The organism is Ruegeria sp. BG3, from assembly GCF_056538485.1.
Genome location: NZ_JBQFTE010000001.1, coordinates 395,328 through 508,143, shown reverse-complemented (window position 1 = coordinate 508,143; position 112,816 = coordinate 395,328). Strand labels below are relative to the sequence as shown.

General features: G+C 58.8%; 110 protein-coding genes, 5 tRNA genes, 1 other RNA gene and 1 pseudogene (2 of these 117 only partly in view). 51 read left to right on the top strand and 66 right to left on the bottom strand.

All coding sequences use genetic code 11. From position 1 onward, the window contains the following. The 8 genes from proB to ACR0AI_RS02530 form a co-directional block, all read right to left on the bottom strand. Nucleotides 1-631: the 5' portion of a glutamate 5-kinase gene (gene proB / locus ACR0AI_RS02565; RefSeq protein WP_170466919.1), read on the bottom strand. The gene continues 476 nt to the left of window position 1, outside the view; only the first 631 of its 1,107 coding nucleotides appear in the window; the start codon lies at nucleotides 629-631; its stop codon lies off the left edge, out of view. Further along, entirely contained in the window at nucleotides 619-1,653 is a 1,035-nt protein-coding gene (gene obgE / locus ACR0AI_RS02560; RefSeq protein WP_480670915.1) for a GTPase ObgE, read from the bottom strand. Before obgE ends, proB begins: the two co-directional genes overlap by 13 nt. A 38-nt stretch (nucleotides 1,654-1,691) precedes the next feature. Further along, on the bottom strand, nucleotides 1,692-2,228 hold the full coding sequence (locus tag ACR0AI_RS02555; RefSeq protein WP_170458229.1) for a GNAT family N-acetyltransferase: 537 nt from the start codon (nucleotides 2,226-2,228) through the stop codon (nucleotides 1,692-1,694). Next, nucleotides 2,225-2,833 (bottom strand): LysE family translocator, encoded by a 609-nt coding sequence (locus ACR0AI_RS02550; protein WP_170665115.1) that lies wholly within the window; start codon nucleotides 2,831-2,833, stop codon nucleotides 2,225-2,227. The genes ACR0AI_RS02555 and ACR0AI_RS02550 overlap by 4 nt, the downstream gene beginning before the upstream one ends. A 96-nt stretch (nucleotides 2,834-2,929) precedes the next feature. After that, the gene (gene rpmA, locus ACR0AI_RS02545) at nucleotides 2,930-3,199 is read right to left on the bottom strand and encodes a 50S ribosomal protein L27 (RefSeq protein WP_039535512.1); all 270 of its coding nucleotides are present in this window, start codon (nucleotides 3,197-3,199) and stop codon (nucleotides 2,930-2,932) included. An 11-nt stretch (nucleotides 3,200-3,210) separates the two neighbouring features. Then, entirely contained in the window at nucleotides 3,211-3,822 is a 612-nt protein-coding gene (locus tag ACR0AI_RS02540) for a 50S ribosomal protein L21 (RefSeq protein ID WP_170373741.1), read from the bottom strand. A gap of 209 nt (nucleotides 3,823-4,031) precedes the next feature. Continuing rightward, complete coding sequence (locus ACR0AI_RS02535; RefSeq protein ID WP_170676064.1) at nucleotides 4,032-4,832, bottom strand: DUF2059 domain-containing protein; 801 nt, start codon at nucleotides 4,830-4,832, stop codon at nucleotides 4,032-4,034. Further along, a complete protein-coding gene (locus ACR0AI_RS02530) occupies nucleotides 4,832-5,674 on the bottom strand; it encodes a DUF2059 domain-containing protein (protein ID WP_170676065.1) in 843 nt (280 codons plus the stop codon). The genes ACR0AI_RS02535 and ACR0AI_RS02530 overlap by 1 nt, the downstream gene beginning before the upstream one ends. A gap of 123 nt (nucleotides 5,675-5,797) precedes the next feature. On the opposite strand from ACR0AI_RS02530, the gene ACR0AI_RS02525 reads away from it, so the two are divergent. The 3 genes from ACR0AI_RS02525 (at nucleotide 5,798) to ACR0AI_RS02515 (ending at nucleotide 8,216) form a co-directional block, all read left to right on the top strand. After that, nucleotides 5,798-5,887 (top strand) — tRNA-Ser (locus tag ACR0AI_RS02525). Between the two features lie 570 nt (nucleotides 5,888-6,457). After that, on the top strand, nucleotides 6,458-7,012 hold the full coding sequence (locus ACR0AI_RS02520) for a hypothetical protein (RefSeq protein WP_480670918.1): 555 nt from the start codon (nucleotides 6,458-6,460) through the stop codon (nucleotides 7,010-7,012). A gap of 175 nt (nucleotides 7,013-7,187) precedes the next feature. Beyond that, nucleotides 7,188-8,216, top strand: coding sequence for an alcohol dehydrogenase catalytic domain-containing protein (locus ACR0AI_RS02515; RefSeq protein ID WP_480670920.1), 1,029 nt, complete (start codon nucleotides 7,188-7,190; stop codon nucleotides 8,214-8,216). A gap of 59 nt (nucleotides 8,217-8,275) precedes the next feature. Here the strand turns inward: ACR0AI_RS02515 and rpsI are convergent, their stop codons facing one another. From rpsI to ACR0AI_RS02500, 3 genes are all read right to left on the bottom strand, one after another. Further along, nucleotides 8,276-8,761, bottom strand: coding sequence for a 30S ribosomal protein S9 (gene rpsI / locus ACR0AI_RS02510; protein WP_039535473.1), 486 nt, complete (start codon nucleotides 8,759-8,761; stop codon nucleotides 8,276-8,278). A 6-nt stretch (nucleotides 8,762-8,767) separates the two neighbouring features. Then, a complete protein-coding gene (gene rplM / locus ACR0AI_RS02505) occupies nucleotides 8,768-9,226 on the bottom strand; it encodes a 50S ribosomal protein L13 (protein ID WP_170373746.1) in 459 nt (152 codons plus the stop codon). A gap of 161 nt (nucleotides 9,227-9,387) precedes the next feature. Further along, entirely contained in the window at nucleotides 9,388-10,791 is a 1,404-nt protein-coding gene (locus ACR0AI_RS02500; protein ID WP_480670922.1) for an aminotransferase-like domain-containing protein, read from the bottom strand. Nucleotides 10,792-10,890: 99 nt separating this feature from the next. Here ACR0AI_RS02500 and ACR0AI_RS02495 point away from each other — a divergent pair, with 99 nt between their 5' ends. Continuing rightward, the gene (locus ACR0AI_RS02495; RefSeq protein ID WP_480670924.1) at nucleotides 10,891-11,118 is read left to right on the top strand and encodes a DUF1127 domain-containing protein; all 228 of its coding nucleotides are present in this window, start codon (nucleotides 10,891-10,893) and stop codon (nucleotides 11,116-11,118) included. A gap of 63 nt (nucleotides 11,119-11,181) precedes the next feature. On the opposite strand, the gene ACR0AI_RS02490 is transcribed toward ACR0AI_RS02495, so the two are convergent. Beyond that, nucleotides 11,182-11,625, bottom strand: coding sequence for a PaaI family thioesterase (locus ACR0AI_RS02490; RefSeq protein ID WP_475215944.1), 444 nt, complete (start codon nucleotides 11,623-11,625; stop codon nucleotides 11,182-11,184). Between the two features lie 49 nt (nucleotides 11,626-11,674). Here ACR0AI_RS02490 and ACR0AI_RS02485 point away from each other — a divergent pair. From ACR0AI_RS02485 to gluQRS, 4 genes and pseudogenes are all read left to right on the top strand, one after another. Next, nucleotides 11,675-12,469 (top strand): annotated as a pseudogene (locus ACR0AI_RS02485) (enoyl-CoA hydratase); the annotation flags it as partial. Nucleotides 12,470-12,726: 257 nt separating this feature from the next. Then, entirely contained in the window at nucleotides 12,727-14,067 is a 1,341-nt protein-coding gene (gene trmFO, locus ACR0AI_RS02480; protein ID WP_480670926.1) for a methylenetetrahydrofolate--tRNA-(uracil(54)-C(5))-methyltransferase (FADH(2)-oxidizing) TrmFO, read from the top strand. A gap of 37 nt (nucleotides 14,068-14,104) precedes the next feature. Further along, complete coding sequence (locus ACR0AI_RS02475) at nucleotides 14,105-14,719, top strand: class I SAM-dependent DNA methyltransferase (RefSeq protein WP_480670928.1); 615 nt, start codon at nucleotides 14,105-14,107, stop codon at nucleotides 14,717-14,719. After that, the gene (gene gluQRS / locus ACR0AI_RS02470; RefSeq protein WP_480670930.1) at nucleotides 14,716-15,588 is read left to right on the top strand and encodes a tRNA glutamyl-Q(34) synthetase GluQRS; all 873 of its coding nucleotides are present in this window, start codon (nucleotides 14,716-14,718) and stop codon (nucleotides 15,586-15,588) included. The genes ACR0AI_RS02475 and gluQRS overlap by 4 nt, the downstream gene beginning before the upstream one ends. Before the next feature lie 55 nt (nucleotides 15,589-15,643). Here gluQRS and hisI read toward each other — a convergent pair whose 3' ends face one another. Continuing rightward, complete coding sequence (hisI, locus tag ACR0AI_RS02465; protein WP_480670932.1) at nucleotides 15,644-16,033, bottom strand: phosphoribosyl-AMP cyclohydrolase; 390 nt, start codon at nucleotides 16,031-16,033, stop codon at nucleotides 15,644-15,646. 48 nt (nucleotides 16,034-16,081) lie between these two features. Here hisI and ACR0AI_RS02460 point away from each other — a divergent pair, with 48 nt between their 5' ends. Beyond that, nucleotides 16,082-16,534, top strand: a complete 453-nt coding sequence (locus ACR0AI_RS02460) for an iron-sulfur cluster assembly scaffold protein (RefSeq protein WP_480670934.1) — start codon at nucleotides 16,082-16,084, stop codon at nucleotides 16,532-16,534. 59 nt (nucleotides 16,535-16,593) lie between these two features. After that, nucleotides 16,594-17,232: a MarC family protein gene (locus ACR0AI_RS02455; RefSeq protein ID WP_480670936.1), complete on the top strand. Its 639-nt coding sequence runs from the start codon at nucleotides 16,594-16,596 to the stop codon at nucleotides 17,230-17,232. 186 nt (nucleotides 17,233-17,418) lie between these two features. Here the strand turns inward: ACR0AI_RS02455 and ACR0AI_RS02450 are convergent, their stop codons facing one another. From ACR0AI_RS02450 to sciP, 5 genes are all read right to left on the bottom strand, one after another. After that, on the bottom strand, nucleotides 17,419-17,541 hold the full coding sequence (locus tag ACR0AI_RS02450) for a hypothetical protein (protein WP_419737977.1): 123 nt from the start codon (nucleotides 17,539-17,541) through the stop codon (nucleotides 17,419-17,421). A gap of 113 nt (nucleotides 17,542-17,654) precedes the next feature. Then, nucleotides 17,655-19,745, bottom strand: a complete 2,091-nt coding sequence (recG, locus tag ACR0AI_RS02445) for an ATP-dependent DNA helicase RecG (protein WP_480670939.1) — start codon at nucleotides 19,743-19,745, stop codon at nucleotides 17,655-17,657. Further along, a complete protein-coding gene (gene ligA, locus ACR0AI_RS02440; RefSeq protein ID WP_480670941.1) occupies nucleotides 19,742-21,994 on the bottom strand; it encodes an NAD-dependent DNA ligase LigA in 2,253 nt (750 codons plus the stop codon). Before ligA ends, recG begins: the two co-directional genes overlap by 4 nt. A 125-nt stretch (nucleotides 21,995-22,119) precedes the next feature. Then, nucleotides 22,120-22,836: a response regulator transcription factor CtrA gene (ctrA, locus tag ACR0AI_RS02435; RefSeq protein WP_170466869.1), complete on the bottom strand. Its 717-nt coding sequence runs from the start codon at nucleotides 22,834-22,836 to the stop codon at nucleotides 22,120-22,122. 84 nt (nucleotides 22,837-22,920) lie between these two features. Next, nucleotides 22,921-23,214, bottom strand: a complete 294-nt coding sequence (gene sciP / locus ACR0AI_RS02430; protein WP_480670943.1) for a CtrA inhibitor SciP — start codon at nucleotides 23,212-23,214, stop codon at nucleotides 22,921-22,923. A gap of 128 nt (nucleotides 23,215-23,342) precedes the next feature. On the opposite strand from sciP, the gene mnmA reads away from it, so the two are divergent. Next, nucleotides 23,343-24,488 (top strand): tRNA 2-thiouridine(34) synthase MnmA, encoded by a 1,146-nt coding sequence (gene mnmA / locus ACR0AI_RS02425; RefSeq protein ID WP_480670945.1) that lies wholly within the window; start codon nucleotides 23,343-23,345, stop codon nucleotides 24,486-24,488. Here mnmA and ACR0AI_RS02420 read toward each other — a convergent pair. The 19 genes from ACR0AI_RS02420 to ACR0AI_RS02330 form a co-directional block, all read right to left on the bottom strand. Beyond that, nucleotides 24,485-25,030, bottom strand: coding sequence for a carboxymuconolactone decarboxylase family protein (locus ACR0AI_RS02420; RefSeq protein WP_170688689.1), 546 nt, complete (start codon nucleotides 25,028-25,030; stop codon nucleotides 24,485-24,487). The genes mnmA and ACR0AI_RS02420 overlap by 4 nt on opposite strands. 80 nt (nucleotides 25,031-25,110) lie before the next feature. Further along, on the bottom strand, nucleotides 25,111-25,686 hold the full coding sequence (locus ACR0AI_RS02415) for a hypothetical protein (protein ID WP_480670947.1): 576 nt from the start codon (nucleotides 25,684-25,686) through the stop codon (nucleotides 25,111-25,113). Next, nucleotides 25,679-26,845, bottom strand: coding sequence for a lipid-A-disaccharide synthase (lpxB, locus tag ACR0AI_RS02410; RefSeq protein ID WP_480670949.1), 1,167 nt, complete (start codon nucleotides 26,843-26,845; stop codon nucleotides 25,679-25,681). Before lpxB ends, ACR0AI_RS02415 begins: the two co-directional genes overlap by 8 nt. After that, nucleotides 26,845-27,639 (bottom strand): LpxI family protein, encoded by a 795-nt coding sequence (locus ACR0AI_RS02405; RefSeq protein WP_480670951.1) that lies wholly within the window; start codon nucleotides 27,637-27,639, stop codon nucleotides 26,845-26,847. Before ACR0AI_RS02405 ends, lpxB begins: the two co-directional genes overlap by 1 nt. A gap of 4 nt (nucleotides 27,640-27,643) precedes the next feature. Beyond that, entirely contained in the window at nucleotides 27,644-28,429 is a 786-nt protein-coding gene (gene lpxA, locus ACR0AI_RS02400; protein ID WP_480670954.1) for an acyl-ACP--UDP-N-acetylglucosamine O-acyltransferase, read from the bottom strand. Further along, nucleotides 28,426-28,899: a 3-hydroxyacyl-ACP dehydratase FabZ gene (fabZ, locus tag ACR0AI_RS02395; RefSeq protein ID WP_480670956.1), complete on the bottom strand. Its 474-nt coding sequence runs from the start codon at nucleotides 28,897-28,899 to the stop codon at nucleotides 28,426-28,428. Before fabZ ends, lpxA begins: the two co-directional genes overlap by 4 nt. Before the next feature lie 75 nt (nucleotides 28,900-28,974). Further along, entirely contained in the window at nucleotides 28,975-29,457 is a 483-nt protein-coding gene (locus ACR0AI_RS02390; protein ID WP_480701239.1) for an OmpH/Skp family outer membrane protein, read from the bottom strand. A 108-nt stretch (nucleotides 29,458-29,565) separates the two neighbouring features. Beyond that, the gene (gene bamA, locus ACR0AI_RS02385; protein ID WP_480701238.1) at nucleotides 29,566-31,884 is read right to left on the bottom strand and encodes an outer membrane protein assembly factor BamA; all 2,319 of its coding nucleotides are present in this window, start codon (nucleotides 31,882-31,884) and stop codon (nucleotides 29,566-29,568) included. A gap of 168 nt (nucleotides 31,885-32,052) precedes the next feature. Continuing rightward, nucleotides 32,053-32,181, bottom strand: coding sequence for a hypothetical protein (locus tag ACR0AI_RS02380; protein WP_419737989.1), 129 nt, complete (start codon nucleotides 32,179-32,181; stop codon nucleotides 32,053-32,055). Nucleotides 32,182-32,261: 80 nt separating this feature from the next. Further along, entirely contained in the window at nucleotides 32,262-33,614 is a 1,353-nt protein-coding gene (rseP, locus tag ACR0AI_RS02375) for an RIP metalloprotease RseP (protein WP_480670962.1), read from the bottom strand. Nucleotides 33,615-33,618: 4 nt separating this feature from the next. Continuing rightward, a complete protein-coding gene (gene dxr / locus ACR0AI_RS02370) occupies nucleotides 33,619-34,791 on the bottom strand; it encodes a 1-deoxy-D-xylulose-5-phosphate reductoisomerase (protein WP_480670964.1) in 1,173 nt (390 codons plus the stop codon). Beyond that, nucleotides 34,791-35,573 (bottom strand): phosphatidate cytidylyltransferase, encoded by a 783-nt coding sequence (locus tag ACR0AI_RS02365; protein WP_480670966.1) that lies wholly within the window; start codon nucleotides 35,571-35,573, stop codon nucleotides 34,791-34,793. Before ACR0AI_RS02365 ends, dxr begins: the two co-directional genes overlap by 1 nt. Then, nucleotides 35,570-36,301 carry an isoprenyl transferase gene (locus ACR0AI_RS02360; RefSeq protein WP_170458293.1) on the bottom strand — a complete coding sequence of 244 codons (732 nt, stop codon included), beginning with the start codon at nucleotides 36,299-36,301 and terminating at the stop codon, nucleotides 35,570-35,572. The genes ACR0AI_RS02365 and ACR0AI_RS02360 overlap by 4 nt, the downstream gene beginning before the upstream one ends. A 10-nt stretch (nucleotides 36,302-36,311) precedes the next feature. Then, nucleotides 36,312-36,875: a ribosome recycling factor gene (gene frr, locus ACR0AI_RS02355; protein WP_170373774.1), complete on the bottom strand. Its 564-nt coding sequence runs from the start codon at nucleotides 36,873-36,875 to the stop codon at nucleotides 36,312-36,314. A 167-nt stretch (nucleotides 36,876-37,042) separates the two neighbouring features. Beyond that, nucleotides 37,043-38,038, bottom strand: a complete 996-nt coding sequence (acuI, locus tag ACR0AI_RS02350; RefSeq protein WP_480670968.1) for an acryloyl-CoA reductase — start codon at nucleotides 38,036-38,038, stop codon at nucleotides 37,043-37,045. Between the two features lie 101 nt (nucleotides 38,039-38,139). After that, complete coding sequence (locus tag ACR0AI_RS02345; protein WP_480670970.1) at nucleotides 38,140-39,243, bottom strand: dimethylsulfoniopropionate demethylase; 1,104 nt, start codon at nucleotides 39,241-39,243, stop codon at nucleotides 38,140-38,142. Continuing rightward, on the bottom strand, nucleotides 39,244-39,771 hold the full coding sequence (locus ACR0AI_RS02340; protein WP_480670972.1) for a DinB family protein: 528 nt from the start codon (nucleotides 39,769-39,771) through the stop codon (nucleotides 39,244-39,246). It lies immediately after the preceding gene. Further along, the gene (locus ACR0AI_RS02335; protein ID WP_480670974.1) at nucleotides 39,771-40,475 is read right to left on the bottom strand and encodes a DUF1326 domain-containing protein; all 705 of its coding nucleotides are present in this window, start codon (nucleotides 40,473-40,475) and stop codon (nucleotides 39,771-39,773) included. Before ACR0AI_RS02335 ends, ACR0AI_RS02340 begins: the two co-directional genes overlap by 1 nt. A 4-nt stretch (nucleotides 40,476-40,479) precedes the next feature. Next, nucleotides 40,480-41,271, bottom strand: a complete 792-nt coding sequence (locus ACR0AI_RS02330) for a DUF2182 domain-containing protein (RefSeq protein ID WP_480670976.1) — start codon at nucleotides 41,269-41,271, stop codon at nucleotides 40,480-40,482. A gap of 83 nt (nucleotides 41,272-41,354) precedes the next feature. On the opposite strand from ACR0AI_RS02330, the gene ACR0AI_RS02325 reads away from it, so the two are divergent. The 9 genes from ACR0AI_RS02325 (at nucleotide 41,355) to ACR0AI_RS02285 (ending at nucleotide 48,240) form a co-directional block, all read left to right on the top strand. Next, nucleotides 41,355-42,086 (top strand): FadR/GntR family transcriptional regulator, encoded by a 732-nt coding sequence (locus tag ACR0AI_RS02325; protein WP_170458306.1) that lies wholly within the window; start codon nucleotides 41,355-41,357, stop codon nucleotides 42,084-42,086. A gap of 127 nt (nucleotides 42,087-42,213) precedes the next feature. After that, nucleotides 42,214-43,614: a selenium-binding protein SBP56-related protein gene (locus tag ACR0AI_RS02320; protein ID WP_170688702.1), complete on the top strand. Its 1,401-nt coding sequence runs from the start codon at nucleotides 42,214-42,216 to the stop codon at nucleotides 43,612-43,614. Nucleotides 43,615-43,627: 13 nt separating this feature from the next. After that, nucleotides 43,628-44,278 (top strand): hypothetical protein, encoded by a 651-nt coding sequence (locus ACR0AI_RS02315; RefSeq protein WP_480670979.1) that lies wholly within the window; start codon nucleotides 43,628-43,630, stop codon nucleotides 44,276-44,278. A 75-nt stretch (nucleotides 44,279-44,353) separates the two neighbouring features. Next, nucleotides 44,354-45,004, top strand: a complete 651-nt coding sequence (locus tag ACR0AI_RS02310) for a TenA family protein (protein ID WP_480670981.1) — start codon at nucleotides 44,354-44,356, stop codon at nucleotides 45,002-45,004. A gap of 18 nt (nucleotides 45,005-45,022) precedes the next feature. Next, complete coding sequence (locus ACR0AI_RS02305; RefSeq protein WP_480670983.1) at nucleotides 45,023-45,385, top strand: DUF4345 family protein; 363 nt, start codon at nucleotides 45,023-45,025, stop codon at nucleotides 45,383-45,385. A 25-nt stretch (nucleotides 45,386-45,410) separates the two neighbouring features. After that, nucleotides 45,411-45,758, top strand: a transfer-messenger RNA (tmRNA) gene (gene ssrA, locus ACR0AI_RS02300). Nucleotides 45,759-45,858: 100 nt separating this feature from the next. After that, nucleotides 45,859-46,290, top strand: coding sequence for an ester cyclase (locus ACR0AI_RS02295; RefSeq protein WP_480670985.1), 432 nt, complete (start codon nucleotides 45,859-45,861; stop codon nucleotides 46,288-46,290). 161 nt (nucleotides 46,291-46,451) lie between these two features. Next, entirely contained in the window at nucleotides 46,452-47,705 is a 1,254-nt protein-coding gene (gene chrA / locus ACR0AI_RS02290; protein WP_480670987.1) for a chromate efflux transporter, read from the top strand. A gap of 76 nt (nucleotides 47,706-47,781) precedes the next feature. After that, on the top strand, nucleotides 47,782-48,240 hold the full coding sequence (locus tag ACR0AI_RS02285) for a ClpXP protease specificity-enhancing factor SspB (protein WP_170548555.1): 459 nt from the start codon (nucleotides 47,782-47,784) through the stop codon (nucleotides 48,238-48,240). A gap of 28 nt (nucleotides 48,241-48,268) precedes the next feature. On the opposite strand, the gene ACR0AI_RS02280 is transcribed toward ACR0AI_RS02285, so the two are convergent. Beyond that, the gene (locus ACR0AI_RS02280) at nucleotides 48,269-48,772 is read right to left on the bottom strand and encodes a hypothetical protein (RefSeq protein WP_480671636.1); all 504 of its coding nucleotides are present in this window, start codon (nucleotides 48,770-48,772) and stop codon (nucleotides 48,269-48,271) included. Between the two features lie 253 nt (nucleotides 48,773-49,025). Between ACR0AI_RS02280 and fumC the strand changes: the two genes are divergently transcribed. Genes fumC through ACR0AI_RS02260 form a run of 4 tightly spaced genes read left to right on the top strand, consistent with a single transcriptional unit; the run spans nucleotide 49,026 to nucleotide 51,475 of the window. After that, nucleotides 49,026-50,420: a class II fumarate hydratase gene (gene fumC, locus ACR0AI_RS02275; RefSeq protein WP_480670989.1), complete on the top strand. Its 1,395-nt coding sequence runs from the start codon at nucleotides 49,026-49,028 to the stop codon at nucleotides 50,418-50,420. Beyond that, nucleotides 50,420-50,596 carry a DUF4169 family protein gene (locus ACR0AI_RS02270; RefSeq protein ID WP_209253623.1) on the top strand — a complete coding sequence of 59 codons (177 nt, stop codon included), beginning with the start codon at nucleotides 50,420-50,422 and terminating at the stop codon, nucleotides 50,594-50,596. The genes fumC and ACR0AI_RS02270 overlap by 1 nt, the downstream gene beginning before the upstream one ends. Beyond that, entirely contained in the window at nucleotides 50,593-50,814 is a 222-nt protein-coding gene (locus ACR0AI_RS02265; protein WP_170466824.1) for a ribbon-helix-helix domain-containing protein, read from the top strand. Before ACR0AI_RS02270 ends, ACR0AI_RS02265 begins: the two co-directional genes overlap by 4 nt. A gap of 58 nt (nucleotides 50,815-50,872) precedes the next feature. Continuing rightward, nucleotides 50,873-51,475: a DNA-3-methyladenine glycosylase I gene (locus tag ACR0AI_RS02260; protein WP_480670992.1), complete on the top strand. Its 603-nt coding sequence runs from the start codon at nucleotides 50,873-50,875 to the stop codon at nucleotides 51,473-51,475. Between the two features lie 3 nt (nucleotides 51,476-51,478). On the opposite strand, the gene ACR0AI_RS02255 is transcribed toward ACR0AI_RS02260, so the two are convergent. The 4 genes from ACR0AI_RS02255 to ACR0AI_RS02240 all read right to left on the bottom strand — a co-directional run bounded on the left by ACR0AI_RS02255 (nucleotide 51,479) and on the right by ACR0AI_RS02240 (nucleotide 55,784). Next, on the bottom strand, nucleotides 51,479-52,360 hold the full coding sequence (locus tag ACR0AI_RS02255) for a fructose bisphosphate aldolase (protein WP_480670994.1): 882 nt from the start codon (nucleotides 52,358-52,360) through the stop codon (nucleotides 51,479-51,481). Between the two features lie 73 nt (nucleotides 52,361-52,433). Further along, nucleotides 52,434-53,783 (bottom strand): cytochrome P450, encoded by a 1,350-nt coding sequence (locus ACR0AI_RS02250; protein ID WP_480670996.1) that lies wholly within the window; start codon nucleotides 53,781-53,783, stop codon nucleotides 52,434-52,436. Then, nucleotides 53,780-54,976, bottom strand: coding sequence for a hypothetical protein (locus tag ACR0AI_RS02245; protein ID WP_480670998.1), 1,197 nt, complete (start codon nucleotides 54,974-54,976; stop codon nucleotides 53,780-53,782). The genes ACR0AI_RS02250 and ACR0AI_RS02245 overlap by 4 nt, the downstream gene beginning before the upstream one ends. A 55-nt stretch (nucleotides 54,977-55,031) precedes the next feature. Then, nucleotides 55,032-55,784 carry a cytochrome c biogenesis protein CcdA gene (locus ACR0AI_RS02240; protein ID WP_170458345.1) on the bottom strand — a complete coding sequence of 251 codons (753 nt, stop codon included), beginning with the start codon at nucleotides 55,782-55,784 and terminating at the stop codon, nucleotides 55,032-55,034. A gap of 105 nt (nucleotides 55,785-55,889) precedes the next feature. Here ACR0AI_RS02240 and ACR0AI_RS02235 point away from each other — a divergent pair, with 105 nt between their 5' ends. Further along, on the top strand, nucleotides 55,890-56,123 hold the full coding sequence (locus tag ACR0AI_RS02235; RefSeq protein WP_170458346.1) for a sulfurtransferase TusA family protein: 234 nt from the start codon (nucleotides 55,890-55,892) through the stop codon (nucleotides 56,121-56,123). 64 nt (nucleotides 56,124-56,187) lie between these two features. Here the strand turns inward: ACR0AI_RS02235 and ACR0AI_RS02230 are convergent, their stop codons facing one another. Beyond that, on the bottom strand, nucleotides 56,188-59,034 hold the full coding sequence (locus tag ACR0AI_RS02230) for an Rne/Rng family ribonuclease (RefSeq protein ID WP_480671000.1): 2,847 nt from the start codon (nucleotides 59,032-59,034) through the stop codon (nucleotides 56,188-56,190). Nucleotides 59,035-59,679: 645 nt separating this feature from the next. On the opposite strand from ACR0AI_RS02230, the gene ACR0AI_RS02225 reads away from it, so the two are divergent. Next, entirely contained in the window at nucleotides 59,680-61,224 is a 1,545-nt protein-coding gene (locus ACR0AI_RS02225; RefSeq protein ID WP_480671002.1) for a trimethylamine methyltransferase family protein, read from the top strand. A gap of 51 nt (nucleotides 61,225-61,275) precedes the next feature. On the opposite strand, the gene ACR0AI_RS02220 is transcribed toward ACR0AI_RS02225, so the two are convergent. Both ACR0AI_RS02220 and ACR0AI_RS02215 read right to left on the bottom strand, forming a co-directional pair. Then, complete coding sequence (locus ACR0AI_RS02220; RefSeq protein WP_170638644.1) at nucleotides 61,276-61,521, bottom strand: EF-hand domain-containing protein; 246 nt, start codon at nucleotides 61,519-61,521, stop codon at nucleotides 61,276-61,278. A 536-nt stretch (nucleotides 61,522-62,057) separates the two neighbouring features. Then, nucleotides 62,058-65,672 (bottom strand): vitamin B12-dependent ribonucleotide reductase, encoded by a 3,615-nt coding sequence (locus ACR0AI_RS02215; protein WP_480671004.1) that lies wholly within the window; start codon nucleotides 65,670-65,672, stop codon nucleotides 62,058-62,060. Nucleotides 65,673-66,179: 507 nt separating this feature from the next. Here ACR0AI_RS02215 and ACR0AI_RS02210 point away from each other — a divergent pair. After that, on the top strand, nucleotides 66,180-66,614 hold the full coding sequence (locus ACR0AI_RS02210) for a hypothetical protein (protein ID WP_170641715.1): 435 nt from the start codon (nucleotides 66,180-66,182) through the stop codon (nucleotides 66,612-66,614). Nucleotides 66,615-66,623: 9 nt separating this feature from the next. On the opposite strand, the gene ACR0AI_RS02205 is transcribed toward ACR0AI_RS02210, so the two are convergent. From ACR0AI_RS02205 to pdxH, 4 genes are all read right to left on the bottom strand, one after another. Beyond that, nucleotides 66,624-66,700 (bottom strand) — tRNA-Pro (locus ACR0AI_RS02205). Between the two features lie 44 nt (nucleotides 66,701-66,744). Continuing rightward, the gene (locus ACR0AI_RS02200; RefSeq protein WP_480671006.1) at nucleotides 66,745-67,212 is read right to left on the bottom strand and encodes a DUF192 domain-containing protein; all 468 of its coding nucleotides are present in this window, start codon (nucleotides 67,210-67,212) and stop codon (nucleotides 66,745-66,747) included. A 4-nt stretch (nucleotides 67,213-67,216) separates the two neighbouring features. Next, nucleotides 67,217-67,744, bottom strand: coding sequence for a cold-shock protein (locus ACR0AI_RS02195; protein WP_170373801.1), 528 nt, complete (start codon nucleotides 67,742-67,744; stop codon nucleotides 67,217-67,219). 121 nt (nucleotides 67,745-67,865) lie between these two features. After that, nucleotides 67,866-68,471 (bottom strand): pyridoxamine 5'-phosphate oxidase, encoded by a 606-nt coding sequence (gene pdxH / locus ACR0AI_RS02190; RefSeq protein ID WP_170466798.1) that lies wholly within the window; start codon nucleotides 68,469-68,471, stop codon nucleotides 67,866-67,868. Nucleotides 68,472-68,607: 136 nt separating this feature from the next. Here pdxH and fabI point away from each other — a divergent pair, with 136 nt between their 5' ends. From fabI to trpE, 5 genes are all read left to right on the top strand, one after another. Continuing rightward, nucleotides 68,608-69,414 (top strand): enoyl-ACP reductase FabI, encoded by an 807-nt coding sequence (gene fabI / locus ACR0AI_RS02185; RefSeq protein WP_480671009.1) that lies wholly within the window; start codon nucleotides 68,608-68,610, stop codon nucleotides 69,412-69,414. Nucleotides 69,415-69,420: 6 nt separating this feature from the next. Beyond that, nucleotides 69,421-69,930 carry a xanthine phosphoribosyltransferase gene (gene gpt, locus ACR0AI_RS02180; RefSeq protein WP_170458430.1) on the top strand — a complete coding sequence of 170 codons (510 nt, stop codon included), beginning with the start codon at nucleotides 69,421-69,423 and terminating at the stop codon, nucleotides 69,928-69,930. 57 nt (nucleotides 69,931-69,987) lie between these two features. Continuing rightward, nucleotides 69,988-71,163, top strand: coding sequence for an aminotransferase (locus tag ACR0AI_RS02175; RefSeq protein WP_480671011.1), 1,176 nt, complete (start codon nucleotides 69,988-69,990; stop codon nucleotides 71,161-71,163). 68 nt (nucleotides 71,164-71,231) lie between these two features. Beyond that, entirely contained in the window at nucleotides 71,232-73,073 is a 1,842-nt protein-coding gene (locus ACR0AI_RS02170) for a SurA N-terminal domain-containing protein (RefSeq protein WP_480671013.1), read from the top strand. An 11-nt stretch (nucleotides 73,074-73,084) separates the two neighbouring features. Further along, nucleotides 73,085-74,596, top strand: a complete 1,512-nt coding sequence (gene trpE / locus ACR0AI_RS02165) for an anthranilate synthase component I (RefSeq protein WP_480671015.1) — start codon at nucleotides 73,085-73,087, stop codon at nucleotides 74,594-74,596. Nucleotides 74,597-74,649: 53 nt separating this feature from the next. On the opposite strand, the gene ACR0AI_RS02160 is transcribed toward trpE, so the two are convergent. Beyond that, complete coding sequence (locus ACR0AI_RS02160) at nucleotides 74,650-76,056, bottom strand: divergent polysaccharide deacetylase family protein (protein ID WP_480671017.1); 1,407 nt, start codon at nucleotides 76,054-76,056, stop codon at nucleotides 74,650-74,652. A 195-nt stretch (nucleotides 76,057-76,251) separates the two neighbouring features. On the opposite strand from ACR0AI_RS02160, the gene ACR0AI_RS02155 reads away from it, so the two are divergent. The 6 genes from ACR0AI_RS02155 to lexA all read left to right on the top strand — a co-directional run bounded on the left by ACR0AI_RS02155 (nucleotide 76,252) and on the right by lexA (nucleotide 81,077). After that, nucleotides 76,252-76,833, top strand: a complete 582-nt coding sequence (locus ACR0AI_RS02155; RefSeq protein ID WP_170374325.1) for an aminodeoxychorismate/anthranilate synthase component II — start codon at nucleotides 76,252-76,254, stop codon at nucleotides 76,831-76,833. Beyond that, the gene (gene trpD / locus ACR0AI_RS02150; protein ID WP_480671020.1) at nucleotides 76,830-77,849 is read left to right on the top strand and encodes an anthranilate phosphoribosyltransferase; all 1,020 of its coding nucleotides are present in this window, start codon (nucleotides 76,830-76,832) and stop codon (nucleotides 77,847-77,849) included. The genes ACR0AI_RS02155 and trpD overlap by 4 nt, the downstream gene beginning before the upstream one ends. Then, complete coding sequence (gene trpC / locus ACR0AI_RS02145) at nucleotides 77,846-78,658, top strand: indole-3-glycerol phosphate synthase TrpC (protein ID WP_480671022.1); 813 nt, start codon at nucleotides 77,846-77,848, stop codon at nucleotides 78,656-78,658. The genes trpD and trpC overlap by 4 nt, the downstream gene beginning before the upstream one ends. Next, complete coding sequence (moaC, locus tag ACR0AI_RS02140; protein ID WP_480671024.1) at nucleotides 78,658-79,131, top strand: cyclic pyranopterin monophosphate synthase MoaC; 474 nt, start codon at nucleotides 78,658-78,660, stop codon at nucleotides 79,129-79,131. Before trpC ends, moaC begins: the two co-directional genes overlap by 1 nt. Then, entirely contained in the window at nucleotides 79,128-80,300 is a 1,173-nt protein-coding gene (locus tag ACR0AI_RS02135; protein WP_480671026.1) for a molybdopterin molybdotransferase MoeA, read from the top strand. Before moaC ends, ACR0AI_RS02135 begins: the two co-directional genes overlap by 4 nt. A 78-nt stretch (nucleotides 80,301-80,378) precedes the next feature. Next, complete coding sequence (gene lexA, locus ACR0AI_RS02130; protein WP_480671028.1) at nucleotides 80,379-81,077, top strand: transcriptional repressor LexA; 699 nt, start codon at nucleotides 80,379-80,381, stop codon at nucleotides 81,075-81,077. Here lexA and ACR0AI_RS02125 read toward each other — a convergent pair. Then, on the bottom strand, nucleotides 81,074-83,122 hold the full coding sequence (locus tag ACR0AI_RS02125; RefSeq protein WP_480671030.1) for a ComEC/Rec2 family competence protein: 2,049 nt from the start codon (nucleotides 83,120-83,122) through the stop codon (nucleotides 81,074-81,076). The genes lexA and ACR0AI_RS02125 overlap by 4 nt on opposite strands. A 78-nt stretch (nucleotides 83,123-83,200) precedes the next feature. On the opposite strand from ACR0AI_RS02125, the gene gltX reads away from it, so the two are divergent. From gltX to ACR0AI_RS02110, 3 genes are all read left to right on the top strand, one after another. Next, nucleotides 83,201-84,601, top strand: coding sequence for a glutamate--tRNA ligase (gene gltX / locus ACR0AI_RS02120; protein ID WP_480671032.1), 1,401 nt, complete (start codon nucleotides 83,201-83,203; stop codon nucleotides 84,599-84,601). Between the two features lie 124 nt (nucleotides 84,602-84,725). Continuing rightward, nucleotides 84,726-86,021, top strand: a complete 1,296-nt coding sequence (gene gltA, locus ACR0AI_RS02115) for a citrate synthase (RefSeq protein WP_170373816.1) — start codon at nucleotides 84,726-84,728, stop codon at nucleotides 86,019-86,021. Between the two features lie 230 nt (nucleotides 86,022-86,251). After that, on the top strand, nucleotides 86,252-87,145 hold the full coding sequence (locus tag ACR0AI_RS02110) for an autotransporter outer membrane beta-barrel domain-containing protein (protein ID WP_480671034.1): 894 nt from the start codon (nucleotides 86,252-86,254) through the stop codon (nucleotides 87,143-87,145). An 8-nt stretch (nucleotides 87,146-87,153) separates the two neighbouring features. Here ACR0AI_RS02110 and ACR0AI_RS02105 read toward each other — a convergent pair whose 3' ends face one another. Beyond that, nucleotides 87,154-88,221 (bottom strand): PA0069 family radical SAM protein, encoded by a 1,068-nt coding sequence (locus ACR0AI_RS02105; RefSeq protein WP_480671036.1) that lies wholly within the window; start codon nucleotides 88,219-88,221, stop codon nucleotides 87,154-87,156. Nucleotides 88,222-88,476: 255 nt separating this feature from the next. Between ACR0AI_RS02105 and ACR0AI_RS02100 the strand changes: the two genes are divergently transcribed. Beyond that, nucleotides 88,477-89,175, top strand: a complete 699-nt coding sequence (locus tag ACR0AI_RS02100) for a corrinoid protein (protein ID WP_170373819.1) — start codon at nucleotides 88,477-88,479, stop codon at nucleotides 89,173-89,175. 108 nt (nucleotides 89,176-89,283) lie between these two features. Then, complete coding sequence (locus tag ACR0AI_RS02095; RefSeq protein ID WP_480671038.1) at nucleotides 89,284-89,943, top strand: DUF1638 domain-containing protein; 660 nt, start codon at nucleotides 89,284-89,286, stop codon at nucleotides 89,941-89,943. A 2-nt stretch (nucleotides 89,944-89,945) separates the two neighbouring features. Here ACR0AI_RS02095 and ACR0AI_RS02090 read toward each other — a convergent pair whose 3' ends face one another. After that, nucleotides 89,946-90,356 carry a SufE family protein gene (locus ACR0AI_RS02090; protein WP_480671638.1) on the bottom strand — a complete coding sequence of 137 codons (411 nt, stop codon included), beginning with the start codon at nucleotides 90,354-90,356 and terminating at the stop codon, nucleotides 89,946-89,948. Between the two features lie 138 nt (nucleotides 90,357-90,494). On the opposite strand from ACR0AI_RS02090, the gene ACR0AI_RS02085 reads away from it, so the two are divergent. Then, on the top strand, nucleotides 90,495-91,022 hold the full coding sequence (locus ACR0AI_RS02085; protein WP_480671040.1) for a hypothetical protein: 528 nt from the start codon (nucleotides 90,495-90,497) through the stop codon (nucleotides 91,020-91,022). A 4-nt stretch (nucleotides 91,023-91,026) separates the two neighbouring features. Here the strand turns inward: ACR0AI_RS02085 and rnd are convergent, their stop codons facing one another. The 3 genes from rnd to purM all read right to left on the bottom strand — a co-directional run bounded on the left by rnd (nucleotide 91,027) and on the right by purM (nucleotide 93,930). Beyond that, nucleotides 91,027-92,184, bottom strand: a complete 1,158-nt coding sequence (rnd, locus tag ACR0AI_RS02080) for a ribonuclease D (RefSeq protein WP_480671042.1) — start codon at nucleotides 92,182-92,184, stop codon at nucleotides 91,027-91,029. A gap of 106 nt (nucleotides 92,185-92,290) precedes the next feature. Next, nucleotides 92,291-92,887, bottom strand: coding sequence for a phosphoribosylglycinamide formyltransferase (gene purN, locus ACR0AI_RS02075; RefSeq protein ID WP_480671044.1), 597 nt, complete (start codon nucleotides 92,885-92,887; stop codon nucleotides 92,291-92,293). Continuing rightward, nucleotides 92,884-93,930 carry a phosphoribosylformylglycinamidine cyclo-ligase gene (purM, locus tag ACR0AI_RS02070; RefSeq protein WP_480671046.1) on the bottom strand — a complete coding sequence of 349 codons (1,047 nt, stop codon included), beginning with the start codon at nucleotides 93,928-93,930 and terminating at the stop codon, nucleotides 92,884-92,886. Before purM ends, purN begins: the two co-directional genes overlap by 4 nt. Before the next feature lie 107 nt (nucleotides 93,931-94,037). Between purM and ACR0AI_RS02065 the strand changes: the two genes are divergently transcribed. Continuing rightward, nucleotides 94,038-94,114, top strand: a tRNA-Ile gene (locus ACR0AI_RS02065). Nucleotides 94,115-94,146: 32 nt separating this feature from the next. On the opposite strand, the gene ACR0AI_RS02060 is transcribed toward ACR0AI_RS02065, so the two are convergent. Beyond that, nucleotides 94,147-95,466, bottom strand: a complete 1,320-nt coding sequence (locus ACR0AI_RS02060; protein ID WP_480671048.1) for an ATP-binding protein — start codon at nucleotides 95,464-95,466, stop codon at nucleotides 94,147-94,149. A gap of 44 nt (nucleotides 95,467-95,510) precedes the next feature. On the opposite strand from ACR0AI_RS02060, the gene ACR0AI_RS02055 reads away from it, so the two are divergent. From ACR0AI_RS02055 to ACR0AI_RS02045, 3 genes are all read left to right on the top strand, one after another. After that, nucleotides 95,511-96,425, top strand: coding sequence for an MBL fold metallo-hydrolase (locus ACR0AI_RS02055; protein WP_425082865.1), 915 nt, complete (start codon nucleotides 95,511-95,513; stop codon nucleotides 96,423-96,425). A 75-nt stretch (nucleotides 96,426-96,500) separates the two neighbouring features. Further along, nucleotides 96,501-96,575 (top strand) — tRNA-Asn (locus tag ACR0AI_RS02050). 133 nt (nucleotides 96,576-96,708) lie between these two features. Beyond that, nucleotides 96,709-96,783 (top strand) — tRNA-Asn (locus ACR0AI_RS02045). An 11-nt stretch (nucleotides 96,784-96,794) separates the two neighbouring features. On the opposite strand, the gene ACR0AI_RS02040 is transcribed toward ACR0AI_RS02045, so the two are convergent. The 4 genes from ACR0AI_RS02040 to zwf all read right to left on the bottom strand — a co-directional run bounded on the left by ACR0AI_RS02040 (nucleotide 96,795) and on the right by zwf (nucleotide 102,333). Beyond that, complete coding sequence (locus tag ACR0AI_RS02040) at nucleotides 96,795-98,414, bottom strand: long-chain-fatty-acid--CoA ligase (RefSeq protein WP_480671050.1); 1,620 nt, start codon at nucleotides 98,412-98,414, stop codon at nucleotides 96,795-96,797. Between the two features lie 185 nt (nucleotides 98,415-98,599). Then, entirely contained in the window at nucleotides 98,600-100,207 is a 1,608-nt protein-coding gene (gene pgi, locus ACR0AI_RS02035; RefSeq protein WP_480671052.1) for a glucose-6-phosphate isomerase, read from the bottom strand. Between the two features lie 3 nt (nucleotides 100,208-100,210). Next, nucleotides 100,211-100,882, bottom strand: coding sequence for a 6-phosphogluconolactonase (pgl, locus tag ACR0AI_RS02030; RefSeq protein ID WP_170688734.1), 672 nt, complete (start codon nucleotides 100,880-100,882; stop codon nucleotides 100,211-100,213). Next, nucleotides 100,879-102,333 (bottom strand): glucose-6-phosphate dehydrogenase, encoded by a 1,455-nt coding sequence (gene zwf, locus ACR0AI_RS02025; RefSeq protein ID WP_480671055.1) that lies wholly within the window; start codon nucleotides 102,331-102,333, stop codon nucleotides 100,879-100,881. The genes pgl and zwf overlap by 4 nt, the downstream gene beginning before the upstream one ends. A gap of 200 nt (nucleotides 102,334-102,533) precedes the next feature. Between zwf and ACR0AI_RS02020 the strand changes: the two genes are divergently transcribed. Further along, nucleotides 102,534-104,102: a caspase family protein gene (locus ACR0AI_RS02020; protein ID WP_480671057.1), complete on the top strand. Its 1,569-nt coding sequence runs from the start codon at nucleotides 102,534-102,536 to the stop codon at nucleotides 104,100-104,102. Between the two features lie 4 nt (nucleotides 104,103-104,106). On the opposite strand, the gene ACR0AI_RS02015 is transcribed toward ACR0AI_RS02020, so the two are convergent. Then, nucleotides 104,107-104,376 (bottom strand): usg protein, encoded by a 270-nt coding sequence (locus ACR0AI_RS02015; RefSeq protein WP_170373832.1) that lies wholly within the window; start codon nucleotides 104,374-104,376, stop codon nucleotides 104,107-104,109. Between the two features lie 193 nt (nucleotides 104,377-104,569). On the opposite strand from ACR0AI_RS02015, the gene gyrA reads away from it, so the two are divergent. After that, a complete protein-coding gene (gene gyrA, locus ACR0AI_RS02010; RefSeq protein ID WP_480671059.1) occupies nucleotides 104,570-107,308 on the top strand; it encodes a DNA gyrase subunit A in 2,739 nt (912 codons plus the stop codon). Between the two features lie 29 nt (nucleotides 107,309-107,337). On the opposite strand, the gene ACR0AI_RS02005 is transcribed toward gyrA, so the two are convergent. The 4 genes from ACR0AI_RS02005 to ACR0AI_RS01990 all read right to left on the bottom strand — a co-directional run bounded on the left by ACR0AI_RS02005 (nucleotide 107,338) and on the right by ACR0AI_RS01990 (nucleotide 112,119). Next, nucleotides 107,338-108,606, bottom strand: a complete 1,269-nt coding sequence (locus ACR0AI_RS02005; RefSeq protein WP_480671060.1) for a DsbA family protein — start codon at nucleotides 108,604-108,606, stop codon at nucleotides 107,338-107,340. A gap of 87 nt (nucleotides 108,607-108,693) precedes the next feature. Next, nucleotides 108,694-110,163, bottom strand: a complete 1,470-nt coding sequence (locus ACR0AI_RS02000; protein ID WP_480671062.1) for a carboxypeptidase M32 — start codon at nucleotides 110,161-110,163, stop codon at nucleotides 108,694-108,696. 4 nt (nucleotides 110,164-110,167) lie between these two features. Further along, nucleotides 110,168-111,313, bottom strand: a complete 1,146-nt coding sequence (ctaA, locus tag ACR0AI_RS01995) for a heme A synthase (protein ID WP_480671064.1) — start codon at nucleotides 111,311-111,313, stop codon at nucleotides 110,168-110,170. A gap of 62 nt (nucleotides 111,314-111,375) precedes the next feature. Then, on the bottom strand, nucleotides 111,376-112,119 hold the full coding sequence (locus ACR0AI_RS01990; protein ID WP_480671066.1) for an RNA methyltransferase: 744 nt from the start codon (nucleotides 112,117-112,119) through the stop codon (nucleotides 111,376-111,378). Nucleotides 112,120-112,280: 161 nt separating this feature from the next. Between ACR0AI_RS01990 and ACR0AI_RS01985 the strand changes: the two genes are divergently transcribed. Next, nucleotides 112,281-112,816, top strand: partial view of a thiamine phosphate synthase gene (locus ACR0AI_RS01985; protein WP_480671068.1) — the 5' portion only. 88 nt of this gene lie beyond the right edge of the window; the window shows 536 of its 624 coding nt (coding positions 1-536); the start codon lies at nucleotides 112,281-112,283; its stop codon lies beyond the right edge, outside the window.

The window sequence follows — 112,816 nt, the reverse complement described above, 5'->3', positions numbered from 1 at the left end:
AGCCAGCGTCGCCAGCCATCGCCTCAATCTCGGGCGTGATCTGGTCGATCGTGTCGTAGCGCGTGGCCGAAGCATCCTCGTTCGGATTGCCGGTATAGAACCCGTCCACATCCGACAGAAGGATCAACTGGTCCGCACCAACAGTCACCGCGATCTGAGCAGCCAGTCGGTCATTGTCGCCATAGCGGATTTCATCCGTAGCAACTGTATCGTTTTCGTTGACAATGGGAACAACGCCAAGGCCCAAAAGCGTCTCAAGTGTCGCGCGTGAGTTCAAATAACGGCGACGATCTTCGCTATCCTCAAGCGTCACCAGCACTTGGGCCGTGGTGATCTGATGCGGGGTCAGCGCCTCCTCATAGGCGCGCGCGAGACGGATTTGCCCCACAGCCGCTGCGGCCTGTGATTGCTCCAGAGCCAACGCCGCTGCAGGCAGGCCCAAGACACCGCGCCCCAAAGCGATGGAGCCAGAAGACACCAGAATCACATCCGTGCCCTGCCCTTTCAGCCAGGCCACGTCCTGAGCCAGCGATTTCAGCCAATCTGAGCGTAGCTGTCCCGTGTTCCGATCCACCAGCAAGGCGGACCCGATCTTGACCACCAGCCGACGGGCTGCGGTCAGGGTTGCCACGGCGCGGCCTCCTCAGCGGGTTTCTGGCGCAGGCGGTTTTCGTCGATTTGAGCACGCAGGGCGCGCAGGACCTCGGTCACGCCCAAATGCGCGACGCCCGACATCGTCATGACGGGGCCGCCAACGGCCTCTTCCAGCTCAGCCTTGGCCAAGTCACGTTCTTCGTAATCCAACGCGTCGACCTTGTTCAGCACCGTGATCCGAGGTTTCTCGGCCAGTTCTCCGCCATATGCCTCAAGCTCATGGATGATGGTGCGATAGTCTTCGGCCACGGTTTCCGAGGTGCCATCGACCAGATGCAGCAACACGGCGCAGCGCTCAACGTGACCGAGGAACCGGTCACCGATCCCGCGCCCTTCATGAGCGCCTTCGATCAGGCCGGGAATGTCGGCCACCACAAATTCCACATTGTCTACGCCAACCACGCCCAGATTGGGGTGCAGCGTGGTAAAAGGATAGTCGGCGATTTTAGGCCGCGCGTTCGAAGTTGCGGCCAGAAAGGTCGATTTGCCTGCATTGGGCATACCCAACAGGCCGACATCCGCGATCAGTTTCAGCCGCAGCCAGATGGTGCGATCAATGCCCGCCTGCCCCGGATTGGCCCGACGCGGTGCCTGGTTGGTGGCCGATTTGAAGTGGAGGTTGCCAAAACCGCCATTGCCACCTTTGGCCAGCAGAACCCGCTGCCCAACCTCGGTCAGGTCGCAAATCACGGTCTCTTCGTCCTCATCGAGGATCTCAGTCCCGACCGGCACCCTCAAAATGATGTCGTCACCATCCTTACCGGTACGTTGCTGACCGCGACCCGGCTGGCCGTTCTTGGCAAAGAAGTGCTGTTGGTAGCGGAAGTCGATCAGGGTGTTCAGCCCGTCCACGACCTCGGCCCAGACAGAGCCGCCCTTGCCGCCGTCCCCGCCATCAGGGCCGCCGTATTCAATGTACTTTTCGCGTCGGAAGCTGACGCAGCCGCTACCTCCGGCCCCGGACCGGATGTAGACCTTTGCTAGATCGAGAAATTTCATAGTCTGTCCCCTACTGCAAAGGCCCCATCGGCCACAAGTCAGAGTTTCTTTGTATAGGTCCAAGTGGGCACATTCGCGTCGCGCGCCACCGAATAGCTTTCTGCATCGCCCAGATACTGGAACCCGCAATGGGTCAGCACCCGCGCCGAGGCTGGGTTGTCCTGAAACACGCTGGCGAACATATTGGCGTTCTCAAGCGGATTGGCACCGACCAAGGCCTCAACAGCCATCGAGGCAATGCCCGTGTTCCAATAGACAGGGGCGACCCAATAGCCAACCTCGGACTGGTTGCGATCGAGCCGCTGTAATGAGATCAGGCCGATCAGCTCGGGCCCGCCGTCCTTGGTGGCATCCATCGCCCAGACGTCCTCATCCCGGTCTTCCGCCATCGAGCGGGTCACGAAGGCTTCAATCGAGCCCGGCGGCAACGGGTGCGGGATCGACGTGGTCATCCGCGCCACACGCTCATCACCTGCGTAATGTTCGATAAGCCCCATGTCCGACCGGCGCAGAGGGCGCAGGTCGAACCGCTCGGTTTCGATGACCGGCTGATTTATGATTGCTTCAAGTTTCATGAGTGCGTTCCTCCTCCGAACAACACAAAAAGTACGGACGCAACAGTCAGACTGGCGAGCGTCCACATCAGATATTTTTCCGCAGGCCGACCTTCAACCACATGGGCGATCCGGTCCCCTGCAAATGTCCAGATCGGGTGCAAAACGATCTGGCAGAACAACAAACAAAGAGCGATCGTGAGCGTCGCCTCAAAACTGGACGTCCCCGCCGCAACAAACCCCGTGAACCCTGCAATGATCATCGCCCAGGCCTTGGGGTTAAGCGGATGCACGATGAGCCCGGACACAAAGCCCGGTGCTTTCCCGTCCGCCGTTGCCCGAGACAGCCTTAGATTGGCGATCTTCCATGCCAGCCAGCAAATATAGGCAGCAGAAGCGTATTTCAGCACCTCAAACGCCAGCGGAGCCTGATCGGCAACCTGCATCAGACCAAAGCCCACAGGCCAGATGATCAACTGCTTGCCCAAAACGACCCCGGCCACAAAGGGCAATGCGGCGCGAAAACCATAGCGCGCACCTGTTCCCATCAGGACCATGTTGGCCGGTCCCGGCGTGCCAACCTGTGAGGCGGCAAAGATGAGAAAGCTAGTGGTTGCGACGGGCATTGTTGTTCTAGATCACGACTGCGTTAAAACGAAAAAGGGACCGGCATTTTCTGCCGGTCCCCCATGAATTTTTTATTAAACCTTCTGGGTTTCGGCTTACTCTGCGGCCTCCGCCACTGGCAGGACCGAAATGAAGGTGCGGTTTTTGAGTCCCTTGTGGAACTTCACGGCGCCATCGGTGGTTGCAAAGATTGTGTGGTCTTTGCCCATGCCTACGCCCTCGCCCGGCCAGAACTTGGTGCCGCGCTGACGTACGATGATGTTGCCTGCGATGGCCGCTTGGCCACCATACAGTTTCACGCCAAGGCGGCGACCAGCTGAGTCGCGACCGTTACGGGAGGAACCGCCAGCTTTTTTATGTGCCATTCTCTCTCTCCTTAGCCTTGAGCCAGCTCTTTGGCTTGCTCAACCCATTCGGGCTTCACTTTGATGGTGTCGATAGCAGCAATCTGCTCGTCCGACAAGGCGGCCAGAGCGGCAAAGCTTTCGATACCGGCTTCGACCAGCTTCTTGGCAGCGGCAGGGCCAACACCGTTCAGCTTGGTCAGATCGTCAGCGGCAGCAGCGGCGGGTGCCTCTGCTTTGGCTTCTGCTTTCTTGGCAGGCTTTGCAGCAGGTGCCGCTTCGCCGGCCGGAGCAGACCCGGTTGCAGCCTTGATGCCCGACTTGTCAGCGCCCGACGACAGGATGTCGGTGATCTTGACCAGAGTCAGCTTCTGACGGTGGCCAACGGTACGCTTCGAGCTGTGCTTACGACGGCGCTTGACGAATTTGATGACCTTGTCACCTTTGATCTGTTCGATCACTTCGGCCTGTACGCCTGCGCCTTCAACGAAAGGTGCACCAACAACCGGAGCGTCGCCGCCCAGCATCAGAACATCGTTGAATTGAACTTTTTCACCTGCGTCGGCAGCCAGTTTTTCAACGCGGAGCACGTCGCCCGCCTGAACCTTGTACTGCTTGCCGCCAGTCTTGAGGACCGCAAACATGCGTCTTTCCTTTTCTAACCCGCGTTCTGTGGTCCCCTAACGGGCGTTTTTGGCTTGAAAGCCACCTCGAACAGCGCGCCCTGTTTGGGCTGTGTGGAAGACCCCGTGAGGTATCATAGGGTCATATAATAACGACACCCGGCGCGGAGAACCGGCCGGGATGCGCGCTTATCCACATAATGAAAGGCAAAGTCAACACCCAAGACCGGTCAGAGATCAGAGGATTGCCAAACCTGCGCCACCGCCGCCCCCAGACGGTAGGAAATCCCATCAAACATCTCGTCAAACCCTTTGAAAAGGGCCGCGTTCAAGGCCTGCCCGGTCTCGGTTCGAGAAAACGCAATATTCTCGCGCATCTCGACCTCATCCAGCGGTTGATAGGCCAGAAGCAGAAAGGAATACAACCACGTCGTCGTCTCTTCCATCACAGTGTCTTTCTGCGCCAGCAACCCATCCAGAACCTCTTCGTATTCGGCCAGACTGTCCCCGTAGAGCCCCAGGAAAAAATTGTAATCCGCACTCAGCGAGCCTTGGACGTTCTGGTCAATCAGGTCGTTCGCGCGGATGTATTCCTCGACCAGTTCGAACCGGGGCGAGTCAGGTTCGGTGCCCTCATAGGCCTCATTCGCCATCTCTTCGATTGCCTCATCGGCAAAGGCTTTGCGGGCCGAGTTCTCCAGCGTCACGATCGTCTGCCCCAGATCGCTTTCGAAGAAAACGATTGCCTGGTCCATCTGCTCTTTCGTCATGCCTTCGGCGAAAGCTTCGGTCAGACGGGATTTCATCCAGGAGTGGTTATAGATCTCTTGAACCTGATCGTGAAACAGAGGGCCTCCGTCACCGTCCAACAGGCTCTCTTCGAGTTCCTGCTGATGGACCATGCCCTCGTCGATCAGAATGCCTACAACCTGATCCAGCTTCATGGCATGCGCCAGCCGATTGGCCCGTTCATTCGCGACAGCTGGCAGTGCGCAGAGAATCGTCACTACTAAGGCAAGTGCCAGACGCATCAGATATCCTGAGCCGGATGAAGGTCTGCCATGCGGACAGCCAGAACCTCAAACCGCATGGCCATGATCTCATACTGGATCGCATTCAGAAGCTCATAAACCTCTTGCATCAGAGGCTGTTCAAGCGCCTCGGCATAGGCCTCGACCTCTTCGTCCGAGAAATCCTGATAGGTATAAGCTGCCCCTGCCAGCGCAGAAAGCTGCAGCGCTTGACGCATCCCGGCCTCGTTTTGCCGCAGCATCAACCGCAGCTCATCCGCTTCCAATTGCAGATCAATCACGCCAGACGCGCTGGCCGCCAAAAGAAACCGCAATTGGATCTCCTGCAAAGCACGCAACGAAGTCCCGCTGGCATCAATCGCATTGTTCATCCGCTTGAGCTGCTCCACACGGGGCGAACCATCCTGCACGAGAACAGCCACGATTTCCTGCCCCTCCTGCTGCTTGGCCTCTTCATCCTCATTCAGATGCGCGGCGTTTTCGACCTCGACCAGCCTTTGCCCCAGATCCGAGGCATAAAACTCGACCGCATGGGCCAGCGCCTCATCGCTCAGCGTCTCTTCGAGAATCGAAACAGCGGTTTCATGCATGAGCTCGGTATCGAACACCTCTTCGGTCAGACGGGTCCAGTCGGATCCGAAGCCATCGGGATCAATGCCCAGCATTTCAGGGGCGGAGCCAGACGCTAGCGCGATACTCTCCAGCGCCACATCAAACCCGGTGGTATTGAGGAAGGCTTCGATCCGGTCGCGATTGGCCGCAGCCGAAGAAACAGGGACCAAAACAAGCGCGACAAGCAGCGCGAGCAATGGGACAACAGAACACTCAACTCGATTTTTCATGACTATCAGCCTAGGTGTTTTGTTGCGGCAGGCAATGGAAAATCCAAGGAATGTGATTTCTGGGAATTTTCTGCTTGCACCCCTGAGCGTTCCTCACTAAATCCCCCCCTCACAGACCCCCGCGGAGAGGTGCCGGAGTGGTCGAACGGGGCGGTCTCGAAAACCGTTGTGGGTGCAAGCCCACCCAGGGTTCGAATCCCTGTCTCTCCGCCATAATTTCCAATTGGCTTCTTTGCTCTCTCAGACCGACAGGTAGTTCAGGATACGCAAAGAGAGGGGCTGGCCAAGACCCCCTCATCCAGCCCCCCTCACACCGCCCCTCACATTCAACCACAAAGTGAGAGATCAGTGCCCATTTTGGCCCAATAGGCCTATTCAAACAAAAGACGTTACTCGTTAATTTGGGATCCGAACCCGATCGCGATCCACAAAATGTCTTACATACCCTGTCTGACTGCAGTATCAGTCATTTTGGGGTCAAAGGCAGTGAAGTCCTTCACATAAGACCAAAAATTCGACCGAGCAGTAAAGTGCGAGCATCGTCGTAGGTTTCGCTCAGCACAGCTATCTTGTGCATGGCCTACCGGGCTTGGCGCTTAATGTGTTATCGTCGAAGTTCAATGCAAAGCGCAAAGCGGTGGGCGCTTTGTCGCCGGATCAAGCCGCCCAATCAGCATAGCTTGGCCCAAACCCGTATTCTGCTGAGAAATCACAAGAATTCCCCTTTGAGTCGTCCTAGATTTGGATCATCCCAGCGGCACAAATTTCCAAAGGAGACACATAATGTCGCGTACTCTTCTTATTATCATCGTCCTCGTCGGCCTTGGCGCGGGCGGGTATTTTTATCTCAACCAACCCGAACCGACGCCGGCCGAAAGACTTGAAGCCGCAGCCGAGGATGCAGGCGATGCGGTCAGCGAAGCGGCCTCGGCCGTGCAAGAGGCCGCAAGCGAAGCACTGGAATCGGCCACGGAACAAGCCAGCGAAGCGGCGTCATCTCTGACTGATCAGGCCTCTGAGGCCGCGTCATCTGTTGCGGATCAGGCCACTGACGCCGCCAATTCAATCGCGGATCAGGCCTCCGAGGCGGCAGATCAAGCCGGTGATCAAGTTGCCTCGCTGGCGGATCAGGGTCAGGAACTGTTCAACTCATGGGTTCAAGAAGGCATGCTGACCGCTCAGAACTTCGACTATGACGCCATGGTCGCCTCGGTCCAGAACAGCGAGATGGCACAGGGTGTCAAAGATCAGGTGATCAAGATCCTCGATGAGATCAAGGCCTCGCCCGAGGCGGTTCTTACCAAGCTTCAGGACCTGCAAAAAGCGATGAGCCAATAAGGGTCAGGCCGTCCACGGACGGCCTTTTCCACATGCCGTGACGTTAGATCGCGGCAGAATTGACGCGGCGCGGGGCTTTTGTTTGGCTTGACCCAACAAGAACCCCGCGCCGCTTTTCTTTGCCATAAGGCTGAAGCCTGATCCGGCGACCCCGGCGCAACTCAAGGACTGACCAATGACCGATTTACCCTCCACCATGCGCGCCGTTGTCCTGAAACATGACGGCTATTCCGGCACCATGACAGGCCCCACGATCACAGACGCGTCTGAGTGGCTGGCCGACGCCGAATTGCCCGTCCCGACCCCCGGCCCCGGACAGGTTCTGATCCGTCTGCGCACCGCCTCGGTCAATCCGTCAGACATTCACTTCATCAAAGGCGAATACGGCCAACCCCGTGTCAAAGGTGCCGCTGCGGGCTTTGAAGGGTGCGGAGATGTTGTGGCAACGGGAAAAGGAGCGGAAGGCTTACAAGGCCTACGCGTCGCCTTTGTTGCTGCCGGATCAGGGGCTTGGGCCGAATATGTCGTGACCCAGATGCAAATGTGCATCCCTCTGCGCCCCGACATCTCGGACGATGACGGGGCTGCGCAGATCGTCAATCCGCTCACCGCGATGGCCATGGTCGATATGGCCAAGGAAGTCGGAGATGCGTTTATTGTTTCAGCCGCCACCAGCCAGTTGGGTAAGCTGATGTGCAGCCTTGGGCGGGATTTGGGTTTGAAGCCCATCGCCATGGTGCGGCGCGCCGAGACTGTTCCGATGCTGAAAGAGTTTGGGGCTGCGGAAGTTCTTGTCACAACGGACCCTGACGTTGCGCACCAATTTGCCGAGCTGAGCGCCAAGCTGAAGCCCCGCGTCTTTCTCGACGCCGTCATGGACCCTCTGTCCGAGCATATATTCTGCGCCATGCCCAATCGCGCGCGCTGGATTTGCTATGGCAAACTCGGCAGCGACGCCCCGACCCTGACCCAAACCGGGCAACTGATCTTTATGGGCAAACGGATCGAGGGGTTCTGGCTGACAAACTGGATGATGACCACCCCTCCGGCCGACCAGATGCGCGTTGTGACCGAGGTTCAGGCGCGTTTCGCCGACGGGCGCTGGAAAACGGACGTATCCGAGCATCTGAAGCTAGGCTCTCTGATCTCCAACCTAGCGGACGCTTTGAAAACGAGCGACGGGAAGGTAATGATCACGCCCTAAACGTATGAAAAAAAGGGCCCGCGATTGCGAGCCCTTTTGAACTTCGTTGTTCGCAGCGATTAACGCTTCGAGAACTGGAACGAACGACGCGCTTTGCGCTTACCGTATTTCTTACGTTCCACAACGCGGCTGTCGCGGGTCAGGAAGCCAGCAGCTTTCAGAGCGCCACGCAGCGACGGATCGTACAGCTGCAGCGCTTTCGAGATGCCGTGCTTGACCGCACCGGCTTGACCGGTCAGGCCACCGCCTTTGACGGTTGCAACAACGTCGAACTCACCTTCAACACCAGCAACCTGGAAAGGCTGGCGCAGGATCAGCTGCAGAACGGGACGTGCAAAGTACTTGTCCTGGTCTTTGCCGTTCACAGTGACCTTGCCGGAACCCGGCTTGATCCAAACGCGGGCAACAGCGTCTTTACGCTTGCCGGTGGCGTAGGAGCGGCCCAGCTCGTCGCGTACGGGTTCACGTACGATGACTTCTTCGGCCACGGTTTCAACGCCTGCGACGGCGCTCAGCTCTTCGAGAGTATTGATCTGATCAGCCATCGGTCATTAGCTCCGGGTGTTTTTCTTGTTCATGGACTTAACGTCCAGAACTTCGGGGGCCTGGGCTTCATGCGGGTGCTCGGCACCGGCATATACGCGCAGGTTGGTCATTTGCTGACGCGCCAGACGGTTGCCCGGCAGCATGCGCTTGACGGCCTGAACGACAACGCGCTCAGGATGTGCACCTTCCAGGATCTGCTGTTTGGTGCGCGACTTGATGCCGCCCGGGTGGCCAGTGTGCCAGTAGAAGTTCTCTTCGCGCTTCTTGCCGGTCATCTGGATTTTGTCAGCGTTGATCACGATGACGTTGTCGCCCATGTCCATGTTCGGGGTGAACGACGCTTTGTGCTTGCCACGCAGGCGCATGGCGACGATCGAGGCAAGACGGCCCAGAACAACGCCCTCGGCGTCGATCAGGATCCATTTCTTGTCGATGTCTGCAGGTGTTGCAGAAAAGGTTTTCATGGCAGGATAGTCCTGTTTGATGTGAAAGACCGCCCCAAGACAGAGCGGTCCGAATTCGATGGAGGGGGTTTAGACCTGCTTAGAATGCACGTCAACACACGCAATCAAGTTTTTATATAGCTTTTTCAAATACTTATAAAATAGGTATTATTTTACCCCACCTAAACGCTGATTTGTTCAGGCGGATTGTCCAGCAAAGCCCGCAGGCGGAGCATCGCATCCTCGAACCTCTGCAGGGATACATGTCCGTTCATCGCAATGCGCACCGCATTCGGGGCGCGCCCGTCCCGTAGCGCAAACTCATCCGCAGATCGCAGTTGTATTCCTTCTCGTTCGGCCGCGCGACTGAACGCAGCTGCCCGCCAACCCGACGGCAAATGCAGCCAAACAAACGGCACATCTGGCGCCCAGTTCAGTTCGAACCCGCCTAAGGCATTCACGGTCACTCGCACATACTCTCCCATCCGCGAGCGTACATCCCGCGCTATTTGGTGCGTGCGAGGGTCAGAGAGCAGCAGCCGAGTCAGTTCGGCCAGCGGCTGCGCCAGGCCAAAATACCCGTATTCGGCTGAGCGGCGCAGATCTACGCTCCGGTCTCTGGGCGCAATAGCGAAGCCGACGCGCAAGGACGGTGTCAGCACTTTCGAGATCGAAGATACGTGCCACCCTCGCTCAGGGGCCAACGCGCGGAAACTTGGTTCCTTCGCGTCTCCCATCCGGTAGCAGTCGTCCTCGACAATTTGCACATCGTATTTCCGTGCAATTTCCACGATTTCCTTGCGCCGCTCCAAAGGGGTGTGCAGCCCGGTCGGGTTCTGAACCTCGGGCGAGACACAGACCGCCTGCGCTGGCGTCTGGCGCAAGACATGCTCCATCGCTGCCGGGTCAATGCCCCATTTGTCCATTCGGATGCCAACCACATCGGCCCGCATCAACTCTGCCGCGCGACGGAACCCGGCATAGGAGAGGTCTTCGACCATAACGATCGGTTTGGGGCCCTGCAGAATGGTCTGGAATACAAGGCAAAGGCCGTTCTGACCTCCATGTGTCAGTACAATGTCGTCGTCGCTCAACTTGCCAAGCGGCAAGTCCGACAACCATTCAACAACCGCCTGACGCATAGGTCTATACGCATCGCGTGTCGGATAATTCATGAACAAAGCCGGATCCGACTGCGCGACTTTCTGTAGACACTCGCGGATCAGAGACACCTGCCCCATATCCGCGAGCCTCGGGCTGAACAGGCTGACGTGATTGGCATTCTGAGCCTCAGCCAGATGAAGCTGCCGAGACCAGACATCGTCCAAAATCGGAGATTTCGGAGGGGCGACAAATGTACCACGTCCGACCTCAGCTTGTAGCAAGCCCTCTTCGGTCAGAATCGTATAGGCCCGCGCGACGGTTCCCGGAGTGATCTGGAGTCGATACGCGAGTTCGCGCACAGGGGGCAGTTTGGCCCCGATATCTAACGTCTTAGTTTCAATCGCTTTTCGTATTGTATCAGCCACCAGGGTGTATTTGGGCCCTTTGGATTTTGGCAGCGTCTCCGGCCAAATTGTATCCATTACAATTCTTCCTTTGCATTTGACACAACTGCGAATGTATCAAGCTTATGTACCGAACATTACTACTTTGTGTCAATACAATTTGAAAGGAATACTGAGATGACACGCACAATGCACACTCCCGCCCTTACACTGCTGAACGCCAGCCCCCGGCTGCCGCTGATCGCTGTGCTGGCCGTGCAGTTTGCGGCGGCGGTCACTCAATGGGAACGCCGTCGTCGCAGTCGCGTCAATCTGGGAAAGCTGGATGACAGGTTGCTCAAGGACGTAGGCCTGACCCGTCTGCAAGCCGGTCGCGAAATCAAGCGCTATTTCTGGCAGCTTTAACCCATCCCCAGTCCCAAATTCATTTGGGACCTCTTCCCTGGCCGGGGTTCGCCCCGGCCCTTTTTATCCGAATTTTGCAGCCAAAGACCCGGCCGGCGGGATGGAATAGGTCATACTGGCCCGCGCCACGGGCTGATCTGCCCCGACCGAGTAAATCAATACATCGCCAACGGCCAGAGTGCGCCCCAGTTTCAGAAGGCGACATTCCGCGATCAGATCTTTGCCACCTTCGGGTTTGCGCAAAAAGTCCAGAGAGCTGTTGGTCGTCACCGCCAAGGACTGACGCCCCTTGCGCGCCAACACCATGGCATAGACGCAAACATCTGCCAGACCGAACATCGACGGGCCTGAGACCGTACCGCCGGGGCGTAAATGACGGTCCTCGACCACGAGGCGCATGGTGATCGTCTCCTCGGTCAGGTCCTCAACCACGAAATCGCGATGAACCTGCGGGAATACCTCTTTAAGGTACTGCGACAGCTCGTCTTTGCTTAACGCCAATCCCATGCTTCCCCTCCTTCACTTCTCACCCTAGAGTTGGCCCAACAGCCAGCGGGAGAGCAAGATGGCAATTTTGGAACGTAACGACACAGGTGCCATCGCGCGGCTGCACATGAACACGCCCGAAAGGCTGAACGCGCTGAGCGACGAGATGCTGGCCGCCTTGCAGTCCGAGTTCGACACGCTGCGCGATGACCGCTCGATCCGTGCAGTTATACTGTCGGGCGAAGGCAAGGCCTTCTGCGCCGGGCATGATCTGAAACAGATGACAGCCGGACGTCAGTCTGAGGATGGCGGCAAGGCCTATTTCCAGGACCTCTTTAACCGTTGTGCGCAGATGATGATGTCGATTCAGTCCCTGCCCCAACCCGTTATTGCGCAGGTCCACGGCATTGCCACGGCCGCCGGTTGTCAATTGGTCGCGACCTGCGATCTGGCCGTCGCAGCCGAGGGCACGCGCTTTGGCGTGAACGGAGTGAATATCGGCCTGTTCTGCTCAACTCCCATGGTCGCGCTCAGCCGCAACATCCCCAAAAAGCAGGCATTTGAGATGCTGACCACCGGAGGATTCCTCTCAGCCGAACGCGCGCAAGAGCTGGGGTTGATCAATCGGGTTGTTCCTGAAACTCAACTCAACGACCAAGCCCTCGCCTTGGCCGAACAAATCGCAGACAAGCTGGGCGTCGCCGTCAAAATCGGAAAAGAGGCCTTCTATCAACAGCTTCAAATGCCGCTGGATCAAGCCTATGCCTATACCGGAGAGGTAATGGTGCAGAATATGCTGCATCGCGATACTGAAGAAGGCATTTCTGCGTTTATCGAAAAACGCCCGCCGAATTGGTCTCAATAAGGCTATTATTCCGAACATTTTTCACCACTGTTATCATTTTTGCACTTTTCAAAAGGGCAACACTGTGGCAATGCTGGGTCGAGGCTAAGGCTTCAGCTACACTTTTGGGTCGCCGTGGGCGGAAGGTCCCTCCAAGCTGGTTTCTCTCACTGGCGTTGACATTCCCGCAGCGGCGACCCCAAGACCCCCCCTAAAATCTGAAGCATTTGACGGTTGCTCAGTTGCGCCTGCTTGGGCTCTGCCCTATGTGGCAGCGCATGACACAAGCATTGCATATCGTGGGCGGCGGCATGGCCGGGTCCGAGGCCGCATGGCAGGCGGCGGAAATGGGCGTGGATGTTGTGATCCACGAAATGCGCCCCACCGTGGGCACCTTTGCGCACCAGACCGGCAATCTGGCCGAGATGGTATGCTCCAACTCGTTCCGCTCGGATGATGATGAACAAAACGCCGTGGGCCTGTTGCATTGGGAAATGCGCGCTGCGAACGGCTTGATCATGACGACCGCAGATGACCACCGCTTGCCCGCAGGCGGGGCGCTGGCCGTCGACCGCGACCCGTTTGCCGAGGCGGTCACGGCCAAACTGCGCGCGCATTCCCGGATCACGGTGACGGATGAAGAGGTTACCTCTCTGCCCGACGACGGGCAGTGGATCTTTGCCACCGGCCCTCTGACCTCGGCCAAGCTGGGTGAAGCCATCCAAGCCGAAACCGGTTCAGACGCGCTGGCCTTCTTTGATGCCATCGCGCCGATTGTCTATGCCGAGAGCATCGACATGAGTAAAGCCTGGATGCAGTCCCGCTATGACAAAGGCGAGACCGAGGAAGAGCGTACCGCCTATTTGAACTGCCCCATGGACCGCGATCAGTACGAGGCCTTCATTGACGCCCTTCTGGCCGCTGATAAAACCGAGTTCCACGAGGGCGAGACCGCAGGCTACTTCGATGGCTGCTTGCCGATTGAGGTGATGTCTGAACGGGGCCGTGAAACTCTGCGCCACGGGCCAATGAAACCCGTCGGTCTGACCAACCCCCATCAGCCAGACGTGAAACCTCATGCCGTTGTGCAGCTGCGCCGCGACAACGCTCTTGGCACGCTGTTCAACATCGTGGGTTTCCAAACCAAGATGAAATACGGCGCCCAGACCGAGGTGTTCCGCATGATCCCCGGCCTGGAGAACGCAAGTTTCGCACGCCTTGGCGGGATACACCGCAATACGTTCATCAACTCTCCGACTTTGCTGGACGCGCAGATGCGTTTGAAATCAAAGCCCAATATCCGGTTCGCCGGTCAGATCACCGGTGTAGAAGGCTATGTCGAAAGCGCGGCCATGGGGCTTCTGGCAGGTCGACTGGCAGCCGCTGAAATTCTGGGCCGCACCCTGCCCAAGGTACCGCAGGACAGCGCCATGGGTGCCTTGATCCATCACATCACTGGCGGCGCAGAGGCCAAGACGTTTCAACCCATGAACGTCAATTTCGGCCTGTTCCGCCCTGTAGATGGCCTGAAAGGTGGCCGCCGGGGACGCAAAGACCGCTACAAGGCCTACACCGACCGCGCCAAGGCTGAATGGACGGAGTGGCTCGCGCAAAGCTGACTGGACGATAGCGGACCCAGCGGCTTAACATGCGGTTATGAGTGACAAGTTTTTCAAGGACACATACGGATCGAAATCTCCGCAGGACACCCAAGCGCACTACCAGAAATGGGCCGCAACCTATGAGGATTCTGTCGCAGAACAGGGTTATGCCACGCCGGGTCGGGTTGCCAAAGCGCTGTGGTCCAAGAGGCCCGAGGCACAAACACCCATTCTCGACTATGGCTGTGGAACGGGGTTGTCTGGTGTTGCGCTGCGCTCAGTCGGGTTTGAACTGATCGACGGAATGGACCCCACGCCCAATATGCTTGAGGAGGCCAAAGCGAAGAACGTCTATCGATCGCTGATCGGCTTTGACATCTCTGATCCCGAACCCATTGAACACGGCGCTTACTCGACCATTTCAGCCATCGGAGTGATCGGTGCCGGAGCAGCACCACCTGAAACTCTGGACCTCCTCATGCACGCGCTACCCAAGGATGGCCTGTTGGCATTTTCTTATAACGATCATGCACTTGCGGACTACTCTTATACCTCACGCCTGAACGACTGGCTGGACATGGGGGCCGCGCGCCTGCTGTTTAAGGAATACGGGCCTCATCTGCCCGGAATGAACATGAAATCTGACGTGTACATCCTCGAAAAGACGTGACTTTTACGACTCGCTTCGCGCCTTCCCCTACAGGTCCCTTGCATCTTGGACACGCCTATTCGGCGATGCTGGCCAGTGACAAGGCTGCCTCCGAAGGCGGCACATTCCTGCTGCGGATCGAGGATATCGACCAATCCCGCGCGCGACCGAAGTGGGAGGATCAGATCTATGCGGATCTCGAATGGCTGGGCCTCAGCTGGCCAACACCCGTTTTGAGGCAATCTGAGCGCATCCAAATCTATGAACAGGCCCTCGATACCCTGTGGTCGAAAGGTCTATTGTACCCCTGCACCTGCAATCGCAAGGATATCGCGGCGGCGGCCAGTGCCCCGCAGGAAGGGGCACCTCTGCACGGGCCGGATGGCATCATCTATCCCGGTACCTGTCGGCACAAAGCCAGCCGAAACAGCAAAGAACGACCTAAAGACACGCCCCTCAGGCTTGATATGGCTATGGCGGCACAATCCGTTCTGTCACATGGGAGCGGCAGTTTTCTCGAGCTAGGCACTGGACCAAATGGGGAAACTGGTCGCATTTCCTTCAACAAAACCGAATTGGAAACAACGATCGGTGATGTTGTCCTGTCCCGCCGAGGTATGGGCACCTCCTACCACCTGTCCGTCGTCCTCGACGATGCGGCGCAGGGTGTGACCCATGTCATTCGCGGTCAGGACCTGTTTGAGGCAACACGAATTCACGTCCTCCTGCAGGCTCTGCTGGGCCTTCCCACGCCCAAATACCTGCATCACGGCTTGATCCGCGACCCGAATGGTAAACGCCTCGCTAAACGAGACGACGCTCGTGCCATCGCAAAATACAGGACCGAAGGTGCAACCCCTCAGGATATCCGTGCCATGGTCGGCCTCTGACCCCGCTTCATCTTTTCAAAAATACTCTCGCCGAAGGCAAGGACGCTTGCGTCCTTCATTCCATCGGTTTCATCAACTCGACTTCTTCGCCATCGCGCACAGCCGTGTAGAAGCAGGACCGGCGATTGGTGTGACATGCCGCGCCGGTCTGACGAATCACGACCAAAATGCAATCCTGGTCGCAATCAAAGCGGAAATCGACCAGCTCCTGAATATGCCCGGACGTCTCGCCCTTGATCCAGAACGTCTGGCGCGAGCGCGACCAATAAGTGACGCGCCGCGTTTCTAACGTGCGCTCAACCGCTTGCTGGTTCATCCAGGCCATCATCAATACTTCGCCCGAGGCGTGATCCTGGGCAATGGCGGGGATCAACCCGGCTTCGTTATATTTCAGATCGGACGGATCGAACGTGACAGTGTCAGACATGACAAAAACCTTTTGCATCCCGAAGGCTGACCACTATGTATGGGGAACACGGAACGAGGGAAAGCCATGAGCGGCGAGAACGACCTGATAAAGCTGTATTCCGGGCGCATTCTGGCGCTGGCGGCTGACATCCCGCATCTGGACCGGCTGGATCAGCCCGATGCGACAGTCAAGAAACGCTCGCCGCTTTGCGGATCGACCGTAACCGTCGACGTGACGATGAAAGACGGTCGCGTTGTCGAATTCGGACAGGACGTCAAAGCCTGCGCCCTCGGTCAGGCCGCTGCTTCAGTGGTTGGCGATGCGGTGATTGGTGCAACGCGGGCACAAGTTGAAACCGCCCGAGATCAGCTGAAGACCATGCTAAAAAAGGACGGCCCTTCCCCGGATGCCCCGTTTGACGGGCTTGAAGTTCTGATCCCCGCCCGCGAATACAAAAACCGCCATGCCTCAATCATGCTGGCGCTTGAGGCAACAGCTGAGGCGATGGAACAAGCCGAACAGTCGAACTGCGCCTAAGCTTGGCGTTTTGGCCTTAACCTGTTTAATTTCACCCAAACTTCTGTGGAGGAATGGGCGTGAACAACCTGCTCGAACACTTCGTTACGTTGTGGGTTGTCATTGACCCGATCGGCACAATTCCTGTTTTCATCGCCGTCACTGCGGGCCTCGAAGCCGCTGCACGGCGCAAAACGGCGATGCTCGCGTCGTTGATCAGTGCCGGCGTGCTGCTGTTCTTCCTCGTCTTCGGACAATTGCTGATTGAGGCGCTTGATATCGGGTTGAACTCGTTCCAGGTCGCCGGAGGGATCATCCTTTTCCTGTTCGCGCTGACGATGATTTTTGGCGAAAGCAAGCAGGAGATCGAACAACGCGCCGCCGAAGACGACAAGGATGATAAGGTCCATAAACACAACCCGGCGATCTTCCCTCTGGCTGTGCCATCGCTAGCTTCACCCGGTGCGATGCTGGCGATCGTGATCCTAACGGACAACCACCGCTACAGCGCCGCCGACCAGGGGATTACTGCGCTGGTCATGTTGTCGGTCGTGCTTATCGCCTTTGTTTTAATGCTTCTGGCCGAGCCGATCATACGCCTGATCGGTCATTCTGGCGCGGCAATCATCAGCCGTGTAATGGGAATGATCCTGGCCTCGGTCGCGGTGAATTCCGTTCTGTCGGCGATGTTGGAAATCATCAAGACCGGCCAGCTCTAAAAAAATCCGCCGCTCCTTCCGGGCGGGAAGGGCGGCGGCAGGCAATGCGTTTCTCGTGTGGGGTCCGGGACACCGCGCGGGGCCGAGGCATGGCCCCTCAAGGGGTTTGGGACAGACAGGTCACCCTTGATTTCACTGGGGATGACAGGCGCGGGCTATTCGGCACGAGATCGCAGGCAAAAAGGGTTAGAAACCAACCGGAAGGTGAAGAGCGACCATCAGCATAACGACCAGAGACGCAACACCCGCTGCATCTTGCAGGATGGTCGAGTGCGAACGCGTAAATACGGTCTTGATCTGGGTCAGCATGGGTCACCTCCGGGTCAGGGATTTAATCCTTTGTTGACCTTTTGTTCTCATATTTCTCCGAGTCGGTAAAGAACTTTTTGAGAACATTTGCGAACTTTATGGATACTTAGTTACTAACCTACTGAAATCAAACGGATCGCCTGATCCTGTTTCATCAGCCAAAGCAGAACACGCGCGGCCTTTCCCCGGTCCGAGGTCAGTTTGGGATCGGTATTCAGCAAGGCCCGCGCATCGGTCTGGGCCACGGCCATCAATCCTGCCTGCCGTTCCAGATCCGCAATACGAAACTTCGGCAGGCCCGACTGGGCGGTTCCAATCAGATCTCCCGCACCGCGCATCTGTAGATCGGTCTCAGAAATGCGAAAGCCATCCTCGGTCTCACGGAGGACCTCCAACCGTTTGCGGCCGCCCTCACTGAGAGGCGCCTGATACATCAGCAGACAGGTCGAATCCGCATCCCCTCGGCCAACGCGTCCGCGCAACTGGTGCAGTTGAGCCAGACCGAAAATCTCGGCCCGTTCGATGACCATGATCGATGCATTGGGGACGTTCACGCCCACTTCAATCACCGTCGTCGCCACCAGGACCTTGGTTTCACCCGTCTGAAACGCGGTCATGGCGGCATCTTTTTCGGCAGGCGGCATTTGCCCGTGGACCAGACCAACGGTGCCTTCTCCCAAGATAGCGCGCAGGCGTTTGAACCGCTCTTCCGCCGCCGTCAGGTCGGAGACCTCGGATTCGTCGACCAGCGGACAGACCCAGTAACACTGCCGCCCTTCCTCAATAGCGCGGCGCAGATGGGCGACGACTTCTTCCATCCGTCCCGTGCTGACAATCGCGGTCTTGATCGGTTTTCGCCCCGGCGGCTTTTCGTCCAGAACCGAGACATCCATATCGCCATATTGCGCCAGAGCGAGACTGCGTGGGATCGGCGTGGCCGTCATAACCAGAACATCGGCACCCTGCCCTTTTTCCGACAGCTCCATCCGCTGGCGCACGCCAAAACGATGCTGTTCGTCGACAATCGCCAGACGCAAGGCCTTGAACGCCACATCATTTTGGAACGCCGCATGGGTGCCTACGAGAATCTGGATATCGCCAGCTTCCAAAGCAGCCAGCTTGGCCCGCCGCTCCGCGCCCTTGTCGCGTCCGGTCAGGATTTCCAACACAACGCAAGCCTCTTCCGCCAAGGGACGCAACCCCTCAAGATGCTGGCGCGCCAAGATCTCGGTTGGGGCCATCATGACCCCCTGCCCTCCGGCCTCGACCGCGACCAGCAGAGCCATGAACGCAACCAGCGTTTTGCCTGCGCCCACGTCACCCTGAAGCAACCGGTTCATGCGCGACTCCGAAGCCATATCGCCCGCGATTTCACCTATCGCCCGCGTCTGCGCACCAGTTGGCCGATAAGGCAGGCTCGCCAGAACCTTCGATTGCAACTTGCCCGTGCCAACACTGACAATCCCGCGTGCTTTGCGTTCCCGCTGCCGCGCCAGAGCCAGCGTCAACTGATGCGCCAACAGCTCATCATAGGCCAAACGCTCTCGCGCCGGGGCGAATGAGGCCACTTCATCCGCGCCTTGAGGGTTGTGTGCGGCCTGAATTGCCGCGTGCCATGAGGGCCAGTTCTGACTGCTGATCTGCGCCGGATCAGCCCATTCGGCCAGGTGTGGTGCACGCGTCAAAGCGCTGCGGACGGCCTTGAACATGGTCTTCTGCGTGATCCCCTGCGTCAGATGATAGACCGGCTCGAACTCAGGAATGTCCGAGGCCTGATCCACCGGCAGCATATGATCGGGATGCACCATCTGCGCCATGCCGTCGAACAGCTCCAACTTGCCCGAGATCACACGGCGCGATCCCTCCGGCAGGACTTTCTTCAGGTAGTCGCCACGCGCGTGAAAGAACACCAGTTGGAAATCGGCCTGACTGTCCTCGACATGGACCCGATACGCGCCGCCCCTGTTCCGAGATGGGCGATGCGTGCCGACCGTGACCTCAACCGTCAACGTAGACGGCAGATCAACCCCTTGGATCGTGTCGCGCCTGCGTCGATCAATCACGGCATAGGGCAAGCCAAACAGAACGTCGCGCGGGCTTTCCATCCCGGCCTGCGCCATCGCCTGAGCAGTCTTCGGGCCGACCCCCTCCAAGGTTTCAACCCCTGCAAACAGGGGAAACAAGGATTCTGGCCGTCCGCTCATGCGCCGTCGATCAGCTGCAACCAGCCATCCTCATCCAGGGTTTCGATCCCCAGCTCTGCCGCCTTTTTGGCCTTCGAGCCAGCACCCGGCCCCGCAACAAGAATATCGGTCTTCTTACTGACCGAGCCTGAGACTTTGGCCCCCAACGCCTCGGCCCGTGCCTTGGCTTCGGCGCGTGTCATCTTTTCCAGCGTGCCGGTGAAAACCACGGTCTTGCCCGCCACCGGGCTTTCTGAGGCTGGCGCATCGGGTGGCACAACGGTCAAATGCGCCTTGAGCGCATCAAAGGCCTGTCGCTCCTCAACATTGGCGAAGGCGTCGGACAGAGCCAAACCAACCGTCGCGCCGATCCCGTCAACCGCAATCAGATCCGTCCACGCGGCTGAAGCCTCTTCGGGGACGGACAATTCCGCGATGGTGGCGGTGCGGCTTTCCTTGATCCGCGCCCGACGCCCTTGAGATGCTGCGGCCAACCGTTCAGCCTCTTCCGCTTGATCCGCGGCGCGATACGCGAACGCCGCCGGGCGCGCGGTATCGACCGCTTGGGACATTGCCTCCCAGTCGCGGTAGTGCAGCGCAAGATCACGCGCCACGACCTCACCTACATGGCGGATGCCAAGGCCAAACAGCAAGCGAGCAAAGGGAATGGTCCGCTTCTCATCAATGGCCGCAAACAGATTGCTGGCCGAGGTGTCCCCCCATCCTTCGCGATTTTTCAAACGGGACAGAGTGCTGGAGTCCCGGTCTTGCAGATCGAAAATATCAGCAGGCGTTTTGATCGGCAGGACCGGATCTTCATAGAACATCTCGATCTGTTTTGCGCCCAAGCCTTCTATATCGAAGGCCTTGCGAGACACGAAATGCTTCAATTTCTCAACAGCTTGCGCCGGGCAGATCATGCCACCCGTACAGCGCCGCACCGCGTCACCTTCTTCGCGCACCGCCGCACTTCCACACTTCCCACACGTGCGCGGGAACTCATAAGGAACCGCATCTTCGGGCCGTTTCGAAAGGTCGACATCCGCGATCTTGGGGATCACATCCCCAGCGCGATAGACCTGTACCCAGTCCCCCTCACGGATGTCCTTGCCATCCCGGATGGTGCCACCCTTGGCATCGCGCCCGGCGATATAGTCTTCGTTGTGCAGCGTTGCATTCGACACGACAACTCCGCCAACTGTAACCGGATGCAAGCGCGCAACAGGGCTGAGCGCGCCGGTGCGGCCGACCTGAATGTCAATCGCTTCAAGCCGGGTCCAAGCCAGTTCGGCGGGGAATTTATGCGCGATGGCCCATCTGGGCGTCGTTGATCGAAACCCGAGACGGGCTTGCAGGCCAAGGTCATCCACTTTGTAGACCACACCGTCGATATCATAACCCAGCGTCGCGCGCTGTTCTTCGATCGACCGGTAGTGCGCCAACATGTCCTGAGTTGATTTGCACAAACGTGTCAGCGGATTGGTCGAGAATCCTAAGCTTTTCAGTCGCTCAATCGCCCCATCTTGCGTCTCAGCCAGAGGGGCCGACAGCTCTCCCCACGCGTAGGCAAAGAACTTCAACGGTCGCGCGCGGGTGATTTCGGCATCCAGCTGTCGCAACGAACCGGCTGCAGCATTTCTGGGGTTGGCAAAGTGTTTGCCGCCAGCCTCTGCCTGACGTTCATTAAGCGCTTCGAAATCCGCGTGAGACATGTAGACCTCGCCGCGCACTTCTAGAATATCGGGGGCGCCTTCGATTGTGTGCGGAATATCAGAGATCGTTCGGGCATTCGCCGTCACGTTCTCTCCCACTTCTCCATCGCCCCGTGTGGCGGCTTGGACCAGTTTTCCCTGCTCATACCGCAGGGACAATGAAAGCCCATCGATCTTGGGCTCAGCCGTATAGGCCAATGGCGCATCTGCAGACAGGCCGAGATACTTGCGAATCGAGCGGTCGAAATCCGCGACATCCTCATCATCAAACGCATTGCCCAATGACATCATGCGCTGTGCATGCGTGACCTTGGAGAACACGTCCGCCGGGCGCGCGCCGACTTGATCACTCGGACTGTCAGAGCGTTTTAGATGCGGAAATTTCTCTTCTATTTCGACATTTCGCCGTTTCAGCGCATCGTACTCGGCATCCGAAATCTCAGGCGCGTCTTCCCCGTGGTATAGCCGGTTGGCCCGCAACAGCAGGTCTGCAAGGCGCGCGAGTTCGGCGCGTGCCTCATCCTCTTTCAGGTCTGCTATCGAGATGGAATTGCTCATGGCCTCGCCCTGTCACTTTATTCTGGACCTCAGTGATAGGGCGAGGTCATGGCTAGGTCCAGACGTGCTGAGCCGTGAGTGGAAATGCCACCCTCTGGACCATGGGTGGCAAGTGTCTTCGGACGTCAGGCGTTGACTGCCATCCGCGTCTCATCAAGCGAGTTGCTTTGCGGGTCCCGCAACACGTAGCCGCGCCCCCATACGGTTTCGATGTAGTTGTCACCGCCCGTCGCATTGCTGAGCTTCTTGCGCAGCTTGCAGATAAACACGTCGATGATCTTCAACTCGGGTTCGTCCATGCCACCGTAGAGATGGTTGAGGAACATCTCTTTCGTGAGAGTTGTGCCCTTTCGTAAGCTCAACAGCTCGAGCATCTGGTATTCCTTACCCGTCAAATGCACCGTCTGCCCATCCACCTCGACGGTTTTCGCATCCAGATTGACCGCCACCCGACCGGTGTGAATCACCGATTGCGAATGCCCTTTAGAGCGGCGAATGATAGCGTGGATACGGGCCACCAGTTCTTCGCGATGGAACGGTTTGGTCAGATAATCGTCTGCCCCAAACCCGAAGCCCTTAATTTTGCTTTCGGTGTCATCAGCGCCGGACAGGATCAAAATTGGCGTTTCCACCCGAGCAATACGCAGTTGGCGCAGAACCTCATGCCCGTTCATATCCGGCAGGTTCAGATCCAAAAGAATAAGATCGTAGTCATAGAGTTTCGCCAGGTCGATCCCTTCTTCCCCAAGGTCCGTCGCATACACATTCAGGTTGGCATGCGTCAGCATCAATTCAATGCTTTTGGACGTGGTCGGATCATCCTCGACAAGAAGTATTCTCATTTCACTGCTCCAATTCGGGTCAAAACTTCCAATTAAAAATAAACCTGACCAAGAATGGTTAATCTTGCGTTACCGTTGAATCACTTATTCATTTTCGCCTTTAGGTTGTCTATATTTTTTTAGCGCGGTAACTTTCAGTGCATCGACGCCATGCTCTGCTACGGCGGAGACCCAGATGTTGAATTCCTCATCGCTGATGCCATAGCGTTTCTTGGCCTCGGACAAGGTGATCAGGCCATATAGTACCCCGCGCACGACCAGGATCTTGCGCGACGCCACCCAGCGCCGCGTGTCCGGCGGGGGTAGATCGGCCTGTGACAAAATCGTGCCATCCGGCAGGGTTACAGACCGCGGACCTTCAACTTTGTGCAAATACATCTCTCAACCCCTTTCTGCTGCGACAAAGTTGACACCAGCCTACTTAATGCTGCGTGAAACCACCCCTTGAGAGTGTCTAGAATTTTCTTATATTCTGCCGGTCTTTCTTAACCCGGACTGGAATCGCCATGGCCCTCGCCGCCGAGACCCAACTCAATTCGCTTGGCTTTGCCAAACCGCCCTCGGAAACGCGGGTGGTGGTTGCTATGTCGGGCGGTGTCGACAGCTCCGTCGTGGCCGCATATCTGGCGGATCAGGGCTATGATGTCGTGGGCGTCACGTTGCAGCTGTATGACCACGGTGCGGCGCTGGCCAAAAAAGGCGCGTGCTGTGCTGGGATCGATATCCACGACGCGCGCCGTGTGGCCGAAGAGCGTGGTTTCCCGCATTACGTTCTGGATTATGAGAACATCTTCAAGGACGCTGTGATTGACGAATTCGCCGACAGCTATCTGGCGGGCGCGACACCTGTGCCCTGCATCCGCTGCAATGAGCGTGTAAAGTTCAAAGACCTGCTGGAAACGGCCAAAGACCTAGAAGCTGATTGCATGGCGACCGGCCACTATATCCAGCGGAAGATGGGACCAAAAGGGCCTGAGCTGCACAGCGCAGAGGATGCGAACCGAGATCAGTCCTACTTCCTGTTCTCGACCACGCCCGAGCAGCTGGATTTCCTGCGCTTCCCTCTGGGCCACCTGCCCTCGAAGGACGCAACCCGCGAAATGGCAGCGCAATACGGCCTGGCGGTGGCGGACAAGCCCGACAGTCAGGACATCTGCTTTGTCCCCAACGGTAACTATGCCAGCGTCATCGAAAAGCTGCGCCCCGGCGCGGCTGAACCCGGTGAGATTGTCCATGCCGATGGTCGTATTTTGGCTGAGCATAACGGCGTGATCCACTACACGATCGGTCAGCGCCGCGGGTTGGGTATCGGAGGCTTGAGCGAGCCGCTATACGTGGTGAAACTGGATGTCGACAAGAAACAGGTCGTTGTCGGCCCGAAAGAGATGCTGGCCACGCGAACTGTTCCCGTGCGCGAGATCAACTGGCTGGGTGATGAACCCTTCACGTCACGCTACGAATGGCATGTGTCGGTCAAAGTGCGATCAACCCGTCCCCCGCGCGAGGCGATCATTCGACCATTGTCTGAAACCACGGCCGAGGTCGAACTGCTGACACCCGAGGAAGGTATCTCGCCCGGTCAGGCCTGCGTGTTCTACGACCCAAACAGCAGTCGCATTTTTGGCGGCGGCTGGATTTGGCGCGGCTACTAGGCCGAGACCGGCGTGACCTCGGGTTCGATCTGGATCTGAAGGGCGTCGTTGAACCGGTTGAACGCCCCGCAAAGGGCAATGCGCCATGTCAGTTCAACGATCTGCGCGTCAGTAAACCACTCTTTCAGGTCCGAGATCTCGGCGTCGCGCATCCTGCCTGATCGGGTGGTCACTGCTTCGGCATAGCGGACCACCGCCCTGTCACAAGCGTCCAGCTCGGGGTGATCCTCGACCTCCGGCAGCCGCGCCACGCCTTCTGCGCTGAGACCCGCAACGGTCAGCAAGGGCGTGTGATGCGACACGCAATAGTCACAGGCGTTCAGCTTTGAGACCGTGACCATCGCCAGCTCCAACGCGCGGCGCGGAAGGGTTGCCTGCGCGCGCAAGGTGGTGAGCATCCCGCTGACATGTTCCAGAACCGGCGGGCAATGCGCCGCCACCCGCGCCCAATTGTCGAACGGCCCATATGCGCCCAATTCCGCATGCGCGGCTCGCGCGGCCGGTGTCATGTCATCGTCGGTCAAGGCGGGAATACGGGTCATCTAGGCTCTCCTTCTGCCGCAGGATATCGCAAGCTGCAGGTCCAACTGCAACGCTGCTTCATTCACAACAGCGACACAGATTAGAGTATATCGGTCGGCGAGTTTAGCAGAATGTAGAGACCGACGCAGACCATGATATAGGGCGCGATCTTCTCTAGCCGGTTGACGCGCGGGCCTAGTTTCTGCGCATGAGGCGCACCCCAGGCAGCAACGGCCGCCAGACTTGCCGAGGCGCAACCCGCGCCAATCAGAGCCGCCAGCCGGAATACGGGACTGGAATCTGCTAGCAAGGGTGTCATCACGGCGAACGTATCGACCGACAGGCTGAGAAACAGCGTCACGACCGAGGTCACTGCGCCCTTTGGCGTGTCGTCTGTCTGCTCAACTCCTGAAATCTGCAGCCAGATACCGCGCAGGCCAAGCGCTAGCGGAACGATCCCAAGATACCCGATCCACTCCGGCAGTCCGCTCTGGCTTAAACCTGTCGCGACGGCCAATGACAGGCACAGGACAAGCCCATGCGCGACGGCAAACCCCATCAACGAGCGGCGGTGATCCATCACCAGCATCAGCCCCAACAACACGGCCAGGTTGTCGAGATTGGTCGACACCATCACAACCCCGGCCGAAATCGAAAAGAGCAGATACTCAAGCATCAGCTTTGGTCATCCGGGCCAAAATGGCCTTAGCGGCGCGCAGGCCCGGTGCCTCTCCGCCGCGACCCAGACGATCCATCGTAGTCGCCATGGCCTCACGCTGGGCCTCTGGCTGCGCTGCGACACGTTCCAGAGCTTTGGAGATCTGGTAGGGCTGGCAATCGTCCAGCAGACACTCGGGCACCGTCCGCGTGTCCGAGACCAGATTGACCAGCGTCGCCGTGTCCAGATGCACCATCCGCTTTGCGATCAGAGTTGTCAGCCAGTTGAGGTTATAGGCAATCACCATCGGCGTGGCCTGAGCCGCCAGTTCCAGTGACACAGTCCCTGACGCTGCCAAGGCCAGATCAGCCGCCGCAAAGGCCGCCCGCTTTTGCGCCACCGCCTGATCCGAGGGCAGATCACGTGGATCAACCACAACGGGCGATCCGGGCCAGCTGCGCAAATGCTCGGTCACGGTGTCGACCATATGGGCCACCGTTGGCACAACAACCCGCGTTTCTGGGCGGTTCTTAAGGTAGAGCGAGAGCGCCTCGCCAAAGACAGGTGCAAGCCGGTCGACTTCTCCCCGGCGCGAACCCGGCAGGGCCAGCAACAGCGGCGCATCCCCCAGATCGTAGGCGTCTCGAAAGGCCTTGATATCCACCTCCGTCGCCTGATGTTCGCTGGCGACCGGATGGCCGACAAAATCGCACTCCATCCCCGCGCGTTCCATGTAGGGCGGCTCGAAGGGAAGCAGCGCCAGAACATGGTCGATCACCTTGGCCATCTTGTCGGCCCGCCCTGGACGCCAGGCCCAGACACTGGGGGCGACATAGTGGACGGTGCGAATGTCGCTGCTCGCCTTGACCAGTTTGGCAACACGCAACGAGAAATCCGGACTGTCGATGGTGATCAGAACATCTGGTTGGGTGTCCAATACCGCCTGTGCCGTCTCAGATATACGGCGTTTGAGGTGGAAGAACTTGGGCAGTACCTCAACCAACCCCATTACGCTGAGTTCGGACATGGGAAAGCGGCTTTTCAGGCCCTGAGCCTGCATCAGCGGCCCGCCCACGCCGTCAAACGTGACATCAGGAACCAGAGCCTTTAGGCCCTCCATCAACGCGCCGCCCAGCCGGTCGCCCGAAGGTTCTCCGGCGACCAGAAAAACGCGCATCAGACGGCCCGCTCGCGCACATAGAGGAACAAGCCAAGGCGGTTGCACTCGGCGACGACATGATCCCGCCGCAGCACCATCACGCCACCTTTTTCAATTACAATGCCCGTGAGACCCGCAGCCACCGCATCGGTGACGGTCTCCGGACCGATGGCAGGCAGATCAACGCGGCGATCCTGATCGGGTTTCGGACCTTTGAACAGAACGCCTCCGCCCGCATCCGGGCGCTGGGTCAGCGATTGCAACATCCAGGCTGTGCCAAAAATGCTCTCAACCGCCAGAGCCTGGCCTTTGGAGACGGCACAGGCCTGACCGATATCGGCGCTGCCCATCGCGCGCAGAATACCTGCGGCACGGTCGGCATCGGCCAGATCGGCCTCGGACGGGTGCGTCTCGGTTAGGCATCCCAGCGGTGGTAGCAGATCAGGTGCGATCTCATGCGCGGCTTTGACGGCCAGGCCCGCATCCTCAAAGATACCGATCACAGCGCGTAAAGCGCCATCATCACCAGACATCATCGCCTTTTGAATGATCGGCACCAAAGGCATCGTTGCGGCATCAATCCGCGCGGGATCGACTTTGGGCCGCTGCACCGCACCCGCCATGCAGATCTGCGTCACGCCGCGCACCTTGATATCTGCGAGAAAGCTGCCGAGCTGCTCCAGACGGAAAACGACGTCTACAGTCAGGCTCTCAGGTTCGAACCCCTCCATCGCGCAGACCAACGGACGGTCTGGCAGAGCGTCCACGACAGCGTCCGGCAGAACACCCGTTCCTGCGATCAAAGCCAGCATTTGGTTATTTCCTCGGCGTCAGGAACGAGCGATCTGATTGACCGGTGACGAACTCGACAATGCGTTGAACATATTCGCTGTCGGTGTCCTTGCCTGCGCGATAGGCGCGTTCCTGAAAAGTCCCCTCGCCGCCGGACAGTTCCTTGAACGCAGCCCGCAGAGCCGAGATATCCTCACGCGATACACCGCGACGTTTCAGGCCAACAAGGTTCAGCCCGTCCAACTCGCCGCGTGGCGCTTGCACCAGACCGTAAGGGATGACGTCGTTTGGCACCATGGTCAGCGCGCCTATGATAGCGCCGCGACCGACGCGGACCCATTGGTGCAGGCCCGAGATTCCGCCAACGATTACGTCATCTTCGACGATACAATGCCCCGCCGCGCCCGCGTGGTTCACCATGATCACACGGTTGCCGATCTGAACGTCATGGGCCACGTGAACTCCGGCCATGAACAGGCAATCGTCACCGATCCGAGTCACACCACCACCGCCTTCGGTGCCGGTGTTGATAGTCACATGCTCGCGGATGCGGTTGCGCTGGCCGATCTCAAGCCGCGTATTTTCGCCCCCGAATTTTAGATCCTGCGGAATCTCTCCGATCACCGAGAAATTGAAGATCACCGTATCATCGCCGACCGTGGTATCGCCCGTGACGACCACATGCGTCTTCAACTCGACCCGGTCGCCCAGCTTGACCTGAGGACCCACATAGCAAAAGGGACCAATCACACAGTCCTGACCGATCTGCGCACCCTCTTCGATGATTGCGCTTGGGTGAATGCCGCTCATGTCGTTTTTTCCATGTCCCAATCGACATAAGCCGAAAATTCGGCTTCGGCTGCGACCTCACCGTCAACGGTTGCACGTCCGTGGAATTTGAACAGCTTGCCACCCTTTTTGCCACGCAGGGTTTGGACATGCATTTCCAACACGTCACCCGGCACCACCTTGCGGCGGAATTTGCATTTGTCGATGCTCATGAAATAGATCAGCAGCTCGGTATCAATGACATCCATTCCGACGCCCAGCATCACGCCCGAGGTCTGCGCCATCGCCTCGACAATGGTGACACCGGGCATGATCGGCGTTCCGGGGAAGTGACCCTGGAAATGCGGCTCGTTCATGGTGACATTCTTGATGCCACGAGCCGATTGATAGCCGTCGATATCGACCACTTTGTCGACCAGCAGAAACGGATAGCGATGCGGCAATATCCGCTGAATCAGCTGAATGTCGGCGCTTTTGGTTTCCGTCGTCATCGTTCACTCGTCCCGTTATTTGGATGTGTCAGTTTCCGCGTGGTTAGCAATACCGGCCTCTGAGGGCAAGCGAACCTATTCGCCTGTGCTGTCCTGAAGGCCGGTTCCATCGCCAATTGCGGCGTTAATGCGGGCAATCGCATCGTCGGTGATGTCAGAGGTGTCGGCGCTGAGGAACACATTCGCGCGTTCCAGCACCACGGCGGCCCCCGTCTCACGCATAAGTTCGATCAGAACGGGTTGCGCCAGGGCATAAAACGTCTGGCGGCTTTCTTCGCTGCGCCGGGCCAAGGCATCCAGCTTGGCGCGTTGGCCATCGCGATGCGATTGCACCTTTTCGTCGAAGGCCTGCGCAAGAGGGCGGAAATCCTCCGGGGCCAGTTCAGCGCGTTTCTGCGTCAGGTCTTTCTCTTCGCTGCTGAGTTCCGCGACGATCCGCTCATTTTCTTCCGCAAGCAGCGCGCCTTCGGATTCAATCTCGCGCAGCACGCGCTGGCCGAATGCCGAATCCGCGAACAACCGGTCACTTGAGATGGTCAGGACCAGCGGATCACGCACGCCCAATTGCTGCGCTACCGCTTGGGACGCAAGCACAAGGCCCAGCAAAAGGCAAAGGGCCCGAACCGGGCCCCATGCGCGTCTAGATATTCGCAACCGCATGCCGGATCAGAACCGCGCCTGAACAGTCAGGTCGAAATTCTGTTCCTTGTCGAAGTCTTCTTTCTTCAACGCTTTCGAGAAGTTGAAGCGCAGCGGGCCAAACGGTGTTTCCCACAGAACCGACACACCGATGACGTGACGAATGGAGCCATCCGCACCCACAATATTTGCACCTGCGGTGTTTACGTCATTGATGTTGTAAAGGTTGCCGACGTCGTAGAACAAACCGCCCCGCAGACCGAGTTCTTCTGGCAGCCCCAATGGGAAGTCGCTTTCGAACCGCGCCACCCAGTAGTAGTTGCCGCCGATGGCGTCGTCCTGCCCGTTGGACAGATCACGCGGGCCAATACCGGCCGGCTCAAATCCGCGGAATGTGTTCGGCCCCAGAACGAAACGGTCGATGGTACGGCTGAAGTCATTCCCCGACCAATGCAGCGCACCGGCCTCGAGAGTTGCGCGCAGAACGACTTCTTCGTTCCAAACGCGGGTCTGCGCGATCGTGCGCGCCGTGGTCTTGACGAATTTGTTGTCGCCACCCAGACCAGCGGCATCGAAGCCAAGTTCGAAAAGGACGCCCGCATTCGGGTTCAGGCCACCGATACGGCTGTCATAGACATAGGTCAGGCCAAAGCTGCTGTTGACCCGCTCACCCTGCGCGATCTCCGATGTGATGACCGCACCGTTCGCCTCGTTATCCTGCTGGGTCATTTCCGAGCGTTCCCAGCCATAGCGCACGCGCAGGGCCGACAGCTCACCAATCGAATAAGTCAGCTGTGGGTTAAAGAACAACCGATCCGTATCATAGCTAGCAAAGCTAGAGTTCGTCGTCGCGACACCAAGACCCAGGTCAAAACGTAGTTTGCGGCCCAAAAGGTACGGCTCAGTAAAGCTTAGCGAGTATTGCTCGGAGTCCTGAGCAGTCGAGATGGTCAGACCAAGGTTCTGCCCCCGGCCCAGAAAGTTCGATTCATTCAGGCCGATGGCGACACCGAAACCATCCGAGACCGAGTAGCTACCACCAAGGCTCAGTGAGCCAGTTGGTTGCTCCTCGACATCCACATCCAGGATCACCTGGCTGGGCGATGATCCTTCGCGCGGTTCTACCTCGGCATTGGCAAAGAAGCCCAAGGCGTTGATCCGCTCAGCCGCTTGACGAATTTCACGTGGGTTGAACGGGTCGCCTTCCACGGTGTCGAACTGACGACGGATCACCCGATCCAGCGTGGTTGTGTTGCCCTCAATATCAATACGCTCCACGAAAATCCGCGGCCCACGGCTGAGGACGAATTCCACGTCCAGCGTCAAATCACGCGGGTTGCGTGTGACGCGCGGCTCGACCCGCAGGAAATCCACGCCCTGCTTCACACCAAGCCGTTCCTGACGTGCAATCGAGTTCTCGATCAGGGTCGGCGAATAGGTCACGCCCGGTTTGATCTTCAGAGCATCCTGATAGATCGACGGATCCACACCCGGGATCTCGCTTACGGTCGTGATTTTGCCGAACGAGAACTTCTGCCCTTCGGTGATGTTCATGACCAGGAAAAAAGCATCCCGCTCGCGGGTGAATTCCACGTTGGCACTGTTCACACGGAAATCGACATAGCCGCGTGACAGATAGAAATCCCGAATGACCTGCTTGTCGAATTCGATCCGGTCTCCGATGAACGTATCGTTGCGGAAGAACGTCCGCAGGAAGGTCGCCTGTTTGGTCTCAAGCACGCGACGCAGGCGGCGGTCCGAGAAGGCACGGTTGCCAACGAAACTGACGCGTTCAACCTCAATCGTGGTGCCTTCTGCAACTTCAAACACCAGATCGACGCGGTTGTCGTTTCGGCGGATGACGCGCGGGATCACAGTTGCCGATACCCGGCCTTGGGCGGAATAGACTTCGGCAATCAGATCGGCGTCCGCCTCGGCTGCCTGCGGAGTGAAAACACGGCGCGGCTCGGACGAGATCACATCAAGTAAAAGGTCATCTTTGACGCGGCGATTCCCTTCGATGCTGATTTGGTTGATCGTCGGGTATTCCTGCACCTCGATCACCAGAGTCGTGCCACGAGGTGTCAATTCGACTGTTTCAAAAACACCACTGTCAAGCACACGCTGATACGCGTCATTCAACTGACCGGCCGAGACTGTCTGTCCCGGTTCGATTCCTGTCCGTTGGATGATTGTACCTGTCTCAATGCGCCGGTTGCCCTCAACCTCGAAGGAGTTGATGGTGAAGTTTTGCGCCTGCGCTGCATGCGGCAAAGCCAGTAAACCCATTGCCGCAGTAAGAAAAAGAAATGATCGTGTGCGCCACAAAATATTGTTTGTTGTCATCTGCCCTCCGCAGGATATACCCGCGCCTCGCCCGTCAGCCATTTTTTCTCTACCCAAAAATTTAGGACTTAATGCTGAGTAACGAGATTGAATGCGCTTGTCAAAACTCCAAAACCATCGGGGCGACGATAGGTCACCGGACACGCATTCTTGAAGGGGTTTTGGGAATCAGAGACCGGCGAGATACGCGCCGCCAGCAAGTGCCAGCGCCGTCAGACCAAAGCACAAAAGCACATCCCAATTCAGAACAAACAGGACGCTGACACTCTGATAGGATTTTTGAATAGCTTTGGTCATGGCCGCCTCATTTTCAGCGGCTATTTTCTACCTTCGAAATGAGGCATCAATGCGGCGCGAATGCGCCGCTTGCGCCACAATCAGCAGAACAGATCGTTACTGACCGAGAAAACCATGAGGCTGAGAACCACCGCAATCCCGAGGGTCATCAAAATCCGCAGGGCTTTGTCGCTGGGCGGTTTGCCCGAGACGGCCTCATAGGCGTAGAACACGAGATGCCCTCCGTCCAAGGCCGGGATCGGGAACAGGTTCAGGAGACCCACAGCCGTTGACAGCACCGCGATGAAGAAAATGAAGTTCTGAGCGCCCTGGCTGGCCATGGCGCCCGAGGTCTCGGCAATTCCGATCGGACCCGAGATGTTACAGGTGCTGATCGCGCCGGTAATCATGTGCCACATGCCGGACAGAGACCCTTCGATGATGCGCCCGGTCTGACCCACGCCGCCAACCAGCGAATCCCAAAGCCCTGCAGGCTCGGTCGCGGGTTGCAACATCATGCCGCCAACGATCCCGATCCGCCAATGGGTGACGAACCCGCCATCCGGCTGAGGCTCATCGGTTCGACGCGGAGCAAGCGCGAATTCAAGCTCGGCCCCGTCACGCCAGACGTTCAGCAACAACACCCGACCGTCCGAGCCTTCGACATGTTCTTTCAGCTGCTCGAAGGCAAAAATCGGATCTCCATCGACCGAGGTGATGACGTCGCCGCCTTCCAGCTGGATATCAAACGCCGCACTGCGCGGCGTGACCTGCTGAATCAGCGGCGGGAACAGCCAAGGGGCTGAGACATCCAGCGTTTCGCCATCGCGCAAGACCGTATAGTCCAGCACCGGTTCGACCGGTAGCGCATCGGTGAAATCGCTCCACGCGCCTTCTTCATCGAAATCAGGGACTTCAATCCCGGCAATGGCCAGAATCTCATCGCCTTCGCGCAGCCCCTGCTCTGTTCCCGGCAGCGGCTTCAGTTCGCCAACTGTCAGCGGCTCACGCGTGACGCCCTGAGACCAGAAGATCAGACCAAAGACCAGAATCGACATGACGAAGTTGAACACCGGACCCGCCGCCACAGTGGCGGTTCTCGCCCACAAGGGTGCGCCGTGCATTGTATGGCGCAGGTATTCCGGCTTTTGCTGCGCGATGTCATCCATCGCGTCTTCATCCTTGCCCGAGGCTGCATTGGCATCCCCAAGGAATTTCACATAGCCGCCGAAGGGCAACAGCGCGATCTGCCACCGCGTGCCGCGTTTATCCACGCGGCTCCACAGAACAGGGCCAAACCCGATCGAGAACACCTCGGCATGAATGCCGGACCAGCGGCCAACGATGTAGTGCCCGTACTCGTGAACCGCGACGATCACGGACAGGGCGATCACAAAGGCCACAATCGTCCAGAGCAAATTTCCGAACTGAGGGATCAGCGAAAGTACGTCCAAAACTCTATCCTGCTCGTTTGATCACGGCTTCATCCGCCCACTGCCGTGCGAGATGGTCCGTTTGCTGTACGTTATCAAGGGTCAAAGGGGCGTTAATAAGGCCATCCTCGGCATCAAAACGGTCCAGAACGCGTGAGACGACATCTGCCATGGTCGTGAAACCGATTTGGCCTGCGATGAAGTGATCCAGCGCGCGTTCTTTCGCGGCGTTGAAGACCGCCCCCGAAAGGCCGCCGCGCGCCATCACGTCTCGAGCCAGTTTCAGCGCGGGATAGCGGTTTAGGTCGGGATGGGAAAAGCGCAACTGGCTGAGCTGCGCCAGATCCAGCCTCTCAACCGGCAGATCGCGCCGTTCGGGCCAGTGCAGAGCATAGCCGATTGCATGCCGCATGTCCGGCGGGCCCAGGTGCGCCATTAGAGCCCCATCCCGAAACCCGACCATCGCATGGACAATGGATTCGGGATGCACCAAAACCTCGATTTGGCCCGGGTCGACGCCAAAGAACTCTCGGGTTTCAATGACTTCAAGCGCTTTATTGAACATGGATGCACTATCAATCGTGATCCGCTGCCCCATGTCCCAGTTCGGATGGCTTGAGGCCTGCGTAACGGTGGCGGACGCCAAGTCCTCGAGCGGCCAATCCCGGAACGCTCCGCCGCTTGCGGTGATGATAACGCGTTCGACCGCGTCCATATCCTCACCGACCAATGCCTGAAACACCGCCGAATGCTCACTGTCGACGGGCAACACACGCGCATCGTTCTCGCGGGCTGTCTGCAACACAAGCGCGCCGGCACAAACCAGCGTCTCTTTATTGGCAAGCGCCAGCGTTGCGCCTTGCTTTAACGCCTCAATTCCTGGGGCCAGACCGGCGGCGCCAACGATCGCGGACAGCACCCAGTCTGCGGGGCGCGCGGCGGCTTCAACGATCGCGCTCTGACCTGCGGCCACATCGATCCCGCTGCCTTGCAACGCATCGCGTAGGTCCTGCAATCGATCCTCAAACGCGGTGACCGCGAGTTGCGCGCCAAGCCGTTGGGCATCCTCGGCCAATTGCCGGATATTCGCGCCGCCTGTCAGCGCGACCACGTCATAGGCTTCGATATCGCGCGCAATGAGGTCAATCGCATTCTGACCAATTGATCCGGTCGCCCCAAGGATTGAGACTTTGCGCATCACATCTCTCCGGGTGCGTAAACCAACCCTGCGATCAGCACAAACAACGCCGCACCCATCATGCCGTCAAACCGGTCGAGAAAGCCGCCATGTCCCGGTATGAGGTTCGAGCTGTCCTTGACGCCGAATTTCCGTTTGACCGCGCTTTCAACGATATCGCCCGCCTGGCTGGCCATGGACGCCAAAACCGAGACCAGAACGAACAACAATCCAAACCCGCCATGCATTGCGAAACCCACGCCAATCAGGCCCGCCGCGACCCAGCCACCTGCCGTGCCCGACCATGTCTTCTTGGGGCTGACCTTGGGCCAAAATTTCGGGCCACCAATGGCCTTGCCGACGAAATATCCGGCAACATCCGTGGCCACGACGACCGCGATCAGCCAGATCATCCAGCCGAAGCCCATGTTTTCACGAATTGAGATGAACCCCAGACCAGCGCCCGCAATCCACAAGGCAAACAGAAAGTACAAGCCGCGCGAACGGGTGACCTGCCCCGCCCCGACCAGCGCCGGAGCAACCAGAAACGGCAGCTTGTAGAGCGGCGGCACGTGATAGCTGATAATCACCGCAATCCCGGTCAGAATACCGAGCTGCACGGCCATGCCTCCGCGCTGCGGTTCGATCATGCGTACCAGTTCCCAGGTCATCAAACCGCAGGCAACCGCGATGAAGCTTTCAAACCACAAGCCGCCCAGCCAGACCTCAACTGCGCCGATTGCGACCAAAACGACTGCGGACAGAATCCGTGCGGTCAGATCAGACCATCGGCCTTCGCTCATGCCAGAACCGCTCCGAAACGACGCTCGCGCGAGCCGTAGTTGCGGCACAGACGCTCCAACTCGGCGGCGGTGAAATCCGGCCAGAGGGTGTCGATAAACTCGTATTCCGAATAGGCAGACTGCCAGAGGAGAAAGTTCGAGATACGCGCCTCTCCGCTGGTGCGAATGACCAGATCGGGATCAGGAAGAACGCGCGTATCCAAGTATTTGGGGAGGGTTTCTTCATCTACGTCCTCGGGCTTCAACCGCCCTTCGGCCACATCCCGAGCAAGACGTTTCGTGGCCCGCGCCACCTCATCCCGGCCGCCATAGTTCAACGCAACGGTCAAATGGACCAAATCGTTGTCCTTCGTCGCCTCTTCCAGCGAATCCATCAGGTCGATCAGCTTGGCATCCAAGCGGACCCGATCGCCGATAAAGCGCACGCGAATGCCGTTCTCGGCCAGAGTACGGGTTTCCTTGATGATGTAGCGCCGAAACAGGCTCATGAGGCCAGCGACTTCGACCTGAGTCCGCTTCCAGTTTTCCGTCGAAAACGCAAAAACGGTTAGGTATTTGATGCCCAACCCAGGACAGGCCTCGACCACCTCACGCACGCGCCGCGCACCTGCGTGGTGACCAAAAAGCCGAGGCCGGCCACGCGCCTGCGCCCACCGACCATTGCCATCCATGATAATTGCGACATGCTTTGGGCCAGCCTGCACGTCCGTATGGGGATCCTTGGGCATAAGTACCGGCTCAGACCTGCATGATTTCCGACTGCTTGGTCTCAAGCGCGGCATCAACAGCTTTGATCATCGTGTCGGTCAGATCCTGAACTTCGCTCTCCCAGAACTTCTGGTCATCCTCGGACATTCCGTCCGATTTCGCTTTCTTGATCTGATCCATACCGTCGCGCCGCACGTTGCGGATCGAAACCCGCGCGCTTTCGGCATATTGCCCGGCAACTTTGCCCAACTCGCGGCGGCGCTCTTCGTTCAGTTCCGGGATCGGCAGCATGATGATCGTGCCGTTCAGCTGCGGGTTGATGCCCAGCCCGCTTTCACGGATCGCCTTTTCAACCTTGCCCACAAGGCCCTTGTCCCAGACATTCACCGTCACCATCCGAGGTTCAGGCACATTGACCGTGCCAACCTGGTTGATCGGTGTCATCGAGCCATATGCATCCACCATCACCGGCTCCAGCATCGAGGCCGAGGCCCGCCCGGTGCGCAGAGAGGCAAATTCAGTTTTGAGATTGGACATCGCGCCGTCCATGCGGCGTTTCAGATCGTCGGTGTCCAGTTCGAAGTCGTCAGACATGCTGCTCACTCCCCGTCTTCAAGTGCTGTTTGGATGGGTCTTAAGCCATCGCATTTGGGATGTATAGCAATCATGAGCATGATTTACGGCAATGACCAGTGCTGTTTCGGTCCTTTTGCCTTCCGAAAGGTAAGCCGGGGCTTTGCGGCCCCGACTATTTTCCAGAATCAGGCGTTTACGTCGACGACAACGCGCCCCTTGACCTGACCTTTCAGAATATCCGCACCCAGCTGCGGCAAATCGGACAGAGCGGCCGGATGCACCATGGCCTCCAGCTTGTCCATCGGCAGGTCGGTCGCGATGCGCTGCCAAGCCCGCAGACGGTTGTCATAAGGCTGCATCACGCTATCGATCCCCAGAAGGTTCACACCGCGCAGCAGGAAGGGAATCACTGTAGCAGGCAACCCCGCACCGCCAGCAAGTCCAACAGCGGCGACCGAGCATCCGTACTTCATCTGACCCAGAACACGCGCCAGCATGTCACCGCCAACGGCATCGACACAGCCCGCCCAGGTTTCGCTTTCGAGCGGGCGCTTCGTGGTCTCGTTCAACTCTTCACGCGGCACGATGGTCGTGGCGCCAAGCGACTTCAGGTAGTCGCCGGTCTCGGGACGTCCGGTCACAGCTGCGACCTCATAGCCCAGCTTGCCCAGAATGGCCGTCGCCACTGAACCAACGCCGCCTGCAGCACCAGTCACCAGCACAGGCCCACGATCCGGGGTCAACCCGTGATCCTCCAGAGCCATCACCGCCAACATGGCCGTAAACCCGGCCGTTCCGACGGCCATCGCCTGCCGCGCGTCCAGACCATCCGGCAACGGCACCAACCAATCGGCCCGAGCGTTGGCCTTCTGCGAATACCCACCCCAATGGGCCTCACCCACACGCCAGCCGGTCAGAACCACCTTGTCACCGGGCTTGTAACGGTCGTCCGAGGACGCCTCGACTGTTCCTACATAGTCGATACCGGGAATGTGCGGATAGTTCCGCACCAGACCACCACCTTTGGCCGACAAGCATAGACCGTCCTTGTAGTTCACCGTCGAATACTCAACAGCAACCGTCACCTCTCCGTCAGGCAGATCCTCCAGTGAGATCTGCTTGACCGACGGGCTTGCCAGACCGCTTTCTTCATCCTTTTCCATAACCAAAGCATTGAACATATTGCTATCCTTTCATTTTTGGCGGCCAGCCCAATCCTTCACCTGGCCCAAAATATCTCGGGGGAGTCGCGCAGCGACGGGGGCAGAGCCCCCAGCCTCCGCTAGATCCAAAACTGCCCCTGCACTGTCGCGCCTCGCATACCGTCAGGCGTTTCAACCTCGACCTTGGTTCCGGCGTCCCAATGGCTCAATTTGACCATACCTATCGAAACATTGGTCGCGAAATCCGGAGACCAGGCAGAAGACGTCACCTGACCCACCTGCTTTCCGTCCGCAAGAACAGGCCACGGCTGGACACAAGGCGGCACTGCATCTCCGTCAATCGCGATCGGACGTATCTGCTGCACTGGACCTTCTTTGGCCACACGCAACAACGCATCCCGGCCCACACAGCCAATTGCGGTATGCGTATTGCAGAACTTGCCCAGCCCACATTCATGCGGTGTGTTGTCGTCGGTCATGTCATTGCCGTAGGAGAGTAACCCACCTTCGATCCGCTCAATCAGATTGGGACACCCAGCCCGCACGTCCAAGTCTTCACCCGCCGAGAACAGAGCATTCCACAGAGGCATACCGATGTCGCTGCCCTCGACATAAATCTCGAACCCGCCCTGTTTCGAGTAGCCCGAGCGGGCAACTGCAAGGTCGCGCCCTTCGAATTCGAACATGTCGAACTTGAAGAAACGTATATCGCGCACACGGTCTCCGAAAACGCGGGCCATCAGCTCATCTGCCTTTGGCCCCTGAACGCCCAAGGGCGACACGTCCGGCTCATCAACCAGCACATCCAGACGATATCCGTTGGCCAACCCTTTGACCCATAGCAACAAATCGCTGTCGGCGATAGAGATCCACCAGCGGTCCTCCGACAGTTTCACCGCCACGGGATCGTTCAGCATACCACCAGTTTCGTCCACAATCGGCACATAGAAACACTGCCCGGGAAGCATGCCACGCAGGTCACGCGGTGTCAGCATCTGCATCAGACGGGCAGCATCCGGCCCGCGCAGTTCAACCTGACGTTCGCAGGAGACGTCCCAGACCTGAACGTTCTTCTTCAGGTGATGGTAGTCGGCCTCGACACTTTCAAAAACCGTTGGCAACAACATCCGGTTGTAAACCGTGTAGCCTTTGACACCAGCGGCTTCGACGCCTTCGGAAAACGGCGTGCGACGCAGGCGACGAGACAGGGATATTTGCGGCATTCAGCCCTCCTTTGGCATGAAGCAAAGATCGCTGACCGGGGCTTCGGAACCGGCTTCGGTCAGCATTTTGTGGAGTTGTCCACGATGATGGGTTTGATGGTTGAAGAAATGCATCACGCATTGCGCGTAAGGCAAAGTAACATCAGCCTCTTTTGCGGCTGAGTACCAAGTGAAAGGCCCCGACAGAACCTCATCGCCAAGCGTATCCGCCCAATCCGAGATCCGGTCATCCATAGCCACGCGCATAGCCAGCCAGCTGTCGAGATCGGGGCAGAGATGCACGCTTTCGTGGATGCCGCCTCCGGGTCGGTGGATATTGCTCTCTGGCCCCGGCCCTTTGTCAAAGCGTGACATCCAGATCCAGTCGCCCCACAGCAAATGGTTCGCCGTGCCTATAATCGAGCCGAAAAAAGCACCACGTTCCTGCATCAGTTCTTCGGGCGAAAGCGCTTGAAGAAATTCCGCCAACTGGCTGTTTTGCCAGTGGTTGTAGCGCGCCATTTCTCGGGCAAAGGCTCCGGTGATCATCACTTGGGCCCATGCCAGTCGATCGGGCAAATCTCGGCCGATTTACCGCCGAAATCCCAGACGCGACCATAGTCGCGCACTTTCGATTTGTTTCCTCGGGCTACGATGATGTCCGGCCCCATCCAGTATTTGGAGTTCGACACCATCACCGGATGCTCAGGGTCTTTACCGCCCAGCATCTCGATCTCGCCTTGGATTTTACGACCGATCGCGATCCTTCGCTTGTTGCCGTCCCGTTCGATCTGGACCGGAGCACGTTCGGCCCCGATGATCTCACTCACCAGCATGGTGAACAGGCCAGTGGTGCCGCCGGCCTGACCGCTAAAAATCTGCAGCAGCCCGTTATAGGCCTTGCCGCTGGCGCGTTCATCGACATAGGCGGCAACTTTCCACTGCCCCTCGCCCATGCGACCCGGAATATCGACCAGAAGACCAACATTCAGGCCCGACAGATCTTCACCCTCAAAATGCCCTTCGTCGATGATCACGCCCATCCAGGCGTGGCAGTGGCCCTCAGTCGGAGGGTGCGCGCCCAAAGAGACCACGCAGGGGCAAAACACATCGCACGAGCAGTTCAGGATCAGCTCGCCCTTGATGGACCAATCCGTCGGGCTCATCTCACGCCGTTTGGGGTTGGGCATACGGCTGTCGATCCGCTGACTAATCGGAAGCCGGTCGGCCTCGGGTTTTCTGTTTTTCGCCATCAGCTTATCCTCCGTAAGCAAAGGGATAGATCAGCAGCACAACACCGCCTGCGATCAGTATGAACCCCATGGGTCGGGTCACAGCATGCCCGATCTGGGGGAGTTTTTCCAAAACCATGAACAGGGTCGCCAACCCCATCCACAAAAGGCTCATGACGCCACCAACAAAGCCAAGCGCCATGAAGCCCCAGCAGCAACCGACGCAGAACGCGCCGAGCCCTAGCCCCATTCTCACACCGCCCGCAAAGCCGGTTTTCCAATGGCTTAAAAAATACGTCATTGGGGCGTGACAGACGCCATGGCAGACCTCTTTCGCGCGGGTGAACTGGAAGGCGCCGACCACGATCAGGAGACCCCCGGCCACCCAATTGGACTTGGCGATGCCCAGCATGTCAACGACGCCGCCAAACAACAGCGCAAGCTGGACGCCAGTAATCAGCGCCGCAAATCCCACCCAGACGATGAAATACCCGGCCAGAACGCCCAGCCATCCAGCCCGCGTGCCATTGGCGCTGCGGATCAGGTCGTCATAGCTGCGGAGCGTCGGCACCAGCGTCGGCAGCATCATCGCCGCCATCATGATCGCCCACATCCAGAACAAAGGTCCGAACTCGGCCATGGGCATATACATATCCATGCGCGGATCCATCGCCGCCATGGCCTGCCCCATCGGTCCTGGCCGGCCAATGAAGTCGAGGTCCATGTCTCGGCTCATCGAGAACATGACCCACCACGCCCACAGGATCACAGCATAGAACGCCAGCCACATTCCGCTGCGGAATAATGCGCGACTCATGTGATCCTCCGACTCAACTCTCTTGCTTTTCAAATGTCAGACTTTTAAATGTCAGACAAATAAAATTTTCAGACTGGCCACAAATGAAGATAGACCCTGCCAATCCCGCAGACCTTTCTGCCCAGATCGCACAGGCCATTCGGAACGCAATTGTGTCCGGCGAATTGATCGTGGATGAGCGCCTGCCCTCTGAGTCAGAACTTGCTGATCAGTTCCAAGTTTCGCGGCCCACGGTACGCGAGGCCCTGAAGCGCTTGGCTGCTCAGTCCCTGATCCGCACCCAACGCGGTGCAACTGGCGGGGCGTTTGTGAACCGGATCAGCTTTGAGGACGCCTATTCGCAGCAAATCACCACCTCGACCCTGCTTCTGTCGATGAATGCCGTCAGTTTCGATACGGCCTGTGAAGCGCGATATGCTCTGGAGCGCGCCTGTGCGGCTTTGTCGGCCCAACGTCGCACCGCAGATCAACTGGCAACAATGCGGGCCGAGATCTTCCGTCAGGCTCAGCCAGGTCTGACCGATGAGGCCTTCTGCGCCTCAGACGTCGCCTTTCACCGCGCGCTGGTCGATGGCGCGGACAATCCAGTGCTGTCCTACCAACTGGCGGGCGCGGTCGAGGCCATGCAGCCGCTGATGAACATGATCACCTTCACTGCGCGCTCGCGCGAAGAGATCATTGCGCTGCACACCAAGATCGCCGACGCGCTTGAGGCCCGCGATGCCCCATCGGTCGACGCGACGCTGATCGAACTTGAAACCTATACACGCCAACTGGCCCGGGATGTGGCCGAACGCAAACGTAAAACCGCCTGACACTCAGGCCCGAAATCTGACGCAGACCAACAGGCAGAAAGGAAGCACGAGCAGGCAGGATGTCACCCGGCGTTAAGACCGGAACTCTCAGAACGAATTGAAGATCAATGACTTACGGGAGGATGTTATGAACACAAGACCGGACCCAACCTTTTACCCATCTGCCAAGCTGGCGATGGAGGGCCCCACTGAGACGCTTGCTTTTACGCTGATGCTCAGCCCGGATTTTTCGCAACCTGACGGGCTGGCGGTTGTGAATGTCGATCCGACTTCCGACGACTATGGAAAGATCGTCCATCAGGTCATCATGCCGGAAAAAGGCGATGAATTTCACCACTTTGGCTGGAATGCTTGCTCTTCGGCGCTTTCGCCGCTGACGGGGCACGCGTTTCTGGAACGGCGCTATCTGATCGTTCCGGGCATCCGCTCCAGCCGAATTTATGTAATCGATGTGAAGAACCCGCTTGAGGCCAAAATTCACAAGATCATCGAACCCGAAGAAGTCTTTGCAAAGACAGGGTATTCTCGCCCTCACACCATTCATTGCGGGCCTGAGGGCATCTATGTCAGCACCCTGGGTGGCGGCGGAGAGGACGGGACCGACGGCCCTCCGGGTATCTTCATCATGGACTGCGAAAGTTTCGAGATCATCGGACGGTATGAGATCGAACGCGGCGTGCAGGACAAACACTATGATTTCTGGTGGAACTTGCCCCGCGACTACATGGTCAGTTCCGAATGGGGTCTGCCGCCACAGTTCGAGAACGGAATCGTGGCCGAGGATCTGCTGTCCAACAAATATGGTCACAGCATCCATTTCTGGAACCTGCGCAGCCGTACCAATATCCAAACCATTGATCTGGGCGAAAACCACCAGATGGCGTTGGAGATCCGGCCTGCGCATGATCCGGTCAAGCAGTATGGGTTCTGCGGCGTCGTTGTGGACACAACCAACCTGCAAGGCGCGATCTTCACATGGTGGCGAAACGACGACGGCACGTTTGAGGCCAAGAAAACCATAACCATCGACCCGCAACCGGCCGACCCGGATGACCTGCCGGACTTGCTGAAAGGCTTCTCGGCCGTTCCGCCGCTGGTGACGGATATCGACCTGAGCCTCGACGACAAGTACCTCTATGTCGCCTGCTGGGGTACTGGTGAGATGCACCAATATGACGTCTCGGACCCGATGAACCCGACACTGGCAGGCAAGGTCGAAATTGGCGGGATCGTCAAAAAGACCAAACATCCGAACGGTCAGGACTTTGGCTATGGCCCGCAAATGGTCGAAATCAGCCGCGACGGCAAACGGGTCTACTGGACCAACTCGCTCTATTCCACCTGGGATGACCAGTTCTATCCGGGTGAACGCGGTGCGGCGATGGTTAAAGCCGATGTCGGCGAGAACGGTGGCTTGACGCTGGATCCAAAGTTCTGGGTCGAGTTCCCCGAAGGCTATCGCAGCCACCAGATCCGGTTAGAGGGTGGAGACTGTTCGACCGACAGTTTCTGCTACCCCTCGGTCTGAGTTGGAATTTCTGATGACATCAACGGCTGGCCTCTGGCTGGCCGTTGTTCTCAGCGGTGCCTATCACGGTCTGAATCCCGGTATGGGCTGGCCGCTTGCTGTATCGTCCGCGTTGATGGAGCGGCGCCAGTCGGCCCTCTGGCGCTCTTTGGCGGCGCTTGCGGGTGGTCATTTCCTGGCGATGCTGGGAGTCCTGCTGCCATTTGCGATGATGGCCGTGTTGATCGACTACCAACGCGAAATCCGCATTGGGGCCGCGCTGATTGTCATTGCGATGGGGCTGTATATTTCCGTCACACGCAACCACCCTCGGTTCTTGTCGCGTGTGCCGCCCAGCAAACTCGCGCTGTGGTCCTTTCTGGTCGCGCTCGCCCATGGCGCGGCCTTGATGCTAGTCCCGATCTATCTGGGCCTGTGCAACTTGGATGAGCTGGACGCCGGGCATCAAGCCATCTCTCAGATCATGACAACAAATACCCTGCTGGTTCTGGCCGTAGCCGCGCTGCACACGGCGGCTATGATCCTAGGAGGCGGTCTTCTGGCCTATGGCGTCTATCGCTGGCTTGGGCTGCAATTCCTCTCACGCACCTGGTTCAACCTTGAACTCATCTGGGCACTCAGCCTGATTTTGGTCGGCGTGCTGGGGCTTTGGTCCGCAATCTAGTCGCAGCGTGAACACCTTGCACATGTTCCGAAAAACCGCTTTGTCCTGCTTTGAAAGAAGTTAGGAGTTTTCGAAGTGTCCCAGAACACGCGCCCCACGGAAATGCTGCGTCAAGGCAAGGCTGCCGACTGGCAGGCGGCAACAACCCATGCCTTCACGCGCGAGCTGTCAGACGGCACCCTGCCCGAGGACAAGATGCGCTGGTATCTGCAACAGGACTATCAGTTCGTCGATGGCTTCGTCCGCCTGCTGGCCAGCGCCATTGCACACGCGCCCACCCTGGGCGACAGCGTTCCCGCCGCGCAGTTTCTTGCGGTGATTACTGGGCCTGAAAATACCTACTTCCTCCGCTCGCTCGAAGCGGTGGGCACCCAACCCAGCACCGACCCTGCCCCCGCTACCAAAGCCTTTCAAGACTTGATGGCCGAGGCCGCAGCCTCGGGCCGGTATGAGAACATGCTGGCGGTGCTGGTTGTCGCCGAATGGATCTATCTCAGCTGGGCCAGCCCGGAAAATCCGCCGAAACCCGATTTACCCTTCTGGTTCGCGGAATGGATCACGCTACATGCCGGAGAAGGTTTTGAGGGCGTGGTCGAGTATCTGCGCGGGCAGCTCGACAAGACCTGGCCCACCTTGACGCCGGAGGCGCAAGCCGAAGTAACACGGCTGTTCCACCGGGCGGTCGAGCTGGAGAAAGACTTCTTTGACGCCGCCTACGCGGTGTAACCGGATAGAGGCACGATCATGGTACATATCCTCAACGTCATCGCGGCTCTGCTGACCATCGGCTTTGGCCTGTTCGGCTTTCTCGCGCCTTTGCACACGGCGACGGCGCTGGATCTGGCCCCGACGAACAGCAACATGGGTCTGAGCGAGATGCGCGCCTCGGTTGGAGGGTTGTTTGTCGTCACCGGCATTGCCGTGATCTGGCTGAACCACCCCATTGCATACGCCATGCTGGGCTTAGCCTATGCCGGGGCGGCTTTGGGGCGGTTCGTGTCGGTGCTGCTGGACAATCCACCACTTGCTAAGGCCATGATTTTCGGGGGAATTGAACTGATCCTGGCCGTCTGGCTGATCGCCGCAAATCTGAACCGCACCCCGTGATTTACAGTGCTCTCAGGGCATTTCCGGGTTTGCATCCCGAAATCTCCTCACCTATATAAGTTCTGTCCTTCGGGACTATGGACATAAACGCGCTCGTAATAAGCGGATCGGACCCGGGGGCGGTACCCGGCGGCTCCACCAACCATCCTTCGTTTGAGGATTTTGGGGCCGAAATAGGATCGACGAACGTCTAAAGGGGTTAGCTTTGTCTCGGCTGTCTGCCACCGTTATCGGCGAAACTAGTACAATTGCAAACGACAATCGTGCTCCGGTTGCAGTTGCTGCGTAAGCAGTAACAAGACCGAAACTTAAGCCCTTGCGCCTAGCCGCGTAAGGCGGGGTTCGCAGGTACCTGGCAACAGAAACCTGCATTTCCCACACCTTATGTCTGCATTTATTTTTATTTCGGCTCAGATTCAGAGTTTATTCATCCCTTTTGTCCAAAGTCATCTCAGACAGACAGGAGGGCCGGGATGACCCACTCAGATATCTTGAAAGCGTGGTATTCGGAAGTTTGGGAACAAGGGAATACCGATGCGATTGATCAATATTTTGCACCGGACACTATGGCTGAGGGGCTGATCCCCGAAATGCAGGTTGGTGCCGATGATTTTCGCGATCTGGTGATGGCCTTCCGGCATATTCTGGGTGACATCTCGGTCGAACTGCCAAAGATCATCGAAAGCGGGGATTGGGTGTCCGGCATTTTGCACGTCAAAACCTTCCGCGCCGACAATGGCGCCCCGCTAGAGGTGACGGGCCAGGTCATGGCCCGCTTCAAAGGCGACAAGATGGTCGAGGCCTACAACCAGTTCGATTTCATATCGTTTTTTGAACAGCTTGGGCAATTCCCGCAGGATACCCTGCCCGTCTGCATGACCGGTCAGCGACTGGATTGGAGCTGAACACCCAAGCCGTCTTGACCCCCAAGTTTCTGACGCGATAGCTAAGGCCATACGTGCCGCGCGCATTCGGCGCACGGCCGCCATTGCGGGGAAATGGGTCATGCTTCGTGATCGAAAAAACCAGCTGTCCGAGCGCATTTTGACCGTTAGGCTAACGTGACATGACGCCTTCAGTGCGCGAGCTTGTTCTGGTCTTCGGCAGAATTGGCCTTTTGTCCTTCGGCGGCCCTGCGGCGCAGATATCCTTGATGCATCAGGAGTTGGTAGACCGTCGCGCCTGGTTGTCCGAGGAAACCTATTTGCGCGCTCTTTCCCTATGCATGTTGCTGCCGGGGCCAGAGGCGATGCAGCTGGCCACTTATGCGGGCTGGCGTCTTCGGGGCGTGACCGGAGGGTTGATTGCAGGCACCCTGTTCGTTCTGCCGGGTGCCGTTGTGATCGCTGCGCTGGTTCTGCTTTATGCGAGCTTCGGCACCCTGCCCCTTGTGCAAGCCGGTTTTCTGGGGATCAAGGCCACGGTCATCGTAATCGTCCTTCAAGCGCTTCTGAAGTTGTCACGAAAGGCATTAACTGACACGGAACACCGCCTCATCGCGGGGATCGGGTTCCTGGGTATCTTCCTGTTCAACCTGCCCTTTCCACTGATCATTCTGGCCGCCGCGCTATGGGGCTATGTGTCTTTCAAAGGACCCGTTGCGCAGCAAGACACCTCCCCACGCGCAAGTTTTTCCGGCACCCTACGCACGGTTGCCATTTGGGTGCCGCTCTGGCTCGGACCATTGGTCCTCCTGTCCCTGTCCGGTCATCAATTGCTCAGCGACTTGGGATGGTTCTTCGCCCGTCTGGCCGTGGTGACCTTTGGCGGAGCCTATGCGGTTCTGGCCTACATGACCCAAACCGTCGTCGATCAATACCAATGGATCAGCACCGGTCAGATGATCGACGCGCTGGGCCTTGCGGAAACCACCCCCGGCCCGTTGATTCTGGTCACGCAATTCGTCGCGATGCTGACCGGACAAATGAACGGCGGGCTCTCTCTGGCCTACGCCGCAGGTGCGGTTGCGCTATGGGCGACGTTTGTTCCGTGTTTCCTCTGGATCTTTCTTGCCGCTCCTTATTTGGACAAACTGGCAACCCGCCCTCGGCTCTCTGCCGCTTTGCATGGCATAACGGCAGCCGTCGTAGGTGTGATTCTCAACCTCTCCGTGTGGTTCGCCTTGAACGTTCTATTCGGTGCGCTCACGCAATACAGTTGGGGGCCTGTCTCGATACCTCTGCCTGTTTGGGAATCGCTAAACCTCACTGCGGCTGCGCTCACTATCGCCGCTGGGGTATTGATTTTTCGGGCAAAATTAGGGATGGCAACGGTTCTGGCACTGATGGCCATCGCGGGCGTCGCTATCCAGCTATTATGATCAATCCGGCGATACCCGCCCTTTCGTTTCCAGCTAAAACGCCTATGCTGGATTCAACCACTTTCGAGGATGACAAATGTCGCAAGACATAGACTATGGAAACCTGATGCACACCGCCATGCGCGGGCTGATCAAAACCGTTCTGACCGGCGTCTCTGAAACCGGCCTGCCCGGCGCGCACCATTTCTTCATCACGTTCGATACAAGAGAGGACGGCGTCGATATCGCGGACTGGCTGCGTGACCGCTATCCCGAAGAGATGACTATCGTAATGCAACATTGGTTCGAAAACCTTGAGGTCGGCGAAAACGGCTTTGCGATTACGTTGAACTTCGGCGATGCGCCGGAACCGCTCTACATCCCCTACACGGCTATCAAAACCTTCGTGGATCCGTCCGTCGAATTCGGCCTGCGCTTTGAAGGACCCGAGGATGACGACGCGGAAGAGGATTTCGTAGAAGAGGCAATTGAGGTCGAAGAACCCGAGGTTCATCACGACGCCGACGTCGTCTCATTGGACAGCTTCCGCAAGTAGTCCATCAAACCCCGCGCCTTCGCGGGGTTTATTGTTTTTGCAAAAAGGTCTCGACCGCGCGGGATTTGTCTCCGTTGATGAAGCGCGAGAAAGACAGATTCAGCCCGCCCTCGGCCAGGGTTCGATCATATTGCTGCAACTCGTAGCCGCCCTGCGCATCAATAAACAAGGAAAACACGGTCATCGTATCCCCCTCAATCCGGCCCCAGACAAAAGGTTCACCTTTCATCGGGTCCAGAGGTACCTCGTGACCGAACACATTCCGTTGCATGGCAGCCGAAAACACATCGGGCCGGTCCGAGGGCACAAAATCCACCGAGAATTTCTGTTGCTTGACCCGCCCGTCGAGCTTGTAGGTCGTTGTGGTCCAGCTGACATTGAACCCGTTGCGAGTCTCATGGATCGACACGCTCATATCCCGAGGCGTCGCAGTTCCATCCTCATCGACAACATTGGCGGATCCGGTGTAGTCCCCGACGAAGGGCGTGATACTGGATGCGTTCGCCAGCGTGCCCAGCAGGATCAGCCCCATGGCCAACAGTATGGTTTTCAACGGGATCATCCGAGCTGAGATTGGCATTTCATCCTCCACCATGGCCACTCATTTATTGTAGCTCAGCGGCAGGCGCGCACAATGGGGCTTGCGCGCGCGATTGGAACAATTTCACCCGCCTTGCGCCTATACCTTGGGTTTTGTTGAGTTTAAGCTGCGCGCAACTGGCCAATTGCGTTGCGGCGCTGCCTTGGCTAAACGGCATACAACTGCATACCAGACGGAGTACCCGATGTCTCAGACCCGCACCGAATCCGACAGCTTTGGCCCGCTCGAGGTTCCCGCTGACAAGTACTGGGGGGCGCAGACGCAGCGCTCGATTATGAACTTCCCCATCGGTTGGGAGAAGCAGCCCGTGGCCATCGTGCGCGCTCTGGGCGTGATCAAAAAAGCCTGCGCAATGGAGAACAAAGCGACCGGCAAGCTGGACGCCAAGATCGCCGACGCGATCATTCAAGCCGCTGGCGAGGTGATCGAGGGCAAGTTCGACGACAACTTCCCTCTGGTCGTATGGCAAACGGGCTCGGGCACGCAGTCCAACATGAACTCGAATGAAGTGATCGCAAACCGCGCGATCGAGATTCTGGGCGGCGTGATCGGCTCGAAAGACCCGGTTCACCCAAATGATCACTGCAACATGGGCCAATCGTCGAACGACACATTCCCGACCGCGATGCATATCGCAACTGCGGTCAGCGTGCGCGACGTACTGCTGCCCGGTCTTACCAAATTTGCCGAAACTCTTGAGAAAAAGGCGGCTGAATTCGCGGGTATAATCAAGATCGGTCGCACTCATACGCAGGATGCGACTCCCCTGACACTGGAACAGGAATTCGGAGCTTACGCCCATCAGATCCGTCAGGGCATTACCCGCGTTGAGGCTGCAATGCCCGGTATTTACGAGCTGGCGCAGGGTGGTACCGCCGTTGGAACTGGGTTGAACACCCATGGTGGATGGGACGAAGCCGTCGCAGCTAACATGGCTGAAATTACTGGCCTGCCCTTTGTAACCGCTCCGAACAAATTTGAAGCCCTAGCCGCGCATGACGCCATGGTCTTCTTGTCGGGTGCATTGGCGACCATCGCCGGGTCTTGCTACAAGATTGCTAACGACATTCGCTTGCTAGGCTCAGGCCCCCGCTCGGGTCTGGGCGAGCTAATTCTGCCTGAAAACGAGCCAGGGTCTTCCATTATGCCTGGTAAAGTGAACCCGACACAGGCCGAAGCCCTCACTCAGGTGGCCGCACATGTCATGGGCAATGATGCTGCGATCAAGTTTGCGGGATCTCAGGGTCATTTCCAGCTGAATGTCTACAACCCTATGATGTCCTACAACCTTCTGCAGTCGATCCAACTGCTGGGCGACGCCACCGACAGCTTCACTGAACGGATGCTGTCGGGCATTCAAGCCAACGAGCCGCGCATCGACAAGCTGATGAAGGAATCTCTGATGCTGGTGACCGCTCTGGCACCCACCATTGGCTATGACAACGCCACCACGGTTGCCAAAACGGCGCATAAGAACGGCACGACCCTCAAGGAAGAGGCCATCGCACTGGGCTTTGTCGATGAAGAGACCTTTGACACCGTCGTGCGCCCCGAACAGATGATCGGCCCAAAAGACTGATGGGTAAGCCGGTCAACTTGAACCGGTATCGGAAAGAGAAAGCGCGGGCCGAAAAAAAGGCCCGCGCGGATCAAAACGCGGTCGCCTTCGGGCGCAGCAAGGCCGAGAAACAGGTCGTGAAGCTTCAAAAAGACAAGCAGACCCGCGATCTGGACAATCACGAGCTGGATGAATGAGCGGCCCTCCGGTCAAACGCTCTCTGACCCTCAAGGGGCACCGGACTTCAGTCTCGCTTGAGGATGAATTCTGGCGCGCGTTTCGCGATATTGCCGAAGAAAAACAACAGCCCATCAATGCTTTGGCTGCAGACATTGATGTTGCACGCGACCCTGAAACAGGTTTAGCATCGGCCATTCGTGTTTTTGTTCTGAACTGGTACCGCGACAAGCTTTGACGCTTGTCAGAGCCTCAGCTATGAGTGTAGTTTGAATGAGAACAAAATAGGTACATTCATGAGCAAAATAGTTTTGGGTCCTGATGGCCTCGCCCGATGCGCATGGTGTCAAGCGGCGCCTGAGTTCTTCGACTATCATGACACGGAATGGGGTTACCCGGTGTCCGATGATCGACGATTGTTCGAAAAACTGTGTCTTGAAAGCTTTCAGTCCGGCCTCAGCTGGCGCACGATCCTGAACAAGCGCGAGAATTTTCGCCGCGCCTTTTGCGACTTTGATTTCAACAAGATGGCCGAGTTTTCTGAGGCTGATATCGAACGCCTTCTGCAAGATGCAGGTATCATCCGCCATCGCGGCAAGATCGAAGCCGTGATCAACAACGCCCGTCGTGCGCAGGAGTTGGTGGCGAAGGAAGGTTCCCTCGCGGCCTACGTCTGGCGGTATGAACCGACCTCACCACCAGAGCCACAGACCGCCAGCACCTCAGCCGAGTCAGTAGCGATGTCGAAGGACCTGAAGAAGCGGGGATGGAAGTTTGTCGGCCCCACCACCGTTTTTGCCTTCATGCAGGCGATGGGGCTGATCAATGATCACGCGATAGGCTGCGTCAGCCGTGAAAAAGCGGCACAGATGCGCCGCGATTTCGTCAAACCGGTTTAGGCGTCAGGCCGACGCTTTGAAGATCTTGTCGATATTGCTGCCGAGGGCGGCGTTGAATTCCGCGTCCGACTGCTGTTTCGACAGCCCCTCGGTCAGCGCGCGCGAGAAAGATGCGATCATCTTGCCGTTCTGACCCAGAAGATCACAGGCCTGCTCGGTCGAGTAGCCACCCGACAGGGCTACGACGCGCAGAACACGCGGGTGATCGGCTAATTCATCATAGAGGTTCGCGGTGCTTGGGATGGTCAGCTTCAGCATGACCTCCTGCCCCTCGGCCAGTTGGTCGAGGTTTTTCAGGATTTCAGCTTTCAGGATGTCCTCGGCCTCGGCTTTGGTCTCCGAGTTGATGTTCACCTCAGGCTCGACAATCGGAACCATGCCAGCGTCGGTCACAACGCGGGCCACGTCGAATTGCTGGGCGACAACGGCGGCTATGCCTTCGGCGTTGGCCTCGTGGATAACCGAGCGCTCTTTGGTGCCAAACACGCCTTCCGCTTGGGCCAGAGTCTCGGCCAGGCCTGGGATCGGCTTCATCATCTGCACACCGTTTACAGTCTCTTCCAGACCCTTGTCGATTTTCAGGAACGGCACGATCCCTTTGACGGACCATAGGTAATCGGCCACCTTGCGACCTTCGATCTCTTCGCCGAGGGTGCGTTCGAACAGGATTGCACCGATCACTTTGTCCTTGGTGAAGTCATCTGCCAGGATGATCCGCGCGCGCATGTTCTGGATTTCGCCGAACATCTCCTCTTCCGAGCCGTATTGCGCAGCATCCACACCATAAAGCGCCAGAGCCTTCGGGGTTGATCCGCCGCTTTGATCCAGTGCTGCAATAAAGCCTGCTCCATCTGACATCTGCGCGCGCTGTTCTGCTTTGGACATAGTATTTTCCCGTTCAAGACTGATTCCGATTTCCTCCACCGCATACAGCACAGTTATGGGTGATGGTAGTTTGTTAGCGCTCAACCACGCGCAACCAAATGCCATCCTGCGATCTGACCGTCAGATGCGCCACCGGAACGGGCGTTTTGTCCGGGATTGTTTCGAATCTGAAATGGCGCAGCAGTGTGGACAGGATCAAAACCCCCTCGACCATCGCAAACCCGGCCCCGGGACAGACGCGCGGGCCTGTCGAGAAGGGTATATAGGCCTCACGCTGACAGGTTTTGCCGTTTTCCGTGTCCCAACGATTGGGATCGAAACCATCCGGGTTGTCCCACAGCCGCTCCTGCCGATGCAGATGCCATGGGCTGATGACGATTTGTGACCCTTTTGAAACGTCTCTGTTGCGAAACCTCTCGGGGCAACTGGCCTGCCGGACCATCATCGGCACCGGCGGGTAGAGCCTAAGGGCCTCACGGAACACATCCCGGCTGAGTTTCAGCTTGGACATCATTGCGAAAGAGCGATCCTCAAGTGCATCAGCTTCCTTCGCCAGCCTCTCCTGCCACTCGGGGTACAGCGCCATCAGATAGAGCGTCCAGGCCAGTGCTGAAGCGCTGGTTTCGTGTCCGGCCAGAAAAAAGATCGCAACCTGATCGACCATCTCCTCCGGTTCAAAACACTTGCCGGTTTCCGGGTCCGGTGTCGTCATGATCTTGGTTGCCAGATCATCTGGCGCGCGATCCGCAGCAATGGCCGCGGCCCGATCTTTCGTGAGTTTGGCAATCAAGGCGCGGATCTCTTGGGCTGTCCCGCGCGTCTTTCGAGAATGAAACCGGGGCAACCAGCGCGGGAGCGGCACAAAAGCGGCGAGGTTCAACAAGGGTTGCTCGCGCTGATACGCTCGGAACCTGTCGAATACCTGCGTGGCGATGTCGTGTTCGATGGGCACGGAAAACAGAGTTCGGAAAATCACATCAGCGGCGGCATGGCTGGTGATCTGTTCGCACTCAACCTGCGTTCCCGTCAAAGGGCGCAGCCGATCCACACAAGCGTCCGCGGCGGCGCGCATGGCGGGGAACGTATCCTTCAGCCGTCCGCCCTCGAAAGCGGGGTCAATGATACGGCGCTGGCGTTTCCACACCGCGCCATTGGTCAGAAACACGGACTCCCCCAGCAATGGCCGCAACCCCTCGCTGATGCGGTTGGATTTCGGAAAATCATCCGGACGTTTCTTGAGGACCTCATCCACCAAATCCGGCTGATTGATCATATAGGACCGGAAAAACGGCGTCCGAAACTCGGCCATCCACGCGCGATAGAGGCGCTGAGGCTGCGCTGACAGCAGGTCCTGCCGGAACAATTTGAGATAGCGCCAGAGAGACACTCGATCCGGGCGAGACTGCGGCTTGGGCGGCTTCATCGGCTCGTATCCGTGTATTTGGAAACCGGCGTCTCAATCCGGCTGTTCGACGGCGCTCGGTCTTTGAACCGTTCTGCCAATGTCAGAGGTCCCGCAGTGATGCGAAAATAGTCATAGGTTCCCGGTCGGTCAAAGGCGCAAAGGTATTGAAAATGCAGCCGAAAGAACCTCCACCGCAGGGCTTTCCACCGCTCGGGTGAAAGCGTCTGGGTAAAGGCGGCGGACAGGACCAGAGGCCATTTCTTGTCGGGACCCGCGACTCCGCTGACGGCGACCGGATCACACAGCGCGAAAGAACAGCCATCCCCGGGCGCTGAGACATCCACCCATGTCAAACTGGTTTGCGTGGACAGGAACTGAAGGTCCGACCTGAGTTTCTGTGCCTTGGGCAGGAACGAGACCATCGGAACCACTTGCCCGAGTGTCAGAAACGACAATGCTGGCCCACCTGCGGTCTGTCTGCGCAAAACATCCGCCAGAACAGAAACGCCAAGATGCGCGCCCGAGCTATGGCCGACGACCAAAACCTCATCAACATCCGTCTTTAGCACGGCCGCAATCAAATCCGCAAATTCCTCCAGGCGGTGCCGGAGTTTGCCCGGCGTTTCCCCCTGTAATTGCGCCGAGTATGCGTAATCATGCATCAGGTAATAGGCGAAAAGCCGATTGTCGATTTTGCGGAACCATCGCAGAAGGCCGTAGGCCACAGCCAAACCCGGCAGCAGCCCCCACCATCCAGCAAGACCAACCGCAAGGATCACAACAAAAACGGCGGCGAGAAGTTGCAACAGCAACATCCCCACCGGATAGAGCGCGGCAATCACCGGGCCTTTTCTGAGCTGCCGCAACCTTCTTAACGTACCCGATGAGATATAGGTCCATGCCGTGCGACCAAGCTGCCGGTAGGTCCCCAGAATCGAGCCCGACATGCTGTCCTGCACGATATCGGACCAGACCAGAACCTCGATATCTGTTTGAACCTCAACCCCATCCTGAACAGATGAAACATGCCAGCCAAACGGGCCATCGCCCATCTTAGGCGCGAGCGTGACCTTATAACCCGAGATCACAGCCTGCGCTTGCGACTCAGTCCGATACAGCTCGCGGTAGCGCCGCGCAGGGATCGGGTCGTAGCCGGGAATGTAGAACACATGCCGCCCGCGCAGCTGTGGCTGATTTGTCTGACTGCTCATGGCCTTACCTTTTGCTGCGCAGGTTAACGCAGCATTGCGGCCAAGGTAAGGTGGATCAGCCCAGAACTGCCAGCGCTGGGAAGGTTTCCAGCAGCCACCAGCTGAATTCAGTGAAGAGGCCGGTAATCAGCATGATGCCCACGAACAGAAGAAGCCCGCCCATGACCTTCTCGATCGTGCCCATATAGGGTTTTATCCGGTTCATGACGCCCATCGAGCGATTCAGGAACATCGCGGCCAGCAGGAACGGGATGCCCAGACCCGCCGCATAGACACCCAGCAACAAAGTGCCGCGAGCGACCGATGCCTCGGACGCGGCCAGCGACAGGATTGCACCCAACTGAGGGCCAATACACGGCGTCCAGCCAAAGGCAAAAGCGAGACCCAGAATATAGGCGCCAAAGACCGTACCGCCGGAGTCTCCGGTTTCAACCCGCGCTTCGCGGTCAAGTAAAGGGATGCGGAACACGTTCAGGAAGTGCAGACCAAAGACAATCACCACCGCACCCGAGAGCTTGGCGAAAAGCACCTGATTTTTCAGAACAAACGCCCCGAAGGCCGAGGCGGTAAAGCCAAGCAGCAGGAACACGGTCGACAGCCCCAGAACGAAGAACAAGGCGGTCAAAGTCGCCTTGCGCCGGGCGCGGGCCTGATCCTGCATCTCGTTGATGCTGACACCGCTCATATACGCCAGGTACGGCGGCACGATAGGCAGCACACAGGGCGACAGAAAGCTGATCAACCCGCCGATCAGGGCGATGAACATGGCGGGCAGCAGACCCGCGTCGATGATATCTATTCCGAACATGTTTCAGCACATATGGTATGAAGGCGGCTTCGTCACGGGGCTATTCGGTCACATCCTCGTGGTTGCGCGCTGGACACTGCGCCCTGAGCGAAATATCTGAGACTTATGTCAAATCCTACTGAAACCCTCGATGCCCTGGGCCTGCTGTGCCCTTTGCCCGTGTTGAAAGCGCGCAAAAGGTTGAAGTCTTTGCCCGGTGGTGCAGTGTTGCGCGTGCTGGCGGATGATCCTGCAGCGATTGTTGATGTCCCGCATTTCTGCGCGGAGAGCGGCCACACCCTACTGTCGCAAGGGGAAGAGAACGGCCATCAGGTCTATCTGATCCAGAAAGCGGGTTAAGTCCCAAGCTGTCAAAACGAAAAAGGCGGGCCTCAAGCCCGCCTTTTCATTTTAACTTCTCATTTTAGCTACCGAGCGACCACCAACCGCGGCGTTTGGGCTTGGGCGGCTCAGCCGGTTTTTCCGGCTCTTCCGAAACCGTCTCCAGAACGGGTTCAGCTGGGGCTTCTTCCATCGCAGGTGCGGCTTCAACCTCGGCAACCTCTTCGACCGGAGCGGGCTCCTCAGCCGGTTGAGCTTCGACCGGTTCTTCTGCTCCCACCGCCTCGGCAGGCTCTGCCGTTTCAACAGCCTCAGCAGATTCTTCGGCGTCTTGAGCCGGTTCCGGTGTGGCTTCTGCAACCTCCGCGACGTCCGCTGGAGCTTCTTCGACCTGCTCCGGAGCCGTCTCAGCCTCGGCAACCATATCGGCTGCTTCCACTGGGGCGTCTTCCTTGGCCTCTGCCTCCTGTTCAGGGGCATCCTGCGCTTCGGATTCCACGTCTTTTTTCTTGCGACGGGGCGCACGGCGACGCTTGGGCTTGGCGGGCTTTTCGTCCTCGTCCGATGCCTCCGAAGCGTCTTCCGTCTTGGTTTCGTCTGAGGAAGCCTCGGCAGCCGAGTCTTCAGCCGCTTCCGATGCCTCAGCCTCTTGCTGATCGTTGCCACCCTTCTTGCGGCGACGGCGACGACGCTTGCGCTTGGGCTTGGATTCTTCTTCGGCCTGAACCGCCTCTTCTTCGGCCTCTTCCTCTTCGGTTGCGTCAACCAGATCCATCAGGGACGCATCGACGGACACGACCGGAGCGGTCGCTTCGGGCACGATCCGGCTGGCGGTCTTGAACTTCTCAAGCGAGAAATCAGGGCTGACCAGATGCATGTCGCCTTCGACGCGCACGGACAGACCATAGCGCGCCTCGATCTGGGCGATATGTTCGCGCTTCTGGTTCATCAGGAAGTTGGCAATGCTGACCGGGCAGCGCACCAGAACCTCGCGTGAGCGGCGGCGGGTGCCTTCCTCTTCGATCTGGCGCAGGATTGACAGCGCCATGTTGTCATCCGAGCGGATCAGGCCGGTGCCATGGCAAGCCGGGCACGGCTGCGTCGTCGCCTCAAGCATACCAGGGCGCAAGCGCTGGCGGCTCATTTCCAACAGGCCAAAGCCCGAGATACGGCCCACCTGAATGCGCGCGCGGTCGGTTTTCAGCTTGTCCTTCAGGCGTTTTTCGACCGCAGTGTTGTTCTTGCGCTCGTCCATATCGATGAAGTCGATGACAATCAGACCCGCAAGGTCCCGCAGACGCAACTGACGTGCCACTTCCTCGGCGGCCTCAAGGTTGGTCTTGAGCGCGGTTTCCTCGATCGAGCCTTCCTTGGTTGCCCGACCGGAGTTCACGTCGATCGCCACCAGCGCTTCGGTCACGCCAATCACGATATAGCCACCGGATTTCAGCTGCACGGTCGGGTTGAACATCCCGGCCAAATAGCTTTCTACCTGATAGCGCGCGAACAGAGGCAGCGCGTCCTCATACCGTTTCACGTTCTTGGCGTGGGACGGCATGATCATCTTCATGAAGTCCTTGGCGATGCGGTAACCGCCCTCGCCTTCGACCAGAACTTCGTCGATGTCGCGGTTATAGAGGTCACGGATCGACCGTTTGATCAGGTCGCCTTCCTCATAGATTTTTGCGGGCGCGATGGACTTCAGCGTAAGCTCGCGAATTTGCTCCCACATACGCTGCAGGTATTCATAGTCGCGCTTGATCTCGGATTTCGTGCGTTTGGCCCCTGCGGTCCGGATGATCAGACCCGCGCCGGTTGGCACGTCGATCTCGGCTGCGATTTCCTTCAGCTTCTTGCGGTCGGGCGCATTGGTAATCTTGCGGCTTATGCCGCCGCCGCGTGCGGTGTTGGGCATCAGGACGCAGTAGCGACCGGCCAGCGACAGATAGGTGGTCAGCGCGGCACCCTTATTGCCCCGCTCTTCCTTGACGACCTGCACCAGCAGAACCTGGCGCACTTTGATCACTTCCTGGATCTTGTAGCGACGCGGGCGCGGCTTGCGCGGAGGACGGATATCCTCGCTGTCGTCCTCATCCGCAACCGATTCAATCGAATCATCCTTGGCGGTCGCATCAGACTTTTTCTCTTCGACGTCTGAGTCGTCACCTTCGGCAGGCTCTGTCTCAGTGGTTTCTGCCTCAGGCTCAGCCTGCGCGGTTTCCTCAGCGTCAGCCTTAGCTTCTTCCTCTTCAGCTGCAGCTTCGGACTGTTCTTCCGCCTCGGTTTCCGCCTGCTCATCAGAGGGCGCCTCAACGGTCTCAACCTCAACCGCCTCAACCTCAGCAGTCTCTTCCTCAGCAGCCGGGGCGTCAGAGGCCTCAGACGCTTCATCCTCAGAGGGTTCTTCCACCGGTGTCTCGGCGACCGTCTCCATCGGAGAGGTTCCCTCGGGCACTGTCAGATCATCGTTCTCTTCGCTGTCGTCGAGATCAATGGTCTCCATACCCGTCGGCTCGGACGTGACATCCAATGTCTCGACCGGATCGTTCGACTTGACGTCTGCTGCCTTGCTGCGCGACCGCGAGCGGCGTTTCTTGGGCTTGGCTTCCTCAGCCTCATCACGCGCCTTCATCGCCTCGGCATAGGCGCGCTCTTCCTCCATCAGCGCCTCACGGTCGGCGACGGGGATCTGATAATAGTCGGGATGAATTTCCGAAAACGCCAAGAAACCATGACGATTGCCGCCATAGTCCACGAAAGCCGCCTGCAGAGACGGTTCGACCCGGGTAACTTTTGCTAGATATATATTGCCAGCAAGCTGGCGTTTGTTTTCGGATTCAAAATCGAACTCCTCGACCTTGTTTCCGTCAACCACCACAACCCGAGTTTCCTCGGCGTGGGTGGCATCGATAAGCATTTTCTTAGCCATGTGTCCTTGATGCACCGCGCCAAACGCGTTGTCCTGACCCATCCAGGCGGACAGGCACTTTTGGGGAGGTGACTTGTACGGGCGATATCAGACGGCGCGCGGCAGGGTCTGGCGCTGTGGCCCCCTGCCCGGTCTCTCAAACGTTGCGCGCGCGTCATCGCGGTTCTTCTCCGACAGGCGCGATCTTGGTCGCTGCCTGCCCATTTATTCCTTTCGCCCGGAATTTTCCGGGCTCAGGCACTCCATTGCCCCGACGGGGGCACAATCGGTCTGCCATGCCGTGAAAGATCGATCATCACATGCGGCACAGCAGCGAAACTCAAAAAAGCGGGACTTATGGGCGTCAAAATCGCCAAGCCCGTTCGGACACAATAAAAGCAGTCCTGTGGAAAAGACAATGGGCAAACGTCATGTGACCGAGAAAGCAACATAATTGACAGTGAGGTCGCAAACGGAACAGACTTAAATCTACCGCTGCTCAGGATAGGGCTGCAAGTCCGAGGAACTGAATGCACAACGAAATTTGGAAAATACGTCTGATCAGCCGCACGATTGGCGCGGATCGTGGGCGTGCGGCGCGGGGACGCCCAGCACAGGTCTGATTTTGATCGCAATCTCAATCACCTGAATAATCGGATACCCACAATGAACGAACAAACTCGCAGCTCTGCAAGAACTGGCGGACGCGCAGCGCGTCGTGCCGCCCGTGCCGCGGCCCTGCCCGACCACCTGCGCCCGGTCCGCCCGGGGATGGAGGGCGGCACCTACAAGCCTCTGACCCAAGCGCAGATGGAGCGTATTCACGAAGCGGCGCTTCAGGCTCTGGAAACTATCGGGCTGGCGGACGCTCCGCAAAGCGGGATCGACTATCTGGTGGGCGCTGGCTGCACTCTGGGTGACGATGGGCGCATTCGTTTCCCTCGGGCATTGGTCGAGGACACGATCGCAAAGGCAAACCGCTCGGTCACTCTGTATAGTCGAAACGGCAAGACGGATCTGGAGCTGAGCGGGACAAAGGTTCACTACGGCACGGCAGGTGCCGCGGTCAGCATGGTCGACGTGAATGGGCGGAATTACCGCGACTCGACCGTGCAGGACCTGCACGACGCTTCTCGCATCTGCGAGCAGCTCGACAATATCCACTTCGTTCAGCGCCCCATGGTGTGTCGTGACATCGCCGACAACCTCGAGATGGATCTGAACACGATCTACGCGGCATGCGCCGGTACCTTCAAACATATCGGCACCTCCTTTACCGAACCCAGCCACGTCGCCCCGGCGATGGAGATGATCCACATGATCGCCGGCGGCGAGGATAAATGGCGCGAACGTCCGTTTATCTCGAACTCGAACTGCTTTGTTGTGCCACCTATGAAATTTGCAACCGAAAGCTGTGAAGTCATGGAAGCGGTCATCAAAGCGGGAATGCCGGTCCTGTTGCTGTCTGCTGGCATGGCCGGCGCAACCGCACCGTCGACCATCGCTGGCGCCATCACTCAAGCGACCGCAGAATGCCTAGCCGGTCTGGTCTATGTAAACGCCGTGGTGCCTGGCGCGCCCGCCGTGTTTGGCACATGGCCCTTCGGTTTGGACCTGCGCACCGGGGCGATGTCCGTGGGATCGGGCGAACAGGCGCTTCTGAGCGCGGGATGCGCTCAGATGCATAATTTCTACAACCTTCCGGGTGGAACCGCTGCCGGAGCGTCGGATTCGAAACTGCCCGACATGCAAGCCGGATGGGAGCAGATGTGTTCGAACGTCATGACCGGCCTGTCTGGCGCCAACATGATCTACGAGGCTGCCGGTATGCACGCGTCCCTTCTCGGGTTCTGCCTTGAGAGCCTGATCCTGGGCGATGACCTGATCGGACAGGCACAACGCTGCGTGCGTGGAATTGAGGTGTCGGACGAAACCCTGGCGCTGGATCAAATCGCCGAGGTTTGCATGGGCGGGCCCGGCCACTATCTCGGCACGGATGCGACGCTCAGCCGGATGCAGGCGGATTATGTGTATCCAACCTTCGGCGACCGCACCTCACCCAAGGAATGGGCTGAATTGGACAAGCCTGATCTGATCGAAAAGGCCATTACACGCAAAAACGAAATCCTCTCCAGCCCGTCTGCAGCGAATTTCGACCCTCTGCTCGACGCGGAAATTCGCGCCAAGTTTAACATCCACTTACCGTTGTAAGGCGATGAAAAGCGGCCCGATTTTACTCGGGCCGCTAAAATATCTCAGCAATCAGCCGTTGCTTGGGGGAAGCAGACCAGCTTCTTGTGCAATGGCGATTTCATCCGCGTCCAATGCGCCATCCCCATTTGCATCCATGGCCGAGAACGTGTCGGCGTTAACCTCGGGCACGACAGCTTGAACCTCTTCGATGGTCAACACGCCATCTCCATTTGCGTCGGCTGCCGATTGCGCAGTGGCCAGAGTGGGCAGTGCGAGTGCTACAGCCGCGAGAGCGGTCAGATATTTCGGTGTCATAAGTTTGCCTCCTGAGTGAATATTTGGATTTTGCGTCCGGACGAGCGCAAGAAACCTGAGGATTGGGCCAGCGTCACCCGCATAGCGAGATCGAGGCCACTTCGCGCCAATCTCCGCGTGTTTGACCGAGTCGCCTCTGCGGCTTGTTGCCGGGCAAAAATCCCCCATCGCGCCTCGGCAGAACTTGCCCGACGGTTTTGAGTTGATCTGGCAAAACTCAGCTTAGCGGCCGGTCGTTGGACAAAAAGAAAGGGGGCCGAAGCCCCCTGTCAGTTTCGCCTTCCAGGCTCATTTCGTTGACCGCCCGGTGTTTTTTTGCCTGCGGCCTGGACTGCGCATGGGGCGAGCGCACCCGCCCCGTGAAAGAGTGGGAGGGAGCAATATTCCGCCCCACCCTGTTCCCGGCCAACACGGGCATGTCGGCCGAGTGGAACATTGCTTTGATGGTAAGTCTCAGCGCCATGCTCCGTATTCGTCGGGGCCGGTACATAAGGCAGCGACCGACCCCTGCACCCCGGGTTGCCGGGGCGCTAAACTCAGCTACACCCGCTTGTCGCGCCGCAGGTGTTGCACTTCATGCAGGTGCCGTTTCGCACCAGCGTGTAGTTTCCGCATTCGCCGCAGGGATCTCCCTCATAGCCCTGCATTTTGGCTTTGGTCCGTGCATCCATGCCGGTCGCCACGGCCGTTTCCGTCGACGCTTCAAACGCGGCTGCCGGTTCGGACATACCGTTGAGTTCGGCTTGCGGGTTGAACATCGCCAGATCCTGCGGCAGACGTTTCCGCAGATAGCCTGTCGAACTGATTTGCTTCAGCACTTCCAAGGACTTGGACGCCGCAGTGTCACTGATCTCGGAGACATTCGAGACACCTTCTTCCTCACCGCGACCCAGATCATCAAAGCTCGCTCCTTCGGGTTTCACATGGGCCAGATCGGTACGGTCCAGATAGGACACGGCCAATTCGCGGAAGATGTAGTCGAGTATCGACGTCGCGTTCTTGATCGAGTCATTGCCCTGCACCATTCCAGCCGGTTCGAACTTGGTGAAGGTGAAGGCGTCAACGAATTCCTCAAGCGGCACGCCATATTGCAGGCCGACCGAGACCGCGATGGCAAAGTTGTTCATCATCGCCCGGAAGCCCGCGCCTTCCTTGTGCATGTCGATGAAGATCTCGCCCAGCTTGCCGTCTTCGAACTCACCGGTCCGCAGATAGACCTTGTGGCCGCCTACGATTGCTTTCTGGGTATAGCCCTTACGGCGATGCGGCAGTTTCTCGCGATGGCTGCGGATCATTTCCTTGACCACAACCTTCTCGATCACCTTTTCGGCCAGAACGACAGCTTTTTCCTGCGTCGAGCCACTTTCCAGAACTTCTGCCGCCTCATCGTCATCCTCAACCAGCGCTGCGGCCAAAGGCTGCGACAGTTTCGAGCCATCACGATAGAGCGCGTTCGCCTTCACACCCAGCGACCAGCTGAGTTCGTACGCCTTCTGGCAATCCTCGATGGTCGCGTCATTCGGCATGTTGATCGTCTTCGAGATCGCACCCGAGATGAAGCTCTGCGCCGCAGCCATCATAGTGATGTGGCTATCAACCCCAAGGAAACGCTTGCCTTTCTTGCCGCACGGGTTGGCGCAGTCGAAGATCGAATAGTGCTCTTCTTTCAGATGCGGCGCGCCTTCCAGCGTCATGGTCCCGCAAACGTGATCGTTGGCTGCGTCGATATCGGACTTGGTAAAGCCCAGATGGCGCAGCAGGTCGAAGGTCGGGTCGTTCAGCTTGGTCGCCGGGATGCCCAACACGCCGGTGCAGAAATCCTCGCCCAGAGTCCACTGATTGAAAACGAACCGGATGTCGAAGGCGCTTTCCAGTGCGGCATCCACCTTAGCCAGCTCATTCGGGCCAAAGCCGTGGCCTGTCAGCGAGGTATGGTTGATGCCCGGCGCGTTGCCGATCGTGCCGTGACCAACCGCATAACCCACGATCTCTTCAATCTGAGACGAGGAATAGCCCAGCTTCTCTAGCGCCGACGGCACCGAGCGGTTGATTATCTTGAAGTAACCGCCACCCGCGAGCTTCTTGAACTTAACCAGAGCAAAGTCCGGCTCGATCCCCGTGGTGTCACAATCCATCACCAGACCGATGGTGCCCGTTGGCGCGATCACAGTGGCCTGCGCGTTGCGGTAACCGTTCTGTTCACCAAGGCTCAGCGCCTCGTCCCAAGCTGACATGGCCAGATCGACCAGACGCTTGTCCGGGCAATTTCCGTGATCCAGAGGTACCGGCTTTACGGCCAGTTTCTCATACCCATTGGTCACGCCTTGCGCTGCACGGCGGTGGTTGCGAATTACGCGCAGCATGTGGTCCGCGTTGCGCTCATAACCCTTGAACGGACCCAACTCTCCGGCAATCTCAGCCGAAGTCGCGTAAGCCACACCAGTCATAATCGCGGTCAGCGCGCCACAGATCGCCCGTCCCTCATCCGAGTCATAGCTGTAGCCCATGTTCATCAGCAGGCCGCCGATATTGGCATAGCCCAGACCCAAGGTGCGGAAATCATAGGAGAGTTTCGCAATTTCCTTTGACGGGAACTGCGCCATGGTCACCGAGATTTCCAGCGTCAGGGTCCACAGACGCGAGGCGTGCATATAGTCCGCCGCCTGGAATTCCCCATCCTTGAGGAAGGTCAGCAGGTTCATCGACGCCAGGTTACAGGCCGTGTCATCCAGGAACATGTATTCCGAGCACGGGTTCGAGCCGCGAATTTCTCCATCTTCGGGGCATGTGTGCCATTCGTTGACCGTATCGTGGAACTGGATGCCCGGATCGGCGCAGGCCCAAGCGGCATGGCCGACCTTTTCCCACAGATCACGTGCTTTTACGGTCTTGGCGACCTTGCCGTCGGTACGGTTGGTCAGCTCCCAATCGGCGTCTTTCTCAACGGCAGTCAGGAACGCATTGGTCACGCGGATCGAGTTGTTCGAGTTCTGGCCCGAGACCGAGCTATAGGCCTCCGAATCCCAGTCCGTGTCATAGGTCGGGAATTCGATGCTGTCGTGACCCTGTCGCGCATAATCCAACACGCGCTTGATGTAAGTCTCGGGGATCGCAACCTTTTTCGCTTCGCGCACCGCTTTCTTCAGACTGTCATTCTTGTTGGGATCATACGCGTCGTCCTGCGCACCGTCCCAACTGCGGATGGCCTCGAAAATGCCGTTCAGCATCTTCTCGTGCATCTTCGATCCGGCAACGATCGAGGCCACCTTCTGCTCTTCGATCACCTTCCATTCGATGAATTGCTCGATGTCTGGGTGATCCGCATCGACGATTACCATCTTTGCTGCTCGACGGGTTGTCCCGCCTGATTTGATCGCGCCAGCGGCGCGGTCGCCGATCTTGAGAAAGCCCATGAGGCCCGAGGACTTGCCGCCACCCGACAACGCTTCGCCTTCTGCACGCAGATGGCTGAAATTGGTGCCGGTTCCAGAGCCATATTTGAACAGGCGCGCCTCGCGCACCCACAGATCCATAATGCCGCCTTCGTTCACCAGATCATCATCGACGGACTGGATGAAGCACGCATGCGGCTGCGGATGCTCGTAAGCGGATTTCGACTTGGTCAGTTTGCCGGTTTTATAGTCGACATAGTGATGTCCCTGTGCCGGGCCGTCGATCCCGTAAGCCCAGTGCAGACCGGTGTTGAACCACTGAGGCGAGTTCGGCGCGGCGCGCTGGGTCGCTAGCATGTAGCGCATTTCGTCAAAATAGGCGCGCGCGTCTTCCTCGGTTGAGAAATAGCCGCCTTTCCAACCCCAATAGGCCCAAGCGCCTGCCAAACGGTCAAACACCTGTTTCGAGGACGTCTCACCTTCGAACTCGGCATCGTCAGTCGGGACCGAGCGCCACAGGAACTCAGGTACATCCTTTTCTTTGACCTTCTTCAGCTTGCTGGGAACGCCCGCCTTACGGAAGTATTTCTGTGCGATGACATCACTGGCCACCTGGCTCCAGCTTGAGGGGACCTGGATATTGTCCAGACGAAAAACAATTGTGCCGTCAGGGTTTCGAATCTCGGAAGTTGCCGAGACGAAATCGAGGTCCGCATACGCATCCTGCCCTGATTTGGTAAATTTTCTTTCAATCTTCATGTCCGCCGCCTTTTAATGTCCGTCAACCCTCGCCGCGGCTTGGGAAATGCAAAGCCACCAGCGATGCCGAACCTGACAGACGCAAAGGACCGCCCGCTGCCCGTATGAGCGCGATACCGCCACTGCGGTTGCACAAATGTACTCGTGTGCGTTCCGTCCCTGCCCTGCGCCCTCTCCGGCTTTCATACCAGATGTAGTGGCGTCATATTCGGCCCATACAATCTGGCGTATCTTTGCATATCAGGTCAACGACCTTTTTAAGTCATTTTTGAAATCTTTTGTGTTGACCCGTGTGTCGGGTGCTCGGCGATCTGATTCCTCCACAGAATGATCCACGGAGAGACGACGCCGATCGCAGAACCGGCCAGATGAAATTGCCTTTTTTACCAGCATGTTTATCCGGGTTTGATCATCCACTCCTGTACTGGCTAAGCTGGCAGGGAATCACGTTGTGGCCTCTCGGCCATATCCTGGCGTCAACCCATTGAACAAAGAGCAGGCAAAACGATGAAGTTGCTTCACTTCGCCTCAATAGGCGCCCTGATCGCGGCCTGCACAGCACAAGAATTGCCAACGGCGTCGCGTAGCGCTCAATTCAGCGACTACCCCGACAGGTTGTTCGAAACCTTCCAGACCAGTTGCGAAGGCCCCGGCGAGACGTTCCTGAAGATCGACGCCAATTCTTATGAGTGTCGCGAGTTTCTGCCACCGGATACCACAGCCTTTTTGATTCTCAGCTATGATGGCTTACCCGATGATCTGCCCCAGAGCATCATGCGCATGACCTCAACAAAAACCTCTGGCGGGTACCGCGTCGATGCGCGGCTGTTCTTCCAAGTGCCGCAGAAAAGCGGCGCGACCGTCGAAGTTCCCGTTGAAAGCAAAACGCTGGATAAAGCGCTGAGCGCGCTCTACCAAGCGATGGGTGGTTCACCAACATAAGTTAAGAAGTGGTCGGGGCGGCAGGATTCGAACCTACGACCCCCTGTACCCAAAACAGGTGCGCTACCAGACTGCGCCACGCCCCGGACCGTGCGCCGTTCCTAACGATGCTGATCTGATTTGAAAAGCCCTAACAGGGCCAAATCGCACTCGCTTGTGAAAAAATTTCGTGCCGCATCTGGGTGCCGCGCTGAATGCCATAACGCGCGGATAGACCGGCGTTGATTTCAAGCACGGCAAAGATGTCGCCGCCGCCTTCAATTGGGGTCAAATCACCGGGAATCGCACCTTGATGCACGCGAGTCACGACGCCCGACTGGTCCACGAAAATCATATCCAGAGGAATCAGTGTGTTCTTCATCCAGAACGCCACCTGTTGCGGTGGATCGTAGACGAAGAGCATGCCAGACCGGTTCGGCAAGTGCTCACGGAACATCAGCCCGCGCGATTTCTCGGGGCCAGTCACGGCCAGTTCGACATCAAACCGGACATGAGTCTGATCGTTGCGCAACTCTACTCGGTCAGAGCGACATTCGGCGGCCACGCCTTCTGCCAGAAATGTCACGCATACTGCCAGAGAAGCCCAAAACCGCATCATGGAGTTAGTGATCCAGCGCTGCTTCCCAGGCCAAGACCTGAGCCGCCATACGGCCCCGTTTGCCATCAATCACCCGCATGGCAAGCGCTTCGCCCGGCTGCAGATCGGCAAGGCCAGAACGGCGGAGAACTTCGATATGCAAAAACACATCCTCGTCCCGACCGAACACATTGGCGAATCCGAATCCCTTGCCCTTGTCGAACCATTTCACCCGCGCAGCTTCCAAAGGCGCCGCCGCAATCGCCGCCGGATCCAGCTCGGCAAAGTCGGCCAACATCATCGAGTCGGCGCGCACCGGAGGATCGACAGCAACAACTTCGACCGCCTGAACACCGCGATCCGTACGATGGGTCATGATCTCGATGCCTGCCCCATCGGCGACCGAGCTCTGCCCGAAATTCCGCAACACGTTCACATGCAACAGAATATCCGGGCCGCCTTCATCAGACACAACGAACCCGTATCCCTTTGCGGGATCGAACCATTTTACGTGTCCACGAACGCGGTACATGTTGTTCAGGTCTTCAGGCACGGTGTTCCCATCGAATGATTTAGTAGTGCGTTAAGGTTTCGGTTTTTATGGCAATGGCAGGCAAATTCAAGCTGAAAAAAACCTTTGATTTCGGTCTGTTGCATTTCGCGATACGTGAACGTCATGGATTTAACCTCTGCACATCCCAAGCGGAACTCGGATCAGCCCTCCGCCACCTGAACCGATCATGCAGGCGAAATGCGCCGTCGGCCCAGAATTCAATTTCAGTCGGAACCAACCGGTATCCTCCCCAAAATGGAGGGCGCGGCGGATTGGATCCAAGTTTTGCCGTCACCTTGGCAACCTCGGCCATCAGTGCTGTCCGGCTGCTCAGGGGTTGTGACTGCTTAGACGCCCAAGCACCCAGCCGACTTTTCAGCGACCGTGACGCATAATATTCATCCGCCTTGGGCCCGCTTTCCCGACTGACTATACCACGAACGCGAATCTGACGCCGCAAAGATTTCCAATGCATGACAAATGCAGCTTTTTCGGCCTGATCCAACTCGGCCGCCTTGGCACTTTCATAGTTGGTATAGAAAACAAAGGCCTCCGGCTCGATATCTTTCAAAAGAACCATGCGCGCGTTCGGCATGCCGCCCTCGTCAACGGTTGCCAGAGCAATCGCGTTCGGGTCATTCGGTTCATTCTGTTCGGCCTCATCCAACCACCGCGCCGCTATTTCAAACGGATCGGAGCCAGCAAAGATGCCATCACGCTCGGTCATTTCCATCCCCTGGAAAGTATTTGACCGAAGCCTAGGGCGATTACCCGCCGCGGGCAAGAGCGCACGGCCTTGAAGCAGGGCAGTCAATGGCATAAACCCGTCGCAACATAACGCGACGACAGGCGGAGAACCAATCATGTCAAATCAGTTGATGGCCGGAAAACGCGGCCTCATCATGGGACTGGCCAATGACAAATCAATCGCATGGGGAATCGCCCGCGCCTTGTCCAACGCCGGGGCCGAGCTGGCTTTTTCCTATCAGGGCGATGCTCTGAAAAAACGTGTCGACCCTCTGGCGGCGCAACTCGGCAGTGAAATCGTCCTGCCCTGCGACGTAAGCGAAGAGGCGTCGATCGACGCTCTGTTTACTTCACTGGAAGAGAAATGGGGCAAGCTGGATTTCGTAGTCCACGCCATCGGTTTCTCGGACAAGAACGAACTGCGCGGTCGCTATGTCGACACCAGCCGTGCAAATTTCAAACTGACCATGGATGTGTCGGTCTATTCCTTTACCGCCGTGATGCAGCGGGCCGAAAAGATGATGTCCGAGGGCAGCAGTGCCATTACGCTCACCTATTACGGTGCCGAGCAGGTCATGCCCCACTATAACGTGATGGGTGTCGCCAAGGCTGCGCTTGAGGCTTCGGTCAAGTATCTCGCCGAAGATTTGGGCAAGGACGGTATCCGCGTTAACTCGATCTCGGCCGGACCGATCAAGACGCTGGCCGCCAGCGGCATCGGAGATTTCCGCTACATCATGAAGTGGAACGAATACAACTCGCCCCTGCGCCGCAACGTGACGATCGACGACGTGGGCAACTCGGCCCTGTATCTGCTGTCCGACCTCAGCAGCGGCGTCACCGGTGAGAATCTGCACGTGGACTCGGGCTACCACATCGTAGGCATGAAAGCCGTCGATGCCCCGGACGTTGAAAAGGGTTAAGATAAAATGAGCGCCAAAGACCGTCTGCCCCACGAAAAAGGCTTCCACATCAGCTGGGATCAAATTCACCGCGACTCGCGCGCTCTGGCGTGGCGGCTGGATGGTCAAGGCCCGGATGACGGCGCATGGCGCGCCGTTGTTGCGATCACCCGCGGCGGCATGGCCCCCGCCATGATCGTCAGCCGTGAGCTGGACATTCGCACCGTCGATACAATCAGCGTCCGCTCGTATCACCATCAGGAACAAGGCGAAGCCGAAGTCTTGAAGGCTCCAGATGCAGATCTGATGGGCGATGGTGAAGGCGTTCTGATCATCGACGATCTGGTCGATAGCGGCAAAACGCTGGAACTGGTGCGTGCGATGTACCCCAAGGCTCATTTCGCGACCGTTTATGCCAAGCCCAAGGGCCGCCCGATGGTGGACACGTTCATCACCGAGGTCAGCCAGGACACGTGGATATTCTTCCCCTGGGATATGGCCCTGCAATATGTCGAGCCCTATCGCGGCACCGACTAACTTCTTCTGTTCAAAAATACCTCGGAGCGCGAGGCAGAGCCTCGCAAAGATTCTGCCATGCCCCAAACACGCACCCGGTCCACCTTCCCACCTCCAGTGATGGAGGCGCGTCGTTGGTTGGACGGTGTCATGTTTCCTGATGACCGGCCCCTGATCAATGTCAGCCAGGCCGCGCCAGTTGACCCGCCGCCGCTGTCCATGCGGCAGGCCATCGCAGAGTTCGCGGTGACCGAAGACAGCGCTCATCTTTACGGGCCTGTGCTTGGCAATCACGATCTGCGCGCCGAATTGGCCGCGCAAATCAGCAATCACTATGCCGGGCAGGTTTCAGCAGATCAGATCGCCATAACGTCGGGCTGCAATCAGGCATTTTCAGCTGTGATTTCATCGCTCACCGACGAGGGGGATGAGGTCATCCTCCCAACCCCATGGTATTTCAACCATAAAATGTGGTTGGACATGGCCGGAGTGCGGGCCGTTGACCTGCCCACGGGCGACGATCTGCTCCCCGACCCAGAAGCGGCGCGCGCTTTGATCACCGATAAAACCCGCGCCATTTCTCTTGTGACACCAAACAACCCGGGCGGCGTCGAATACCCGGCCGAACTGGTCAGCGCCTTCTACGATCTCGCGCGCGAAGCAGGTATTCGCCTGCTGGTCGACGAAACCTACCGCGATTTTGACAGCCGCAGTGGCCCTCCGCACGACCTGTTCCAAAAGCCCGGCTGGGATGAGACGCTGGTGCATCTCTATTCCTTCTCCAAAGCCTACCGCCTGACCGGACATCGCGTCGGCGCGGTTGCAACCAGCGCAAGCCTGCTGGCGGAAGCGGAAAAATTTCTCGACACCGTCGCCATTTGCCCCGGTCAGATCGGCCAATTTGCCGCTCTCTGGGGTATGCAGAACCTGACGCAATGGCTTGCCGGAGAGCGGGACGAAATCCTCGACCGCCGTGCAGCGATTGCTGAGGGCATGCCGCAGCTCGAGGCCAAAGGGTGGCGCTTGCTGGGTCTTGGTGCCTATTTCGCCTATCTCGAACATCCGTTCGACCTCCCGTCGGACGAGCTGGCGCAAAGACTGGTGCCTGAGGCCGGTATCCTGCTGCTGCCCGGCACCATGTTCATGCCTGATCATGACCCGGCTGGAAAACGTCAGGTGCGCATCGCGTTCGCCAATCTAGACCGCGCCGGGATCGTCCAATTGTTCGACCGGTTGCAGGCTCTGTCCTTCTAAGCTTGCCCCCCGGCGGTGCCCGTCGTATTCAGGGCCGCAACCAACAGGGCAAGCAGTAAGAGGGCATCATGGCCGCAGGCAAAAACAGCATCTCGAAAACCTTTGTCTGGATTCTGATGGGCCTTCTGTTCGTAGGCCTCGCAGGGTTTGGCGCCACCAGCCTGACCGGCACCATCCGCACGGTTGCGCAGGTCGGGGATGAAAGTATCTCGGTCGACGCCTATGTCCGCGAGCTTCAACGCGAAATCCGCGCCGTTGAGGCGCAGACCGGCCAAGCCCTGCAGATGTCTCAGGCGCGCGAACTGGGTCTGGAACAGCTCGCCCTGTCCCGCCTGACCGCTCTGGCCGCGCTTGATAACGAGGTTGGTCAACTGGGCCTATCCATTGGCGACGAGAACTTGCAAGACGAGATCGTCTCGATCCCGGCCTTTCAGGGCGTAAACGGCACGTTCGATCGCGAAGCTTATCGCTTTCAGCTGGAACAGATCGGGATGACCGATACCGAGTTCGAATCGGACCTGCGCAAGGAATCCTCGCGCACCATCGTACAGGGCGCGATCATCGGCGGTGTCGAAATGCCATCAACGCTCACAAACACTCTGACAAACTACATCGGCGCGCGCCGCAGCTTTACCGTGGCGACTTTGGGTACGGACGCGCTGGAAACCTCAGTTGGCGATCCGACCGATGCGCAAATCCAAGCGTACTATGACGAGAACACCGACCAATTCACCCTGCCCCGCACCAAGCGTCTGACCTATGCGATCCTGTCTCCGGAAATGTTGCTGGATACGGTCGAAGTGGATGAGGACACGCTGCGCCGCCTCTATGATGAGCGCGCCGATGAATACCAGCAGCCCGAGCGCCGCTTGGTCGAACGCCTGAACTTCCCGGATGAAGACGCCGCGAACAACGCCAAAGCCCAGCTTGAGGTCGGCGGCACCACCTTCGAGCAACTCGTGCGCGAACGCGAGCTTGAGCTGAGTGACATTGATCTGGGCGACGTGACCCGCGACGATCTGGGCGAGGCCGCGGATGAGGTCTTTGCCGCGGAGTTGGACTCGGTCGTTGGCCCTCTGCCTTCCGTGTTCGGCCCGGCGCTGTTCCGCATCAACGGCTCACTGGCGGCCAACAACGTCCCGTTCGAGGATGCCGAGCCTGCTTTGCGGGAAGAACTGGCCTCGGACCGCGCGCGTCGTTTGATCGAAGCACAATCCGAAGACATCAACGATATGCTCGCCGGTGGCGCCACGCTCGAAGAGCTGGCACAGGAAACCGATATGGAGCTGGGCCAAATCGACTGGACCCGCGACAGTGTGGATGAAGTCGCCGCATATGACGGTTTCCGCAGCGCGGCTGAGGCCGTGCGCGACGGCGACTTCCCCGAGATCGACTTCCTCGAAGACGGCTCAATCTTCGCTCTGCGCCTGAACGAGGAACTGGCCCCGCGCCCAGAGCCTCTGGACAGCGCCCGTGACCGCGTCGCCGCTGCATGGGTTGCCGCCGAAACCGCCAAGGCACTGCAAGAGCAGGCCAATTCTGTTGTCACCACCCTGGCAACGGATGGCGATTTCACTGCCACCGATCTGCCGTTCCGCGTGGAAAACGCCCTGACGCGGACTGCCTTTCTGGATGACGTCCCCGCAAACTTCATGAACGAAGTCTTCGAGATGGAGCCGGGCGACCTGCGCGTCATTGGCGGCGAAGGAACTGCCCTGATCGTCCGTCTGGACGAGGTTTTGCCCCCGGCCGAAAGCGATGAGCTGCGTCAATTGAGCGACGCTCTGTCCGCGCAAATGAATCAGGCGCTGGCGCAGAACATCTTTGACGCCTATGTGCGCGATGCCCAAACCCGCGCGCGCCCGGTTGTCGACCAGCAGGCCCTGAACGCCGTACAGGCGAGTTACTGAACGAGACCCAAATGGCCCTGACACCCGAATATGAAAGCTTCTCGCGCGCTTATGAAGCGGGCGAAAACCAGGTCGTCTATACGCGCCTTGCAGCCGATCTCGACACACCTGTCTCGCTGATGCTGAAACTGACAGGGGCGCAGAAAGATGCCTTTGTGCTGGAATCGGTCACCGGTGGCGAGGTGCGCGGGCGCTACTCGATCATCGGTATGAAACCCGATCTGATCTGGCGCTGCCGGGGCGAGGAATCCGAGCTGAACCGCTCGGCCCGGTTCGATGGCGAAGCCTTCATGCCGCAAGACGGTAATCCGATGGATAACCTGCGCGCGCTGCTGGCCGAAAGCCGCATCGACCTGCCCGATGATCTGCCTCAGGCGGCGGCTGGGCTGTTCGGCTATCTGGGCTATGACATGGTCCGTCTGGTCGAGCATCTGCCCGATGTGAACCCTGATCCGCTGGGCTTGCCGGATGCCATCATGCAGCGCCCCTCGGTCATTGCGGTACTGGACGGCGTAAAGGGTGAAGTGACCGTCGTGTCCCCGGCGTGGGTGACCGAAGGCCAGTCGGCCAAAGCCGCCTACGCGCAGGCAGCCGAGCGCGTGATGGACGCGGTGCGTGATCTGGAACGCGCCATGCCCACTGAGACCCGCGACCTGGGGGACGCGCATGAGGTCGCACCACCTATGTCGAATTTCTCCAAATCCGGCTATGTGGAGGCGGTTGAAAAGGCCAAGGAGTACATCCGCGCGGGCGATATCTTTCAGGTCGTCCCAGCCCAACGCTGGACGCAGGACTTCCCGCTGCCGCCTTTTGCGCTCTACCGATCACTCCGCCGCACCAACCCGTCGCCTTTCATGTTCTATTTCAACTTCGGCGGCTTTCAGGTCGTGGGCGCGAGCCCCGAGATTCTGGTGCGCGTCTTCGGCAGCGAAGTGACGATCCGCCCGATCGCCGGTACGCGCCCGCGAGGCGCGACTCCGGAAGAGGATAAGGCAAACGAGCTTGACCTGCTGGCCGACAAAAAAGAACTGGCCGAGCATCTGATGCTGCTGGATCTAGGTCGCAACGACACTGGCCGCGTTGCCAAGATCGGCACCGTTCGCCCAACCGAAGAGTTCATCATCGAACGCTACAGCCACGTGATGCATATCGTCTCCAACGTGGTCGGAGAGCTGGCCGAAGACAAAGACGCGTTGGATGCGTTCTTTGCCGGGATGCCAGCGGGCACCGTCTCGGGCGCGCCCAAAGTGCGCGCGATGGAGATCATTGATGAGCTGGAGCCTGAAAAACGCGGCGTTTATGGCGGCGGTGTTGGCTATTTCAGTGCGGGCGGCGATATGGATATGTGTATCGCCCTGCGTACAGCCATCGTGAAGGATCAAAAGCTCTATATCCAAGCCGGTGGCGGCGTTGTCTATGACAGCGACCCCGAAGCCGAATATATGGAAACGGTCCATAAATCCAACGCCATAAGACGCGCGGCGGCGGACGCGGCCCGGTTCACGGGCAACCGCAACTCATAAAGAAAGGGCGGCTGATCACATGATCAACCGCCCTTCTCTTTTCTGCGGAAACGTTACTGAACTTCGCGTTTCATAACCGCTGAGATCGGCGCCATAGCAACCCGGTTGCCGCGATCCTCAAGCCCCCACAGTAGCAGGGCCGAGATCGTTTCGGGGCGCACGCGTCCCAGCATCACAACCGTTCCCTCCTGCCCGGCACGGAACGCTGCCTGATCAAGGAAACGACGCATGATCTTCGGATCCTGCCGCGCACCATCGATATCGCGGAACACCACGCCAGAGGGGATGCCGTTGCGCGCGGCCAGTTTCTGGACGGTGTTCAGCCCGTTATCCTGCGTGATCAACCCGCGACCTGTGGCCGCCGCAATCGATGCAACCTGATCGGCCAGTTTCCGATTGCCCTGAATTCCGCTTTCGACCCCTTCCAGAATACCAACTGTCTCGTGCAGCGTGTCCAACCATACGGCCATCGACACCTCGGCATCCTGCGCGCTGGCGGATTCATGCAGATCGGCCATGGCCAGAACCTCAAAACCCGCGGCGCGGTGGCGGGCCATTTTCTCGGCGGCGTCGGGATCAGAGGGGCTGACCGCAAAGCTGACGGGATACGGGAAGTCCTGCAACGCTTCGGCTCCGAAAGAGCCCTCATCATCGATCAGAATAATCGACATCAACGGCTTTGCTTCGGGATTTTCAAAGCTGGCAGCGTAGTCCTCGATCGGCTTTCCGGTCATCTCTTCTACGACCGCTTCATCGGTTTCAACCGGGGCATCGTCTCGTTCGGTCAGGGGGACAACGCGCGTGCCAACCAGTGTGTTGGTCGAGGTCGTGTCTTCTCCGCCGATCTGGGGAAGTGCGGCAAGTTTGGGCAGATTGCGGGGCAAGGTGTCCTCATCCCCCTCCACCGCAATTGGGCTGTTTTCAAAGGGATTCTCTTCATCCAGCTCAGCCTCTTCCGGCGCAAGCTGCGATGGCAGTTCGGGCAAAAGCGTCGCCACATCTTCTGGCTCGGCAGAGGGTTCCGGGGCTTCATCCACAACAACCGGCGCCGCGTCTGTTTCCGGCAAGGCGGAGGCGGTACTGGGTGCCTGCGGAGCAGCCGGCGCGTCAGTCATGACGGTCACGCTGGTTTGATCCTCGGCCTGAGGCTCCTGCAACGCGTCCCCGGCCTCAGCCACGATGGGCTGTTCGTCGGGCACCGCTTCAAGATCGGACAGATCAAGCGCCTCATCCGGCGCTTCGGCGGGTTTCGGCCCAGCAGGCGGCAGTTCGACAAGATCTGCGTCCGACGGGGTCTCGGCGATTTGTTCCAGAGCCTTGGGTGTTTCGACATCTACCGGCTCGGGAGCCTGGGTCTTGACCACCGGCTTATTGGCCAGCGGCGTGTTGAGCGACAACATCACCCCCACGATCAAAACAACAACCGCCCCGACGATCATTCCTCCGAAAAATCCACGCATTGCTCGTGCCTCTCGCCTTGTCTCTTGCCTCGCCCATTCTGCGCCATCTTCTGCGGCGCTCGACCTGATGGCGGGTCAAGAACGGGATGTCCTCTTGACGCTGCCTCACAAGCCTGAGCATGTATGTCCCGACATTATACCGTGGCCCGGGGCTGCATCGCCAGCCTGAAATGCCCAAGCTAAGACAAGTGCCAAATGCTGCTGCTGATCGACAACTACGACTCGTTTACCTACAACCTGGTGCATTATCTGGGCGAACTTGGGGCCGAAATGGTCATTCGCCGAAATGATGCGCTGGATGTGCAAGAGGCCATGGCGATGAATCCCGCCGGAATTCTGCTGAGCCCCGGCCCCTGCGACCCGGATCAGGCGGGCATCTGCCTTGCCCTGACCGAAGCTGCGGCCGAGACCAAAACTCCGCTTTTGGGCGTGTGCCTGGGGCATCAGACCATCGGGCAGTCTTTTGGTGGCAAGGTCGTGCGATGCCATGAGATCGTGCATGGGAAGATGGGCACCATGAACCACACTGGAAAAGGTGTTTTCGCTGGGCTTCCTTCGCCGTTTGAGGCCACGCGTTATCACTCGCTGGTGGTTGAACGCGAGAGCCTGCCAGACTGCCTTGAGATCACAGCAGAGCTGGAAGACGGCACCATTATGGGCCTGCAACACAGAGAGCTGCCCATTCACGGTGTCCAGTTCCACCCGGAGTCGATCGCATCGGAGCATGGCCACGCCCTGCTCAAGAACTTCCTGCAAGAGTTGAAAGTCCCCGCATGAGCGACGCCCTGAAATCGCTGATCGGAGCGTCCGCCGACCGCCCTTTGACCCGTGCCGAGGCCGAGCAGGCCTTTGCCATCCTCTTCGACGGCGAAGCCACGCCCAGCCAGATCGGCGGTCTGTTGATGGCAATGCGCACGCGCGGCGAAACGGTCGAGGAATACGCCGCCGCTGCCGCAGTAATGCGCGCCAAATGCAACGCGGTGAACGCCCCCGAGGGCGCGATGGACATCGTTGGAACGGGCGGTGACGGCAAGCACACCCTCAACATTTCCACCGCGACGGCCTTTGTGACGGCCGGAGCAGGTGTGACGGTCGCCAAACACGGCAACCGCAATCTCAGCTCCAAATCGGGGACCGCTGATCTGCAAGCGCAGATGGGTATCAACGTGATGGTTGGCCCTCAAGTTGTTGAAAAAGCGCTGAATGAGGCGGGTATCTGTTTCATGATGGCCCCAATGCATCACCCTGCGATCGCCCATGTCATGCCCTCGAGGCAAGAGCTTGGAACCCGCACGATCTTCAACATTCTGGGACCGCTGACTAACCCTGCGGGCGTGAAACGCCAGCTGACCGGTGCCTTCACGCGCGAGCTGATCCGCCCTATGGCCGAAACGCTGGGTTTGCTGGGGTCTGAGCGCGCGTGGCTGGTACATGGTTCAGACGGCACGGACGAACTGACAATCACCGGCATCAGCTGGGTCGCCGCTTTAGAAGACGACCGCGTCAACGAGGTTGAACTGCATCCCGAAGATGCCGGTCTGCCCGTCCATCCATTCGAAGACATCGTCGGCGGCACACCCGAAGACAACGCCGTCGCGTTCCGCGCTCTGCTCGACGGCGCGCCCTCGGCCTATCGCGATGCGACGCTGTTGAACGCGGCGGCCGCTCTGGTGGTTGCTGATGCCGCGTCAGATTTGCGCGAAGGTGTTGAAATAGCTGCTGAAAGCATCGACAGTGGCAAAGCAAAAGAAAAAGTCACCGCGCTGGCGCGGATCACACAGGAAGCCGCATGACCGAGACCGTTCTGGACAAAATCAAAGCCTACAAGCTGGAAGAAATCGAAGCGGACAAGGCACAGAAATCGCTGGATGAGCTTGAAAGCGAAGCCAGAAACGCGCCCGAGGTTCGCGGCTTTGCCGAGGCTCTTCGTAAAGCCGCCCGGTCCGGCTACGGCCTGATTGCCGAGGTGAAAAAGGCTAGCCCGTCCAAAGGCTTGATCCGTCCAGACTTTGATCCGCCGCTTCTGGCGAAAGCCTATGAAGACGGCGGCGCGGCCTGTCTGTCGGTCCTGACCGATACGCCCAGTTTCCAAGGCGCCAAGGAATTCCTTACCGCCGCGCGTGCCGCGACCAACCTGCCTGCGCTGCGCAAGGATTTCATGTACGACCCCTATCAGGTCATCGAGGCACGTGCCTTGGGTGCCGACTGCATCCTGATCATCATGGCCTCGGTCGAGGACGCTCAGGCCGCCGAGTTGGAACAGACAGCGTTTGATTGGGGAATGGACGTTCTGATCGAGGTTCACGATCAGGAAGAGTTGGAGCGTGCAACAGAACTCAAGAGCCCGTTGATTGGGATAAATAACCGTAATCTCAAGACCTTCGAGACCACTCTAGATACAACGCGCCGCCTGTCCAAACTGGTGCCCGGGGATCGTACCATCGTCTGTGAAAGCGGCTTGGGCTCACCCGAGGATTTGGCGGATATCGCCCGCTACGGCGCGCGCTGCTTCCTGATCGGTGAAAGCCTAATGCGGCAGGATGACGTCACCGCGGCCACCCGCCACATTCTCTCCAACCCGCTGATCCCCGGAGTGATGTGATGCCTCTCACCCATTTTGATGCGCAGGGGCAGGCTCATATGGTCGATGTCTCGGACAAAGAGGTGACCGACCGCGTGGCCGTAGCCGCCGGCCACATCAAGATGGCCTTGGAAACCTTTGATTTGATTTCAGAAGGCCGCGCCAAGAAAGGTGACGTTCTGGGTATCGCACGGCTTGCGGGGATCATGGGGGCCAAGAAAACCCCGGACCTGATCCCGCTTTGCCACCCTTTGCCGGTGACGAAGGTCGCGGTCGAATTGACGCTTGATCCCGATCTGCCCGGCGTTCAGATCGAGGCGACCGTCAAGACCTCGGGCCAGACAGGCGTTGAGATGGAGGCGCTGACCGCCGTCTCGACAGCGGCGCTGACCGTCTATGACATGACCAAGGCGGTCGACAAAGCGATGGAGATCGGCGGCATTCGCGTAATGCTGAAAGATGGTGGTAAATCAGGGCGTTACGAAGCGACATGATCACTGTCGAAGACGCCCGCGCCCTGCTTTTTGATCTGGTTGAAACGCTTCCCGTAGAAACCGTCTCTCTGGCCGAGGCCTCAGGCCGTGTGCTGGCGCAGGACGTGAGCGCAGCGCGCGATCAACCGCCTTTCGCGGCCTCTTCCATGGATGGCTATGCAGTCAAAGCGGCCGAGGTCGAACTCCACGCCATGTTCAAGCTGGTGGGTGAATCGGCAGCCGGAAATCGCTTTGACGGCGTGGTGGGTCCGGGGCAAGCCGTGCGGATATTCACCGGCGCGCCAGTGCCGGAAGGTACTGATTTCGTTGTGATTCAGGAAGATGTCGACCGCAAGGGCGACCTGATCAACATCAGCGACGATCCCGGCCAAAAGACCAATATCCGACCGGCAGGCATTGACTTCACCAAAGGCACAACAATCACCGCCCCACGCGTGATCCGCCCTGAGGATATGGCGCTTATGGCGGCGATGAATATTCCTCAGGTCCCCGTTGCGCGGAAACCTCAGATCGCGTTGATCTCGACCGGGGATGAGTTGGTGATGCCCGGAGAGGTTCCGGGCCCGGATCAGATCATCGCGTCGAATACATTCGGCCTGAAGGCGCTGTTGGAGCGTGAAGGCGCGCATGTTCGCATCCTCCCCATCGCGCGGGACACCGCATCGTCGCTTGAAACCGCCTTTGGACTGGCCAAAGGCGCGGATCTTGTGGTCACGATCGGAGGCGCCTCCGTCGGCGACTATGATCTTGTCTCTGACGTCTCCGAGACGTTGGGCATGGCTCGGTCCTTCTACAAGATCCGTATGCGGCCCGGAAAACCTCTGATGGCCGGTCGCATGGGGGATGCGGCGATGGTCGGATTGCCCGGAAACCCTGTGAGTGCAATGGTTTGCGGTTATCTGTTCCTTGTTCCGTTGGTCCGGCGAATGTTGGGTTTGGAGGCTGTTCTCAACCCGTTCAAAACAGCCGTACTTACCGAACCGCTTGCAGCCAATGGTCCGCGTGAACATTACATGCGCGCTATCCTCGATGAAAACGGCATTCGGGCCTGCGCGGATCAGGACAGTTCCTTGCTGAGCGTTCTGGCCGATGCGAATGCTCTACTAATGCGCCCGCCTCAGGATCCGGCCTTGCCCGTAGGGGCTCAAGTTCGGTACCTGCCGCTGTAGAACATCCTCAAAATCGTTGACACAAAACGTGAACATGCGTAGAACAAATGCAAACGCATAAGCGACGAGGTATGAGCGATGCTGACCAAGAAACAGCTGGATTTGCTGGAATTCATCCACAAACGCGTACAAAAAGACGGCGTTCCGCCCAGCTTTGACGAAATGAAGGCAGCGTTGGACCTTCGATCCAAATCCGGCATTCACCGACTGATTACCGCGCTTGAAGAACGCGGCTTTATCCGACGTCTGGCGCACCGCGCCCGCGCGATTGAGATCGTCAAGCTTCCAGAGAGCCTGGGCGGAGAGCCCACGGCAGGCTTCACCCCCCGCGTGATCGAAGGCGACAGGCCCGAAGGCCCGCGCCCCGCGAATTTCGAGCCGGTCTCAGTCGACGCGATGGAGCTGCCAGTCATGGGCCGGATAGCAGCCGGTGTTCCGATTGAGGCGATCAGCCATGTCTCACACCATGTGGCGGTGCCCGGCCCGATGGTCTCGGGCCAAGGGTCGCACTATGCACTTGAAGTACGCGGAGATTCGATGATCGAGGCCGGGATCAACGACGGCGACGTCGTGGTGATCCGCGAAACCTCTACAGCAGACAATGGCGATATCGTTGTTGCTCTGGTCGAGGATCAGGAGGCGACACTGAAACGGTTCTTCCGCCGTGGCAAAGCCATCGCGCTGGAGGCCGCGAACCCGGCCTATGAAACCCGCGTTCTGCCGCAGGAAAAGGTCAAGGTTCAGGGTCGTCTGGTCGGATTGATCCGGACATACTAGTTGCCATATTTTGAAGGGGTCCCCGTTGATTTCGGGGACCACAGCCGATTGCCGATCATCTCGGCGCTTGAGGTGATTTTGCCGCCTGAGATCGACAGGCTTCCAGTTTCATACAGCCGGTCCGGGTCGAAAATGGTGCAATCTCCACTGAGCCTCAGATCGACCGAAGACACAATAATCTGACCGGTTTTGCATTCGTCAAACGCGAGCGCCGCGCGTTTGCCTGTGAGGTGGATCACCTCTGCCCCGGTCAGAGCGATCCTTTGAACCCGATCTGCATCGCCTGGCCATCGATTGGCTGCCTGCCCTTGTGTCAGACCGTCCCCGTCATTCTCAAGCCAGACTGACGCCACGAACCCGCTGCCCTTTTCTTTGCTGAGCGCGCGGCCCTCACTGGTCATGACGCCAACCAGCCCACCGGACTCGGCGATTAGAACCTCAGGTCGGCTGCCCGAGGTCCAAAGTGCAAAGGCCAGGAACATCGGAGCCACTCCGGCCCACCGCGCTCGGCCCTGCCACAAAGCCAGCCATAGCGCCCCCAACGCGATCACGGGCAGGACAAACCATGGCGGGCCAACCACATAACCCTGAGATCCGTCCAACCCGGACACCCACTCCGCGATCATCAAGATCCAACGCAGTCCCAACCCCACAATTTCGAGCGCGATCCACTCCAGCCCGAAAGGCGCCAACAGCGCCGCGACAACGGCTGCGGGCACGACGACGGACCCCATGACAGGCACCGAAAGCAGATTGGCCAACAGGCCGTAATGCGACATCGTATTGAAATGCGCCGCTCCGATAGGTGCGGTCGCGAGGCCCGCGATGGCCGAGGACATCAGAAGGCCAATGGCGGCTTTGGACCATTTCGGCCCCGGCATGGGGCCGAAATCACGCAGCGCTCCGAACACAGCGACCAGAGCGGTGGTCGCCGCGAATGACATTTGGAAACCGGGGCTGAGCAGCGTTTCGGGGCGCAGCATCAACACAATCAGCGCGGCCACCGCAACGGCCCTCAGCGAAATGGCGCGCCGGTCAATCAGGACCGCGCCTAACATGACGCTGACCATGACAAAGGCCCGCTCGGTCGCAACATTGCCGCCGGACAACATCAGGTAAATAACGGCGGCCAACAACGCACATCCAGCGGCGAATTTGCGGACGGGTACACGGAGGGCCAGCGCGGGGATCGCAGACAATCCAACGCGGCAAACCATGAAGACAAACCCGGTCAGCAACCCCATATGCAGGCCTGAAATCGCCAGCAGATGCGCAAGATTTGACGCGCGCAGCGCATCGAGCGTGTCTTGCCCCATGCCGCTACGGTCTCCTGTCGTGACAGCGGCTGCGAACCCTCCGACCTCGCCCGGAAGATGGGCGCGCACGTGGTCTGAGATTGCCATGCGAATAGCAGTGACCCGAACGCCCTGCACCGCGTCCTGCGGCGGCGCGATGGTCATCACCGGAACCCGCGTATAGCCCACACCCCCTAGCCCCTGAAACCAGGCGTGACGGCGGAAATCGAACCCTCCGGGCTCGACAGGGCCTTGTGGCGGGGACAGATGCGTCGTGGTCATGATCCGTTGGCCCGGCGCGATTGGCCCGACCTCGGAATGGACGGAAAGACGGACGCGCTGCGGACGTTGGTGCTCTGGCACGTCCCCTACCCGCACCTGATCCAACGTCAATCGCAGCGCATCCGAGGCGGAGCGGTCCATGGCGACGACCCTCCCCTCGACAGGGCCATAGTATCGCCACGACAGAACCGGTTCCGCCACCATATGGGCGCGGGCACCCGCCAGCAGAAAGCCAGCCGCGACCAGCGCCCCCCCGATTGCCAACGCGCCCCATCCGGCGGGCAACACACGACCCAAGCCGATCAAAGCCGAACCTGCGACGGCCAGACCCAAGTACAAAGGCCCCTCTGGTTCGAACCGCAATCCGAAATAGAGACCGATCCCAAGGGCCAAACACACCGGAGACCACGGAAACAAAAACCCGGTCTGGTTCAGCAGTGCCAACCGGACCTGTGCGAGAACACGCATGGTTGCCCCCGTCCTTGAGGCTCGTTAGACAGGCGCCAAGCTAAGCCCATCGCGGTTACCAAAAGGTTAATCAACACAATGTCCGATCAGGTCGTCACCCGTTTCGCCCCTTCGCCTACCGGTTTTCTTCACATTGGCGGCGCGCGCACTGCGCTGTTCAACTGGCTCTATGCGCGTGGTCGTGGCGGCAAGTTCCTGTTGCGGATTGAGGACACGGACCGCGAACGCTCGACACCTGTGGCCACGGCGGCGATCCTGCAAGGGATGGAGTGGCTGGGTCTGGATCATGACGGAGATGTCATCAGCCAATTCGAAGGGGCTGCGCGTCACGCCGAAGTGGCGCATCAGCTTCTGACCGAGGGCAAAGCCTATAAATGTTTCTCGACTCAGGACGAAATCGCGGCCTTTCGTGAGCAGGCGCGGGCCGAGGGCAAATCGACCCTGTTCCGCAGTCCGTGGCGAGATGTAGATCCGGCCACGCATCCGGATATGCCCTTCGTGATCCGCATCAAGGCCCCGCAGGACGGTGCCACCGTGATCCGAGACCAAGTACAGGGTGACGTTACCATCCGGAACGACCAGTTGGATGACATGATTCTGCTGCGCTCAGATGGGACACCGGTCTATATGCTCGCGGTTGTTGTGGATGACCACGACATGGGTGTAACCCATGTGATCCGGGGCGACGATCACCTGAACAACGCCGCGCGCCAGATGATGATCTACGAGGCAATGGGCTGGGATGTTCCGGTGTGGGCTCATATCCCGCTGATTCACGGGCCGGACGGCAAGAAGCTGTCGAAGCGTCACGGTGCCTTGGGCGCGCAGGAATATCAGGCGATGGGCTACCCCGCCGCAGGGATGCGCAACTATCTGGCCCGCCTCGGCTGGAGCCACGGCGACGACGAGTTCTTTACGGATGAACAGGCCAAAGAATGGTTCGATCTGGGCGGAATCGGCAAAAGCCCGGCACGGTTTGATCTGAAAAAGCTCGAAAACCTGTGTGGCCAGCATATTGCGATCTCAGATGATGCTGCGCTGCGGCGTGAAATCGAAGCCTACTTGGCGGCGGCCGGTCTGCCACCTCTCTCACAGACGCAATCCGGTGATCTGGAAAGCGCGATGTATTGTCTCAAGGACCGCGCTCGGACTTTCCCGGAACTGCTTGAAAAAGCGCATTTTGTGCTGACCTCGCGCCCTATCGAGTGCGATGAGAAAGCCCAAAAAGCGCTGTCATCTGTATCCGATGGTATACTGAGTGAATTGACGCCGCAGCTGCAAAATGTTAGCTGGTCCCGGAACGAGCTGGAGGAGGCTCTGAATTCCTTTGCAGAAGCAAAGGAGGTCAAGTTCGGTAAGCTGGCAGGTCCGCTTCGGGCGGCATTAGCGGGTCGGGCAGTCACTCCTTCGGTTTTTGACATGATGCTTGTGCTGGGGCGCGATGAAACCCTGGCGCGGCTTTCTGAAGCAGCGGTTTAAACCCAATCTTCATATTCGGGTAACGCTGCACCGCTAACACACCCGGGCTGCGCGCCCGCGCGCAGCCATTGCCCGTAGGTCAGGGCAATGAACTGACCTGCGCACAAATGAAGAAGGGACAACCATGACTGATAGCAATAAGACAGCAACTCTGACCGTCCATGGCAAAGAGTATGAGTTACCCGTTCACTCTCCAACTGCTGGGCCTGATGTTGTCGATATTCGCAAGCTTTACGGTCAGGCAGGTGTGTTCACCTACGATCCCGGCTTTACTTCGACTGCGAGCTGCGACAGCACCATCACCTATATCGACGGCGACAAAGGTGAGCTGCTGCACCGTGGCTACCCGATTGATCAGCTAGCCGAGAAGTCCCACTTCCTCGAAGTCTGCTACCTGCTTCTTTACGGAGAGCTGCCGGTCGCAAAAGATCTCGAAACATTCGAATCCACGATCACACGACACACGATGCTGCACGAGCAAATGCAGTATTTCTACCGCGGCTTCCGTCGCGACGCGCACCCGATGGCCATCATGGTTGGTGTCGTCGGCGCGATGTCGGCCTTCTATCACGATTCGACCGATATCTCGGACCCGCATCAGCGCGAGGTCGCCTCGCACCGCCTGATCGCCAAGATGCCAACGATTGCGGCCTGGGCCTACAAGTACCACACTGGCCAGCCCTTCGTGTATCCGCGCAACGATCTGGACTATGCGTCGAACTTCCTGCGCATGTGCTTCAGCGTTCCGGCCGAAGAATATGAGGTGAACCCGATCCTCAGCCGTGCGATGGACCGCATCTTTACCCTGCACGCCGATCACGAACAGAACGCCTCTACCTCGACCGTGCGTCTGGCATCGTCTTCGGGCGCGAACCCGTTTGCCTGTATCGCTGCCGGTATCGCCTGCCTCTGGGGTCCGGCGCATGGTGGTGCGAACCAGGCCTGTCTTGAGATGCTGGAAGAGATCGGCACCGTCGATCGTATTCCCGAATACATCGCCCGCGCGAAGGACAAGAATGATCCGTTCCGTCTGATGGGCTTCGGCCACCGGGTTTACAAAAACTTCGATCCGCGTGCGAAGGTGATGAAGCAATCTGCCGACGAAGTGCTGGATCTGCTGGGTGTCGAAAACAACCCCAAGCTTCAGGTCGCCAAAGCGCTGGAAAAACAGGCGCTGGAAGATCCGTATTTCGCCGAGAAGAAGCTGTTCCCGAACGTGGACTTCTATTCGGGCATCATCCTCGAAGCGATGGGCTTCCCAACCTCGATGTTCACACCGATCTTCGCCCTGTCGCGCACAGTTGGCTGGGTCAGCCAGTGGAAAGAGATGATCGCCGATCCTCAGAACAAGATTGGCCGCCCGCGTCAGCTGTATCTGGGCGAAACACTCCGCGACTACGTGGATATCGAAAAGCGCTGAACCGCGCGTCAAACCAAACAGAAACAAGGCTCCGGACGTTCTCCGGGGCCTTTTTTTGATCCTGAGTTGTTGTAGCGCTGCGTCACTTGCCCCGACGGTTTTTGCGCCTGCTTCTCTCGGCCAAAGACCATGGATATGGTTTCGTGAAATTGTAGAAACCCTGTGTTGCGATGATATGTCGGTTCCTTCAAATAGCCTTTCTGGCGTTCTTTGCGTTTCCGGCGTCTGGTTTGGCGCAAGGGATTCTTGAGGACATTTTCAAACAGATCCAGCGCGAAAACGCGGCCGGTTCTCTGGCGATTTTGGGCCTTGCAGGCATCCCTGATGACTCGGCCAGTGCGATCTCACTCCAATCGAACACGGGAAACCGCGAATATGATTTCAAATCCGCGCAATTGGGCGGGGGCTTTCGACTGAGCGAAGGCGTGCCCATCTACCTTGAAGGCTATATCGGCTATGCGCGCTATGACCCGGTCCTGTTCTTCTCAGGCTCCGGCGAGACCACTACGTTGCCACTCAAATGGACAAGCGCCGCTGTAACAGGCGGTATCGGCTACCAGTTCGACCTGGGAGAGCGTTGGAAACTGACGCCCATGGCGCATATCTCGATCGGGCGCACCCAATCTGACACGTCAGTCGCCGCCCAAGTGATAGCAGAGCGGCTTGGCATAGAAGCTGGTTTCCTCGAAAGCGGCGGTCTCTGGGCCGGAGGTGCGGGCGGTTCCCTGACGCTGGACTACGCACGCCCTCTGACCAATGACCGAGAGTTCGAGATAAGCCTTCGCTACACGCATATCGAATACTGGCCCATTGGTGACGACGAAGACCTGCTCGTGCAATCGACGGCTGCGAATGCCGTTTTGTGGTCAAGGTACCGGTTTCCGACAGGCGGTCGGATGTTCGGCCGACCGGTACGTTGGGTCGGGGATCTGTCTATCTCTTACCTGGTCGGGGATCAGTCGATTGTTCTGGGCACAGATTGGCTGGCACGCGTCGGCGGCGGGATCGAGGTTGATCTGTCCGACACCTGGGTGCCATGGGTGAGTACCACACGGATCATGCTCCGCTACTATGGCAGCGACACGGTCAACGGGTTCACAGCCGGGATCGGCATCAGCTTCTGACGCGCGGTCTAAAACAGGCTCATCTGATCGCCCGGTTGCGCAGGTTTTGCGAAAAGATCGCGACGCAGTTCGTCGGACTTCACCTTCAGGCCCAAACGTTTGACGGCCACCTTGAAGCGTTTTGCGATCAATTCGGCATACTCACCTTCTCCCCGCATCCGGTGACCCCAGCGTGGGTCATAGTCGCGACCTCCATGCATCTCGCGCAGCCGCGCCATGACCTTTTCGGCCCGCGCGGGTTCATGTTCGGCCAGCCAGTCCTGCCACAGCGCCGACACCTCTCGTGGCAGACGCAGCATGATCCAGCTTGCAGTGTCGGCACCGGCCTCATGCCCGGCCTCCAGTAGGGTCTCCAGCTCATGATCCGTAAGCCCGGGCACAACGGGCGAGGTCATCACCCGCACCGGCACCCCTGCCCCGGTGAGACGTCGGATGACCTCCAACCGCCGTTTGGGAGAAGGAGCGCGCGGCTCCATTCGGCGAGAGAGGCCCGCGTCCATAGTTGTCAGGGATATCCCGACGCGTACCAGCCCCAGCGCTGCCATGGGCGCAAGAATATCCAGATCCCTCTCGATCAGTGTCCCCTTGGTCACGATCGCTATAGGGTGGTTGAAATCCCGCAGAACCTCAAGACAGGCTCGCGTGATCCCGCGTTCTTTTTCAACGGGTTGATAAGGGTCGGTGTTGGTGCCCAATGCAATCGGCGCGACCTTGTAGGACCGCGCGGACAATTCCCTGCGCAGCACTTCGGCCGCATTGCCACGCGCGGTCAAGCGGGTCTCAAAATCCAACCCTGCAGACAGCCCAAGATAGGCGTGACTGGGCCGCGCAAAACAATAGACGCAGCCATGCTCGCACCCCCGATACGGGTTGATCGAGCGGTCGAATGGCAGGTCTGGCGAGCGATTATAGGTGATCAAACTTCGCGCCACCTCGTCCCGAACCTCAGTTCTCAGAAGCGGTTGATCTTCTTCGATGTCCCAACCGTCATCCGTCTGGACCGTGGCAAATTTTTCAAAGCGACCCGAGTCATTAGATGCGGTCCCTCGAGCACGGATATTGGTTTGAGGCTGCATGTGTTCACCTTATGTTCTCACCCTATAGGTAAGCCAATACTGAACGCGAGGCAACCACCCCCTGTTTTTGCTAACCTGAGCCAGACACAGGATGATCATGCATATTATTCTGTCGCCCGATGCCGATTTTTGACATAAACGTCGGTCCCGAAACCGCCGAGGTCGCAATCGTCACAGTAAATCTGCGACGTTTTGGCCAAAACGAAAAAAATGCCACCCCGGACCAAGGGTCCGCACAGCTCAGGAAAACACCCCATGTCCGACGAAGAAGACATCATCCTGTCCGAACTGAACGACGAAGAGCTTGTTGAACAGATGTTCGACGATCTCTACGACGGTCTGAAAGAAGAGATCGAAGAAGGCACCAACATCCTTCTCGAGCGCGGCTGGACCCCCTACGACATCCTGACCAAAGCTCTGGTCGGCGGCATGACCGTGGTTGGCCACGACTTCCGCGACGGTATCCTGTTCGTGCCCGAGGTTCTGTTGGCCGCCAACGCCATGAAGGGCGGTATGGCGATCCTGAAGCCTCTACTCGCTGAAACCGGCGCACCTCGCGTTGGTAAGATGGTCATCGGCACCGTGAAGGGCGACATCCACGACATCGGCAAGAACCTTGTTTCGATGATGATGGAAGGCGCGGGTTTCGAAGTTGTCGACATCGGCATCAACAACCCGGTCGAGAACTACCTGGAAGCGCTGGAAAACGAACAGCCCGACATCCTGGGCATGTCGGCCCTGCTGACCACGACCATGCCTTACATGAAGGTCGTGATCGACACGCTGGTCGAGCAAGGCGTTCGCGATGACTACATCGTTCTGGTCGGCGGCGCACCGCTGAACGAAGAGTTTGGCAAAGCCATCGGTGCTGACGCATATTGCCGTGACGCGGCTGTGGCGGTTGAGACCGCCAAGGACTTCGTCTCGCGCAAGCACAACCAGCTGGCGGGATAAGAACACCGTTTCTGTTCTGAAAGGGCCGCTCGATTTCGGGCGGCCTTTTTGTTTCAAGCCGCGTTTTCGGGCAAAATCACCCGGACCAGCCAGCCAGAGGACCCCGGAATGTCACAGAGCCAACATCCCGATGATACCAGTCTGACGACCGACGGATATGACGAAACCGGCAAGGGCCGTATCCTGTTGCTGGCCTGCGGGGCCTTGGCGCGCGAGATTCTGGACCTCAAAAACCGCAACGGCTGGGACCATATGGACCTGACCTGCCTGCCCGCGATCCTACATGTCCACCCCGAGAAAATCACTCAGGCCGTCGAAGATGCGATTGCCAAGCATCGTGAGCGCTACGATCAGGTCTTCGTCGTCTACGCAGATTGCGGCACCGGCGGCCTGCTGCAACAGGCGTGTGACCGGCTTGGTGTCGAGATGGTCAAAGGCCCGCATTGCTATTCGTTCTTCGAAGGGAATGAGGCCTTTGCCGCGCAAGGCGAGGACGAGACAACCGCCTTCTACCTGACAGATTTTCTAGCCCGACAGTTCGATGCCTTTGTCTGGAAACCGCTGGGTCTGGATCGCCATCCCCAGCTGCGAGACATGTATTTCGGGAACTACACCAAACTGGTGTATCAGGCCCAAACAGATGATCCCGCGCTGACGGCGCGCGCAAAAGAATGTGCCGAGCGTATGGGACTGGATTTTGAGCGCCGTCTGACCGGATATGGCGATCTGGAAACCACGTTGACCGATTGGGCGACGAGAACGCGCTGACGCTACGCTTTTTCCTGCGCAACCTCGCGGATGCGTTCGATCATCGCCCTCAGACCGTTCGACCGCTGAGCAGACAAGTGGTCATTCAGACCCAGCCGCGCCAGCTCTCCGCCGGCATCGACCTTGATCACTTCGGCCACTGGTAAGTCGTTGTAAAGCAAACGTAAAACCGCGATCAGGCCACGCACAATCAGCGCATCGCTATCCCCATCGAACCGAAACACGCCACCGTCGATCATCGGGTGCAGCCACACCTGGCTGGCGCAGCCGTCCACTTTGGTCGCCGGAACTTTGAGCGCGTCGTCCAGCGGCCCCATCGCCTTGCCCTGTTCGATCACATGGCGATAGCGGTCCTCCCAATCCTCGAGGAACTCGAAATCTTCGACAATTTCTTCAAAGGCGGGCGTTGCCATGGCGCGGCGGTCCTTCTGTTTCATTCACAATTGTGACCTATGCCGACGATAGCCCCCTGTCCAGCCCTCGCCGTGGCTTTTCAAGGCAAGGAAATTGCGCTAACCCATTGCGTGAATGACTGTTAAAGCCGTGGGTCCATGCAAAAATCACTGTCTCTTCTTGTCGTCGCCGCGTTGACCCTGTCTGCCTGCAACAGCTGGCGCAATTCGCGGGCGAACCCGTCTAACTGGTTCGGATCCAGCCAGCCCGCTCCAGTCGAAACCGCTCCGGTGGATGAGGCCTATGCGCTTGTCCCAAAACAGCGCGAGGGCATCGGCCTGTTTGACCGGCCCGAGGAAGAAGACACCAGCGTTCCGATTGCAAAAATCGACGAACTGCGGATCGACGCAACGCCCACCGGAGCGATCGTCTATTCCTCGGGCACGGCGCAACGCCAAGGCGCGTTCAACGCCCGTCTGGTGCCCGTGAATTCGGAGGAGAACCAGAAGAACGGCGTGATGGAGTTCACCTTCCTGGTGAATTACCCCAAGGCGCAGACTGCGCAGGGCACTGAGCGTTCACGCATGGTGTCCGACGCCATCAACGTCTCCCGGCAAGAGCTGGAAGGCATCCGTCTGGTCCGCGTGGTTGGGCAGCAAAACGCCCTGGAATCGCGCCGCCGCTAAACGGTCAAAGGGATACGACCTTCACGTTTTGGCCCTTTGCGGCCAGTGCGATCTTGCCTTCGCACAGCTTCAGAGCATCCTCACCGAACACCTCGAACCTCCAGCCGGTCATAGAGGGAAGGCCCCGCTCGCCTGCCGCGATCTGGTCCAGTTCGGCGCTGGTGGCGATCAGTTTTGCCGCCACGCCCGAGCTTTCGGTTTTCGATTTCAGCAGCACCCGCAACAGATCCGCCAACGCCGGGTTCACCTTTAGCTTGTCGCGGCTCGTGTCGACCTTGGGCAGTTGTTCGGGCGGACAGTTCACACCCTTTTTGACGGCCGCCAGAATGCCTTCCGCAATCGCCCCTTTGCGCGCCTCTCGCAGCAACAGACGCGAGCCGCCAAGGTCTGATGGCGTTTTGGGTTTGGTCGAGGCCAGCTCGATCAGCGCGTCATCCTTAAAAACGCGGTTGCGCGGGATGTTGTTGTCCTGTGCGTGAGATTCGCGGAACTGTGCCAGCTCCCGCACAACCGCGAGAAACTTGGCCGAGTTCGTCCGCGTTTTGACACGCTTCCACGCATCTTCGGGCCGGATGTCATAGGTGCCGGGCTGGGTCAGGATCCGCAGTTCCTCGGACACCCAATGGCTGCGCTTGGTTTTCTCAAGCTCAGCCGCGAGATGTTCGTAGATCTTGCGCAGATGGGTCACATCGGCCAGCGCATAGGTCTTTTGCGCGTCTGTCAAAGGACGCCGCGACCAGTCGGTAAAGCGCGAGGTTTTATCCACCCCCTGCTTGCAGATCTTGCGCACCAACGTCTCATAGCCGACCTGTTCGCCAAAGCCACAGACCATCGCAGCAACCTGCGTGTCAAACAGCGGGGTTGGGAACACATGCGCATCGACCCAGAAGATCTCAAGGTCCTGACGCGCAGCGTGGAACACCTTGACCACGCTCTCATTCCGGAACAACTCATAGAGCGGCTCAAGCGAGATATCAGCGGCCAGCGGGTCGACCAGAACGGCACTGTCTTCATCCTCGGAAGGAACGGCAAGCTGTACCAGACACAGTTTTGAATAATAGGTCCGCTCGCGCAGAAATTCGGTATCTACAGTGACATAGGGAAAGGCAGCAGCAGCCGAGCAGAAATCAGCCAGCTCTTGCGTCGTTGTCAGAGTTTTCATGCGCCGTACTATTCTTGTTCTTTGTGTGACTGCCCGTTTTTCCGTCCCGAGCGTTATCGGCGACCATAGGACGAATTCTCGCCGGGTGTAAATCACCCAAGGGAGATCAGGGCAGCATAAGAACAGACCTGTTGCCTTCCGCATACCGCCGCAGCACCGACGGGTAGAGCTGATGCTCATAAACCAGCACTTTGGCGGCCAGGCTGTCAGGGGTGTCCTCGGGTGCAATGGCAACCTTCGCCTGCCCCAGAATTGGGCCATCATCCAACGCCGCCGTGACCTCATGCACCGTGCAGCCATGTTCGGCGTCGCCCGCGTCGATCGCGCGGGCGTGGGTGTGCAGACCTTTGTATTTCGGCAGCAACGAGGGGTGAATGTTCAGCATCCGCCCCTGAAAGCGCGAGACGAAATCGCCGGTCAGAACCCGCATGAACCCGGCCAGACAGACGATATCAGGCTGCGCGGCCTCAAGCGGTTTCAGCAGTTCCGCCTCAAACGCCTCCCGATCCCCTTTAAAGGGGCGGTGATCGACCACGGCCGTTTCGATGCCGCGATCCCGGGCCTTTTCCAGCCCGCCGGCCTGCGCGTCGTTGGACAGAACCAGACAAGGGCGCGCTGGGTGGTCTCCGGTCATGCTGTCGACCAGAGAGACCATGTTTGATCCGCCGCCGGAAATCAGGATCGCGACGCGCTTGTGGCTCACAGCAGTTTGCCCGAATAGGTCACGCCGGCAGTGTCGGTCACGGTACCGATGCGCGAGACACTCTCGCCCGCCTCGGCCAGCAATTCGGTCAGCGCGTCAACCTGATCGGCAGCGCAAACCACGATCATGCCGATACCGCAGTTGAAGGTTTTCAACATCTCACCTTCGGCAATCCCGCCAGTTTCGGCCATCCAGCCAAAGACAGGCGGCAGGTCCCATGCGTCCAGATCGATTTGAGCCCCCAGCCCTTCGGCCAGAACACGTGGCAGGTTCTCAGTCAGACCGCCGCCGGTGATATGGGCCAACGCGTGCACACCACCAGCCCGGATCGCAGCCAAAGCGGGCTTCACATAGAGGCGCGTCGGCGTCAGCAGCGACTCGCCCAGCGTACCGTCGCTAAAGGGCGAGTCGGCCTCCCACCCGAGACCCGAAATCTCGACCAGTTTGCGCACCAGAGAGTAGCCGTTGGAATGCACTCCGTTCGAGGCCAGCCCCAGCAGAACGTCGCCCGCCGTTACCCCGTCGGGCAGATCGGCACCCCGCTCCATCGCGCCGATCGAGAACCCGGCCAGATCGAAATCACCATCGGGATACATGCCCGGCATCTCGGCGGTTTCGCCGCCGATCAGGGCGCAACCCGACTGGGCGCAGCCTTCGGCAATGCCTTCGATGATCCGCGCGGCGGTATCGGTGTCCAGCTTGCCGGTAGCGAAATAGTCAAGGAAAAACAATGGCTCAGCGCCCTGACAGATCAGGTCGTTGACGCACATCGCGACCAGATCAATGCCAACGCCATCGACAACGCCGGTATCAATCGCAATCCGCAGCTTGGTGCCGACACCGTCGGTGGCACCGACCAAAATGGGATCTTCATAGCCAGCGGCCTTGAGGTCAAACAGCGCGCCGAACCCACCCAGGCCGCTCATAACACCAGGGCGATTGGTGCGTTTGGCGGCGGGCTTGATGCGGTCGACCAGAGCGTTGCCTGCATCAATATCCACACCCGCGTCGGCGTAGGTGATTCCGTTCTTGCCCGCTGTCATGGCCTATCCCTCATGAATGGTTTGCGGGCGGGTTAGTCGATTGTGCGCTTTGATGCAACGGTCAGGCTTGACGCGGGCGATCACCGTGGTACTCAAAGCGCTCAGGCGGGCCTGTAGCTCAATTGGTTAGAGCAGAGCGCTCATAACGCTTTGGTTGCGGGTTCAAGTCCTGCCGGGCCTACCAAAATCCGCTATTTTCATAAGAACGCAGCGCCTCTAGCGCCCGAAGATGATGTCGGCACACAGCCCGCCCAGTCGCTCGCTTTTACCAAGGCGCAAAACGCCGCCATGGGCACGGGCGATGTCGGCTACTATGGCAAGGCCCAGACCAACACCGCTGCCTTGGTTCTGATTACGTGCAGGGTCCAGGCGGGAAAAGGGCTTAACGGCCTCGGTCCGCTGTTCCGGCGGGATGCCCGGTCCATCATCCTCGACCCGGATACGCAGGGATTTGGGTGTAAGCGTCAGGCTGACATCCGCCTTGCTGCCATAGCGCACGGCGTTGCCGATCAGGTTCTCAACCGCCCGGCGCGTGGCCGATGGCCGCAACATCACGGTCCCCTGCCCTTCGACTGCTACCAGTTCCGCTTGATGGCCTGCCCGTTTTGCGTCGCTGACGATCTGCGTCAGCAAAGCTTCGGGATCGACCTCTTCGGGCGCGCCTTCTGCGGCACCGCGTGAAAAGTCGAGGAACGCATCCAGAAGCGATTGCATCTCGGTTACGTCCTGCTGCAACGGCGCAGCCTCTTCTTCTGGCAACATAGACAGACCCAGTTTCAGTCGTGTCAGCGGGGTACGCAGGTCATGGCTGACCCCGGACAACATCAACGTTCGCTGCTCCATCTGCCGCTCGATCCTCGCCCGCATGTCGAGAAAAGCGTTTCCCGCGGCCCGAACCTCGACCGCGCCGCCGGGGGAATACGGCACAACCCGTCCGCGACCAAAAGCCTGTGCAGCATCTGCAAGCCGCGTAATGGGCCGGAGCTGGTTGCGCATGTATAGAAACGAAATCGAGGTCATGATGATGGCAAAGAAAACCATCGTCACAATCAACTGATGCGGCGCTGCAGGGGACAGACGCCGTCGATCAAAGGTCAGCTGCAACAGACCTAGATGAGTGGGCATATACAGGCGCGCCTCTTGCCCGCTCGGCAGGGCAACCGCCACAAGGTCAGGCAATTCTGCCATCAGATCTGCCTCAACCTGTGGCGCAATAAAGTCGTACCATCTGCGCCGGCCGATCTCCGGCATCTCATCCGCATCGAGGAACTGCATCTTCATCGACAGAGCGCTCAGATCAGGACGCACAGCGGCCAACGCCTGTTGCCGGGTCTCAGATTCAGCCATGGTCTGAGTGATCAGTCGGACTTCCCGCGCAGCGGCTTGCGTCATTTGCGCGGTCACGTCCTCCAGGTGCTTTTGCAGGAACGCAATGCCCACCACCAGCAGCAAGGCCACCACCGGCAGTAAGAGAATCAGCGCAGCCCGGACATACAGGCCGCGTGGCATATAGGGTTTGAGCCATTGCGTGGACATGCGCTAAACCTAGCGGGCTGCCCAGACAAGAGAAAGAGGACAGAATGCAGGCACCTGACGAATTCAACCCGCCAGCTGGCGTGGCGCAGGAGTTGCATCCGGGTTTGCGGCGCATTCTGGCTCCGAATCCTTCGCCGATGACGTATCGGGGCACGAACACCTATCTTCTGGGCACCCGATATCTGGCAGTGATCGACCCCGGACCGCTGAGCAACGCGCATCTGGAGGCGATTCTGGACGCGTTGTCCCCCGATCAGAGAATCAGCCATATCCTCGTGACCCACACCCATCTGGATCATTCGCCTCTGGCTGCCCCGCTCGCCGCCCGCACGAGTGCCCCTATTCTGGCCTTTGGAGGCCCCGAAGCCGGGCGCAGTGCGGTCATGTCCGACCTCGCCCAAAGTGGCATGGTGCAAGGCGGCGAAGGCATCGACACCGCATTCCGGCCGGATATCGAGCTGGCGGACGGAGAACGCATCACGGGTGACGACTGGCAGCTCGAGGTCATCCACACCCCCGGTCATCTGGGCAATCACATCGCGCTGGCCTGGGGCGATATCTGCTTTACGGCAGATCACGTGATGGGTTGGGCCAGCTCGCTCGTCTCTCCCCCTGACGGAGACCTCACCGACTTCATGGCGGCCTGTCATCGACTGCAACAGCGCGACTGGTCCGTCTTTCACGCGGGTCACGGCGCGCCGATCGAAAACCCTGCTGAGCGGTTGGAGTGGTTGATTCAGCATAGGCTAGGACGAGAAGCGCAGATCCTGGCGGCGCTGGCAGATCGGCAAGGCTCGGCCCGTCAATTGGCCGAGCGTATCTACACCGACACCCCGAAAGCCCTGCTGCCCGCAGCCGAGCGTAACGTCCTGGCGCATTTGATTGATTTGGCGGGAAAATCCAAAGTCACCTACAATGGCCCGCTTGCTTCAGATGCGGTTTTCCGGCGACTTTCGTGAGCGCGTGAAAAAATTCAGATTTCTCGCGCTTCCCCTCTGGACGTCAAAAATCGGGGTTGTTATACGCCCCTCAGTTCCGGCGTAGCTCAGCGGTAGAGCAGTTGACTGTTAATCAATTGGTCGTAGGTTCGATCCCTACCGCCGGAGCCAATCTTCTCAGCAAAATCTGCTGAAATTGGTCATGGTCCAGACGGGCCAGAACTGCGCTTTGCTGATCGGCAGAAAAAACTTTTCATCCCCCACTGGACGCCGTGAAAACAGCTTGCTATACGGCGCGAACCGTTCCGGCGTAGCTCAGCGGTAGAGCAGTTGACTGTTAATCAATTGGTCGTAGGTTCGATCCCTACCGCCGGAGCCAATTCCCCCAGATCACCCCGTCAATGCGTCGGCAAACTGCGTGCGCAAGGTCCGTTTCAGCACCTTTCCCGTGGCGTTCAACGGCAGAGCGTCGATGAATACAACCTTGTCCGGCACTTGCCATTTGGCGATCTTGCCATCGAAGAAGGACAGCAGTTCGTCCTCTGACGGCTCCTCTCCCTCGGCCTTCACGGCGACCAGAATCGGGCGCTCATCCCATTTGGGGTGCGCCACACCAACCACGGCGGCTGTGGCGAGTTTTGGATGGGCGACCGCGATGTTTTCCAACTCGACCGAGCTGATCCATTCGCCGCCCGATTTGATGATATCCTTGGACCGATCGCGGATCGTCATGTAGCCGTCGGCATCCAGAGTTGCGACATCGCCGGTGGCGAACCAGCCGTCCTGCAAAAGCGCCTCGTCCTGCATCTGGAAATAGCTGTCCAGTACCCACGGGCCGCGCACCATCAGGTCGCCCTGGGTTTCGCCGTCATGGGGCAAATCATTGCCGTCGTCATCCACGATCTTCAACTCAACCCCATAAGGAGGCCGCCCCTGGCTTTCGCGCAGGCGGTGCTGCTCGTCGATCGGCAGGTCGCGATGTTTGGCAATCGGGACATTGGTTGTGCCCAGCGGGCTCATCTCACTCATGCCCCACGCGTGGACGGTATCGACGTCGTAGACCTCACGGAAGGTTTCGATCATCGAGGGTGGGCAAGCGGCACCTCCGATCACGGTGCGATCAAGGCTGGCGAGTTTGCTGCCGGATTGCGCGGCATGGGCCAGAAGGCCCTGCCAGATCGTGGGAACACCCATTGCGACCGTCACGCCATAGCTGTCGATCAGGTTGACCAGCGCCTCACCATGCAGTCCCGGCCCTGGTAGAACCATGCGCGAGCCGGACATGGCGCAGCCATAGGGCGACCCCCAGGCATTGACATGGAACATCGGCACCACGGGCATCACCACATCCATCGCCGAATAGCCAATGACGTCTCGCGCGTTTGAGGCAAAGCCATGCAGCACGGTCGAGCGATGCGAGTACAGCACCCCCTTGGGATGGCCCGTCGTGCCTGAGGTGTAACATAGACTGGAGGCCGTGTTTTCGTCCAAGTCCGGCCATGCGAAATCGGCATCACCCGTCTCGATCAAGTCATCATAGAATTGCAGCCCTTCGATCTGCATGGCCGCTTCCTCATCACGGGGCCCCATCAGCACAAAGTGATGAACCTCGCCCAGCCCCTCTTGCAACGCAGCGACCAGCGGGATGAAGGTGGCATCAAAAAACAGAACGCGATCCTGGGCGTGGTTGATGATGTAGTTCAGCTGCTCGGGGAAGAGGCGCGGATTGATCGTGTGACACACGAAACCTGCACCCGAGGTCGCATAGTAGATCTCAAGGTGGCGGCGGTTGTTCCAGGCCAGGGTGCCGATGCGGTCTTGTGGTTCCAGTCCAAGCTTGGTCAATGCCGATGCCAACCGGCGAGCGTTGCGTGCCACTTCGGACCAATTGGTCTGCGTTACGGTACCGTCTGTTTCGACCGACACGATTTCCGTCTGACCGTGGTAGCGCTCGGCGTGATCAATCAGTGACGAGATCAGCAAGGGCTGCGTCATCATCTGTCCCAGCATGGACATCCTCCCTTTTTTTGTTCAGGCCACGCTGTCGGCGGCCATTCCGTGCTTTGAGTGATACGCGGGCCGGTGGCCGGGTGATCAATCTTGACGGTTCATTGGGAAGAACCCTGCCAAGCAATTATTTGTCTGACAATAAAAAGATTGCGGCCCGAGATTGGCCCGGGCCGCATTTCACCACGTCACTTGCGGTGGCGCAGGGCATAGGCGACCAAGGCCGCAGTCGAGCCATCCTTGTCGTCCGCGCTTTCTTCTCCGTCCACGATCGGCCCGAGTGAGGTGGCAAGTTCTTTGCCCAACTCCACACCCCATTGATCGAAGGAATTGATGCCCAAAAGGACGCCTTCGGCGAACACCCGATGTTCATATAGCGCAATAATCTGCCCCAGAACGAAAGGCGTCAGTTTAGGGTAGATCAAGGTGGTCGAGGGCCGGTTGCCAGGAAACACCCGATGCCGTGCCTGACGGTCGAGTTCGTCGCCCTGCAGGCCTTTGGCGGCCATTCGGGCGCTGGCTTCGTCAAGCGAACGCCCGCACATCAAAGCCTCGGACTGGGCAAAGCAATTGGCCAGAAGCAGGCGGTGATGATGGGCCAGTTCAGGTTCATGCCCTTCGGCGGCCACCATGAATTCACAGGGGATCACGTCGGTACCCTGATGGATCAGCTGGTAGAAGGCATGCTGACCATTGGTGCCTGGCTCACCCCAGACGACAGGCCCCGATGGCACAGACAGCGCGCTGCCATCCATTGCGACCGATTTGCCGTTCGATTCCATCTCGAGCTGCTGGAAATAGGCCGGCAGGCGCAACAGCCGCTGGTCATAGGGCAACACCGCGCGGCTGGCATGGCCCAGCACCTGACGATGCCAGATCCCGACCAAAGCCAGCATAACCGGAACGTTCTCGGCCCAGTCGGCCGAGCGGAAGTGCAGGTCCATCGCCTGACCGCCCCGCAGGAACGCGTCGAACGCGTTGGAGCCAATCGCGATCATCACAGGCAATCCGACAGGACCCCAGACGGAGTACCGCCCGCCGACCCAATCGGCGAAACCGAATACGCGATCCTCGGGGATGCCGAAGGCCTGCGTTTTGTCCAACGCGCTTGAGACGGCGGCGAACTGCTTAGAAGGATCGCCTCCGCCCTCGCTCATCCAGGCCCGCGCGGTGCGGGCGTTGGTCATGGTTTCAATCGTCGTGAAGGTTTTCGAGGCCACGATCACCAATGTTCGGGTCGGGTCCAACTGGCGCAACGTATCCGCGATATGCGCGCCATCGACGTTCGAGACATAGTGCAGACGCGGCCCATCATGGTAGGGCGACAGCGCATGGGTCGCCATCACTGGCCCCAGATCCGAGCCTCCGATACCGATATTCACCACATCGGTAAAGCTGCCCCCTGCCCCGGCAGCGGTGCCTCCGCGCACCTCCTCGGCGAAGACACGCATCCGCTGCAAGGTGTCCAAAACGTCCGGCATCACATCCTGACCATCGACCCGCACCGCGTCGCCGTCCAGGTTTCGCAACGCCGTGTGCAACACCGCGCGATCTTCAGTCTCGTTGATTTTCTGGCCAGAAAACATCGCCTCGCGGCGTGCTTCCAGATCGGCTTGGTCACATAGTTGGATCAGAGCATCCCGGATCTCGCCGCCGATCTGCGTTTTTGAGTAGTCGAACAGCATATCGCCGGTTGAGGCGGAGAAATTCTGTGCCCGATCCGCGTCCGCCTCGAACAGGTCGAGAATGCGGGCCTGTTGCGATGCTGCCAGTGCTTTCAATCTATCCAGCTGCATGGCTCACTCCGCCCAATGAACGGTCATGCCGCCCAACACAGCCGCAATTGGGGCCTCTTCGGGGGGTAGAGACATGGCCTTCTCCAGCGCTTCCCGCTTCTCGGCGCCGTAGATGATCAGATGTTTCGACAAGGCCCCATCTAGGACCGGAGCCGTCAGGGTGATACGCGGTTCCGGTTGCACATCCGTCCTCGCCACGGCCAGTGTCGGCGCGTTGCTGTCCAGCGCCTCAGCCAGCCCCTGCATTCCTGGAAACAGTGAGGCTGTGTGCATATCGCCTCCCATCCCCAACACCAGTACCGACAAAGGCAGAACCGGTGCGATCAATGACTCGATCTCAGGCAGAGCGTCCTCGGGTGCGGCCCCCGGGACGTAGAGCGGCACGTATTGCGCCACCGAGGCGCGGTTGGTCAGAAGGCGTTCGCGGATCAGACGCTCGTTCGAGCGGTCACTGTCCGCAGGCACACAGCGTTCGTCGGTCGGCAGCACGCGTATCCGCGCCCAGTCCAGATCTGCGGCACAGAGGACATCGAAAACCGGCCCCGGAGTCGTTCCGCCCGGCACCGCAAGGGCCACCGTGTCGTCATGCAACAAAGCGGCCTCTAATTCTCCGGCCAATGCGTTGGCCACGTCGATCGCCAACATGTCGCGGTCGGCATATTCCTGAATATTCATGGCTTGATTCCTTGCCAGTGGCGACCGTCTCGTTTCATCAGCAGCTCGGCGTCGCCCGGCCCTGTGCTGCCACTGTCATAGGGTTTGGGGACATCGCCCCGCGCCTGCCATCCGGCGATGATCGGATCGGTCCAGGCCCAGGCGGCCTCGACCTCATCACCACGCATGAACAGGGTCTGGTTGCCCCGGATCACGTCCATGATCAGCCGTTCATAGGCATCGGGCGGGCCCTGATTTTCCGGACCGAGCGCCTCGGCAAAGCTCATATCTAGCGGGACGTCGATCAGACGCATTCCACCTTGCCCCGGCTCTTTGATGGTCACCTTCAAGGTGATCCCCTCATTCGGTTGCAACCGGATCGACAAGGCATTGGCGTGTCGCCCTGCTGCCTCGCCAAATATCGAATGCGGCGCGTCCTTGAATTGCACGTTGATCACCGAGGACCGCGCCACCAGCTGCTTACCGGTGCGCAGGTAGAACGGCGTCCCGGCCCATCGCCAGTTGCTGATATGCGCCTTCAAGGCCACGTAACTTTCCGTGGTCGAGCGGGGATTGCCGACAACCTCGCGATAGCCTGACCCTTCAGCCTCGGCGGCGAACTGCCCGCGTACAATGTGGTGCGGCTCAACCGGATCAAGCGCGCGGATGACCTTGAGCTTTTCGTCGCGTACAGCGTCCGGATCGAACTTGGCGGGTGGTTCCATCGCGATAAGGCAGAGCAATTGCATCAGGTGGTTCTGCACCATGTCGCGCATGGCTCCAGCGCGCTCGTAATAGTCTTCGCGCCCTTTGACGCCCACCGTTTCGGCCACGGTGATCTGGATGTGATCCACGTATTGGCTGTTCCAAAGCGGCTCAAACAGCATGTTGCCAAACCGCACGGCCATCAGGTTCTGGACGGTTTCTTTCCCCAGATAGTGGTCGATCCGATAGATCTGCCTTTCGTCGAAATGCGCCGCCAGCGTAGCGTTCAAATCCCGTGCGCTGTCCAGATCGTGGCCAAAGGGTTTCTCTACCACGATCCGAGTGTCCTCGGTCGCAAGCGCATGCGCGCGGATACGTTCGGCCAGAGGGGCAAACAGGCTGGGACCAACCGAGAAATAGAACGCCCGCACCCGGTCCGGGGTCAGTTTGCCCGCCAGCTCATCCCACCCGCCGGTTGAGAGCGCATCAAGCCGGACGTAGTCGAGGCGCTGCAGGAAACCTTGTAGATTCTCAACCTCACCAGACCGTCTGGGCGCGTAGCTCCGCAACGACTCGGCGACGAGGGTCCGGAACGCATCCGTCGAAAGCTCACTGCGCGCCGCCGCAATGATGCGTGCGCGTTCGGGCCACTGCCCCGCGCAGAATCTGCGAAACAAGGCGGGCAGGATCTTACGCTGCGCAAGATCTCCGGTGCCGCCGAAAATGACCAGATCGAAAGGATCGACGGGAATGACGCGTGAAACCATGAGTTGTCCTTAACCTGCCCCTTTGGTCATGTCCAATGTTAGCGCAATCATAATGCTCCTTTATGCGTCTTTTTTTTCCGTCGCATGACCCGAAAACGCCTCTTATTCGATGGCTAAAGCCAAAGTAATCCAAATCACTGAGGGACGCGGCGGTTTTCCGCTATAGATGTAACAGGATCATTCCAGTTTGGGTTGTTGAGATGAACAAGTTTCTGTTTTTTCTGTTTGCATGTTTCGCCGCCCCGCTTTGGGCGCAAGAGCGTTTGGCGCTGGTGATTGGCAATGATCAGTACAACTCGGTCGTTGATCTGAAGAAAGCTGTTGCCGACGCCGAGGCGGTTTCCGACAAGCTTGAAAATCTGGGTTTTGAAACCATCCAAGGCCTGAACCTCGACCGGCGCGGTATGAACCAGAAAATCGCGGACTTCACGGCCCGGCTGGAGGCAGGCGACACCGCTTTTGTGTTCTTTGCCGGTCACGGGGTTGAGATCGACGGAGAGAATTACCTGCTGCCCACCGATATTGTTGCGCCCACGTCCGGTGAGACCGATTTCGTAAAATCCGAATCCATCGCCTTGTCGAACCTGCTGGACCGCGTCCGCGCCACCGGCGCGCGCACCTCTATCGCCATTATTGACGCCTGCCGCGATAATCCGTTCGAGACCGTATCGGGGCGCAGTGTCGGGCGTACTCGCGGCCTGGGGCGTATCAATGCGCCTGAGGGTATGTTCGTGATCTTCTCGGCCGGGGCTGGCCAGATGGCTCTGGACCGCCTGAGCGATGATGAACCCGCGCAAAACTCGGTCTTCACCCGCGCATTGCTTCCGCGACTGTCAGAACCGGGGCTTGAGCTGCGCAGCATGGTCTCGGACCTGCGGCGCGAGGTGCGCGATCTGTCCCGCACCGTTCAGCACACGCAAATCCCCGCCTATTATGATGAACTGTTGGGTGAGTTCTATTTCACCCCAGCTGTCGCAACAGTCCCGCTGACCACGCCAACGCCCCCAACAGATGATATGCGCGCGGATCTTGAGCTTGCGCGCTCGGTCGGAACAGTGACCGCACTGGACGCATTTCTTGAGAAGTACGAGGATCAGTCCGAAAACTACTCTTATGAGGTGGCTCTGCAGTTGCGCGACAGCCTTGCTTCGGTCGAATTGCCGATCGAGACGGAGCGCACTCCGGCCCCCGAAGCCCCAGAAACACCCGTCATATCAGATTCGCGCGAAGTGATGCGCGCCACGCAATCGGCCTTGAACGCGCTAGGCTGCAGTGCAGGAGGCGCAGATGGTGTCGCAGGACCACGCACAAGACAGGCCTTTGCACGCTACCGCGACGCGAGCGCGTCGCAATTGGGGGCAGATGATTTGGGAACTCAGCACGCGCTGGAGGAGTTGCAGGGTAAAAGCGGCACGATCTGCAAGGTCGTCGCTGCACCGGTGCCCACACCGTCCCCTGCTCCTTCTGTGTCCACGAGCCTTTCTATGGCCGGAACCTGGCAGTTCAAGGCCACCTGCGCGGTGGTCGTGAAAGTGACCGGAACAGTGCGCTACTCTCATGCCGGAGGCAATAAGTACACCGGAAGCCTCACCGACTCGCTGGGTCAAAAAGCCAATACGGTGATCTATGTGAATGACCAACAGATCAGCGGCACCGACTATTTTCCCGGCATCACAGTTCAATGGCGCGGTCGTCTCGCCGAGGATGGCAATAGCTTCACCAGCTCGGGCTCAACCGGGTGTTCGGTCTATGCGTGGCGGGCCGGATAGGGCGTCAGTTCACGCGGAACTCACCCACCATATTGCGCCATTCCCCCGGCGCGATCATCTTGCGATGGGTGAACTTGACCGAGTGCAAAGGCCCCTCAATCTCTCGCTGCCAAAAATCGATGAATTCGAACAGTTTTGGATGATCTGGAGCCAGATCATATTCCTGCCAGATAAACGTATTCAGAACATGGATATAGTCAGGCATATGGTAGAAGAATTCCGCCGTGGTCAGACCGTATCCCTTCAGCATTAATTCGGTTTCGCTTTGCTGCATTCAGACCTCCGATTTCGTTCAGGGTCTCTCTATGATAGCAGCAAAACCACCTAACAGTTGGATAACAAGATGTTACCCGAGTGTTACTTTGGATTTTCGCGCTGGGATTCGTTGCTTGCTTGCACCTTATGTGCTGGGTCTGATAAAGTAGAACCACAAAATATAGAGTCTGCACAAGAAACGAGCAGTTTACGTGAGCGATACGCCAGAAACACCTGAAAACATGGATGAAACCCCGCCTGAGCGCCCTGTCTATGACGGCCCGACGGTCTCCATCGAATCCGAGATGCGCACGTCCTATCTGGACTATGCCATGTCAGTCATCGTTTCCCGCGCAATCCCCGATCTGCGCGATGGTCTGAAACCCGTGCATCGGCGGATTTTGTACGCCATGCACGAGACCGGTAACACGCATGAAAAGGCGTATCGCAAATCGGCCCGTCCGGTCGGCGATGTGATGGGTAAGTACCACCCGCATGGCGACAGCGCGATCTATGACGCGCTGGTGCGGATGGCGCAGGATTTCTCGATGTCGCTGCCACTGCTGGACGGTCAGGGCAACTTTGGCTCGATGGACGGCGATAACCCGGCGGCCATGCGTTATACCGAAGTGCGGATGGACAAACCCGCCGCCGCCCTGCTGGCCGATATCGAAAAAGAGACGGTTGATTTTCAGGACAACTACGACGGCAAGGACAAAGAGCCGACCGTCCTGCCCGCCCGTTTCCCGAACATGCTGGTCAATGGCGCAGGCGGTATCGCCGTGGGTATGGCGACGAATATCCCTCCACACAATTTGGGCGAAGTGGTCGACGCCACGCTGGCGCTGATTGACGACCCGGACCTGACGTCCGAGCAGTTGATCGAATACGTCCCCGGTCCCGACTTTCCGACCGGCGGTGTGATGCTGGGCCGCTCCGGTGCGCGCAAGGCTTATCTGGAAGGCCGCGGCAGCGTCATCATCCGCGCCAAGACACGTGTCGAGGAACTGCGCAAGGATCGCTACGCCATTGTCGTGGATGAGATCCCTTATCAGGTTAATAAAGCCTCGATGATCGAAAAGATCGCTGAAGCAGTGCGTGAGAAGCGCATCGAAGGCGTAGCGCATGTTCAGGACGAATCCGACCGCAACGGCGTGCGTGTCGTGGTTGAGCTGAAACGCGACGCAACGCCCGAAGTGGTGCTGAACCAGCTTTATCGTTTCTCGCCAATGCAGACGTCGTTTGGCTGCAACATGCTGGCCCTGAATGGTGGTCGGCCCGAGCAGCTGACCCTGCGCCGGTTCCTGACATCCTTCATCGACTTCCGCGAGGATGTGGTAGCCCGCCGCACCGCATACGATCTGCGTAAAGCACGCGAGCGTAGCCATATCTTGTGTGGTTTGGCCGTGGCCGTCTCGAATGTGGACGAAGTGGTTGCCACCATCCGTTCGTCGGCAGACGCGGCTGAGGCACGCGAGAAACTGATGACCCGACGCTGGCCCGCCGCCGAGATCGAAGGCTATCTGCGCCTGATCGACGATCCTCTGTCCAAGATGAACGACGACGGCACCTATAACCTGACCGAGGTTCAGGCCCGTGCGATCCTCGAATTGCGCCTGCAGCGCCTGACCCAACTGGGCGTCAAAGAGGTCACGGACGAGTTGGAGCAACTGGCCGCCAAGATCAAAGAATACCTGGATATCCTCTCCTCGCGCGAACGCATCATGTCGATCATCGGCGATGAGCTGCGCGAAGTGCGCGATCAGTTCGCCGTGCCCCGTCGCACCGAGATCGTCGACTGGTCCGGCGACATGGAAGACGAGGACCTGATCGAACGCGAAGACATGGTCGTGACTGTCACCTCGGGCGGCTATATCAAGCGTACTCCGCTGGCCGATTTCCGGGCGCAGAAGCGTGGTGGCAAGGGCCTGTCGGGGATGCAGACCAAGGAAGAGGACGTGGTTACCACCCTCTTCGTGGCCAACACGCATACGCAGCTGCTGTTTTTCACGACCGACGGGATGGTCTACAAGCTGAAGACTTGGCGCCTGCCGCAATCAGGGCGTACCGGCAAGGGCAAGGCGATCGTCAACATCCTGCCGATCCCGACCGGAGTCTCCATCGCGGCGATCATGCCGGTCGACGTTCCGGACGAGGAATGGGAAAACCTTCAGGTCGTCTTCGCCACAAGCGCGGGCACCGTACGGCGTAACCGCCTGTCGGACTTCACCAATGTGAAGCGCAACGGCAAGATCGCCATGAAGTTCGAGGATGAGCATGCCGAGACGAAGCTGATCAACGCGCGCATCTGCTCGGAAGAGGATGATGTGATGCTGGTCACCAAATCCGGCCGCGCAATCCGCTTCCCGACGACGGATGTGCGGGTGTTCAACAGCCGCTCTTCGGTCGGTGTGCGCGGTGTGCGCCTCTCCGGCGATGACGAAGTGGTTTCGATGTCCGTCATCCGCCATTTCGATGCGACCTCGGATGAACGGGCCGCCTATCTCAAGATGCGCCGCCTGATGGCGGGCGTCACCGATGAGGCCGAGGGCGATGAGGATGAAGGCAATGCCGACAGCGTGCTGCCTCAGGAACGCTACGCCGAGATGTCGGCCGCCGAGAACCTGATCCTGACCATTACAGCGGGCGGTGCGGGCAAGCTGAGCTCCAGTCATGACTACCCCGTCCGCGGACGTGGCGGTATGGGCGTTGCCGCTATGGACAAAGCAATGCGCGGCGGAGAGCTTGTGGCTTCCTTCCCGGTCGAGATTGATGACCAGATCATGCTGGCCACCTCCAAAGGTCAGTCGATCCGAGTGCCAGTCGATGGCATTTCCTTCCGGTCCCGCAGCGCCGGTGGCGTGCGGGTATTCAACACCGGCAAAGGCGAAGAGGTCGTCAGCGTCGCCTGGATCGCCGATCAGGGCGATGAGGACGAGGCCGAAGAATAATCTTTCGGCTAGAGCACATGAAACAGGCGCTAACCGGACCCGGGCAGCGCCTGTTTTGATTCAGTGCCGAATAGATCAGCCACAGCCCAGAGCCGATCCTGACCCCAAATGCTCTGACCGTCGACGTGGAAGCTGGGAACACCCCAAAGGCCAACGACTTGCAGCCTGTTTTGGTTCTGCTCAACCCGCCGACGCCAAGTCTGTGATTTCAGCTCATCGCGCGCCGTGGGCCAATTCAAACCGGCGGCTTTGACGATTTGAGAGAGGCCCTTGTCGCTGGCTGCGTCTACGCCTTCCGACCAGACTGAGCGCATGAAGGTAGAGCAAAACGCTCCCATCCGACCTTCGGATTCAGCGTAGTCGAACAACGCATAACCGCGCTCGACCCCGCTCCCCAAAGGGTCGCAGATGCGGCCAAACGGGATACCCAGTCGCCGCGCCTCGCGCATGCAATCTTGCAGGATGTATCGGGATTTCGCCTTTGGCACTGGCAAGCCGCGCATCAGCATCGGCAGCACCGGACGCAGGTTCAGTTCAGCCCTGTAGTGTTCTGCCAAGTGCTGGACCCGGTCAAAAGCCAGAAAAGAATACGGGCTGCGGAAGGAGAAAAAGAACTCCAGAGTTTTTGGGGTGTCCCCTTGGCGGTCAAACACCGGCTCTGGGGGCGGCACCAGAAGGGGACCGGTACCCAGCCCGGCGCCTTGTAACCTGTCTTCAAGATAGTGCAGTCGGTCCACACCCCAGTACCATTCACCGCCATAGTAAAACGTGCCACCCAGGTAGTGTTCCATCGCGCGCAACGCCTGATTCCCGGCGCGCATAGCAGCGGCGGGATCACTCTGTTTGCCCGCAGGTAAATCCCGCCCAGCCCATTGGGCGGCGCTAATGGCTTTGAGATGTTGCGCGAAATCCGGCTCTCCAAGATGGGCGGCCAGATGAGCGTTGACCTCTGGCGGCAAGCCAGCCGCCTTTGGCGCGTCCAAACCCAGCTTTTGCGCCAAGCGCGTTGCATCTTTGAGCGCGTTCTCGCGATGCGCTTTCGGATCAGGAACCGCCTCGGCAGGCGGGCCTGAGATCAAATGCGGGCGCAGCGCAATGTCATAACGCGCCTCGAATGCTGGCAAAACCTGTGCGGTCAGTGCGCAATACGGGTCTGACGCATCGTGAAAATAGTGAACCTCGCGTCGCGCACCACACGCCCTGCGCCCCACCTCATACAGGCCACGACGCGCGTTTTGCAGCCCTCGGCTGGTGATGATCTCGGCAAGCCGGGGTTTTACCAAAGAAGTGAAGGGCACCGTAGTCTCCGCCGGGGTCAGATGCCCTACCCTAGCCAATCCCGCGCGGAACACCACGCGGGCACACGGCAACGTGAGTGGCCCGCGCTACAGCCCGTAGAGCGCGCCGAATTTCTGCTCAAGATAGCTGAGCAGCGGGTCCGGCCCCGGTTCAACACCGCTTGCACGCTGGATGACCTCACGCGGGGCGTAGAGCCCGCCATATTGCTGGACGTTTTCGCGCAGCCACGTGGTCGCGCCCGAGGTATCACCTTCGGCCAGTTGATCGTCCAGCCCCGGCACGGCGCCGCGCAACGCCTGATAGAGGCACCCGGCATAGACGTTGCCCAGCGAATAGGTCGGGAAATAGCCGAACAGCCCCACGGACCAGTGGACATCCTGCAAACACCCGTTCGAGGGCTTGTCGACCGCATAGCCGAAATCCGCCTTGAAGCGGTCATTCCACGCGGCTTCGAGGTCCGAGACCTGCAGGTCTCCGGCCATCAATGCGCGCTCCAGATCAAAGCGCAGCATGATGTGCAGGTTGTATTGCACCTCATCCGCCTCGGTTCGGATATAGCCGTTCTGGACATGGTTCACGGTCGCGTAGAAGGCGTCGGCATCCGCGATCCCGAAATCTCCGAAGGCGTCGCGCATCTGGGCGAACAGCCATCCGGTGAAGGCGCGCGAGCGGCCAAGCTGGTTTTCATAGATCCGGCTTTGGCTTTCATGCACCCCCATCGACACGCCCTGCCCCAGAGGCGTCAGCGCGTAATCGGGGTTGATGCCCTGTTCATAGGCGGCATGGCCGACCTCGTGAATGGTGGAGTAAAAGCAGTTGAACGGATCGGTTGCGCTGGTCCGGGTCGTGATCCGCACGTCCGAGCCACTGCCCGAGCTGAACGGATGCACCGCCTTGTCGACGCGGCCTCGGTTCAGGTCATAACCGAAAGTACGCGCCAGTTTTTGCGACAGGCGCATCTGTTTGGTTTCGTCGAACGAGCCGTCCAGCGCCTTTGGTGCGGGTCGATCCAGAACCGCCGCCCGCAGTGCCACCAAGCGGGGGCGCATCTGATCGAAGATCTCGGCAATCTGGGCTCCGGTCGTGTAGGGCTCATAATCCTCGACCATGGCGTCATAGACTGCACCGCCCTGCGCCAGTGCGGCCCCTTCCTCGCGTTTCAGCGAGACGACTTCTTCCAGCACGGGCAGGAAGGCCGAGACATTCTCATCCGCGCGCGCCTGCGCCCATTTGCCTTGCGCGGCAGAGGTGACCCGAGCAAGAGCTTTGGCCAGATCGGCGGGGACTTTGATGGTGCGTTCATAAGACCGGCGGATCTCACGCAGCTGGGCCTGACCCGAGGCATCACTCGCGTCGGCTTGGTCCAGCCATTCGGCCACGCGCGAGTCGGATTTGCGGGCGTGCAAAACGGCCTCGATCGCGGCCATTTCCTCGGCCCGTTGCGGGGCAGCTCCGCGCGGCATCATGGTCTCCTGATCCCAGCCAAGCCGGCCGGCAATCTGACCAAGGGCCGAGGTTTCACGTTGAAAGGCCATCAGGTCATCAAAGGCGCTCATCGGGTCACGCTCCACGGATTGAGGTTGCAATGGGGTAGCCGCTCAGGAAGCGCGCGCGCAGGATCAGGGTCCAGACCACGACGGCCATGAACTGGTGGAAAATAGCGATCTGCCATGGGGCTGCGTAGACTACTGTCACGATGCCGACCACCACCTGTAAAGAAAGGGCTGCGAAGGCTGCATTGAAGGCAAAGCGGGTCTGCGGATGGGCGCTGGTCTGCCCCCGACGCCAGACGATGATGGCGAAGATGAACAGCAGATAGCCCGCGCAGCGGTGGATGAACTGCACCAGACCGGGGCTTTCGAAGAAGTTGCGCCACATCGGTTCCAGAATGGTCGCATCTGGCGGCAAGAGCTGCCCACCGATCAGAGGCCAATCGGTGTAAGACCGCCCTGCGTCAATCCCGGCGACAAGCGCACCGATGAGTATTTGTAAAAAGGTGAAATGCAGCAAGCCGGTCGAGAGCGAGAACAGCTTCGCCTCTTTCGCGCGGCGCGCCTGCATCAGGTCGCGCTCATCTCGTCCCAGCTCAAAGATATACCACGCGAGGAACCCAAGGATCACGAAGGCCAAGCCCAGATGCGTCGCCAGGCGATAGCTGGCAACGGCCGTCATGCCCTCGCCCTGCGTGACGCCCGAGGCGACCATCCACCAGCCGACCGCACCCTGAACGCCGCCCAAGGCACCGGGGATCAGCAGTTTGCCGGTCCAACCCGCGGGGATTTTGCGCGCGATCAGGAAACCAAAGAAGCCAATTGCCCAGACCAGACCGATCACGCGACCCAGTTGGCGGTGGCCCCATTCCCACCAGTAGATGAACTTGAAATCATTCAGCTCCATCCACTGGTTTTGGATGCGCCACTGGTCGATTTCCTTGTACTTGTCGAATTCGGATTGCCAGTCGGCCTCGGTCATCGGCGGGATGGCCCCGGTGATCGGACGCCATTCGGTGATCGAAAGCCCGCTATCGGTCAGCCGGGTCAGCCCCCCCACGGCGATCATAACAACGACCAGAGCGAACAGGATCATCAGCCATGCCCGGATCGCCTTGCGTGCCCCGCCCCGGCCCTTGTCGATCATACCGGGTTGAACGGCCTGTTGTTTTTCGGTGTCTGAGACTTCTTCGAAGATGCTGCGCTTGGCGCTCATGCTGTCCTCATATGTCCTGGATTTGGTCGCAAGCTAGGGCCAGTGAGAGGCAAGGTCCAGCCTTACCCTTTGTCTTTCCAACGGACCATCTGACGCATGACACCGTGCAACATCTGCACATCCGCCCGCGTCATCCGCATCCGCGACCAAAGGTTGCGCAGATTGGTCTTCATGCCTTCGGCCTTTTCCGGCGGGTAGAAGAAACCAGCCTCTTCCAGCCGGTCTTCATAGTGTTCAACCAGCTTCTCGACCTCGATCCCGGTCGCCCAGTCGCCCTTGCCCAGATCGGTAGCCTCATGCACCACATCACCGGTCTGACGCATCCACTCATAGGCTGTCAGCAGCACGCATTGTCCAAGGTTGAGCGAGGCATATTCTGGGTTCACGGGCACCGAGACAATGGCATTGGCTTTGGCGATGTCCTCATTCTCAAGCCCCGCACGTTCGGGGCCAAAGAGAACTGCCACCTTTTCGCCCGCGGCAACCTTTTCAGCCGCAATCTGCATGGCGCGTTCCGGGCTGTAGACCGGCTTGGTCAACCCGCGTTGCCGTGCGGTGGTCGCAAACACAAAGGTGGTGTCAGACAGCGACCCCGCCAGATCGTCAAACAATTGTGCCTCATCCAGAAGCCGACCGGCACCGCTGGACATCGCCACCGCCTTAGGGTTCGGCCACCCGTCCCGAGGGGCTACGATCCGCATCCGGTCCAGCCCGAAATTCCACATCGCCCGCGCGGCGGCCCCGATGTTTTCGCCCATTTGTGGGCGCACGAGTACAAAGAAAGGCTGAGAGGTTTCACTAGGCATGTCTGTCTCCGAAAGCTCCGCCTGCTCTAATCACCCAGCCTCATCAGGGCAACCCGATCCTCTTCTTCTGTTCCCAAATACCCGCTCGGCAGGCATAAAAGTTTGCTTCCCGCGCTCAATCCGCTAAACCGCGCCAAAGAATGAAAGCGAAGGACGCGCTAATGGACACCCCCGAGCAGCCTCAGATCTATCTGATCACACCGCCGACCATCACGCTTAGTACCTTCCCCGACCAATTGGCGCGGGTTCTTGACGGGACCGAGATTGCCTGCATCCGGCTGGCCTTGGCTGGGAATGACGAGGACACGATCGCCCGCGCCGCAGATGCCTGCCGCGAGGTGGCGCATGCGCGCGACGTGGCTATCGTGATCTCAAACCACGTTCTGCTGGCGCAACGGCTGGGGCTGGATGGTGTGCATCTGGACGATGCGGCGCGCTCGGTTCGGGCTGCGCGCAAAGAGCTCGGCACGGATGCGATTGTCGGTAGTTTTTGTGGGGCCTCCAGCCATGACGGCATGACGGCTGGCGAAGCAGGCGTTGACTATGTCGCCTTCGGCCCGGTCTTAGCGTCGTCATTGGGCGACGGCACTCTTGCCGAAAAGGACCTATTCCAGTGGTGGTCGGAGATGATCGAGGTCCCGGTCGTGGCCGAGGGCGGCCTGACCCCAGACCTGATCTGCACTCTGTCCCCGCATAC

Coding starts and splice junctions, on each gene's coding strand:
- ACR0AI_RS02100 (WP_170373819.1), top strand. CDS start 88,477: ATGTCCGACGAAGAAGACATCATCCTGTCCGAACTGAACGACGAAGAG.
- ACR0AI_RS02060 (WP_480671048.1), bottom strand. CDS start 95,466: ATGTCCACGCAATGGCTCAAACCCTATATGCCACGCGGCCTGTATGTC.
- rpmA (WP_039535512.1), bottom strand. CDS start 3,199: ATGGCACATAAAAAAGCTGGCGGTTCCTCCCGTAACGGTCGCGACTCA.
- gltX (WP_480671032.1), top strand. CDS start 83,201: ATGTCCGATCAGGTCGTCACCCGTTTCGCCCCTTCGCCTACCGGTTTT.
- ACR0AI_RS02220 (WP_170638644.1), bottom strand. CDS start 61,521: ATGACACCGAAATATCTGACCGCTCTCGCGGCTGTAGCACTCGCACTG.
- frr (WP_170373774.1), bottom strand. CDS start 36,875: ATGTCTGACGACTTCGAACTGGACACCGACGATCTGAAACGCCGCATG.
- ACR0AI_RS02490 (WP_475215944.1), bottom strand. CDS start 11,625: ATGGGATTGGCGTTAAGCAAAGACGAGCTGTCGCAGTACCTTAAAGAG.
- trpE (WP_480671015.1), top strand. CDS start 73,085: ATGGCCCTGACACCCGAATATGAAAGCTTCTCGCGCGCTTATGAAGCG.
- ACR0AI_RS02405 (WP_480670951.1), bottom strand. CDS start 27,639: ATGCTGGCTTTGATCGCAGGAACGGGTGTTCTGCCGGACGCTGTCGTG.
- gpt (WP_170458430.1), top strand. CDS start 69,421: ATGAGCGCCAAAGACCGTCTGCCCCACGAAAAAGGCTTCCACATCAGC.
- ACR0AI_RS02415 (WP_480670947.1), bottom strand. CDS start 25,686: ATGCTTGAGTATCTGCTCTTTTCGATTTCGGCCGGGGTTGTGATGGTG.
- ACR0AI_RS02450 (WP_419737977.1), bottom strand. CDS start 17,541: ATGCTGACCCAGATCAAGACCGTATTTACGCGTTCGCACTCGACCATC.
- ACR0AI_RS01990 (WP_480671066.1), bottom strand. CDS start 112,119: ATGCCTAGTGAAACCTCTCAGCCTTTCTTTGTACTCGTGCGCCCACAA.
- chrA (WP_480670987.1), top strand. CDS start 46,452: ATGACGCCTTCAGTGCGCGAGCTTGTTCTGGTCTTCGGCAGAATTGGC.
- purM (WP_480671046.1), bottom strand. CDS start 93,930: ATGACAGCGGGCAAGAACGGAATCACCTACGCCGACGCGGGTGTGGAT.
- ACR0AI_RS02285 (WP_170548555.1), top strand. CDS start 47,782: ATGTCGCAAGACATAGACTATGGAAACCTGATGCACACCGCCATGCGC.
- hisI (WP_480670932.1), bottom strand. CDS start 16,033: ATGCAAAAGGTTTTTGTCATGTCTGACACTGTCACGTTCGATCCGTCC.
- sciP (WP_480670943.1), bottom strand. CDS start 23,214: ATGTATTTGCACAAAGTTGAAGGTCCGCGGTCTGTAACCCTGCCGGAT.
- ctaA (WP_480671064.1), bottom strand. CDS start 111,313: ATGAGCGCCAAGCGCAGCATCTTCGAAGAAGTCTCAGACACCGAAAAA.
- ACR0AI_RS02555 (WP_170458229.1), bottom strand. CDS start 2,228: ATGAAACTTGAAGCAATCATAAATCAGCCGGTCATCGAAACCGAGCGG.
- ACR0AI_RS02295 (WP_480670985.1), top strand. CDS start 45,859: ATGACCCACTCAGATATCTTGAAAGCGTGGTATTCGGAAGTTTGGGAA.
- ACR0AI_RS02055 (WP_425082865.1), top strand. CDS start 95,511: ATGCAGGCACCTGACGAATTCAACCCGCCAGCTGGCGTGGCGCAGGAG.
- dxr (WP_480670964.1), bottom strand. CDS start 34,791: ATGCGCAAAGTCTCAATCCTTGGGGCGACCGGATCAATTGGTCAGAAT.
- ACR0AI_RS02265 (WP_170466824.1), top strand. CDS start 50,593: ATGAGCGGCCCTCCGGTCAAACGCTCTCTGACCCTCAAGGGGCACCGG.
- ACR0AI_RS02225 (WP_480671002.1), top strand. CDS start 59,680: ATGAACGAACAAACTCGCAGCTCTGCAAGAACTGGCGGACGCGCAGCG.
- ACR0AI_RS02360 (WP_170458293.1), bottom strand. CDS start 36,301: ATGCCCAAGGATCCCCATACGGACGTGCAGGCTGGCCCAAAGCATGTC.
- ACR0AI_RS02325 (WP_170458306.1), top strand. CDS start 41,355: ATGAAGATAGACCCTGCCAATCCCGCAGACCTTTCTGCCCAGATCGCA.
- ACR0AI_RS02245 (WP_480670998.1), bottom strand. CDS start 54,976: ATGAGCAGTCAGACAAATCAGCCACAGCTGCGCGGGCGGCATGTGTTC.
- ACR0AI_RS02540 (WP_170373741.1), bottom strand. CDS start 3,822: ATGTTTGCGGTCCTCAAGACTGGCGGCAAGCAGTACAAGGTTCAGGCG.
- ACR0AI_RS02235 (WP_170458346.1), top strand. CDS start 55,890: ATGTCAAATCCTACTGAAACCCTCGATGCCCTGGGCCTGCTGTGCCCT.
- ACR0AI_RS02305 (WP_480670983.1), top strand. CDS start 45,023: ATGGTACATATCCTCAACGTCATCGCGGCTCTGCTGACCATCGGCTTT.
- rpsI (WP_039535473.1), bottom strand. CDS start 8,761: ATGGCTGATCAGATCAATACTCTCGAAGAGCTGAGCGCCGTCGCAGGC.
- ACR0AI_RS02365 (WP_480670966.1), bottom strand. CDS start 35,573: ATGAGCGAAGGCCGATGGTCTGATCTGACCGCACGGATTCTGTCCGCA.
- ACR0AI_RS02530 (WP_170676065.1), bottom strand. CDS start 5,674: ATGAAAAATCGAGTTGAGTGTTCTGTTGTCCCATTGCTCGCGCTGCTT.
- ACR0AI_RS02475 (WP_480670928.1), top strand. CDS start 14,105: ATGAGTGACAAGTTTTTCAAGGACACATACGGATCGAAATCTCCGCAG.
- ACR0AI_RS02515 (WP_480670920.1), top strand. CDS start 7,188: ATGACCGATTTACCCTCCACCATGCGCGCCGTTGTCCTGAAACATGAC.
- pdxH (WP_170466798.1), bottom strand. CDS start 68,471: ATGACCGAGCGTGATGGCATCTTTGCTGGCTCCGATCCGTTTGAAATA.
- ACR0AI_RS02020 (WP_480671057.1), top strand. CDS start 102,534: ATGAACAAGTTTCTGTTTTTTCTGTTTGCATGTTTCGCCGCCCCGCTT.
- ACR0AI_RS02345 (WP_480670970.1), bottom strand. CDS start 39,243: ATGCCGCAAATATCCCTGTCTCGTCGCCTGCGTCGCACGCCGTTTTCC.
- ACR0AI_RS02230 (WP_480671000.1), bottom strand. CDS start 59,034: ATGGCTAAGAAAATGCTTATCGATGCCACCCACGCCGAGGAAACTCGG.
- lpxA (WP_480670954.1), bottom strand. CDS start 28,429: ATGAGCGGCATTCACCCAAGCGCAATCATCGAAGAGGGTGCGCAGATC.
- trmFO (WP_480670926.1), top strand. CDS start 12,727: ATGACACAAGCATTGCATATCGTGGGCGGCGGCATGGCCGGGTCCGAG.
- ACR0AI_RS02215 (WP_480671004.1), bottom strand. CDS start 65,672: ATGAAGATTGAAAGAAAATTTACCAAATCAGGGCAGGATGCGTATGCG.
- rplM (WP_170373746.1), bottom strand. CDS start 9,226: ATGAAAACCTTTTCTGCAACACCTGCAGACATCGACAAGAAATGGATC.
- mnmA (WP_480670945.1), top strand. CDS start 23,343: ATGGCCCTCGCCGCCGAGACCCAACTCAATTCGCTTGGCTTTGCCAAA.
- ACR0AI_RS02320 (WP_170688702.1), top strand. CDS start 42,214: ATGAACACAAGACCGGACCCAACCTTTTACCCATCTGCCAAGCTGGCG.
- ACR0AI_RS02125 (WP_480671030.1), bottom strand. CDS start 83,122: ATGCGTGTTCTCGCACAGGTCCGGTTGGCACTGCTGAACCAGACCGGG.
- ACR0AI_RS02000 (WP_480671062.1), bottom strand. CDS start 110,163: ATGAGCGCCTTTGATGACCTGATGGCCTTTCAACGTGAAACCTCGGCC.
- trpC (WP_480671022.1), top strand. CDS start 77,846: ATGACCGAGACCGTTCTGGACAAAATCAAAGCCTACAAGCTGGAAGAA.
- pgi (WP_480671052.1), bottom strand. CDS start 100,207: ATGCAGCTGGATAGATTGAAAGCACTGGCAGCATCGCAACAGGCCCGC.
- fumC (WP_480670989.1), top strand. CDS start 49,026: ATGTCTCAGACCCGCACCGAATCCGACAGCTTTGGCCCGCTCGAGGTT.
- ACR0AI_RS02135 (WP_480671026.1), top strand. CDS start 79,128: ATGATCACTGTCGAAGACGCCCGCGCCCTGCTTTTTGATCTGGTTGAA.
- ACR0AI_RS02380 (WP_419737989.1), bottom strand. CDS start 32,181: ATGACCAAAGCTATTCAAAAATCCTATCAGAGTGTCAGCGTCCTGTTT.
- trpD (WP_480671020.1), top strand. CDS start 76,830: ATGAGCGACGCCCTGAAATCGCTGATCGGAGCGTCCGCCGACCGCCCT.
- ACR0AI_RS02495 (WP_480670924.1), top strand. CDS start 10,891: ATGACACGCACAATGCACACTCCCGCCCTTACACTGCTGAACGCCAGC.
- ACR0AI_RS02520 (WP_480670918.1), top strand. CDS start 6,458: ATGTCGCGTACTCTTCTTATTATCATCGTCCTCGTCGGCCTTGGCGCG.
- ACR0AI_RS02340 (WP_480670972.1), bottom strand. CDS start 39,771: ATGATCACCGGAGCCTTTGCCCGAGAAATGGCGCGCTACAACCACTGG.
- fabI (WP_480671009.1), top strand. CDS start 68,608: ATGTCAAATCAGTTGATGGCCGGAAAACGCGGCCTCATCATGGGACTG.
- ACR0AI_RS02270 (WP_209253623.1), top strand. CDS start 50,420: ATGGGTAAGCCGGTCAACTTGAACCGGTATCGGAAAGAGAAAGCGCGG.
- ACR0AI_RS02105 (WP_480671036.1), bottom strand. CDS start 88,221: ATGCAGCCTCAAACCAATATCCGTGCTCGAGGGACCGCATCTAATGAC.
- bamA (WP_480701238.1), bottom strand. CDS start 31,884: ATGACAACAAACAATATTTTGTGGCGCACACGATCATTTCTTTTTCTT.
- ACR0AI_RS02210 (WP_170641715.1), top strand. CDS start 66,180: ATGAAGTTGCTTCACTTCGCCTCAATAGGCGCCCTGATCGCGGCCTGC.
- ACR0AI_RS02460 (WP_480670934.1), top strand. CDS start 16,082: ATGAGCGGCGAGAACGACCTGATAAAGCTGTATTCCGGGCGCATTCTG.
- gltA (WP_170373816.1), top strand. CDS start 84,726: ATGACTGATAGCAATAAGACAGCAACTCTGACCGTCCATGGCAAAGAG.
- ACR0AI_RS02330 (WP_480670976.1), bottom strand. CDS start 41,271: ATGAGTCGCGCATTATTCCGCAGCGGAATGTGGCTGGCGTTCTATGCT.
- ACR0AI_RS02170 (WP_480671013.1), top strand. CDS start 71,232: ATGGCCGCAGGCAAAAACAGCATCTCGAAAACCTTTGTCTGGATTCTG.
- fabZ (WP_480670956.1), bottom strand. CDS start 28,899: ATGACGACGGAAACCAAAAGCGCCGACATTCAGCTGATTCAGCGGATA.
- ACR0AI_RS02420 (WP_170688689.1), bottom strand. CDS start 25,030: ATGACCCGTATTCCCGCCTTGACCGACGATGACATGACACCGGCCGCG.
- ACR0AI_RS02255 (WP_480670994.1), bottom strand. CDS start 52,360: ATGTCCAAAGCAGAACAGCGCGCGCAGATGTCAGATGGAGCAGGCTTT.
- ACR0AI_RS02200 (WP_480671006.1), bottom strand. CDS start 67,212: ATGATGCGGTTTTGGGCTTCTCTGGCAGTATGCGTGACATTTCTGGCA.
- moaC (WP_480671024.1), top strand. CDS start 78,658: ATGCCTCTCACCCATTTTGATGCGCAGGGGCAGGCTCATATGGTCGAT.
- ACR0AI_RS02260 (WP_480670992.1), top strand. CDS start 50,873: ATGAGCAAAATAGTTTTGGGTCCTGATGGCCTCGCCCGATGCGCATGG.
- ACR0AI_RS02160 (WP_480671017.1), bottom strand. CDS start 76,056: ATGCGTGGATTTTTCGGAGGAATGATCGTCGGGGCGGTTGTTGTTTTG.
- rnd (WP_480671042.1), bottom strand. CDS start 92,184: ATGAAAACTCTGACAACGACGCAAGAGCTGGCTGATTTCTGCTCGGCT.
- ACR0AI_RS02550 (WP_170665115.1), bottom strand. CDS start 2,833: ATGCCCGTCGCAACCACTAGCTTTCTCATCTTTGCCGCCTCACAGGTT.
- ACR0AI_RS02250 (WP_480670996.1), bottom strand. CDS start 53,783: ATGAAGCCGCCCAAGCCGCAGTCTCGCCCGGATCGAGTGTCTCTCTGG.
- ACR0AI_RS02280 (WP_480671636.1), bottom strand. CDS start 48,772: ATGGGGCTGATCCTGCTGGGCACGCTGGCGAACGCATCCAGTATCACG.
- ACR0AI_RS02090 (WP_480671638.1), bottom strand. CDS start 90,356: ATGGCAACGCCCGCCTTTGAAGAAATTGTCGAAGATTTCGAGTTCCTC.
- ACR0AI_RS02500 (WP_480670922.1), bottom strand. CDS start 10,791: ATGGATACAATTTGGCCGGAGACGCTGCCAAAATCCAAAGGGCCCAAA.
- ACR0AI_RS02095 (WP_480671038.1), top strand. CDS start 89,284: ATGTCACAGAGCCAACATCCCGATGATACCAGTCTGACGACCGACGGA.
- recG (WP_480670939.1), bottom strand. CDS start 19,745: ATGAGCGGACGGCCAGAATCCTTGTTTCCCCTGTTTGCAGGGGTTGAA.
- ligA (WP_480670941.1), bottom strand. CDS start 21,994: ATGAGCAATTCCATCTCGATAGCAGACCTGAAAGAGGATGAGGCACGC.
- lexA (WP_480671028.1), top strand. CDS start 80,379: ATGCTGACCAAGAAACAGCTGGATTTGCTGGAATTCATCCACAAACGC.
- lpxB (WP_480670949.1), bottom strand. CDS start 26,845: ATGCGCGTTTTTCTGGTCGCCGGAGAACCTTCGGGCGACCGGCTGGGC.
- obgE (WP_480670915.1), bottom strand. CDS start 1,653: ATGAAATTTCTCGATCTAGCAAAGGTCTACATCCGGTCCGGGGCCGGA.
- ctrA (WP_170466869.1), bottom strand. CDS start 22,836: ATGAGAATACTTCTTGTCGAGGATGATCCGACCACGTCCAAAAGCATT.
- ACR0AI_RS02015 (WP_170373832.1), bottom strand. CDS start 104,376: ATGCAGCAAAGCGAAACCGAATTAATGCTGAAGGGATACGGTCTGACC.
- ACR0AI_RS02175 (WP_480671011.1), top strand. CDS start 69,988: ATGCCCCAAACACGCACCCGGTCCACCTTCCCACCTCCAGTGATGGAG.
- ACR0AI_RS02335 (WP_480670974.1), bottom strand. CDS start 40,475: ATGGCGAAAAACAGAAAACCCGAGGCCGACCGGCTTCCGATTAGTCAG.
- pgl (WP_170688734.1), bottom strand. CDS start 100,882: ATGAATATTCAGGAATATGCCGACCGCGACATGTTGGCGATCGACGTG.
- ACR0AI_RS02315 (WP_480670979.1), top strand. CDS start 43,628: ATGACATCAACGGCTGGCCTCTGGCTGGCCGTTGTTCTCAGCGGTGCC.
- zwf (WP_480671055.1), bottom strand. CDS start 102,333: ATGGTTTCACGCGTCATTCCCGTCGATCCTTTCGATCTGGTCATTTTC.
- ACR0AI_RS02040 (WP_480671050.1), bottom strand. CDS start 98,414: ATGCTGGGACAGATGATGACGCAGCCCTTGCTGATCTCGTCACTGATT.
- acuI (WP_480670968.1), bottom strand. CDS start 38,038: ATGTTCAATGCTTTGGTTATGGAAAAGGATGAAGAAAGCGGTCTGGCA.
- ACR0AI_RS02240 (WP_170458345.1), bottom strand. CDS start 55,784: ATGTTCGGAATAGATATCATCGACGCGGGTCTGCTGCCCGCCATGTTC.
- ACR0AI_RS02155 (WP_170374325.1), top strand. CDS start 76,252: ATGCTGCTGCTGATCGACAACTACGACTCGTTTACCTACAACCTGGTG.
- ACR0AI_RS02535 (WP_170676064.1), bottom strand. CDS start 4,832: ATGCGTCTGGCACTTGCCTTAGTAGTGACGATTCTCTGCGCACTGCCA.
- ACR0AI_RS02085 (WP_480671040.1), top strand. CDS start 90,495: ATGCAAAAATCACTGTCTCTTCTTGTCGTCGCCGCGTTGACCCTGTCT.